This window comes from Phenylobacterium sp. (assembly GCF_022402485.1).
Lineage (GTDB): Bacteria > Pseudomonadota > Alphaproteobacteria > Caulobacterales > Caulobacteraceae > Phenylobacterium.
This window is the reverse complement of record NZ_JAKRSA010000009.1, coordinates 113,668-226,950: the sequence shown is the minus strand read 5'-3', so window position 1 is coordinate 226,950 and position 113,283 is coordinate 113,668. Positions and strand designations below refer to the sequence as shown.

Here is a 113,283-nt window from a genome sequence, read left to right as displayed (position 1 = left end):
CCCTAAAAGTGTCTCAGGTTCAGGCATAACGGCGGGTTTAGGTCGCGCGATATTCCTGAACATTCCCGATATCGGCTTTGGGTATCAGCTCAGTCCAAGGTTGGTCTCACCTTTGGCTCATGATGGTCTCACGTTGGTCCCTCCATGATCCCATATCCGTCTCGCATCCGTCTTACAGTGGTCTCATGTCCGTCTCACATCTTTCGTTTCCTGCTCTTGATGCTCTCACCGCGCCTAATGCTTCTGGGCTTTGTGTCTGTTCTGACCCGATCGCTTCCCATTTCGGTCCTTAATTTCCCTATACACCAGACGCACCTTCGGGTGCCGCGCAAGTGTTTGTAAATGTGGGGGAAAGTGTGAGTTGGGCGGGTCGGGGATCACTACAGAGGTGTCGGCGCGGGACTGCGCAAGTTACTGAAAAGATGACTACTTTATCCGCAGGAGTGTCGGACGCCACGTAGTGGCCTGTACAGTGGGTCGGAGACGGCGCAACGCGCCTCCAAATCTCTCCCGGCGGCCTGTTCAAGAGGGGCGGGCCTCCCTGCTCAGCCGAGCTCGCGCCCGCCGATGCCGCGTTGCGTGCGCTCAAGATCACGCTCGCGCTGAAGGTCGAGGGCGGCGGTCTTGTTGCGCTCGCGCTGGAGTGCGCCGGGTAGGCGCTTCGAGTCGTCGGTAAAGAGCTGAACTTCGAGACGCGCTCGCGAAAGTCCGACGTAGAAGGTGTCCTGCGCTGTGGTGGGGCTGCCGGCTTCAGCCTCGTAGATGACCCGGTCGACGGTCAGGCCCTGGCTGCCATGGACGGTCCGGGCGTAGCCATAGTCGAGGTGAAGCGGATCCTTCCTGGGCAGTAGAGCGTCGTGCTTACCGTCACTGAGATAGATGGACTGGCTGGTGATAGCCTCGACACGGAGACAATCACCATTGGCCAGATCGCGGGCGGCGTCGTTGCGCGTGATCCGGACCAGATCACCCTTTGTCAGCTGAGCCTTCGTAGCGCTGTAGACCGAGAGCTCCTGCGCCTCCTCGAGCCTGACCGTGATCTTGCGGTCGCCGGCGTCGGCGACGGTCAGGCGATCGTCGTTGCCGATAGCGGTCACCTGGTAGGCGACACCCTTCTTCAGACCCTGGGCCGGGTAGTCCCGCTCCGGCTGGACACGGTCTCCGATCTCATAGTTCTTGGCGAACTTCCGCTCTTCTCGGGTGGTGTCCCGGCGAACCAGAAACTCGACGGGGACGCCGCCCTCATCGAGGCGCAGGGCCCGCCGGACGTTGGCGTTGATCTCGCGGCGGGCCTCATTGGTGCCCGAGATGATCAGTGTCCGCTGCTGCTCCGCCGGTGAGAGGCGCGCGTAAGCATCTGCGATGGCTTCACGCCTCGCGTGCGGATTCCCAATCTCGTAGACGTCCTTGATCCGCTCCAGCGCCATGGCGGCCTTTCCGCTGGCCGCGAGGCCGACAGCCTCCTTCAGCTTTGGATCGAGCTGGCGCTGGATTTCGGTCATCCGGCTCAAATCCATGCCGGCCTTGATGAGCTGATCGAAGGGTCTGCCCGCCTCGATCGCTTTGGTCTGCTGGCGGTCTCCGATCAGGACGACGCGGGCGTCCGCCGTCTCGGCCAGCTTCAGTATCGCCGCCATTTGTCGGGTGGGGACCACGCCAGCTTCATCGACAACGAGGACGGTCGCGGCCGACAGCTCGCGCGACTTCGCCGCGAGAAAGGACGAGACCGTGTTCGCCTTGACGCCGAGTTCACGCAGCGCCTTCACCTGGGCGCCATACGGGGCGAGGACCCTGACCTCGTGGCCGGCCTTTTCAATTTCCTTTTTGGCGGCCTGGAGCATGTGGCTCTTGCCGGTCCCAGCCAGGCCTTCGACCCCAACCACGCGGTTAGCGGTCGAGAGCATCAAGACTGCCGCCTTCCACTGCTCAGTGGTCAGTTCGTTGTGCGGCAGCCTGTGCGCCGCCTTTTCAGGATTGTGAAACGGACGGATGGCTCGACGTCCCTCGCGCTCGATCCGCAGGATCTCTCGCTCGTTCTCCATGGCCGATGGGGTGGTGAACCTCGGCGGAAGCTCCACAAGACGCCCTTCGTCAATGGCCTGATAGATGCGCTCATGGGCCTGGTTGGCCGGCTCTCCCGCCGTTTGAAGATCACCGACGAGCTGCGAGAACGTGCGTCCTGTCGCGCTGCGCTCCTTGGCTGGCGCGTAGCAAGGCTCCTCCTGAACCAATCGTCCCTGATCGACCTCACGACGCACAGCCGCCAACACGGCCTCCAGAGTCGAACCCTCGACGCCGTGCTGCATCGCCACTTCCATCAGCCTCGCGCCGGTGAATGCGGCTTCGCGTTCCGATAGGTGGCCGATGGCATAGCGGACTGCGGCGGTGGCATGGCGAGACGCGGCGATGGCGGCCGGCGGTTTGAAGAGGGCCATGATTGAGCTTTTCTGATGCGCCGTGCGTGCGCGCTCGCCCAACTCGATCCCGAGCTCACTAGCCCGCTGTCGCCAAGTGGCGTGGAGCGCCTCGCGATCCATCTCCGGCGACTTCCTCTGCCGCGTCTTCATCGTCGCCATCTGACGCTGGGCCGTCGTGGCCGTGGCGCGGGTCAAACCGGACTTGGCGAGCTCCGCCTCCACTTGCCCGCCGCGCCTGCTGAACCCCTCGATCTGGGCGCGGCTGACGCTCGTGATTTCGAACGTGCCTTCCCGCCCAAAGCGCAGCTCATATCCCTTCTCCTGGAGCTCCCGCGAGAGTTCGGCCCGGTAAAGGACGCCTAGGTAGCCGGTCATCTTGATGATGGCTTCGTTGCTCAACGCCCGCCACTGGCCGTCGGCGCGTCGCGTCAGGTTCATGATGACGGCGTGGGTATGAAGCGCCGGATCCTGCTCTCGCGTGGTTTCGTGCCGAAACTTGGCGATGATCAGGTTTCCCGTACGCTCCTCATGGGTGGCGCCAGCCGACTTCTGCCTGGCCCGCGCCTGCTGTTCGACCAACTCCATGACCTTGGTGACGGCCCTGTCGTGGGCTTCCACAAGGACTGAATGGCCACCGACAAGAGCGAGAATGGAGACACTCTTTGGAGCGGAAAAGGTGAAGTCGATCCCGATCCGGCTTTTGCTGTCGGCCCGGGTTGATCCGCGAGCCGGGGCCTGACCGGGCGTGACCCGCCCAGCCAGGAGGTCCTGGAACCGACCGGCCTGGACCTGCCCCGAGAGCCCCAGCATCTCAGCGCCACGTCCTTGCCAGACCTGGCTCTCGCCCTCCTTGGCGAAATAGTCGTCGGCGCCGTCGGCATAGTAGGCGCCAACAGCACCGACATCGGCTCGGGTAAGGACTTTGTGGCTCAGCACGGGGGGACGATCACCGCGGCTTCCAGAGCGGCAGCCCGCCATACTCAACTGAGGCTTGGGCCTCTTTCATCTTCTGGGGACTGGCCAGGATGCGCAGGGTCATCAGGATTTCCGCGAGCATCCCTTCGAGCACGGCGGGATGAAGGGGTTGGTGTCCTGCTAGTCCGCGGGCCGACGGCAGGGCGCCCGATAGCGCCAGGTCTGTGCGAAGAGACAGTACCGTCTGATGGAAAAACGAGGCCAGCGCCAAGCGCTCCCTGATCACGGCAGGGAGGGTCTGGTTCGTGGAGGAGGCGACCTCCTTCAGCTCGACGAAGAGCTCAGAGGGTAGTCGTACCTGGATCGGATAGGATTGAGACATGGGTGTTCGTCCGACGGGGGAGGGGGCTGTCGGCAGGCGCGGGTCGTCAGAGCTTTGACGTCGACGCGCCTGCCTCAGCGACGTGTGAGGAGGGGAGGCTCAGTAGGTCGCCTCAGCTACCTGCGGATGATCCGTTCAGGCGTCTCGGGGAGGACATGTGCCGCTGCCTTGGCGTAGGTAGGTTGGCGGCGATCAATCCAGTCCAGGATTTCGGACTCCACCCAGGCGATTCGCCCCGGTGTCAGTTGCACTGGCTGCGGCGCCTTGCCGTCGCGGACGAGCCGCCACCAGGTCGTTCGGCCAAGGTCGCCCACCATCGGCCGGACGGCTTTCCAGGCGATGAGCTTCTTCTTCGTCTGTTGGGTCATTCAGGTTCCATGTGTTGCCCGCTCAATCAGCGGCAACCGCGAAAATCACGCGCAAATGTTCACAGAACGTTACGTGTACATTCTAAAAAAGCTTCTAAAATCAACGGTTTCGTAACGAGTTTAGCGGAGATAGAACTGCTCGCGCGCGACTAGAGCTTAAGGCAATAAGCATTGCTTATAGGGGGGCGCCGCCGACCGCGGAGATATTGCCCCCGGGCCGGTCGGAAAACGGTCGCCGATCCCCCGACTTTTTTTTGAAGAAGTCGCGTTTCACCCCTTATCGCCCCAGGCTAGACGCTCGGATTGGTCCCTTCGCGCCGACGGATGGAGTCGGTCAGCATCATCCGGGGCCGATCGCACGCGTTGTGGTTTGGCGCATGAAGAAGCGCGGGATGCATGATGATGAGGTCGCCGGGCTGGCCGGTCATCTCTCCCAGGGCGACCACGCGAGCGCCAACCTGGGCCTCTACGCCGATCAAGGACCTCAGGCTTTCTGTGGGCGTGGCTAGCAGGCGGGCGAACCACGGGTGCTGCTTCAGCCAGTCGCGCACCTGGGCAGACCGCACTGGCGCCCCATGGAAGCGCTCGCACGCCAAGGCGTGATGATGTGAGCCAGCCACGTACAGCGTGCCCCCGCCGTGCGCGCCAACCGGCTCAAGGAAGGTGAAGATCCTCAAGGTGGGCAAGGGACTGAGCGGCTCCTGGCCACCAATATCCAGATGCCACGGCGGTCTTGGGAGAACCGGGGCCAGGCTCGGAAAGGTGACCAGAGGCGCGCCCCAATGCTCTGGCGCCGCCCAGCGGCCTGGGCCGATCAGGGCGTCGGCAAGGGCGAACAGCTTGGGCGACGCCAGGGCCGCGAAGGCGCCAGAGCGCCTCAGCTTCTGAAACTGCGACGGCGACGCCGTCGGCCAGCTGGCGGGGTGCTGGCGACTGAGCCGATATCTCGCCTCAAGATCCTCCCAGAGGCGGTCGCGCATGATCGCGATGTCAGTCGTGGAGAAGAACCCAGGCAGGGACAGCACGCCTTTGCGCGCGATTTCGTCCTGCTGATCTGCGGTGAGGGGGTGTGGCATTGGCGTCTCCTGGCTGAGACGCCCCGCGGTGAATCATCCCTCCGGCGCGAGCGCCAGAACGACTGATCCACCACGGCGGTACCGCGGCTCACCGCGAGGCGCGGTGATCGTTCGCAAATTTTCTGACCGATCACGAGGCGGGTCAAGAGAGTCTGAGCGCTCGATCCCGGTCGGCCGACTTGCATTGCAGTCGCTCAGGCGTGCGGCTAGGCTCGCGCCGTGAAGATGAGCTGAGCCCTTCTCGCGCTCTGCGCGAGGCCGTGAACGCCCAGGCGCGCAGGCCTGCGCGCCTGTCGGCTCGCCTCAATCTTCTCTCAGGATCATCTCGTGAATACGACACCCCACGGCCCGCCGGCTGCGATGGACGTCTACGCCCGCGCCCAAACCCTTGCGCCGATTTCCGCCAGCCGAAGGCTGAACCTTTGCATCACGGGCGAGGGCCCCATCACGGTGGTTCTCGCCGCAGGCTACCTCGGCATTACCCTGGATTGGGCGCTCGTCCAGCATCGGCTCTCGCGGCGGTTTCGCGTCGTCTCCTTCGACAATGCGGGCCTGGGTTTCAGTGACCCCGGGCCGGAGCCCAGAACCTCAAGCGCCATCGTCAGCGATCTGCGAGCCGCCTTGGCCGCGGCGCAGTTGGGTCCGCCCTACATTCTGGTCGGGCACTCGGCGGGCGGGATACGCATGCGCCTGTTCGCCGCCCACTATCTTCAGGACTGCCTGGGTCTGGTGATGGTCGATTCCTGCTTCGCAGATTGGGAGCAGCGCCTCTATGGCGGGCCAAGCCCGCACCTCGACCAGGAGCGGGAGGTCTTCCAGCGATTGTTGGAGCGGGCCGAGGCGGGACGGCTCACACCTGAGGCTGCTGACTACAAGGCTCGGATCGCTGTGCCACGATCAGACCTCTCCCCGGCCATGAACGCGACCTTCCACGACATGTGGACGCGCCCGTCCTACCTGCGCACGGCCATATCGGAGAGCCTGCATCTGCGGGCCTCAACCGCCATTGAGGCGGCGGCCGACAAGAAGCCGCTCGGCCAAACGCCGCTCGCCGTGCTCAGCGCTACGGACACGACGCAAAGCGCGTTCCTGGAAAACGCCGCGCAGACGGCGGCTTGGTTCGGTATGCACGATGAGCTCGCCGACCTATCGGAGCGAGGCTTCCGGCGCCTCGTCGACTGCGGACACAACATCCCCATCGAGCACCCAAAGGCCGTTGTCGCCGCCGTCGAAGAGGTGGCCGCGATGGCGGGGTAGGGCTGGGGAGGGGGTTCAGCGCTCAGCTGACCCTTATCCGCTTCGTTGTGGAGATGAGCGCTGGATGGCCAAACAAGCCGTCGGCCGGGGGGGTCAGCCAAAGCTGTGGTATCAGCTCCTGGTCGGCGCTGGCGTTCGTCGAATGTCGCGCCAGTAGACGTCAGCGACATCGGGGTCCACGTCGGCTGCTTGGGTGATGCGTCCGTAGAGACCATCCGCGCCATCGCGCCGCGGACCGGAAATCCAGAAGTGCTCGCCGGTCGCAACGTCGTAAAAATTGCCTTGAATCCGGCCCCCTTGAGGCTCTGGAAAGTCCGTCCTGCATAGCTGAGCGTTGCGCCAGTCTTCGAGAACGTCACCCTCCCGATGCGGCCAACCGCGTCCAGGCCACCGGATTTGTCTTCGATGTACATGATCCGCGAGCGCATTCAGCATGACCTATATTGCTACCGGCTAGGAGCTGTGAAGACTCTGACAGCTCGACCCAGGAGATCATCGAAAATGGGCTTGGGTCCATTGCGGAGCTCCGCAGCCCTTCGTGACCGAAAGCAGACGGAAACGCCTCTACACCACAGGCAGCGTACTGCGCAGATCTAAGGCGAATACAATGAAGCCCCGAGTGACCGTGAGCGTTCAGCCCGATGGGACGTTTGAGATTGCGCTTAACGAGGCCGGCCGGGAACTCCTCGTCCAGGAACTGGAGGGACTAAGCCGCGAGTGGGACCACTTCCACCTTGATCACTACGACGATCCTGCGCTCGCCGACGCCACGGATGTTCCCCTCGCGGACCAGGCCTACAGTCCCGGCGATCGGGTGCTGCTGAACGGGAAGGTTCTGTTTCGTCCTGATGACTGGGACGCCGAGTATTTCCCGCATGTCCTCCGATCAGCCGGAGGCTCATGACCAGGCGCCCCAATCTAACCTCGCTTTCTGGCCTGCAGTCGGGGCGCGTAACGCATACTGTTTCAGACCCTTACGGAGTATCAATCACAGCTGCGCCACGCTCAGGCGAAGAGCATCGCGCACGACATGGATCGCTTCCTCACCTGCAGTCGAGAGCTGTTCAACACCTACTTCCGTCAGCCTGACCCATGGAGTGATCCCCACAGGGCGTGGCATCTGCGGGATCGGTTTGAACCGGTGCGCAGCGCCCTGTTCCGTGGGCTGGTGGCGGAGCCCCATGGCCTTCAGCCCCTCGACTATGGCCAATTGCACCCTCAGATCTCTGTTGTAGCCCGGCAGGCCGGGGAGCTGCCGGTGCTGCTCAATCGGGAGAGCGGAGCCACCGCCGGCTATTGGGATGCCCCCGTGAACCGTCTGACCCCGGAGGCGCAGCTCCGGTTTGTGAGTTTCTTCGATTGGGCGGAAATCGAACGCGCGGATTATCGCTTCGTCATGGCGAAGGTGGTCGCTTGGCCAGGCGTGGACCTCGCTGGGCGCTTTGGCCTCGTGGAGACTAAGGACGTCACCTTTGAGCGGGCGGACTAGGTCAGGGATGAGCTCGCCGGCCGGGGCTTCCGGCGCCTGGTCGATTGCGGACACAACATCCCCATCGAGCACCCAAGGGCCGTTGTCGCCGCCGTCGAAGGGGTGGTGGCGATGGCCAGGTAGGGCCTGCGGTCGCGGATGCGTTGCTGAACGCATGTCTCCAGGAGCCGCTGTCACATCGGACCAGCCCGTCGTTCTGTCCAGTACGCGCGTCGAGAAATCGACGCTTCACCGCAACCTTCACTTGTGCGATCGAGGCGGCGAAAGCGACGCTGGTTGAGCCTTGGGGGGTAGAGCGATGCGATTCACAATAGGCGCGATCCTGGCGTTCGCCCTTGCCTGCGCTGCACCGGCGATGGCCGCACCGACGCCCAGCATCTTTGAGCTGGCGCGCGATGACGAGATTGCCCAGTTGCGTAATCTTCTCGACCGGGGGGCTCAGATTGATCAGCGCGACGAGCATGGCTTTACGCCTCTGATGTTTGCAGCGGGCGGTGGTGATGGTCCCGCCGCGCGCCTCCTGTTGGAGCGGGGCGCCGATCCCATGGCGGTGAGCAAGCAGGGCGCGACGGCCCTGCATCAGGCCGCCTTTAGCGGTAGCGAGGAAGTGGTTTGGCTGCTGCTCCAAAGGGGCGTGCCACTGGATCCTGTCACCACGAGGGGCAATACGCCGTTGCACTTCGCGATCCGGGCGCAGCAGTGGTCGGTGGTGCGGACCCTGCTAGCCGCGGGCGCCGACCTTCTGGCTACCCCGCGGGGCAGAGCTGCGCTAGCCGATGCACTGAGCTTCGGTGACGAGCTCAACTACGAGCGTACGGAGCCGTTGCCGGTTGATTTAGCGCAGACCCTGGCGGCTAACGGGGCGTCACTGGACGGGACTGACGAAACGACCGGCGGCAGCCTGATTCACTTGGCCGCCGCGTGGCGCAACGCGCCGATGGTCGAGTACCTGCTTGCGCAGGGGCAGTCAGCGCGCGCAGTGGATAAATCAGGAGTCACACCGTTGCAGCGGGCGGTGGCGACGTCCTCCCTTGAGAGAGAAGCCGATTGACTAGGAAAACTGGGTGATTACGCTGAAAAATCAACGCACGAACACCGCGCTCACCCGACAACTCAAACCTCGCCCATTTACCGAACCACCGCTGGAACCACCTCCGCATTTGTGAGCCGCATCAATCTGAAACGGCCTAGCGAAACTACCAAATTCAAGCGCACCCGTCCAACGGATAGGGCCATTCCGGGTTGGGACGGCCAGATGGCTTAAGCGAGACACTCCCCACGCAAGGAGCACTTTATCGGTGTCAGCCAAACTGGCTGACAGTGCCACCGGCGCTCCCGCTGGTGTGAGCCGGACTGGCCGAGGGTGACAGCACCATCGGCACCATCATTAGAGTTTTTGGTGACGCCCGCCCGGGCGGAGGCGGAGAAACCACTGGCGACTGCATTCACAGGGGCTGATGGCCGAGACGGCCTTTACACCGCTAGACCATTCGGCGCTCAAGTTGGTTCGTATCCGTCGTGGCGGAAGTAGTTGGCGCATTCGGTTGGCGTGAAGGCTTTGATGACCTCAGCGATGCGGTCCCAGAGGGCATCGACGGTTCGTTCGCCGGCGCTTCGCAACAGGGTCTTGAACTTGGAGAAGGCCAGCTCGATGGGGTTGAGGTCGGGCGAGTAGGGCGGCAGCAGCATCAGCCGGGCCTGCCGGGCCTCGATCCGCCGCCTGACCTCGTCACCCTTGTGGGCGGGCAGGTTGTCCATGACGACGATGTCGCCCGGCCTCAGCGTCGGCCCGAGCACCTTGTCGATATAGACGAGGAAAGCCTCGCGGTTCATGGGGCCGTCGAGCACGAAGGGCGCGGTCAGACCGTCATGACGCAGGGCGGCGGTGAAGGTGGTTGTCTTCCAATGACCGAACGGCTGGCGGGCCAGGGCGCGCTGGCCTCTGGGGGCGCGGGCATAGGCCCGGACCATCTTGGTGTTAGCTCCCGTCTCGTCGATGAACACCAGCCGGGCCGGATCAAGATGGGGCTGGTTGGCCTTACACAGGGCGCGCGCCTCGGCCACGTCGGGCCGCGTCTGCTCGCTGGCGTGCAGTGTTTTTTTTGACGGTGATCCGATTGCGCTGGAAGAACCGCCGGATCGAGGCCTCGTTGGTCCGAACCTCCCGGTCGTCCAGCAGCCGTTGACCGATCTGGGCCAGCGTCAGGTCGTTCTCCACCGCGATCAACGCCAGCAGCCAGTCCGTGTGCGGCGCCAGCGGCGACCGTGGCTTGCCGCCCCGAGGCCGCTGTCCAATGCCCCCCGTCTGCGCCTTCAGCGTCACCCAGCGGATCGCCGAAGACACCCCCACCTGGAACCGGGCCGCCGCCTGGTGTCGAGACATCCCCGCCGCCACCGCCGCGACCACCCGCTCCCGCAAATCGTCCGAATGCGCCTTGCCCATCATAGCCTCCCAGATCAGAGGCCGATGGACTCATGGTTCGCACGCCAAGGGAATCCCCGCCCGATCACATTCGATTCAACTCAGCGACCGATTGCTCTAGGCGTGCTCCAGCGCCACGAACAGCGGAATGACCAGCAGGAAGGCCAGGCCGTCGCGGAGGTTGGTCAGCAAGAAGGAAGACCGCACTTCCAGCGTCTCCTGATCGCGCCATTTGCTGAAGTCGGACCACAAACGCGGCATGCGCGCCACATAGGCAGCATAGGGCTCGTCGAACACCGCGTGCCCAGCCATTCCTCCCCGCGCCGCACGGTGGCGTAGAAGGCAACCACGGCGATCAGCAGGAACAGGATGATTGATCCTGTCTACGCGCTTTGTCGAAGGCGCTGATCAAAGCCAGGCCACGGTCTCGATCATCTCATGCAGGCCGCGTCCTCCACGCAGAGTCTGGCTGAACGCCACCAGCACGCCCCTGCGCAACAGTTCAGTTCCGTCCCGCCATCGGACCTGGTTGTGCTCCTACTCACAGCCGCACGCGGTTGAGGCGCAGTGCGTTGGTCACGACGCTGACGGAAGACAGCGCCATCGCCGCCGCCGCGATCATTGGCGAGAGCAGGATGCCGAAAAAGGGATACAGAACCCCCGCCGCGATCGGCACTCCGGCGGCGTTGTAGATGAAGGCGAAGAACAGGTTCTGTCGGATATTCGACATCGTCGCCTTACTCAGTTCGCGAGCCCGGACGATCCCGTTCAGATCGCCTTTCAGAAGCGTCACGCCCGCGCTTTCCATGGCGACGTCGGTGCCCGGCCCCATCGCAATGCCGACGTCGGCTGTCGCCAGCGCAGGCGCATCATTGACCCCGTCGCCAGCCATGGCGACGATACGGCCTTCCTGTTTCAGCCGCGCGACGACAGCGGCCTTCTGATCGGGGAGCACATCAGCCTCGACGGCGTCGATGCCGAGTTGACGCGCGACCGTTTCGGCCGTCGTGCGGTTATCGCCCGTCAGCATCACCACGGTGATGCCATCGGCGCGCAAGGCGGTGAGCGCTTCGGCCGTGGTCGATTTGACCGGATCAGCAATGGCGAACACCCCTGCGACCATGCTGTCGATGCCCATGAAAATCGCGGTCGCCCCATCCGTGCGAAGTTGGTCGGCCTGCGTCGCAAGGGAAGAGGTGTCGATCCCGGCCTCTCCCAGAAAGCGGGCATTGCCCAGCGTGATGCGTCTGCCCTCAATCGTTCCCACCGCGCCCTTGCCCGTCGGCGAATCGAAGTCGCTGACGGAGGGGATTTCGATGTTGCGGTCCATCGCCGCGTTGACGATCGCCAACGCGAGGGGATGTTCGGACGCCCGTTCGACCCCGGCGGCGATGCGCAGCAGTTCTTCCTCCTCAAAACCCTCTGAGACGATAATCCGGGTGACGGCAGGCTTGCCCTCGGTCAGCGTCCCGGTCTTGTCGACGACCAGGGTGTCGACCTTCTCCATATGCTCCAGGGCTTCAGCGTTCTTGATGAGGACGCCGAGGCCGGCGCCTCTTCCTACGCCGACCATGATCGACATCGGTGTCGCCAGCCCCAGCGCGCAGGGGCAGGCGATGATCAGCACCGCCACCGCCGCGACCAGTCCGTGCGCCAGGCGGGGCTCCGGTCCCCATATGCCCCAGGCGACGAAGGCGATCACCGCGACCACCAACACCGCCGGCACGAACCATCCGGCGACCTGGTCAGCCATACGCTGGATCGGCGCTCGCGACCGTTGCGCTTCGGCGACCATCTGGACAATGCGGGCCAGCATGGTGTCACGGCCGATCTTGTCTGTGCGGATTACCAGCGCGCCGCTCTGGTTCATCGTCCCGCCGATCACCGTGTCGGCGACCGTCTTGGTGACCGGCATGGATTCGCCTGTCACCATCGATTCATCGAGCGCCGAGCGGCCTTCCTCGACGACACCATCGACCGGCACCTTTTCACCCGGCCGCACGCTCAGCCGGTCCCCGACCACAACCAGTTCGAGCGCGACTTCCTCTTCGCTGCCGTCATCGGCGATACGCCGCGCGGTTTTCGGTGCCAGGTTGAGCAGGGCCTTGATCGCGCCGGAGGTCCGCTCGCGCGCCCTCAGTTCGAGAACCTGCCCGAGCAGCACCAGGGTGGTGATCACGGCGGCAGCTTCGAAATAGACCGCAACCGACCCGTCCGAGGCCCGGAAGGCGGCCGGGAAGATGTCCGGCATCAAGGTCGCAATGACGCTGTAGCCCCAGGCCACTCCTGTCCCCATGGCGATCAGGGTGAACATGTTGAGATTGCGGGTCTTCAGCGACGCCCATGCGCGTTCGAAGAAAGGCCAGCCTGCCCAGAGCACGACCGGCGTCGCCAGGACGAACTGAATCCAGATCGACAGCTTCATGGGCACGAGATGATGCAGCGCGGGGAAGAGATGCGCGCCCATTTCAAGGACAAACACGGGAAGGGTCAGCACCAGTGCAACCCAGAACCGGCGCGACATGTCGGTCAGTTCGGCGCTGGGGCCAGCGCCTGCGGTCACCATCTCCGGTTCGAGCGCCATGCCGCAGATGGGGCAGGCCCCAGGGTGATCCTGTCGGATTTCCGGATGCATCGGGCAGGTCCAGATCGACCCCGCCGGGGCTTCCACAATCCGATCAACAGACGGACTCAGGTAATGTTCAGGATCGGCGACGAATTTTTCTCGGCAGCCTGCGCTGCAAAAATGGTGATCATGGCCGGCATGGGTGGCGTGGTGGGCCGTCTTCTGCGGATCGACGGTCATGCCGCAAACCGGATCGACGGCCGTGTCGGAGATTCCGTCCGGCCCGTGCTGTGCATGACTTGCGGACCCATGAGGTCCAGCAGATGCGTTGTGTTTCGACTCGGCCATGAGCCGCCCCTTTTCAATCGCAGATCGATCCGGCGCCCGACCCGATGTCGGGCCGACAGTTGTTGATCCTAGTGAACCATGAAGCTGATGGAGCCGGACATCTTGTGCCCGTCCGGGGCTTCGGCGGTCCATACGGCAGTGTAGGCCCCCGGAGCGAGAAGCGGCAGGGCGACGCTGACAATCGCGGCGGCGGGCGCGAGCGGGGCTGCGACCACGATCGGCGCCTGGCCCTCGGCGGTGAGGGTGACGGTCTTAAGAATCATGGGGTGCGGGAAGGTCGCACTGAAGCGTTCCGGTGACCCATTCGTCATCGCGCCGTCGGCGGGCGTGGTGACGATGCCCGATGGCGCCAGGGTCGACTGCTGCATCCCGGCGTGGCCGGCGTGCGGGTCCTGGGCGGCGGCGGCTCCGGCGACCGTCAGAACGGCGGTGAGAACGAAAATACGCATAATGAGTCCAATATCCTCGATTAGAACCAGGCCTTGATCCCGACGATCAGGCGAACATCTTCGGCATCCTCGTCACGCGCCCTGGCGTAGTCGGCGGTGTCGCCCAGCGACCGGCTCCACTCGACCCCGACGTAGGGCGCGAACTCCTTACGGATTTCGTAGCGCAGGCGCAGGCCCGCCGTGACCGAGGTCAGACCCGAACCGATCTCCAGTTCTGGAATGTCGCTGGCCGACATCGCCACTTCAATGGCCGGCTGAACGATCCACTTCTGGGTGATGCGCTGGTCATATTCGACCTCGGCACGGGCGGTCAGGTCGCCTTCGGTCGACAGGAAGGCGGCGGCGTTCATTTCGAACCAATAGGGGGCGACGCCCTGAACGCCGACGGTCAGATAGGTGGTGTCGTCGCCGTCGGGGCGGAAGTCCTGCCTCACGCCCGCTTGAACGTCCCAGAAGGGGGCGATGGCGCGGCTGTAGAGAGCCTGGACCTCGGCTTCGTGCAGTTTGCCGCCGAAATCGCCTTCGCCCTCAGTCTTCCACCAGAAGCGGTTGATGTCGCCGCCGGTCCAGCCCTGGGCGTTCCAGCTATAGCCCTCCTCGCCGTCGCCGAAGCTGGCCTCGATCGAGTCTACAAAGACGGCCGTAGTGCGGACGTCGCCGTTCTCGACCAGCAGTTGCCTGCGTGACGCAGCCATGACAGCCGGGTCGAACAGCAGGTCCGCCGCATGGGCAGGCGCGGCGCGGGCCGCAGCGGGCGGCGGCGTCTCGACCATCCGTCCGCTGACGCTGTCCACGCTGGTGGGGATGTTCGGCGCGCCGCCCGCCATGCCGCTCATGTCGTGCCCGGCATGCGGGTCGGCGGTGGGCGCAGGAACCTGACTCATGTTGTGACCCGCGTGAGGATCAACGGTGGGTGTCTGGGCCGGGGCCATCTGCATACCGCTCATGTCATGACCTGCATGGGGATCAACGGCAGGCGTCTGCGCCGGCGCCGTCTGCATCCCGCTCATGTCGTGACCCGCATGAGGATCGACGGCGGGCGTCTGGGTCGGAGCAGCCTGCATCCCGCTCATGTCATGGCCAGCGTGGGGGTCTTCCGGCGGCTTGCCGTGCATGGGGCACGGGCGACCTTCACGCATCATCGGACAGTCGTGCGCGGGCTCGGCGGCGGGAGGCGTCGTCTGCTGAACGGGGGCGGGCGCCGCTGGAGCATGGCCAGCGTGTCCGGCGTGGCTCTGGGCGACGGCCGGGCTGGCGGCAAGGATCAGGGGCGCGAGCGCCAGGGCCAGGGTTTTCACGAGACGGCTCCGTCCAGCGGGCGAATGGTGACGACGTTGAACATCCCCGCGTGCATGTGCATCAGAAGGTGGCAGTGGAAAGCCCAGTCACCAGGCGCGTTTGCGGTCAGGTCGAAGGTGACCTTGCCCCCTGGCGCGACGTTGACCGTGTGCTTCAGCGGCTGATAGCCGTCATGGCCATTGACCAGTTCGAAGAAGTGGCCGTGCAGGTGGATCGGGTGGGCCATCATGGTGTCGTTGACCAGGGTCACGCGCACCCGCTCGTTCAACTCGAACCGGATTGGCTCGACCAGTTCCGAGAATTTGCGACCGTCAAAACCCCACATAAACCGCTCCATATTGCCGGTCAGGTGGATTTCCATGCTGCGTGAAGGCGCGCGCGTGTCCGTGTTTGGCGTCAGCGAGCGCAGATCCGTATAGACCAGCACCCGGTGATCGACGTCCTGAAGTCCCTGAGGCCGCTCGCCCAGACGATTGGCGGGCGCGGGCGCAATGGCGTCCACCCCGACGCCGACCGCCATGTCGGCTGGGGCGTTGTTCGGGTCGCGCATGCTCATGTCGCCGTGGTCCATCGGCGCTGCGGCGGCCCCTGCTGCGGCCCCCGCAGCGGTTCCGTGACCCATGGCCGAATGATCCATTCCAGCCATCGAGCCGTGGTCCATCCCAGCCATGCCGCCCATACCCATATCGGTCATGGTCAGGTTCGGGACTTCGCGTAGCGGCGGAACCTCGGCGGTCATGCCCATGCGAGGCGCCAAGGTCGCCCGCCCCATGCCGGAACGGTCGATGGCCTCGGAGACGATGGTGTAGGCGCGGTCGTCAGTCGGACGGACGATGACGTCATAGGTCTCGGCGACCGAAATCTGGAACTCATCGACCTCGACCGGGCGGACGTGCTCGCCGTCAGCCTGGACCACGGTCATGGCCAGGCCGGGAATGCGGACGTTGAAGATCGACATGGCCGAGGCGTTGATGATGCGCAGCCGCACCCGCTCGCCGGGCCGGAACAGGCCGGTCCAGTTCTCCTCAGGCCCGTGGCCGTTGACCAGATAGGTGTAGGTCGTGCCGTTGACGTCCAGGATGTCGCGCGGGTCCATCCGCATGGCCCCCCACATCCGGCGCTCGTCCACACTCATACGGTCGCTGCCGTCGAGCAGCCCCGCGAGCGTCGTCTTCTGCTGGTTGAAATAGCCGGGATTCTTTTTCAGCTTGGCCAGAATTTCGTGCGGGTGCATGAAACTCCAGTCCGACAAGACCAGCACATGCTCCCGGTCGTAGCCGACGGGATCAATCCCCGCCGGGTCGATGACGATGGGGCCGTAATGGCCTAAGGCCTCCTGCAATCCCGAGTGGCTGTGATACCAGTATGTGCCCGACTGTTTGATCGGGAACTCATAGACAAAGGTCTCGCGCGGCCGGATGCCGGGGAAGCTGACGCCTGGCACACCGTCCATCTGGAACGGCAGCAGCAAGCCATGCCAATGGATCGAGGTGTCCTCGTCCAGGGTGTTGGTGACCGACAGGCGCACGTTCTGGCCTTCGCGCATCCGCAGCAGGGGGGCGGGCAACAGGCCGTTGACCGTCACCGCATGGCCGGTGCGCCCGCCGACGATGAATTCGGAGCGGCCCACCGTCAGGTCGATATTCGGCCCCGCCAGCGTCGGCAAATCGGCGCGCAGCCCGGCTGATCCGGTCTGAGCCCAAGCGGGTAGGAGCCCTTGCAATCCCAGCAGGCCGCCACCCGCGACGGCGCCACGAAGAAGGGTTCGACGATCGAAGTGTGGGGTCGACATCAGCAAGAAGTTCCTTGATCTGCTATTCAGCCATTCGTTCAGATACGCATCCTGGCGACCAAGCCCTTGCGACAGGACGCCACAGCCACCCAGATCAAAGCCTTCTGCGCCTTCCCATCATGGCGGGGTCAGGCGCCTTCGCTCGGCGTGGCGCGCCAAGACCTCTGATAATTTCTTGCGCGCGCGGGCGATGCGGGTCTCCACAGCCTTCAGCGTGACGCCCAGGATTGTTGCGATCTCGGCATGAGACCGCCCTTCGAGCGTCGCGAGCAGGAGGGGAGCCTTCAGGCCGTCCGGAAGGTCTGCCAACGCGCGTTTCAGGTCCGCCACCCTGCGCTGGTCGTCCAGCCGGACCTCGGGTGTAGGCGTATCGTCGCTCACCGTTGTCGCCTCGGGCGCATCAAGGCCCATGACCCCGCGCACGACGCGGCGAACCGCTCTCCGACGGCTCCAATCGCGACATTTGTTCAGGGCGATGGAGCGCAGCCAGACATCGAAGGGCCGCGTCGGATCGTATCGTCGCACGGCCAGCCAGGCGGCGACATAGGTCTCCTGCAACAGGTCGTGGGCCTCGTCCTCGTCACCGACATAGCGGCGGATGAAGCGATGCAGATCGCCCTTGGTCGCAGCCATCAGGGCGGTGAAGGAGGCTCGGTCTCCGCCTGCCGCGCGAACCTCGATGCTCTGCTCGGCTTCCACGCGCGGCGCTTATCCGGCGTCGTGACGCAAAGCGTCGACGACCGCTTTGTCGAACACCTCGGCCTGGGCCGGGGTCAACACGGATCGCATCTCGAAGACATGGGCGATTGTCGCCTTCTGGAGATCGCCCATGGCGACATGGAAATGATCCACCGCCGCTTGAACCTGGGGCGTGTCGCCGTTGCTGGCGGCAATGGCGGCCGCCAGTTCGCGATTGGCGGCGCGGACTTCGGCCTCCAGCGCGGGTCGTTGAACGGCGAAGCGGGCTTCGATGACGTCAAGGCGATGGTCTTGATCTGGACTCAGATCGAGTTTTTTATGGACGATGCTGTGAAGGTTAGGAGGCTGCCGCTCTCGCATGACCCAGGTCGCGGTCCCCCAGGTCGCCGCACCGCTGGCCAGCGCCGCCAGGATCGCCGTGATGAGTATGGACTTCCAGTTCGCCCTCATCCCTGGACGTCCAGGGTGGTGAGCGGCGACAAACCGGCCGACACGGTGAAAATCCGCATTTCGGAAGGCTCCGGCCGAGGCGCTAGAAGCATCAGACCTCCATTCGTGACGCCGACGACAAGGGCAAGCGCCACAGCCGCTACCCGGACGTGGCCTAGGCGCGCACGGTCCTTGCGTTCACTGACCCGCGCCCAGACGGCATCTTCCACGCCGGCGAGCAGCGCGGTGTCATCTGGCGCAACCATTCCAATCAGTCTGTCCATATCATCAATCATTCCGCACCTGCCTCACGCCCCATCTGCCATACGCGCCAGCTTCGCGTTCCCCTTACGAGGGGATGAGCCGCCGCCCGCGTAGATACCAGAGAACGACCGGGACATCCCGTCGTCCAAGGGGGAGCGATATGAACGACAGATCAGGCCCCATACGGGTTCCTTTTCCTGACGTGCTCGATCCGCTCACCGGCGTGAGGTTCTTTCTCGCGCTCGGCGTCGTCCTGTTTCACTACCAGCTTCAATGGACGCTTCCCGACGAAGCCGTCGGGCTGTTGGATCGCGCGCGGCTAGGCGTGGACGTCTTTTTCATCCTGTCAGGCTTCATCCTCACGCACGTGTATCTGCAAGGGGACGGCGTCCCCGATTACCGAAGGTTCCTCGCGGCGCGGTTCGCGCGGATTTATCCGGCTCATCTGTTCATCCTGCTGGGCATGCTTGGACTTGTGTTGCTTGCGCCTCTGTTCGGCGTCGGATTGGAGCCGGGCCGCTTCAACCCTGCTGACTTCGCCGGCACTCTGTTGCTCGTCCAGGCCTGGTTTCCGCGCGAAACCATGGTCCTGTGGAATGGTCCAGCCTGGTCTCTTTCGGCGGAATGGTTCGCCTACCTTGCGTTTCCCGCCTACGCCGCTCTGGCTCTCCGGCTGCGGGCGAGACCGTGGGTCATCATCGCACTTGCAGCGATACTGTTCGTCGCGCTCGACGCATTCTATCGCGCTCAGTTCGGTCGGGTGTTGCCTCGGGCCGAGGACAGCATGGGCATCCTGCGCATCGTCCCTGAATTCCTCTATGGCATAGGTCTCTACTACCTCGGTCAGCGCTGGACGCCGTCGCCCCGCGTGTCGGTCATGGGCGCCTTGGCGACCACGGCCGCGCTGCTCACTCTCATGCAACTCGGCGCCGACGACCGCATTATCGTCGCGGCGGCCGGTCCCTTCGTTCTGTCGCTCGCTCTGTTGGCCAAGGCACGTGTGCGGACCTGCCTGTCCCATCCCGTGGCCCTGTTCGCAGGCGAGGCTTCGTTCGCCCTCTACCTCGTCCACATCCCAATCCTGATGGTTTGGCGCAACGCGGCGCAAGCGTTCTTCGGCTGGCCCGGTGACTACCGGATGGGCATGGCAGAGCTGGCCGCCATGCTGGTGTTGACGCTCGCCGCCGCCGCAGCCATCCATGTCTTCGTCGAGCGCCCCGGCCGTCGGCTGCTCCGGGCGTGGATGGCGCCGCAACGCGCTGATCCCGTGGAAGCCAGACGATCCATTCACAGCGATCAAGGAGAACCCTTTTGAACCCCGCCAACTTGAACCGTCGCCTGCTGCTGGGCGTCGGCCTGTTCATCGGCTTGACCGGAACCGCCTGCGCTCAGACGCGTCCGTCGAGGAACCTGACGGTCTTCAAGACGCCGACCTGCGCCTGCTGCGACGGATGGATCGCGCACATGCGCGCGGCAGGCTTCAGCACCACCATCACGGTTCTTCCAAGCCTCCAGTCGATCCGGAGCAGTCGGGGAATGCCGGACGCGCTGGCCTCCTGTCACACCGGCCTGATCGATGGCTATCTGGTCGAGGGTCATGTGCCGGCTCAGGATGTCATCCGCCTGCTGGCCGAGCGACCGACCGCAATCGGTATCGCCGTGCCGGCCATGCCGCTCGGTTCGCCCGGCATGGAGACGCCGCAGGGACAAAAGGAGCCCTACGACACCCTGCTGGTGCTTCGCTCGGGCGCGACCCGCGTGTTCGCTCGCCACAACCAACTGGCCTGACGCAGATCGCGCTCAGCCCATTCAGATCACCCACAATCCGGAGCCTGTAATGTCTCGCACATCCCTTGCCCTCATCCTGTCGTTCGCCGTGTTCACGGCGACACCCGCCTTCGCCCAGGACCACGCTCACGGTCATGATCCCGCCGTAGGTTCGGTAGCTGTGGCAGCAGCGGACGCCGCCACCGCCGTTGATGCCTTTCACGCCGCGCTCAAGGCCGGCGATACGGCTGCCGCGCTGGCCCTGTTGGCACCGGAGGTGATGATCTTTGAAGAAGGCGGGGCCGAGCGGTCGCGCGACGAATACGCCTCCCACCACCTGGGCTCAGACGCCGCCTTCGCCGCTGCGTCTGAGGCGACGGTGACGCGGCGGTCCGGCTGGGCCGACGGCGATGTCGCCTGGATCACCAGCGAAGGCCGCACGACGGGCCAATTCAACAGCCGCGCCGTGGACCGGCTCACGACCGAGACGATGGTCCTGAAGCGGCACGCCGAAGGCTGGCGCATCCATCACATCCACTGGTCGTCGCGCGCCCCCAGTTAGGCGTCCGCTACGTCACATGGCCGACGGCGGGGCGAGCGTGCCCATCACCGCGACGACGGCCAGCAACGCAGCCCCGACCAGCGTCTCCGCGACGACGCTGCGTCGGAGCCGTTGAAGCGCCTGTCGAGTGTCTTCGCCGCCCGCCAGCGCCGAACCCAGGACAGGTGTCAGGCGAAAGCGGTTTCCGGCCGCCAGGGCGAGCATCAGGCCGAACAACACGAGTTTGGCGATCAGAAGCTGGCCGTAGACGCTGGCTCCCAGGTCTCCAACGCGTGCGGGGCCGACCAGGAACCAACTGTTCACGAGGCCGGTCAGGACCAGCAGTCCGACGGCCAGGGTCCCAAGGCCGGCGAAGCCGTGCAGGGCGTTGTGGATGGTCAAATCGTCCGGCGCGGCCCGGCGCAGCAGGAGGATTGTCAAGGCTGCCAGAGCCCCCAGCCACAATGCGGCGGCCGCAGCATGGATGATGTCGGCAACAAGGTGGAGAAGCCCGCCAGCCCCCTCGGTCGCGGCCCCATGGCCGGTCCAGGCGAAGCTGGCGGCCACGATCAATCCTGCCCCCACCGTCAGTCCCCAGAGCGTTCGCCCAGGCTTCAGAGAGGCAAGTGCGACAAGGCTGAAAATTGCGACGACAGCCCGAGCGACCATGGCCATGCCCAAGGTCGTGCCGGTGACCATGAAGGATAGCGAAGCGGGCTTGACGGCTTCGCTCAACGAACCCGCCATGACGGCGGTCTGCATCACCAAGGCGGCCAGTGAGCCTATCGCCACGACGACCGACGAGACGATCAACGTGGGACGCGCCCAGGTCAGGTTCAGGGCGTCGCCGCCCTTGAAGCTGTAGAGCAGGAACAGCGGCGCGCCGAGAAGGACGACCGCACCGCTGTATTGAAGCCAGCGGAGGGCGATGATCGCGAATTCGAGCACGGCGTCAGCGCACTGAGAAGGTGTAGGAACCCGTCATCCGGTGGCCGTCGCTTGACGCGATGCGCCAGTCGATACGGTAGGCGCCAGCAGCCAGCGGGCGGGCCAGGGTCCCTGTCAGGGTTTTACCGTCTTCAGCAACCGAATTCCGAAGTGGGACCTTCTCCCCCGCCGCATTGACGACGTCAAAGCCGGAAAAAGCGGCAACAGAGCGCTCGCTGAAGGTGAGCGTCAGTGTCTGAGTCGCAGCCACGGTCGAGTTGGGCGCGGGGTTTGCGCTGACCAGACGGGCGTGAGCCGCCGCCGGTCCAGCGGCGAAGGTTACGACCGCCGCGACGGCGATGAAGGGCGCGGGATTGAAGTTACGCATAATCGTCTCCAGACATTGGCCGATCCTGGCCCTGTGTATCTCTACGCGCCCGACCGGTGCTTCCCTCAAAGGTGGCCGATTCAGGGTCCGACGCTGGAGACGTCGACACCCTCATCATGTTGGTCATCTCCGGCGCGATGGCCGCCCATCCGGACGGCTGCGGTTCTGAGCCAGCCTAGGGCAACCCTCTAAATCGCGTGCTAGCCGCCCTCGCCATGGCCGCCCGCTGATCTCGGGGGGCAGGGATACGGGGTCTGCACGCCTTCAATTGACGCCGACTGCGCGAGAAATCAGCTCCGCCCTGATCTGAGTCTTCATCTGGGCTGCGGTGGGCAGGGCGAGGAGCGTCGCACCGGCGATCACCCCAGCGGCGTCTGCCGCTCGACCTTGCAGGACCACCGCGATGTGAGGTGGCGCCGGAAATTCGGACAGTTGGCTAAGGTAGGTTCGACCTCGATGAAGGACGGACTTTATGACTGGGAAGCGGAAGCGGTACACGGCTGATTTTAAGGCCAAGGTGGCGCTGGAGGCGTTGAAGGGTGAGCTGACCCTGTCGCAGTTGGCGACGAAACACGGCGTCCATCAGACGATGATCGCGGCGTGGCGGAAGCAGGCGATCGAGGGTCTTTCCGGGGTGTTCTCCGGCAAGGCTGAGGCGAGCGAGGGCGCCCGGGAGGGCGAGATCGATAAGCTGCACGCCAAGATCGGGCAGCTGGTGGTGGAGCGGGATTTTTTAGCCAAGGCCTTCGGTCGTTGAGCCTGGACCGGAGGCGGCAGATGATCGAGCCCGAGCATCCCCGGCTGTCGATCCAGCGCCAGTGCGCCCTGGTGTCGATCAGCCGGTCGGCCTTCTACTACCAGCCGGCGGGTGAGACCCCGCTGAACCTGGCGCTGATGCGGCTGATCGACGAGGCGTTCCTGGAGACGCCCTGGTACGGCTCGCGCCAGATGGCCCGGCATCTGCGCCGCCAGGGTTATGAGGTGGGCCGGATGCGGGTGCGTCGGCTGATGGCCAAGATGGGCCTGGCGCCGATTTATCAGAAGCCGCGCACAACGATCCCGCACCCCGAGCACCGGGCCTACAAGTACCTGCTGCGCGGCCTGACCATCGAGCGGCCGAACCAGGTCTGGTGCGCCGACATCACCTACATCCCGATGCGGCGGGGCTTCCTGTACCTGGTGGCGGTGATGGACTGGGCGACCAGGAAGGTCTTGTCTTGCCGGCTCTCCAACAGCATGGACGCAGAGTTTTGCATCCAGGCCCTGGAGGAGGCCCTGGCCCGCTACGGGACGCCGGAGATCTTCAACACCGACCAGGGCAGCCAGTTTACCAGCCCCCGCTTCGTCGACGTGCTGAAGGACGCCGGCGTGCGGGTCTCCATGGACGGCCGCGGCCGCTGGATGGACAATGTCTTCATCGAGCGGCTCTGGCGAAGCCTCAAATATGAGTGCGTCTATATCCACGCCTTCGAGACCGGATCGGAGCTGCGGACCGGGCTCACCAAGTGGATCGGCTACTACAACACCAACCGGCCCCACTCGGCCCTTGCCGGGGCCACCCCCGACGAGGCCTATGGACAAATCCAGGCGCCGCCCTATCCGGGGCTCGCCCCGGATAGGGCCAACCCTGAGCACAAACTGGCGGCGTAATCTGAACCCGAACCAACCTTAGCCAAGCCGCCAAACTGTACGGAGAACCGGCGCCACCTCAGACCTGGGAAGCCGTCCTGAACGTCGAGGCCTTCCTAGAGACGGTGTTGGACCGGATTGCGTTTGAACCGCCCCAGACTGCGGAGTGATTGCTTAGCGGCGCGGGGCAAAACTTAGACAAGCCCTTACAAACGAGAATCCGGAACGAAAGAGATCCTTCCCTAACAAAGGGGCGAGAGTACCCACAGCGGACCTAGAGTCTACCGGGTCTGCATGCGGACCTTCGGAACGTCGGCGATGAGCCCCAAGCGGCCGCCTCATACCGCTCCATGTGCGGGGGGCTGAATCGGCGGGGAGCTCGGACACCTGTGCGTGGGCGTTAGGTCTTGGAATGAAAGAAGAGAGGAAGGGGAGGGGAGAGCGACGTTAGCTCTCAAGAAAGGTCCATCCCCATGGGCGCATCTCCTCCCTGCTTCTGGCCGGCCTATGAGGCCGGCTGGCGCCTTGACGACGACCTCGTTCAGCTGATCGACGAGGAACTGACCAGGCCGCTACCGAAAGGCATATCGAAGCTTCAGCGACACAACACGCTGCAGCGCCGCCTGGCCGAGCTCGGCAGCCGTCTCGGCTATAGTTCAGCCATTGAGGTGGCTACCGGCTACCGCAGGTACGTGCAGACCGGGCGCTTCGATGTGGCATGGACGCTGCCCGGTGGTCAGCCGCCGATCATCTTCGAGATCGACAGCCGCTGGCGTCATGAGTCGCTCCTCAAGCTGGGCCGCGTCGGCGAGGAAGCCCAGAAGCTCTGGATTTACTACGGGCAACGGCCCCGGCCGCCTGAACCCACCGAGCCTGGGTTTCGCCGCCTCAACATCCTGAAGATCGGGCCCTGGCGGCTGGGCGTGAAGGAAGGGCGCCGGCAACAAGTGATCTCACCCGGTCAGTGGCCTGAGGCGCTGTTTCCCCGGATGGCCAACCATCACTGCGGCTAGCTTAGTCCAATTTGATAATGGCAGCGCAAGCGGCGCGGCCCCGAGTTGGCTGCGAAGGAAGCGCAGCAACTTGTCCAAGCCGGGCGCTTGTGGCGATCTGACGAACGAGGTCGTCCCACTCCCAACTAACTAAGTCCAGGCAGATTATGATGAACTCAAGCGTCCAGTATCCCGGTCCCAACGACTTCGCCGATGTCGAAGCCTCCGCCAACCGACTGGCCGCCAAAGGCCTTTCGACGTCGGCGGCCTTCGCCTTTGCGGTGATCGTCAAGCGCAGCAGGGAGGAGGATTTCGATGCCCTCCTCGCTCGAGATGAACTCCGACGCGCGGGGTACACCGCCGCCCAGGCCGACGCGATAGTTCACGAAGTTTGTCTCTGGCGGACATCGGAAGGCCTAGGGGAGCAGCGCCGCCCGCCGGTCGCCCTGACGAGGCCAATGGCGCTCTTGTTCGGTTAGCTACTGGCCATCGGAGTACGGCGGGGCGGCCCGTGGTGGGGACCGGAAGCGGATGACCGAAGTCATCGAATGATTCGACGATACAGACGTCGGACGCCGCCCTGGCGTCCGACGTTCAGCGCAGGGCTATTGCTTCCTGATCGCGGTGACTTCGCCGCCGCCGTTCTCCAGCTTCAGATCAAAGCTCACCTTGTCGCCGGCCGCGACGCCTTGGGTCACGGCGGGGCTCGCCTTGAAGCCCATGACCATGGCGGGCCAGTTGGCCTCCGGGATGGGCGCATGGTCGATGGTCACGGTGCCGGCGGCCTGATCGATAGCCGTCACCGTCCCAGTGCTTTGGATCGCCATGCCATCGGCCGACGCCATGTCCATCTCGTCCATGTTGTGGGCGGGCGCCGGCGCGACCTTGGCCGTCTCCGTATCGGTCCGGCCGCCGCAGGCCGCCACGGTCATGGCGAGGCCAAAGGCGGCCGCCATAGTCAGAACGCGCTTCATGGGGAATCTCCTTGGGTTGAAGGCTGTTGATGTCGATTGGCCTGCCGTCGTCGCAGCAGCAGGAAGCCGGCGGGTATGACCAGCATTGAGAGAAGCGGGGCGCTCAGCATGCCGCCGATCATGGGGGCCGCAATCCTGCTCATCACCTCCGAGCCCGCCCCGTGGCCGATCAGGATTGGAGTGAGTCCTGCAAGGATTACGGCCACCGTCATGGCTTTCGGCCTGACCCGCTGGAGCGCCCCATCGCGTACTGCGGCGTCCACCTCGGCCCGGGTAGGGTTGGGGCCCCGTTCGGCCAGGGCGTGCTTCAGATAGATCAGCATGACGACACCGAACTCGGCGGCCACCCCGGCCAAGGCGATGAAGCCGACGCCGGTCGCCACCGACTGGTTGTAGCCCAGCAGGTAGAGCATCCAGACGCCGCCTGTCAGCGCGAATGGCAGGGTCGCCATGATCAGCGCGGCCTCATCGAAACGCCCGAAAGTGAGGTAGAGCAGGACAAAGATGATGGCGAGCGTCGCAGGCACGACGAGCTTCAGGCGGGCGGCCGCCCGCTCCAGGTATTCGAATTGGCCTGAATAGGCGATCGACACCCCCGGCGGCAGTTCCACATCCTTTGCGATCGCCTTCTGCAGATCGCCGACGACGGAACTCAGATCGCGGTCGCGGACGTCCACATAGACCCAGGTCGATAGGCGAGCGTCCTCGGTTTTCAACATGGGCGGACCGTCGGTGATTTCGATCTGCGCCACCGTGCCAAGGGTGATCTGCTGCCCCGACGACGTGTAGATCGGCAGAGTCCGCAGGCCTTCGAGACTGTCGCGAAGCTCCCGTGGGTAGCGCACGCTGATGGGATAGCGGGCTGTCCCTTCCACCGTCTCACCAATGTTCTCGCCGCCGACCGCGCCGGAGACGATGGCCTGCACATCGGTGATGTTCAGCCCGTAGCGGCCAGCCAGCGCCCGATCGATGTCCACTTGGACATAGCGTCCGCCCGTCAGGCGTTCGGCCAGGGCCGAGCTCACGCCAGGAACGCCCTTGGCGATCAACTCGACCTCTGCGGCGACCTTGTCGATCTGGGCCAGGTCGGGGCCCGCAACCTTCACGCCGATCGGGCTCTTCACGCCCGTGGCCAGCATGTCGATACGATTGCGGATGGGTGGGACCCAGACATTGGCCAGGCCGGGAACCTGGACGACGCGATCCAGCTCCTCGACCAGCTTCTCTGGGGTCATGCCGGCTCGCCACTGGCTGCGCGGTTTGAACTGGATCGTGGTCTCGAACATCTCCAGAGGCGCCGGGTCGGTGGCGGTCTCCGCCCGTCCGGCCTTACCAAAGACGGTCTCCACCTCTGGGACGGTCTTGATGAGGCGGTCAGTCTGCTGCAGCAGTTCGGCCGCCTTGGCTGCGGAGATCCCCGGCAGGGCCGAGGGCATGTAGAGCAGGTCCCCCTCGTCCATGGGCGGTATGAATTCACCCCCCAACCGGCTCAACGGCCAGGCCGTGGTCGCAAACACCACGAGCGCCAGCAGCAGGACCGTCCTGGGCTTGCGCAACACCCAGTCGATGGCCGGCCGATAGGCCCGCGTAAGCCCGCGATTGATCGGGTTGGCGTCCTCAGCCGGGATGCGCCCACGAATGAGATAGCCCATCAGCACCGGCACGAGCGTGATCGACAGGATCGCCGCCCCGGCCATGGCGTAGCTCTTGGTGAAGGCCAGGGGCGAGAAGAGACGGCCTTCCTGAGCCTGCAGCGCAAACACCGGCACAAACGACAGGGTGATGATCACCAGGCTCAGGAACAGGGCGGGCCCGACCTCAACTGCGGCGTCAGTGATCAAACGCCAGCGGGTGGCTTCGTCGATGCGACGGTCGGGATGTTTCTGGGTCCAGGCTTCAAGGTGTTTATGGGCGTTCTCGATCATCACAATCGCCGCATCAATCATGGCCCCCACGGCGATGGCGATGCCGCCCAGAGACATGATGTTGGCGTTGACCCCCTGCATCCTCATCAGGAGGAAGGCGAAGAGAACCCCCAGGGGCAGGGTGATGATCGCCACCAGAGCCGATCGGGCGTGCCAGAGGAACAGCAGGCAGACGATGGCGACGACGACGAACTCTTCAATCAGCTTCTGACTGAGGTTGGCCACGGCGCGGTCGATCAGCTGTGAGCGATCATAGGTGGTGACCACTTCAACCCCTGGGGGCAGGCTGGGCTTCAAGCTCTCCAGCTTGTCTTTTACAGCCGCGATGGTCGCCCGGGCGTTTTCGCCGGACCTCAGAATGACGACCCCTCCGGCCACTTCCCCCTCGCCGTTGAGTTCGGCGACGCCGCGGCGCATCTCCGGTCCGACCTGGACGAAAGCCACATCGCCGAGTCGGATGGGAACGCCCCCGGCCGCGGTGCGCAGGGGGATGGCGCGGAAGTCGTCCAGGTCACGGAGATAGCCGTCAGCGCGGACCATGTATTCCGCTTCGCCCAGCTCCAGAATTGAGCCGCCTGCCTCCTGATTAGCGCCTTGGATCGCCGCGACCACCTCCTGGTGGGTGACGCCGTAGCTGGCCAGTTTTACCGGGTCGAGCACCATCTGATACTGCCGCACCATGCCGCCAATGCTGGCGACCTCCGATACCCCTGGCACGGTCGTGAGCTCATAACGGAGGAACCAGTCCTGCAGGCTCCGAAGCTGGGCGAGGTCGTTCCGGCCGCTCCGGTCAACCAAGGCATATTCATAGATCCAGCCGACGCCGGTGGCGTCCGGCCCCAGAGATGACTCCGCGCCTTCGGGAAGCCGGGCCTGCACCTGGTTGAGGTATTCCAGCACCCGGGAGCGGGCCCAGTACAGGTCTGTGCCGTCTTCGAAGAGGACATAGACGAAGCTGTCTCCAAAGAAGGAATAGCCGCGGACGGTGCGGGCTCCAGGCACCGACAGCATGGTGGTGGTTAAGGGATAGGTGACCTGGTTCTCGACGATCTGCGGGGCCTGGCCGGGATAGGTGGTTCGGATCACCACCTGAACGTCTGACAGGTCGGGCAGCGCGTCCACCGGCGTGGTCCGTACGGCCCAGGCGCCGGCCACCGTCAGGGCGAGCGCAGCCAGGAGGATGAAGAAGCGACCCCTGACCGAGGCGCGAATGATAGCCTCGATCATTGTCCGCCTGCCTTGGCCAGATCGCGGACGACCGGACCGGCCGGCGTCTGTTCAAACGTAAAGCTCACGCGGTCGCCAATCTCGGCCTGGGACGCCAGCCGGGGCGAGGCGAGCTTGAAGGCCATGGTCATGGCGGGCCACTGCAACGCGGCGATGGGCTCATGGGACAGGGTTACCGAGGTTGGTGAGATCTCCTCGATCCGTCCCTGTGAACGGTACAGGGTCGGCGCGGCGTCCGCCTGTGCGGCGGCGGTGACCGGCCGGGCCTGAATACCCGACAGACTGGCTTCCGACTCCAGTAGGAACTGACCCGACGCAACGACCTGCTCGCCGGCGGCGAGTCCCGCCAGGATCTCGGTCTTACCCGCGGACTCACGGCCAATCTGGATTTCCGCTGGCACAAAGCGGCCACCGTCCTTGGCGAGCATGACGAGCGCGCGCTTGCCGGTCCGGATGACTGCTTCTGAGGGGATCAGAAGGGCTGATCGGGTCTGGCCGCCAAACTCGACCGTAGCGAACATGCCCGGCCGCAGGCGACCGTCCCGATTGGCCAGCTCAATGCGTGCGATCAGGGTGCGGCTGGCCGTGTCGGCCTGAGGCAAAATGGCAGTGACCTGGCCGCTGAAGGTTTCGCCTGGATAGGCCGCGAGGCTGGCCTGCACGGTTTGCCCCACTCGAACCTGTGCCGACTGGGCTTCGGGTACGGCGGCGTTCAGCCAGACCTGGGCTAGGCCGTTCACCTCGGCGAGGGTTTGGCCGGCCATCACGGTCATGCCTTTGCGCACGGCGAGCGTCTTGATCATGCCGCCGATGGGCGTCGTCACCGTCACAATGTTGCGAACACGGCCGCTCTGTTCGACCGTGGTGATCAGCTCGGGCGTCATGCCAAGCAGACGCAGACGATTTCGCGCCGCGCTGATCAGGGGTGGATCGCCTGTGCGAACCACCGCAAGGAATTCAGCCTGCGCCCCGGCCCACTCCGGAAAGAGCAGGTCCGCCAGGGGCGCGCCAGCCGGCGTAACATCAGCCGGCGCCCGGCCATACACCCGCTGGACGAAGCCCGCGGCCTTCGCCTGAATGACCGCTACATCGCGGTCATTGAACTCTACCGTCCCCGTGGCAGTGAGGCCGCTCGGCAGGGATCCCGTCTCCGCGGTCGCCAGTCGGACCCCGAGGTTCTGAGTGACCGCCGGGTCGATCTGCACGCCGCCGCCCTCAGCGACCTCGTCGGCGTATTTCGGCACGAGTTGCATGTCCATGAACGGCGACTTGCCTGGCTCGTCGAACCTCTGGCTCGGCGCCATTGGGTCGTACCAGTAGAGCACCTCTCGCTCGCTAGAGGCGGCCTGTTCCGCCGTCGGCGCGGCGCCGAGGCCCCCGTCGAAGACCCGGCCTGCGCCGAAGCCGAGGCCGAGGAGGACCGCAGCGCAAGCAGCCCCCAGGGCGAGCCGCGCCCGGTTGGAGGTCGGAAGGGTCATGGGTTGTCGCTCCCGTAGGTGAGCAGGATGCGAGCGCCGTCGCGGGCGACCAGCGCCTCGCGGTCCAACGCGGCGAGCTTGGTGTCGGCGAGGTCGGTGAAGGCCTCGACGAGGTCGGAATAGTCGGCGCGGCCCGCCGCGTAGCTGGAGGTCTCCAACTGCGCCACTTGCTCAGCGATGGGGACCAGCACGTCGGTTGCGCGGCGCCACTGTTCATGATTGGCCGCGTAGGCGGCCAGATCGGCCTCAAGGGATGCGGCAAGTTCGCGCCGCATGTCGGCCTCCAGTAGTCGGGCGCGGCTGGCCTGGGCGGTTCGCGCGGCGATCGTGGGATCTTGGCGCTGGCTGGCGAACAGCGGCAGGCTGACCGTGACGGCGGCTGAGACCATGTCTCCAAACATCGGGTCACGACGACCGTACATGACCTCAAGACCCCAGTCCGGGCGGCGGGCGGCGCGGGCCCCTGCCACCTCAGCTGCGGCGCGCTGCGTCGCTGCCGAAAGAACCTGTAGCGCCGGATGGTCGGCAATCCTCGCCCGTAGGTCCGCGGGCGTGATCTCCACGTGTGGCGGCGCTCCGGCGGTCTTCGGGTGCAAGGCGCCTGTCCAGCGGGTGAGGTTGGCGCGGGCCTGGGCGACGTCGGCCGCCAGCTGGCTGCGTCGGTTGTCAAATTCCGCCTCGAGCCGGGCCGGTTCAAGCCCTGCCGCCGGCCGCGCCGATCCTGACTCGATCCCTGCTGGAACGCCTTCCCAGAGCGGGCTCAAACCCTCAACGAGTTGGTCGAGCACCGCGAGTCGGCGCTCCGCATAGGCGAGGTCAATCCAGGCGAGCGCTGTGGCGACGCGCACCTCCCGCCGCTGCAGGTCTGTGTCAGCCATCGCCATCTGGGTTTCGGCCTGCGCAGTTGCGGCGGCGGCCCGGCGACGTGCGGCGTTTGGAATGTCCTGCATCAGGCCGACCCGGACCATGCTCATCTCGGCGGCGTCCCAGCGACCGGCGTAGGGCCCAGAGACCGGGATGTTCTCCATCCCCAGGGACAGTTTTGGATCGGGCAACCGCCCCGCCGCCCGCTCGGCGGCGCGCGTGGCCTCAACCTGGAGGGCGCTTGCCTGAAGTGTGGGCGCCGCGCTCTCGGCGAGTAGCAGGGCGGCGTCATAGGTGAGGGGGTCTGCCTGAGCGGTGCTGGCGAGCAGCGCTACGGCCAGGGGAATCCAGGTTCGCATTTGATCTCGCTTGGCGGCGCATAGGGCCTCGCGGCCGGAGACCCGGCTACGGGACCGACGCCAGCCGTGGTTCGGCAGGCCCGCAGGACTGCTGAGTTGGCGGGGCATGGGAGGAGGGCGACGTCGCAAGGAGCTTCAGCCACCAGCGGCGTGTCGTCAGGCGACGACAGGCGAGCAGATGTGCTGGGCCTCAGCGTCTGCTGGTCAGGCGATGGCTTTAGGGGGGCGCTTCAAGCCGGGCGGCGCAAACGGACGGATACTGTCATCGGTCCGCGGAACAAGCGTGGCGCGGTCGAGACGCAAGATCGCGAGCCCCGGCGCGCTCGAGAGGGCGACGCTGATTCCGCCCATTGCAATGCAGTCCTGGGCGCAGGCGCCGCGATCATGTTCGGATGACTGCAGGTTCTCATCGCAGCACGCATGAGCAGCGTCGGCCACTTCCGCAACCGCTGCGCCAGCGTCCATCACCATGGCTATGTCGCCATGCTCGTGCACGCAGCGCATCGCCGCAGCCGAGGCTGCAGCCGGACTGAGCATCAGGCCTATGAGGGCCAATGTAACCAACAGGGGCCGCATGATGGGCCGAGTATGAGCCTAGGGCTGGGAGAAGTCATCGAATTTCACCTCTGTGTCGCCGCCGCCATGCCGCCATCTCGTGGATGATCAGGACGCGACGGCGGCATGGGCATGGATGCTGTCGCCCCTACGAGATGTTGTGATCACCGCAAGAAGGCGAGGACGCCCTGGCCGGCGCGGCCGCGGGCCAGCGACGCAATGTCCTTCGCTCAGGTTGGTAGGGGGGCGGTTAACGGCCCAGCAAGGTCGATAGTGCTCCGCTGCCGAAATCGCTGCCTCATTGGATGACCGGAACGTGCGCGAAGTAGAATCACAGCGCCTAGCGGTGCTCCGGGCGATGGGCGTTCTGGATACGCCCCCTGAGGCGATCTTCGATCACATCACCCGGCTGGCTGCGATGACATTCGGGGTGCCGACGGCCGTTGTTTCGCTGGTGGACGCCGACCGCCAGTGGTTCAAGTCGCGCGTCGGGCTTGATGCGACGGAAACCGGTCGTGATGTGGCCTTCTGCGACTACGCCATCCGCCAGGAAGGGGTGATGGTGGTGCTGGACGCGACAGCCGATCCTCGATTCTGCAACAATCCATTGGTTGCCGGCGCTCTTGGCATCCGCTTTTACGCGGGGGCTCCCCTCAGGCATGCCAGCGGTGCGCGCTTGGGGACGCTCTGCATAATTGGCTATGAGCCGCGCACGTCCTTCGACGAGGAGCGCCAACAGCAATTGGCCACCATGGCCGAGGCTGTCATGGCGGCCATTTCGATGCGGCACGACATCTCCAGCTTTCTCCGGATCGACGCCGAACGGGCCGAGCGCGAGCGTATGCTGGCTCAGGTCGAGACGCTAGCCGGAGTCGGGCATTGGTCTTTGGATCTGCAGACCAACAATACGACCTGGTCACCTGCAGTCTATGCCATCCATGGCCTCGATCCCGCGGCGGGGTCGCCACCCTATGAACAGGCGCTCGGGTGCTACCATCAGGACGATCGTGCAAGGGTGGAGGCCGTAGTTCAGCACGCAATCGAGGCTGGCGAGAGCTACGTCTTTCAGGCGCGACTGATCAGGACTGACGGTGAGGTGCGACATGTGAAGGCGCACGGCGAGCCACGGTTCGATGACTCCGGTGAGATCATCGGCCTTGATGGCCTTTTCATGGATGTGACGGATGTCGTCACGACCGATGAGGCGCTGCGGAGAAACGAAGCGCGACTTCAATTTCTGACGGAGAATGCGGCAGATTTGATCCTCCGCGTGGAGCCCACGCGCGGCGTTACCTGGGCGTCACCGAACGTCTCTCGCTATGGCTATGATCCGGAGACCCTTCAAGGAAAGGCCGCCCTTGACTTCGTCCATCCCGAGGATTTGGGCGCCCTTCGCGCCTCTGAAGCCGCCCGGCTCAGGGGCGAGGTGGAGGCCAATGACGGACGCATAAATTTCCGTTTCCGAACAGCCGAAGGCGCGTGGGCGCGATTTGAGAGCAGTTCCACCGTTATCCGTAGCGCCGAAGGGGCTGTTGCAGAGGTGGTCATGGTCATGCGCGACATCACCGAGCAGCAACAAGTTCAAGAGGCCCTCACCGAGAGCGAGGCGCGCTACAGGCTACTGGCTGACAATGCTTCTGATCTGATCGCCTGCTTCGACCAGCATGCTCGGTTCACTTACCTGTCCCCAGCAGTCTGGAATCTGTTGGGGTATGAGCCGGAAGAGCTCATTGGGAAATCGACCAATGCTGTGATGCATCCTGATGACTACAAGGCCGCACTGGCCGCCTACTCCAATCACCTGGCCAGCGATCAATCTGCTGAGAGCTTTGAGTTTGAGTATCGGGCCTACCGCAAGGATGGCCAGATGGTCTGGCTGGCCGGCCACCCCAAGGCGGTGTTCGACAGTGACGGGACCCTTTCAGGTTTTCAGGACGTTGTCCGCGACGTCTCAGATCAACGCCGCCTGGAAGATGATCTGCGCGCAGCTCGTGACGAGGCCGCCGCCGCTGCTCGGATCAAGGCTGACTTCATGGCCAATATGAGCCACGAAATTCGCACACCTTTGACGGCGATCCTGGGCTTCACATCCCTCTTGGCCGCCGACAACGACCTCAAACCGGACGCGCGTCACAGTGTCGGCCGGATCTCCGCCGCTGGACAGGCGCTGATGGCCATCGTCAACGATGTGCTCGACTTCTCAAAGCTTGAAGCCGGCGAGATGTCGATCCGGCGCCGGCCGACGGCTCTTGATGAATGCCTATACGAAGCCCTTTCATTGTTCAGCCCCCAGGCCGAAGCGAAGGGGATCGCCCTTGATCTTGCCTGCGATGACGAGATCGCTTGGGTGGACCTGGACCCTGACCGGCTGCGTCAAATCCTTCTGAACTTCATCGGCAACGCAGTGAAGTTCACCGAGACTGGTTCAGTCAGGGTATCCGCCTTTCGAGAGCCGGCGACCGGGTTACTCAGGGTCGAGATCCAGGACAGTGGACCTGGAATGGATGCTGCAGAGCAGGCTAAGCTCTTTCAACGATTTTCGCAGGTCGACGGCACTTCGACCCGCAAGCACGAAGGAACAGGTCTAGGGCTGGCGATCTCGCGGGGCTTGGCGGTCGCGATGGGCGGCGAGGTCGGTGTCCGGAGCACCCCAGGCGAGGGGTCCACATTCTGGTTCACAGTCTTTGCTCCAGCATGTGAGGCGCCCGATCTCGTCGAGGATACGCCACTCGCCGACTATGCGCTTCGGGGCAGCCGTCTGCTCGTGGTTGACGACAACCGCGTGAACCGCGAGCTCGTCAAGGCGTTGCTGAGTCCCTTCGGGGTCGTGATCACCGAAGCCGAGGATGGCCTGCAGGCCGTAGAGCTGGCTGCAGCTGAACCGTTTGATCTCATACTCATGGACATGCGCATGCCCCGGTGCGACGGGCCGGACGCCACACTTCGGATCCGACAGAACGAGGGCCCCAACCGCCAGGTCACGATCCTGGCGTTCACCGCCGACTATGATCTGCAGGTTGTCGGCGAGCAGGCGGTGCGCGGCTTCGATGGAGTCGTTCGCAAGCCGTTGGACGGCAGCAGCCTCTTCGTCCAGGTGGCCGAGGCGCTCGTTCGTTAGTTCGCTGAGGAGAAGCCGAAGGGCGCGGTTACAAGGAAATTCGGCTCAATTAGATCTGCGCGTCTCAACGGATTTTATCGGGCCACCTCTGATGTAAATCATCGATCAAATAGGCGTGCTGGTGACTGGTTGCTCCGCCGTGCCTCGTCAGGTGCGCGTGGCTGGGCGGCAGGTCGGGATGAGAGTGGGGGAGCGTCTCCGGATCCTCCGCGGGCCACAGGGCGATCGCGATCGCCACCCCGCCTGCGGCGATCACACCCAGGATGGCGAAGGTCCAGCCCATGCCAAGCGCGGCGCCAACGGCGCCTGCCACCGAATAGGTGATGAGCCAGCCGGCGTGGGAGAGGGCGAACTGGGCGGCGAAGACGGCGCTGCGATCCTCTGGGGCAGCCGAGCGCCGCAACAGGCGTCCGCCCGGCGTCAGGACCGCGGAATAGCCAAGCCCCAGCATCGCCCAGAGGCCCAGGAGAACTGGCCACGACAGCCCTGCGCCGCCAATCATCAGCAGGGCTGCAATGCCGAGCCCGCCCACCAGGAGGGCTGAGCCCCCCAGCATCACCGGGCGGTCCGACAGCCGGTCGAGCAGACGCGGCAGGGCGAAGGCTGCGACCATCGATCCGCCGCCAAACGCCGCCAGGGCCAGGGCGACGTCGTCGTTGGAGCGGCCAAGGCCGGTGCGGACCAGCACGACGGTATTGACGATCACCATGGCGCCGGCCGCTGCGGCGGTCAGGTTGAAGGCCAGCAGGCCCCGCAGACGGGGGGTCTTGAGGTATATCCGGGAGCCGAGCGTCGTCCGGACATAGACCCCGCCTGTCCGTGGCTTCCGCGGCGGTTGGGGGATGGTCACCGACAACACCAGGGCCGCTGAGGCCAGGAAGCCCACCACCGTCCCGGCGAACAGCCAGTGAAACGAGATCAGGGACAGCAGGGCGGCGGCCAGCATCGGGCTGACCAGGCTCTCCAGGTCATAGGCCAGACGCGAGAGGGACAGCGCGCGGGTGTACTTCTGCTCATCAGGTAGAACATCGGGGATCGCCGCCTGGAAGGTCGGGGTGAAGGCCGCCGAGGCCGACTGCAGCAGGAAGATCAGCACATAGACCTGCCAGACCTGATCGACGAACGGCAGGCTGAGCGCCACGACCGCTCTGACCACATCCATAGCCACCAGCAGGGTCCGGCGGGGGATCTGGTCGATGAAGGCGTTCACCACCGGGCCGACGCCGATATAGGCGATCATCTTGATGGCCAGGGCGCCGCCCAGCACCGCGCCCGCATTGGCGCCGGCCAGATCGTAGGCCAGGAGCCCCAGCGCCACGGTCGCCAGCCCCGTGCCCAGCAGGGCGATCACCTGGGCGGCGAAGAGATGGCGGTAGGTGCTGTTAGTCAGTACCTCAAGCATAGCGTAAAACGATTATCCTGTGGGCTCAGCCGTGCTCTGCGAGGCGACGAGGTGTTGTCCAAGTGTTTCTGATCCACCGGCGGGCGGGACGCTCGATGACAACGTGAAGAGCGACACCTGCGATCAGGATCAGGGATACCAGCATGAAGACCTCCCAGCCGGGAAGCACGTAGCTACTATCGCCACCGGCAAGGATCGCGCGTGCATTTTTCCACACAACGATGGCGGGGAGATGCACCAGATAGATGGCATAGGACGCCTCTCCGAGAAAAACGGCAGAGCGACCTCCCACTATACCTATCGTGCCCGGCGACGCCGCGAGTGAGACGATCCACGCGCCCGCAGTGGCCACCACGACGGGCTCCGCCGCGCCAGTGTGCATGCACCAGAGCAGAAGGACTGTCATGCCGAAGGTTGCAAGTCGGGCCCGCGTCGGTGGCCAGTCGAAATCAACGGTCAGTCGCCTAAGCGCGATCCCTGCCAGGAAACTCGGAATAATTCGCAGAACGCCAAGGTTAAATTCGGCATGCAGCAGCGGCTGGTGAAACCATCTCCTGTAGCCGGCATCGATCACAAGGTAAGACAGGGCCGCAAAGAACAGCAGAAGGGCGGGCCGGCGCCGAAGGACAAGCATTATGACTGGAAACGCGAGATATGCTGCCCACTCAGCCGACAAAGACCAGGACGGGCCGTTCCATTCCACTGCGGCGCTGTGGGGGCGCCAAGCGTGCACCATCAGCGCCGTTTCGAGGAAACCTAACGCGCTGTAGCGTTCGGGATCGAGCCGCTCGCCCAATATCCATGCTGCAATAGCGACAAGACCCATCACGGCCAGAACCGCGAGATGCGCGGGGTAGATGCGTGCAAGACGCGCCACAATGAAGCGTTGGTAGCTGAAGGATCGAGTATCGAACTGTCGATCATATACGTGAGCGAGGACGAACCCTGACAATATGAAGAAGGCGTCAACGCCAAGTCGGGCTCGCTCAATAAGGCTTGTGTGTTCCAGGGTTGGCCATGACCACATGAGCTGAAGGTGAAAGAGGACAACGCCCATCGCCAGGAAAAACCGGGCCGCGGTCAGGGCGGGCATTGTCTGTACTTCACCGGTCGTCGGAACGGGCGCCGTCATGACTTGCCCAACTCGTTGGGCGCGGCTGTCGCGCCACTAAGTCCATGTTGGTTGGATTGGGTTACGACGCGGCCGCCTCCACCAGCCGCGCGCAGATAGACCGCGGGCAGGACCAACATGTTCAGGGCCGTCGAGGTCGCCAGTCCGCAGAGAATGACGATGGCCATAGGCGCCTGGATCTCGCTCCCGGGCCGGCCCATGGCCAGGGCCAGGGGCACGAGGGCCAGGCCCGCCGAGATGGCGGTCATCAGGATCGGCACGAGTCGCTCTTCGGCGGCGCGACGGACGGCGGTTTCGAGGTCTGCGACGTCTTCGACCTCGCGCAGGTGTTTCACATGGCTGATCAGCATGACCCCGTTTCGGGTGGCGATGCCGAACAGGGTGATGAAGCCGATGATGGTCGCCACCGACAGGACGCCCCCCATCAGCCATAGGCCGACCACGCCGCCCACCAAGGCCAGCGGCAGGTTCAGCATGACGATGGCCGCATCGCGGGTCGATGCGAAGGCCTGCCGTAGCAGCAGAAACATGCCGATCAGCACCACCGCGCCGAGGCCGAGCAGGGTGCGGGTGGCCGATGCGGCGCTTTCGAACTGGCCGCCAAGCTCGATCCGCGCGCCTTCGGGGAGGTCCATGGGATCAAGGGCGGTCCGAATGTCATCGACCACGGCGCCGAGATCGCGACCCGAGACATTGGCCAGCACCAGCTGGACCCGCTCGACGCTTTCGCGGGAGATGGCGTTGGGGCCCTGGTCGCGGACCACGTCGGCCACGGCGGCGAGGCTGATCAGCCGACCGTCATGGGTGGAGAGCAGCATGGACTCCAGGTCCGCGCCGGCTTCGAACTGCGCTGGATCGTAGCGGACCACCACGTCGGTCAGGACCGGCCGTTCGATGAGCGTCCCGACGACCACGCCGCCGATGGCGGCGCTCACCGCCTCTGTGGCCTCCTCGACCGAGAGCCCGGCCAGGGCCAGATCGGCGCGGCGGAAACGCAGCCTCAGATAGGGAACCTGGCTCTGGGTGTCGGTCTGGACATCCACGGCACCTGGGACCGCCTCCACCCGCGACTGTACGTCCCGCGCAAGGCGGGCCAGGGTCTGGCTGTCCGCGGCGAACACCTTGATGGCGATGTTGGCCCGCGCCCCGGACAACAGGTGGTCGATCCGGTGGGAAATGGGCTGGCCATAGATGGCCTGGACGCCGGGGATCTGCCCCACCTCGGCGCGGAGGGCGTCAAGCAGCTCCTCCCGCGGTCGACCGCCGGGGCGCAGGGCGGCTTCGATCTCTGAGGCGAAGACTTCCTGGGCGTGCGGGTCGCCGGGCGCGCGCCCGGTCCGTCGCGCGGTGGTGGCGATTTCGGGCTGGGCCAGCATGACCGCCTCCACCTGGGCCGCGGCCCGGTCAGAGGCTTCCAGGGAGGTTCCGGGCAAGGTGGTCACGTTGACCGTCAGGCTGCCCTCGTTGAACTCCGGCAGGAAGGCGCGGCCGGAAACGAAGAGGCCCACGCCCGCAGCCAGAACCAGGGCGAGGGACAGGGCGCTCAAGGCCCGCCATCTTGGCAACAGGCCGCTCAGCAGCCGGACATAGCGCGCCTTCAGACCGAGCACCCATCGCGGCTCCTGGCCCAGCGCCCGGTCACCGCGCTTGAGCACATCCCGGCCAAGCACAGGCGTCAGGGTGAGCGCCACAGCCAGGCTGGCGAGAAGCGCCACGCCATAGGCCAGGGCCAGTGGCTGGAGCAGCCGCCCCTCGATCCCCGTCAGCCCGAACAGCGGCAGGAAGACCAGCAGGATGATGAGGGTCGCAAACACGATGGAGCCCTGCACCTCAGCGGTGGCGGAGGCGACCACCTGGACGACGGAGGGCCGCGTCGCCTCGGGGCTGGCCTCGGCCAGCCTGAGGCGACGGACGATGTTCTCGACCACGATGATGGCGTCGTCCACCAGGACCCCCAGGGCGATGGCGATGCCCCCGAGCGTCATGGTGTTGATGGTGCCGCCCACCAGACTGACGGCGATCAGCGCGCTGACCACGGAGACGGGGATGGCCGCCAGGGTGACCAGGGTCGCCCGCCAGGAGGCCAGGAAGATCAGGACGATGATCGAGACGAGGACCAGGCCCTCGATCAGGGCGCGCACCACATTGTCGATGGCCCGATCGATGAAGTCGGCCTGACGGAAGACCTGCGTCTCCAGAGTCATGCCGGCGGGCAGGGTGCGCTGAACGTCGGCGAACACCAGGTCGAGCTGCTCGGTCAGATCCAGGGTGTTGGCGTTGGGCTGCTTTTGAATGGCGAAGATCACCGCCGGCTGGGCGTTGAACGACCCTGTGCCGCGTTTGAGGCCTTCACCGACCCTGAGATCGCCGATGTCGCGGGCAAGGACGGGAACGCCGCCCTGCTCCCCGACAATGACCTCTCCGAAGGCCTCAGGCGTCTCGGCGCGCCCGACCCCCTCCACCAGCAGTTCCTGGCCATTCTCCACCACGACGCCAGCCGAGCGGGTGGCGCTGGCCTGCTCCATCGCGGAGATGACATCGTTCATGCCCACGCCGCGGGCGCTCATCCGCCCGGGATCGACCAGCAATTGGACCTGCCGCTCGTCGCCGCCGATGGTCATCACCTCGGCGACGCCCGGAACGGCCAGCAGGCGGCGGCGGACCGTCCAGTCCGCGACGCTCTTCAGCTCCATTGGCGAATGGGTGTCTGAGCGCAGGGCGACGAACATGATCTCGCCCATCACCGAGGAGGCTGGCGCCATCACCGGCGGCGGCAGGTCGTCGGGCAGCGCCCCCGCTGCAGCCCCCAGGCGCTCGGAGACCACGCGCCTGGCCTCGGCGGCATCTGTCGTCCAGCCGAACTCCAGGGTGACCACGGCCAGACCCGTGGTGGAGTTTGAGCGAATGCGCCTCAAGCCTGGCGCGCCGTTCAAGGTGGTCTCCAGGGGAATGGTGACCAACTGCTCCACCTCAGTGGGGGTGTAGCCGCCGGCGTCCACCACCACCTGCACCGAGGGTGCGGTCAGATCCGGCAGAACATCGACGGGCATGCGGCTGGCCACCCCAATGCCGCCGATCGTCAGCAGCATGGAGAGGGCGTAGATCGTCAGCCGGTTGGCCAGGGCCCAGGCGACAAGGCGCTCGATCATCGAGGGGAGTCCTTAGTGTGCATGGCCATGGCCAAAGGCGTCGGGCGTGGCGGCGGCGGCGCGGACGGTGGCGGCGCCCTGGGTGACCACCCGTTCGCCGGGGCGGAGATCACCTGTGACGGCGATGCGATCCCCGCTGGCCCGGCCGCGGGTCACCATGCGGCGTTCAAAAGCCTCGCCGGAGACCTGGACATAAACGACGTCCTGGCCACCCTCGTTGATGATGGCTTCCGCAGGCACGCTGAGGGCGGAGGCCCCCTGGCCCCTGGCCAGACGTCCTTGGACCCGCTGGCCGGGGCGAAGCTGATCGCCGTCATAGGCGAAGACCACCTCGGCGGTGCGCGTCCTGGGGTCAATCATGCTGGCGTCGCTCACCCGCCGCAGGTCGCCGAGATCCAGGCGTTCGCCGTTGACGATGACGTCCAGCCCGAAGGCAGGGCCAAGGCCGACGGCCTGGGCCTCAGGAACCTGGGCCACAAGCCACAGGCGTGTCGGATCACCGATCCGCATCAGCTCGTCACCGGCCGCGACCGGCGCGCCGCGCACGAGTGCGGAGGCCAGGATACGCCCTGAGATGGGTGAGGTGAGTGGTACGGCCGGGCCGCCGCCGGCCAGGGCGCTGCGGCGGTTCTGGGCGGCGGCCAGTTGGGCCGAGGCCAGTTGCTCTGCGGTCCGCGCTTCGTCCAGCCGCCGTGATGGCGCGGCCTCGGCGGCGACGAGCCGCTGCATGCGCGCCGCCTCGCGTCGGGCGGCTTCAAGGGTGATGCGGGCTTCGGCGATGCCTAAATCCAGGGCCGCGACATCCTGACCCTCGCCCAGCCGGGCGCTGATGCTAGCGAGCTGCTGGCCGCTCCGTACGGCTGCGCCGACCATGGGGACCGTCGCGCCGGTGCGGATGACGCCGGACACGGGCGCGGTCACCACAGCCTCTGCGTCGGGCGCGAGCCGCACGTCGATCATGACCGGCACGGTCTGGGCGAGTAGCCCCTCGACCACGGGGCGCGTGGCGAAGGGGACGCGCCACTGCGCCTCTTTCGGGAAGGCGATATGGTCGGGGTTCTCCACATGCTCTGGCGCAGCCGCTGCGCCGGCCTCGCTGGTGGCGTGCACTGTCACCGTCCCGAGGTCGTGAACGCTTTCGCCACCCGGGCCCACATGGCGCAGGCGAAGGCGCGCCTCTCCGGACCGTGTCGAGGTGAGCAGGGGGCGGAAGATGCCCGGGGTGTCGGACACCTTGGCGGAGCCCTGGTCGACCTTGCCGTCTGGCCAGGTCAGTTCGACGAACAGCTCGCCATCGCTCACGGCCCGATAGTCGGACAGGCGGCTAAGGTGCGCATCGAACCGGCGTCGCCGGTCGAGCACCAGGGGGCGGTACTCCACGAAGAGTTCCGTCGTCTCCGCATAGTCGGTGACGGTGACGCCTCCCGCCGCGTGCCCTTCAGCCGCGGGCGCGCCGCGGTCAGAACAGGCGGAGAGCAGGATGAGCGCCGCCAGTGCGGCGGGAAGCATCGCCTTCATGATTGGTCTGTCCTTCAGTGCGGGTGATCGGCGTCTTCGCCGTCATGTTCGTGGCCGTGCTCTTCGGCGCTCTCGACCGGCTCGGCGACATCGTCGTCCTCATGGACCGGCGCGGCCGTCTCGGCCGCCGCCGGGGCCGCCTCAGCGGCGTCAGTGGCCGCTTCGGTCGCTGTCTCGCTGGCTGGCGAGCAGGCGGCGAGCAGTCCCGCCAGCAGGATCGCGGGCAGAGTGGTGCGAATGATCATGGGGTAGGTCCTCCTTGGGCGAGATCGAGTTCGATGGCGGCCAGGACGGCGCGCTCCGTCAGCTCGAGGGTTGAAGTCTTTGCGTCGTGGGCGGCGCGATAGGCGTCGATCAGTTCGGCCACCCCGATTTCGCCTGCGGCATAGGCGACCTCTGCGATTTCGCTGAGACGCCCGGCGTCTGCGGCCGTACGCGCAGCGGCGCTCGCGGCCTCCGTGGCGGCGACGGCGCGGGCCCGGGCGGTGGAGGTTTCTGCAGCCACGGCGCGGCGCGCCAGAGCAGCGTCGGCCGCGGCCAGGCGCGCCAGGGCTTGAGCCTCCCGGCTGGCGGCCCCACCCGAATTGAAGAGGGGAACGGTCGCGCCGATGGTGACGGCCGGGCCATCAGAGGATCCAAAGGGGGTTTCGACGCGCCGGTAGCCGATGCCTACCTCCAGCTCCGGGAGGCGTGCGCGGGCCGCGGCCCTGGCCATGGAGCGGGCCGCCTCAAGCCGGCGCTCCGTCGCCTCGAGGTCCAGTCGCCGGGCGCCATCGGTCGGTGATGAGAGGGGCGGAGGCCTCAAGGGGCCGGCGCTCCTGGCGCCCTCCAGCCCGGTGATCTCAGCCAGCGCAATACAGGTCGCCGCCTGCTCACCAATGGCGAGACCGGCCTGCGCCTCTGCGGCGCTCAATTCGACCCGAACGCGCCGGAGGTCATAGGCCGCGGTGTCACCGGCCTCGACCCGTTCACCGACGATGCGCAGGGCGCTCTGAAGCTCGTTGACGAAGGTCGTATGGACCCCGGCGATCTCTTCGGCGACGGCGCATTGCGCATAGGCCCGGCGGGCCGCCGCCTTGCGTTCTTCCAGCCCCCGGCTGGTCTCGGCGATCACAGCAAAGGACTCGGCCTTGGCCGCGGCCCTCAAGGCGTTGCGGCGTCCCGAGATGTCGATGGGTTGCACGATCTGCGCCTGCCACTCCTCCTCCTCATCGAGGGCGCCGCTTAACCGGCTGCGGGTGACCGAGACGGAAGGGTTGTCCAGCACGCCGATCGTCTCGGCCCGGGCGCTGGCGGCCGCGCGAGCCGCCTCGCTGGTGGTCAGATAGTCCGGATCGCCCAGGGCGCGGGCGATCGCTTCGGCCTCATCAATGCGAGCATTCGCCGGCTGCGCCTGGGCGAGCGGCTGCGCCGCGAGAAGCAGGAAGACGAGGACGCTTGACCCACAAAGGAGCGGGCGAAGGCGCGAGGAGGGCATGAGGTGGCTCCGCTTGAACGACATGAAGCCGACACGCAGGCGCGCGCCGGCCAAAGGCGATCAAACGAGGCGGGGCGGGCGACCGTCTGGGGGCGGCGACAGGCCGCGCGGGGTGCGATCCGTCTCGGCGCGAACGGTCGACTGCAAGCCGAAATCGGCCAAGCCGTGTTCGGCCATCAGAGCCGGCGCCACACAGGCGAGGCTGGTGACGGGGCCATGGTCGTGGCTGGAGCGGTCCTCGTCCGGCGCTTCGTTATGATGGCCGTGCGAGGCGACCACGGCGCCGGTCTCATCATCATGGTGATGATGATCGCCGACGCTCAGTGGCGAAACCCAGTGCGAGACCGAGTGAGCGTCCACCGCCAGGGCCGGGGTGGCGATGGCGAACATCACGAGCATCACGCCAACAAGGCGGGCCAGATGATGGCGGAGCTTGGACACGCGAGACTTGTACTGCGACGCAGCCAGGCTCGCAATCGGTCGCTCAACGACCTGACGTCCCGAAAGGGCAGGGGAGAGACCAACGGCCATGTTCGGCGGAACGTCCGAGCCGCAGGGGTCTTCAAGCGGCGCCGGTTGTGCTGCGAAGTGGTCACTCTTCGACACGTTCCGCTTTCTCGCCTGGGATCCCACCGCGGGGAGCACGCCCTGAGGGGCCTGTGGGTAGCGGAGTAGGTATGTGGATAAGTGATGGTGACTAAGTAGCCGAATCAAAAGTGGAAAATGCCTTAGATTCGAGTCCTGCCGGGCCCACCAGCGGGGGTTTAGCGACCGTGGTCTCAGGTTAGCCTGCGAGCCAGATCGGCGGCGCTCTTGGGCACTTGTCGAGGTCAGGATCGATGGACAGCTCCCAACCGGCGGAACGATTCTCGCTGATGGCCTGATCGTGCTGGGCGAGCAGCAGCAGGAAGCGTCCGATTGATGATCCTGCCGCCCAGCGGGGTCTCTCAAAGAGGTCTTCGTGGTCAAAGAAGTAGACCGCTGGGGTTTGACGTTCTGAAGACAAATCCAACCCGTAGAGGCTTCCGCTACCGTCGGAGAAGATTGGCACAGCCTGGGCATGCAAAAGCGATCTGAGAGCGCCCTCCCGCCGCCACTCCGGCCGCGCGTTCCACCTCGCAGAATGGCTGCAAAGTCGCAGACGCTCTGCACCCTTTCGCGGTAGAGCGCTTCCAGCTCCGCCGGCATCTGGCCACCAAGGAGCTCGCGGACCTGTTGGACAATGCCGTCCGACTGGTCCCCGGGCTGGCGACGAAGCACGCCTCGCGCCTCCAACAAACGACAGGCTTCCGAAATCGTGATGTCCATCACCAGCTCCATCCTCAAGGGGCCGGAGGCGGCCGAGCAACCCCGGCTCTCAAGACATATGGCTCGATGATCTTATCCAGTTGAACGGTGTGCGACCAAGCTGAGACGCGGCTAGTCGGCCAGTCAGGAGGACTGCCCCCTCCGCGAGAAGCGGAACGACCATAGGTACCCTCCCATTCGACCCACCGCTCGCGGCGTACCAGGACCCAACCCCATCAACTCTACATCGAGCGGGGCGCTAGGCAAGAACAAAGGCAGAACATATGTGGCCGCTGGCCGCGAGCAGTCAGCGGCCTATCCCCGACGGAAGCAAACGCTTTCGCGGTGATCATCAAGCGCAGCAGAGAGGAGGACTTCGATGTGTCCCTCGCTCGAGATGAACTCCGACGCGCGGGCTATCTCGCTTCCCAGGCCAACGCCATGGTGCACGAAGTCTGTCTCTGGCGGCTCTCTGCAGGGCCAGGGAGGAAGCGCCGCCCGCCGGTTGCCCTGGCGAGACCACCGGCGTTCTTGTTCGGTTAGCTTCGCCATCCGAGAACGGAGGGGGGCGAGCACTTCAATCGGCGCGCGGGGACGCCCATCGGAAGCGGAGCAGTCCGGGGTTGGACAAATCGACTCTGCCTCGAGGGCGCAAAGCCTCGTGCGCTAGTTTTCCGCACGGTTTGGCGGTTTCGCCGAAGCGGGTTCATGGCGGCGAGCCGGGGCTAGATCGCCTCCCATGCGGACTCCAGGCGTGGCAGGCGGGCCTGAATCCCTGCGGCGATGGAGTCATGGATCGGCTCCGGAAAATCAGGTGGCATTTTCTGTAGCGCCTGGGCCGCTGCGTCCGGCGCGGCCGCCAGAACACCCTCCAGGACTTGCCGAATGACAGCCGGTCCCAGGCCTGCGGCCTTGGCGGTCTCGACGAAGTGCCCGCCGTGGATATCCAGGATCTTGTAGTGTGGGTTAGCGCCCAGCGACATGGCCAGGGTGAAGCCCCTGTGTGGGATGCGCTTGGCGTCGAACGCCGGCTGGGCGCTGAGGACATCGTAGAACGGGGTGAGCTCGAAGCGACCGCCCGGACGCAGGAAGATGCTGAAGTTCTTTGCATGCCCATCGGTGGCGCCCATGAGCCAGAAGACGATCTGGCTCTTGAACACCTTGGCCTGGGCGACCAAGGGCTCGTCGCTCTCCTGAAGTTTGGTCAGGATGTTGACAACGCTTGGGCCTCCGTCGCGTTGGTATTTGCGGCTGGATGGGACCGATAGCGCCTGGCAGAAGTCCTCCTGCGGCAAACGCAGGATGTGGTCGCCCCGAAGGCGGCGATCAAAGCGTTCCACCACCAGCACACGGCGCACTCCAAAGGTGGCGATCTCGGTCCGTGCGACGGGCAGACCGAAACTCTCCAGCAGGGTCAGGCAATAGTGCTCGTTCTCGACGCTGTCGCTGAGATCGATCACCCCCGAGGAGGTCGGAATCTCTCCGAGCTGAGGCTTGAGAATATGCGTGGTCGGCGTCGTTCCGATCGGCCGCATCCACTGGCCTTGGTGACGAAGAAGCGCTGTCTTCTCCTGGGCGCCGGCGACCGATATCCGGAACTCCTGCTCAGGGTCTATGCCAAGGGGCACCCGGGCAAGGTTGGCCAGCAGCGCCTCGATCTCCGCGTCGCTGATCGGTGTGCCCTCGATGGGCTGTAATGCGTCCGCCCCGTCCTCTTCGGGAAGGAACTGCATCGCACCCACGCAATCGCGTCCGATCTGAGCGAGCAGGCTGTAGGCGTCAGCGCCCTCTGCGCCCGTGCGCTCGGCGACTTGTCGGCGAACATAGGGGTTGTCTGGCAGGAGGTTGTCGAACACGGAGACGACGGCCTCTCCGCGCCACGGCGCGTTCTGCAAAGGCAGGGAGAGGGAGACCGGAAAGGCCGGCGCCCAGGCCAACCAACCGGGGTCGTACTGGAAGCTTATCGCGCCGCTGGCCTGTTTTTCCAATCGACCGCAGAGACGGTTGTTGATCAGCACCTTCAGGGGGGCGTGGGTGCGACGACGGGGCATCAGAAGATGTCCTCGATGTCGGCCGTCGAGCTCTGGCTGCGCGGCTCAAGGGTCATTTCAAGCCCTAAGGCCGCCAGCACGTCGAACAGAGTGGAGAGCTTCACGCCGCCTTGGCCAGTTTCGATCTTTGAGATCATTTCCTGACGTTGGCCGGCCAGTTGGGCGAGCTGCGTCTGGGTCAAGCCCTGCTCCAGGCGGAACCGTTGGATCAGGCGACCAATCTGGCCGGATGAACGAGCGATCGTGAGGGGCATGGTGGCTTTCTGATTATGCCGTAAGCGGCATATGCAGCGTTTATGTGTTTTCTGGCATATTCCTAGTTTATGCGAAAATCAACATAATATGCATTTATGTGGATTGTAGCATAATCGGGCATGACTTGTTCTGAATTGACGGACGCCCGCGCCAGGTCCGCTTAATCAACCAACGAAGGCAAAGGCGGCTAAATTCTAGCCGTCAGGGGATTGCTGGTAGGCGCGCGGGTAGGGTCGAGATCAAGTGATCATAACGCATTATTTTAGCAGTATAATTGACCGCCGTTTCGAGTCCTGCCGGGCCTACCAGCGGGGGGCGATGCACTAGGCGGTCGTGGTTCTCGAAAGGGGTGCAAGGGAAGAGACGTCCGCTAAAGGGCGTGCGTCAGCGGACGCTGCCATGGTCAGAGCCGGAGGCGAGAGGGCGTAAATCCGCTAATATTCATTCGATCAAAGTTATTCAGGGCGCTGGTGAACAGTAGCGAGGCTTGGCTCATCAGATTTTTCTTGTTGCCCATCATGGCCTGGACCAGCTGAGCATGGACCTGGGCCGCTGTTTGCGCGGCGCTTAATCGATTTAAATCGGGCACGACCAAGCGGGTCATGCCTGTATCGACGATGTCAGTCATGCGCTGCTGCATGGTGACGTCGCTATTTATGTTTCGTCCGACGCTGCCATAATAGGCTTCGATATTTCGAAGATTGCTAAGAGATTGAGATATATCACTATGGACCATTCCCCAATCACTCCCACCTGGCGGAGTTGGCCGCCAGTTTTGAACACCGTTTTCTGACTGAGCGTTCACTGTAGATATTTCGTTAGAATTTAATGCTCTTTTGTATATTGATAAATTATCAATTTGCGAATTTGTGCCGCCAAATAAAGTAATATCGTTTCTAATTGTTGGCAATCCAACTCTATATTGTATGTTTCCCAATAAGCTATCATTCAAAAACACGCTTGCGTTTCCAGACTCAGAAACGGAAATGCTTATGCGAATCCATTCCCCTAAATTTACAACTGGACCAGTAATTGTTGATGTTCCGCTAGCAACAATTCGATTTGAGCTGTTCAGGCTAACGGTCACTGCGTCTCGAAGATCGCCGGAAACGATATGCTGGATGATAGCTCCAGGCTGATTTGGTCTGATGGATGCGCTGACGGTTGCGCCAGCGGTGGGCGAGAAACTTAGACCGGTATAAGAAGCCTGAATGGAGAGATTGCTATTTTCTCCATCAGTATAAGTAACTGGAGCAAACGATCTCACCCGCGTATGGGAATGTGGCCCGAGCGCTGCGGGGGTAAAGTTGCCTTCGAAGGCGAAGGCCGCGCCCAGATCATTCAAAAGCGGTGCCTCGATCGGGACGCTGAGGGGCAGGATCGCGCCTTGGCCCTTTCGCAGGTCGTGGGCTGTGATCTGGGTCCCTGAGGGCAGGGTGATGTCGCCGGTCTGGTCTGCGGCATCGGGATTGAGCAGGTTGCGGCCGGCGAAGCTGGCTGCCTTGGTAATGTCATCGATGCGCGCGTTCAGGGTATCAAATTCGCTCGCCAGGATCTGGCGTTGATCTGCGCCAAGGCTGTTGTCCTGCAGGCGGATCGCCAGGCCCTTCATCTCCTCAAGGGTGCCCCCCAGGGCTTCGGTCACGTTCAGGGTTACGTCAACCAGGCTGCCAACCCGTTGCAACGTGTCGATCGCATGAAGATGGTTGAGCCTCTGGCTGAGCGCATGGGTGGCTTGAGTGGCGACCACGGCGTCGGCCTTGAACCCTGGACGGTCGCCGTAGCCTGAGACCTTGGCCGCCACGTCCTCCGAGGTCGCCCGAACCTGCGTCAGGGCGTTGGGCACCATGGGTATGGGTGACAAAGTGAACAGGGTACACTCAGCGTCTGAGAATGATCGACGGTGGCTCAGATGCCTTAGCGCAACCTGAACACCCCATCATGCAGGGGCGCCCCTTACAAAAACCCTAAGACCTGCGTTCTGCGAGTGTCTGAAGGCGGTCTACGCATCAAATGGCCTTTGGGAAGTGGTGAGTTGTTGCCTGTCAGGCCAGGTCCGGCCTCCCAGCGACCACGCCAGGACAGGGTCGGATTTTCGCCGTCCCTGGCAAAGCTTGGGCTTGCAATCGTGATATTATAACATATCACCTCGACCCATCTTCTGGGGTTTTAGGGGTGAGACGGACTCATGCGGATCAGACAGTTCGGAGCCATGGCTCTGCTCGGAACCACCTGCCTGGCGTTTCCGGGCGTGGGCCTGGCCGATCAGAGCGTCGACGAGGTGATCGTCACTGGACAACGGCAGGCCTATCGCGCCGGTGTCCCGCTGCAGGACGTCCCCCAATCGATCACCGTGATCGAGGCTGCGGCGCTGGATCAGGCTGGTCTGACCAAGCTGTCGGACGCCCTGGACCTTTCGGCCTCGGTGGTGCGGCAGAACAATTTCGGCGGCCTCTGGGACAGCTTCGCGGTGCGGGGCTTCGCCGGGGATGAGAACCTGCCCAGCGGCTATCTGGTCAATGGCTTCAATGCCGGCCGGGGCTTCGGCGGCCCCCGGGATGTGGCCGGCATTGAGAGGGTCGAGGTGCTGAAGGGCCCCAATGCCGCGGTGTTTGGCCGTGGGGAGCCGGGCGGCAGCGTCAATCTGGTGACCAAGCAGCCGAGCTTTGCGCCGGCCGGGTCGGTCAATGTCCGGATTGGCGAGTTTGAACTCTATCGGGGCGAGGTGGACTGGACCGGCCCCCTGGTGGACGACCGCCTGGCGGTGCGTCTGATCGGCTTTGCCGAGGAGGCGGGCAGCTTCCGCGACACCGTCCAGAGCCAGCGCCACGGGATCTACCCCTCGGTTCTGCTGCGTTTCAACGACAGCACCAGCCTGACCTATGAGCTGGAAGCCACCCGCCAGGAGGTGCCCTTCGACCGTGGCGTGGTGTCCATTGCGGGAAACCTGGACGCCCTGCCGGCCAGCCGGTTCCTGGGGGAGCCGGGCGATGGGCCCCTGCGGGCCGAGGTGCTCGGCCACCAGCTGCAGCTGCAGCATGATTTTTCGCAGGACTGGAGCCTGCTGCTAGGGGCCGGATGGCGGGAAACCGACCTGAAGGGCTCCTCCAGCGAACCTGAGCTGGCCGCCAGCCGCCAGCGCCTGTTCGTCGATGGGCGCACCCTGTCGCGCCAGTTCAGATTCCGTGATTATGAGGCCGAGCATTTGGTGGCCCGCGCCGAGCTGGCCGGGCGTTTTGAGGCTTTTGGCGGCCTGCACAGGGTGCTGATCGGCGCCGACTGGGACGCCTTCGACAACAGCCAGTACTTCCTTCGGTTCCGACCGCCGGCGGTCTCGGGCAACCCCACGGCTCAACAGGGTTACGTCCTGGACGTGTTCGCCCCGGTCTATGGCCGCTTCCCCGCGCCCACGGCACCGGTGCAGACCAATCGCCTGGATGAGCAACGGGCGTTTGGCGTCTATGTCCAGGACCAGATCCGCTTTGGCGAACGGCTTGAGGTGCGGATCGGCGGCCGGTTCGACAGTTTCGAACAGACCTCCACCAATCGCGCCAACGGCGCTGTGAGCAGCTTCGACGACACCCGGTTCAGCCCTCAGGTCGGGGCGGTCTTCCATGCCACGCCACAGATTTCGCTCTATGGCGCCTATGGAGAGGGCTTCCGGCAGAATTTCGGGGCCACCGCAGGCGGGACGCCCTTTGAGCCGGAGACCTCCCGGTCGACGGAGGTCGGCATCCGGGCCGGCTTCGGCGGTCTCACTGGAACCTTCGCCGTCTTTGCGCTGGAAAAGACCAACGTCCTGGCCTCTGACCCGGCCAATGCCGGGTTCTCCATCGCCATCGGGGAGGTGGAAAGCCGCGGCTTCGAGGCCGACGTGACGGGCCGTCTGCCTGGAGATATCGATCTATGGGTGTCCTACGCCTATACCGACGCTGAGGTGTCCAAGGCGGTCATCGACGCCGGCACAGGCCTGATGATCTCCCCAGGGGACCGACTGCTCAACATTCCCGAGCAGAGCCTTAGCGTGCAGGCCACGAAACTGGTCCAGCTGGCCGACACCCAGCTGCGTCTTGGCGGGGGCATACAGCATGTGGGGACCCGGCTCGGGGAAACCGGCGCCCGGTTCGAGTTGCCCGCCCACACCCTGGCCCGGCTGTTCGTCAATTGGGAGATCACCGAGCAGGTGGAGGTCTCGGCCTATCTGAACAACGTCTTCGATGAGACCTGGTACGCCAATTCCTATTCCCGCCTTTGGCTTCAGCCTGGGGCACCGCGAACCGCCTCCGTGTCCGTCCGCTACCGCTTCTAAGGCGCGTCCATGACCTCTCCTGTTCTCTCGGTGACCGATCTCGTCGTCGCGCGGGGTGGCCGATCGGTGATTGACGGCCTGTCCCTGACCGTCTCGGCGGGGGAAGTCTATGCCCTGCTGGGGGGCAATGGCGCGGGCAAGTCGACCCTGTTGTTTGCAATCCTGGGCCTGCTGCGGCGCTCAGGGGGGACGGTCACGGTCGGAGGGCATGACCCGGCCGTGGCCCCCGATGAGGTGCGCCGCGTGGCGGCCTATCTGCCTGAGAATGTCGCCCTCTATGACCATCTGACGGCGGTGGAGAACGTGCGCTACTTCCTCGATCTGGCTGAGGAAAAGCGCAGTCTTGCGGAACTCGATGCGGCCTTTGAGGCCGTGAAGCTGGATGCGGCAGCCCAGCGGCGGCGGGTGGGCGACTTTTCCAAGGGCATGCGTCAGAAGACCGCCATCGCCCTGGCGATCCTGCGCAAGACGCCGGTCCTGCTGCTGGATGAGCCGACCTCTGGCCTTGATCCGGCCGCGACCAAGGACTTCCACGACCTGGTTCTGGCGCTGCGTCAGCAGGGGACGGCGGTGCTGATGGTGACCCATGACCTGTTTGGCGCTGCAGAGATCGCCGACCGGGTGGGCGTACTGCAAAACGGCGTAATGGGGCGGACCTGGTCGGCTGGGCCAGAGCCCCAGAGGTTCGACATCCAGGCCCTGCATCGCAGCTACGCCGGACGGGAAGAGGCATGAGGCGGGTCTGGCGGATCGCCGCCGAAGAGCTTCGGCTTCTGGCGCGGACCCGGGTGGCCTGGCTCGGACTCCTGGCGCTGATCATCCTCTCGGCGGTGGCGGCGGCCACGTCGGCGGCCCATGTGGGGCGCGAACAGGCGATCCGCGCCGAACAGCAGGCGGCGGCTGATCACGCGTTTGAGGCCCAGCCTGACCGCCATCCGCACCGGGTGGTGCATTATGGCGCCTATGTGCATCGGCCCGTCAGCCCGCTTGCGGCCTTTGAGCCAGGGGTCGACCCCTTTACCGGCACGACGCTCTTCCTGGAGGGGCATCGGCAAAACTCCGCCACCTTCGGGGCCATGCGGGAGTCTTCGGGCCTCATACGCTTTGGCCAGCTGACCCCGGCCTTCGTGCTGCAGGCCCTGGCGCCCTTGCTACTGATCTTCCTGGGATTTTCGGTGGTGGCGCGGGAGCGGGCGACCGGAGTTCTGCGGCAGCTGCGCGTCCATGGGGCCCGGCCCGGCGAGGTGCTCTTGGGCAAGAGCCTGGCCCTGGGGGCTGTGGCGGCGGTGGCCCTGGCCCCGGCCTTGGCCGCCCTGGTGATCGCCGCCTCAAGCGCCCCGGGGGAAGCGACCGCCGGCGCGCTGATCGCGGCGGCCTTCATGATTTATCTGGCCATCTGGGTCCTGATGGTGGTGGCCGTTTCAGCCCTGGCCGGATCCAGCCGGGGTGCCCTCTTGGGCCTGATCGCACTCTGGGCCGTGGTGGTCGTGCTCACCCCCCGGGCCGCCTCGGCCCTGGCCGCCCAGGCTGAGCCCGCCCCGCCCCGGGTGGAGACCGACCTGCGGATTACCCGCGAAGCCCGGACCATCGGCGACAGCCACAATCCCGATGATCCGTTCTTTGCCGCCTTCCGCGCGCGCACCCTGGCCGAGTACGGGGTCAGTCGGATTGAAGACCTGCCGGTCAACTATCGCGGCCTGGTCTCCGCCGAGGGGGAGGCCCTGACCTCGCGCCTGTTCGCCGACTATGCCCGCCGCACAGCCGACCAGCAGCGGGCGCAGTCGCGCTGGCTGGCGGCCGGCGCGATCTTCAGTCCGGCGCTTGCGGTGCGTAAGGCGGCCATGGCCGGGGCGGCGACGGACCTGGAAAACCATGTCCGCTTCCTGGAGCAGGCCGAGGCTCATCGCTTTGATCTGGTGCAGCGGCTGAACCGTCTGCATGCCGAGGACGTGCGTCCGGAGGACGACGCGGCGCGGAGTAGCGATTCCGAGGCCGAACAGCGGACTCGGGTTGCGGCGGAGAACTGGGCTGGCATGCCAGACTTCAGCTTCACCCCGGCCACCCCGCAGGCCCGCGTCGCCTCCATGATCCCAGGCCTTGGGGTCCTGGCCCTCTGGCTTGCCGCCGCAGTGGGCCTGCTGGTTCTGGCCAGTCGACGACTGATGGGAGAGTCACGATGAGGGCCATCCTGCGCGAACTCTGGTTCCTTGGACGGTCACGGTCGGCGCTGAGTGCCATCTTGCTCCTGGCTGTTCTGGCCAGCGTCGCCGTCGCCTTTGGCCTGGCCGAGACAGCCCGGGACCGAGCGGCGATCGCCCAGGTGCTCGCCTTGCAGGCCGAAGAAGATGTCACCGTCGCCGCCCGCACCAGCGACGCCGGCGGCTCGGCCTATGGCACCTATTTTCCCACCTGGGACTCCCCATCGCCCCTGGCCTTCGCCGCCCTGGGGCAGCGGGACCTCAGCCCCTCGGTCCTGAGGGTACGTGCCCTGGCACTGGAGGCGCAGCTCTACGAGAACGAGCAGGCCAACCCGGAACTGGCCTTGCCCGGACGGTTCGATCTGGCCTTTGTGACTGTGTATCTCGCCCCCCTGGTGCTGATCGTCCTGCTTCATGACCTGTGGTCGGGGGAACGGGAGGCTGGCCGGCTGGCGGCGCTCCAGGCGATCCCCAGATCCCTGAGCCGGATCTTCATCTCGAGAGCCGGGGTGCGCGCCGCTCTGGTGGCGCTCGCCCTGCTGGCCCCCTTTGGTGTCGGGGCCCTGGTCGAGGGTGCGGCCCTGGGCACGGCCCTGATGTTTGCTGCAGCCTTGATCGGGGTGGTGGTCTTCTGGACCTTGGCGATCCTTGCCGTGGCTCGGCTTGGGGCTCGCTCCACCGTCAATGCGGCAGCCCTGGCCAGCCTGTGGTTTGGTCTGACCCTTGTGGGGCCGGCAGCGGCGAACCTCGTGGTCACGGCCGCCGTGCCTGTGACCGAAGGGCCGCGTCTGGCCCGGGAGAACCGGGACGCAGTCCACGGCGCCTGGGATCTGCCCCGCCAGCCGACCCTCGACCAGTTTATCGCCCTCTATCCGGAGTGGGCGGACACAGCCCCCATGACCGAACCCTTTCATTGGAAGTGGTACTTCGCTTTCCAGCATCTGGGGGACGTGGCCGTGGCGGACCTGTCCCAGGCCTATCGTCAGGGGATTGAGCGCCGGGAGCAGCTGTCGGGGGTGGCAGGCTGGCTGATGCCGCCGGTGGGCCTGCAGCAGATGATGCACCGGCTGGCGGAAACCGATGTCACCGCCCAGCTGGCCTATCAGGACCGGGTCCGCGCCTATCACACTGAGATCCGGGAGTTCTACTATCCCTATCTCTTCAGGGATCAGCCCTTCGGCCCGGAGGACTTTGCCAAGGCACCCAGATATCAGCCCGACGGGGGCATCCCCTAGGGCGCGGCTCGGCGGCCTCCACTGGCGGACCGCCTCAGGGTCTGGCCAGGGCGATGGCCTCGGCGACCTTGATGCCGTCCACCGCCGCCGAGAAGATGCCCCCCGCATAGCCTGCCCCTTCGCCGGCCGGGTAGAGGCCGCGCACGTTCAGGCTCTGGAAATCCGCCCCGCGGGTAATGCGGATGGGGGAGGAGGTGCGGGTTTCGACCCCGGTCAGCAGGGCGTCGGGGTCGTCATACCGGGGGATCTTGCGGCCGAACACCGGCAGGGCTTCGCGCATGGCCTCGACCACATAGTCCGGCATCAGCGCCGCCACATCGGTGGGCCGCACGCCCGGGCGATAGCTTGGAACCACTGGGCCAAGGTCGGTGGAGGCCTGGCCCGCGATGAAGTCGCCCACTCGCTGGCCCGGGGCGAAATAGTCCCGTCCGCCGGCCACGAAGGCCCGAGCCTCCAGGTCCCGCTGCAGCTCAATGCCGGCCAGGGGATGGTCGCTTCCGTGGTCGGCCGGCGAGATGCCGACCACAAAGCCAGCATTGGCGTTCCGCTCATTGCGCGAATACTGACTCATGCCGTTGGTCACCAGGCGGCCGGGTTCGGAGGCCGCCGCCACCACCGTACCGCCAGGGCACATGCAGAAACTGTAGACCGTGCGGCCATTGGCGCAGGGGTGAGACAGGGAATAGGCCGCCGCCCCAAGGTCGGGATGACCCGCGCAAGCGCCAAACATCGCCTGATCAATCCAGGACTGCGGGTGCTCGATCCGAAAGCCAATGGAGAAGGGTTTGGCCTCCACATGGACGCCTCGGTCATAAAGGGCCTGGAAGGTGTCCCGCGAGGAATGGCCGATGGCCAGCACCACCTGATCGGTCTCGAGGAACTCCCCGGTGTGCAGATGGACGCCGCGTAGGCGGTGTGCGCCGTCCGCGGCACGGTCGAGCTCAAGGTCGGTGACCCGATGCTCGAACCGGTATTCGCCGCCCAGGGCCTCGATCTTGGCCCGCAGGGATTCCACCATGGTCACCAGACGGAACGTGCCGATGTGGGGATGGGCCTCAGTGAGGATCTCAGCCGGAGCCCCGGCGGCGACGAACTCGGTGAGCACCTTGCGCCCCAGGAAGCGGGGATCCTTGATCTGGCTGTAGAGCTTGCCGTCCGAGAATGTGCCGGCCCCGCCCTCGCCATACTGAACGTTGGACTCCGGGTTCAACTCGCTGCGCCGCCAGAGACCCCAGGTGTCCTTGGTCCGCTCCCGCACCACCTTGCCGCGATCGAGAATGATCGGTCGAAAGCCCATCTCGGCCAGGATCAGGCCGGCAAACAGCCCGCAGGGGCCTGCGCCGATGACCACAGGGCGCAGGCGGCCAGGCGGCGGGGCCTTGGCCACATGGCGATAGGTGGTGTCAGGCGTTGGGCGGATATGCGGGTCATCGCTGACCCGGGCGCGCACCACGGCCTCGTCCGCGACCTCCACATCTACGATATAGACCTTGAGGATCGCCGACTTGCGCCGGGCGTCATGGGCCCGCTTCCACACCGACCAGCGGGTGATGTCGGCCTCAGTCACCCCCAGCCGCGCGGCGATGGCCGCCGGCAGGGCGTCAGGGGCATGATCCAGGGGCAGCTTGAGTTCGGAGATCCGCAGCATCGCCCCCCTTTAGCCGTTTGGCGCGTTAGACGCACGCAGGCCGTGAAGCCACAGACTGAGCTGCGCCGTATCTCTGCGGACCGCCCGTGATCCTCAAAAGGAGCCCCGCTATGTCGCACACTTCCGTCCTTGCCGCCGCCCTGGCCGGCCTGTCTCTTGGGGCGGTTGCCGCCCCCGCGCTGGCGGCTGATCCTCCGACCGCCGGGCCGCTGGCCGTCGAGGTGTTCTATACAGGCGTCTGGTACGAACAGGCGCGGACGCCGACCAGCCTGACCCGGGGCTGCGAATACGCCACCACCAGCTATGGGCGCACCGAGCGGGGCGAGATCGCCGTGACCGACGCCTGCCGCCAGGGCGGGCCAGAGGGCCGCGAGCGGGCCATCTCCGGGGTCGGAGAGATCCTTGACCCCGGTCAGAACGCCGAGCTTGCCGTCCGCTACCGCTTTGGCCCCTTCCGCCCCAGCCGGACCTATCGGGTTATTGCCCATGCCCCCGATGGCCAGTGGTTCATCTCCGCTGAGCCGGGGTTCGAGAAGATCTACATGTTCAGCCGCCCCACAGCCCTGCCGGTCCCGGAGATCGAAGCCCAGATCGCGGCGGTCCGGGCCAAAGGCTATGCTGGGGAGGTGGAGATCCTGGCCACGCCAGGTCGCTGACGTTGGAAGCCTGAGGGATTTCCAACGGCGAGGTCGGGAAAACCGGGGGCTGAGCGCGCCCTAAGCGCGCACGCCGAGCGAGGCGGCCAGGGCGCGTTCGACCCGGGCCACCACGCCCTCATCGGCGCCCTCAGCCCAATTGGCGTAGACGCTGGCCAGGGACTCGGCATGGTGCTCCTGCAGGCGCACACCGGCCGCCGCATAGGCGCGCTGCACGGCTGACTTGAACCGGTCTTCCAAGGTCACGTCTGCTCTCCACATGGGGAGAGCCGTGGTCCGCTTTGCCAAACAGCAGGTTAATTTGCCGCAGGGTTTTTTAGCCGCCAGACGCCTTGCGGCGGTCCCGGGTGAAGCCGCCCTCGCCGTGCTTGCCGACGCTATCGAACTCGGCGTCGCCGGCCTTGTGCACGAACTGCTCAGCCACCAGCCAGGCCTTGACCGGCCGCAGGCTGCCCAGGCACCCGCCGATCATGGCCGGAAAGGCCACGGCCATCTGAGCCCAGATCGGCGGCTGGGCCATCACCGCCCAGATGGCCCACAGGGTTGTGACGACGACGCCCACCCCGGTCATCACGAAGAAGGCTGGGCCGTCAGCCGGGTCGGCGAACCCATAGTCCAGGCCACACTGGTCACAGCCTGCGGCCAAGGTGAGATAACCCTTGAACAGCTTGCCTTGGCCACAGTTGGGGCAGCGACAGCGCAGGCCGGCGCTGAGGCTGGAGGGGGATGTGGGGTGTGTCATGCTCGGGGCTTAGCAGGTCCGCCCCTTCAGGAGAAATCGCGCTGCGGCCGGTGCCGTCTTAAACGAGGAGGCCTGCGCCATGGAGGCCAAGGCCGGCCGCTGCGCAGCCGAGCAAGAGGGGGACGACGCCAATCCGAAACCCGAAGGCCGCGATCGCCGCAGCGAGGGTCAGGCCAAGGCTGGCCAGGTCCACGCTGTCGAGTACCGGGACGCTGAGGGCAAGCCAGTCGGGGCCCGCCTCCTGGACCTGGGCAAAGAGGACGTGCAGGGCAAACCACAGGGCGAGGTTCAGGATCACGCCCACCACGGCCGCGGTGATCGCGGCCAGGGCAGCGTTCAGGGCGCGGGCGCTGCGCAGGGCCTCGACAAAGGGCGCTCCAAGGAAAATCCAAAGAAAGCAGGGGGTAAAGGTTACCCAGGTGGTCAGGATCCCCCCCAGCACACCGGCCCAGAGAGGGTCGAGGCCTGTCGCGTTTCGCGCCGCCCCGAGGAACCCCACGAACTGGGTGACCATGATCAGGGGGCCAGGCGTGGTCTCGGCCAGGGCCAGACCGTCGAGCATCTCACCTGGTCGCAGCCAGCCATAGGTCTGCACCGCCTCCTGCGCCACATAGGCCAGGACCGCATAGGCACCGCCAAAGGTGACCACGGCCATCTTGCTGAAGAACACCGCGATCTGGGTGAAGACATTGTCCCAACCGAGCGAGAGCCCGAGCGTCAGCACGGGCGCCAACCAGAGGACCATGATCACGGCTCCCGTCCGCAGGGCCCAGGCGAGATTGGGCCGCGTATGCGCAGGGCTGGACTCGCCAAGCACGGTCTCGCCCTCGGAGACGCCGCCGTCAGCCAGGCCGCTGTGGCCGCCGCTGACGGCGAAGGCGGGCAGGTGCATCCTTGCCCCCAGAAATCCGATCAAGCCAGCCGCCAGGATGATGAGCGGAAAGGCGACGCCAAACACCGCAATCGCCAGGAAGGCCGCCGCTGCCAAGGCCATCAAGGTCCGGTTGCGCAGGGCGCGACCGCCGATCCGAAGCATGGCCTGAACGACAATCACCAGGACGGCGGCCTTTAGCCCGAAGAAGATCGCAGCCACTGGTCCCAGGGCTCCCAGCGTCATGTAGAGAATGCTCAGGCCCGTGATCGCCAGGAAACCTGGCAGGACAAACAGCAGGCCCGCAGCCAGTCCGCCAGCCGTACGGTGCATCAGCCAGCCGATATAGATGGCCAATTGCTGGGCCTCAGGCCCCGGCAGCAGCATGCAGTAGTTGAGGGCATGCAAGAACCGCTGCTCGCCGAGCCAGCGCTTCTCTTGCACCAGGATCCTGTGCATCACCGCGATCTGACCGGCGGGGCCGCCGAACGACAGGGCGGCGATGCGCGTCCAGACCCGCAGGGCTTCAGAGAAGGGGATCGGAGCGGGCGGGGCGGGAGACATGGGCGCGCTCCGGAGCGTTGGCCCTGTTCCTAAGCGAAAACATACCAAAGGACGAGAAGACAGTCGCAGGAGTCATTGCGAAAGGTTCGCATTTTCTCTAAGGCTCCTGGTCAGCATAGGAGCCATCTTCATGACCCCACGCCTGACCCTCTCCGCCAGCCTTGCCGCAGCCCTGGTGCTGGCCGCCTGCAGCCCTGCTTCAGAGCCCGCCGCCGCGCCCGAAGCTGCCGCATCCGGGGAAGTGAATGTCTACAGCGCCCGCCACTACGACGTGGATCAGCGGATCTACGAGATGTTCACCGCCACCACGGGCATCAAGGTCAACAAGATCGAGGGGTCCGCACCCCAACTCATCGCCCGGATGCAGAGCGAAGGCGCTGCCAGCCCCGCCGATGTGTTTGTGGCCGCTGATGCCGGCGCGCTCTGGCGGGCGCAGGAGGCCGGTCTCCTGGCGCCGGTGAGCTCAGAAGTCCTGAACGCCGCCATCCCGGAGAACCTCCGCGAGCCCGAGGGCCGCTGGTTTGGCTTCCAGCGTCGGGTCCGGGTGGTGGCCTATGATCCGGCCAAGGTTCGACCCGAAGAGGTTGCTACCTATGAGGCCATCGCCAGTCCGCGGTTCCGCGGCAAGCTCTGCGTCCGGTCCTCTGACAATATCTACAATCTGTCCCTGGTGGGCGGGCTGCTGGAGGCCTGGGGCCCGGAAAAGACCGCCGACTGGGCCAAGGGCATCGTCGCCAACCTCGCCCGCCAGCCGGAGGGCGGCGACCGAGACCAGATCCGTGCGGTGGGCGCGGGGGTCTGCGAGATCGCCCTCACCAACAGCTACTACTATATCCGCATGGCCGAAGGCGGCGAGGAGAGCGACCGCGCCATCACCGAGAAGGTCAAGCTGGCCTACCCGTCTCTGGACGGCCAGGGCGTGCATGTGAATGTCTCGGGCGGTGGGGTTACGGCCAATGCCCCCAACCGTGAGGCGGCGATCAAGTTCCTGGAATTCCTGGCTTCGCCCCAGGCCCAGACCCTGGTGTCCCAAGAGAATGGCGAGTTTCCAGCCACGCCGGGCCTGGCCGTGCCGGCCCCGACCAACGCCTATACCGAGTTCACCGCCCATCCCATGTCGGTGGCGACCTATGGACCGCGGCAGAATGAGGCCCAGACCCTGATGACCGCGGCAGGCTGGCGATAACGGCACCGTCGACACTTTCGAAGGGGGCCCTGGCCGGGGGGCGCTTCGGGCTCCTGGGCCTGCTGGCCGGGATGGCGGCGGTGGTCGCCATCCTGCCGCTCGGGGGGATCGTGGCGGCCGCCCTCACTGGGGAGACCGCCGCCATTCCGGCGCGGGATATTGCTCGCTATGGTGCCACCTCCGCCGTCCTGGCGGTCATGGTCGCCCTGGCCACGGCCGTCGTGGGGTCCGTGGCCGCCTGGTTGGTGGTGATGCACCGGTTTCCTGGCCGGGATGTGTTCGCCTGGGCGCTGGCCCTGCCCCTGGCCGCACCGGCCTTTGCGGTGGCCTATGCCTATGCCGATCTCTTCGACGTGGCGGGGGACCTGCGGATCTGGCTGCGGGCGGTGGCGGGCTTTGACCTGCCCTTCGAGATGCGCACCATTCCAGGGGCGGCCTTTATCCTGACCTGCGCCTTTTATCCTTACGTCTACCTCGCCATGCGGGCGGCTTTTGTGAACCAGTCGGCCCATGCGCTTGAGGCGGCGAGGGCCCTGGGCTGTACCCCAAGGCAGGCCTTTCTGCGGGTGGCCATGCCCATGGCCCGCCCAGCACTTGCGGCAGGGGTCGCCTTGGCGGTGATGGAGACCCTCGCCGACTATGGGGCGGTGAAGTTTCTGAGCGTTCAGACCCTGACCACCGGCGTGGTCCGGGCCTGGTTTGTGTTTGGGTCGCTCACATCTGCGGCTCAGTTTGCTCTGCCCCTTTTGGGGGCGGCGGCCCTGTTGCTGTGGATCGAGCGATGGGGCCGGGGCGGACGGGGTTATGAGAGCGCCAATGCCCGTTGGCGGCCCCTGCCTGTGACCGAGCTCAAGGGGGCAGCGGCGGCGGCGGCTCACCTGTTCTGCCTGGCGCTCATCACCCTGGGGCTGCTGCTTCCGGCGGCTTGGCTGGCGGTGGCGTTTCTCGGGGTGACCCCGGACTGGCCAAGGCTCATCCAGGCTGGGAGCAACTCTTTGTTCCTGGCGACGGTCGGGGCCGTCGTGACCGTGGCCCTGGCGACCGCCCTGGCCCTGGGGGCCTCTCGGGTTCCCAATCTGGCCAGACTGGCCAGCCTGGGCTATGCGACCCCTGGCGCGGTGATGGCCATTGGCCTTCTGGTTCCCGCCGCCCTGGTCTGGCGCCTGGCACCAGGTGCAGCGCAAGGGTTTGGAGCAGGCCTCATCATGCTGATCTACGCCTATGCCGCCCGCCTGATGGCCGCTGCCCTGGAGCCGATCGACGCGGGACTTTCCAGGGTCACGCCCTCCATGGTTCAGGCCGCAAGGAGCTTGGGGCGCAGCCCGGTCGGGGCAGCCTGGAGCGTGCAACTGCCCATCGCGCGTGGCGCGCTGCTTACGGCAGGCCTTGTGGTGTTCATTGATATCCTCAAGGAGCTGCCGGCGACCCTGATCCTGCGCCCCTTCAACTTCGACACCTTGGCGGTGATCGCCGACAACTACGCCCAGGATGAGCGCCTGGCCAATGCCGGCTGGCCTGCCTTGCTGGTGGTGCTGATCGCCCTGCCGGCCGTGATCTGGCTGACCCGAAAGATCGCTGTCTCCCGGCCAGGAGCCGCGCCATGACCCGCGCGCCTGCGGACCGGGCCCCGGTGCTCCAGACCCGACGACTTACAAAAACCTATGGAGAACGACAGGCGGTCATCGAGGCCGACCTGACCCTGCACCAGGGCAAGATCACCTGTCTCCTGGGCCCCTCGGGTTGTGGCAAAAGCACCCTTTTGCGGATGATCGCGGGCCTTGAAGTCCCCGATAGCGGTGAAATCGACGCCCAGGGACGCAGGCTGTCCTGGCCCCACGGTGGTGTCCCGCCTGAGGACCGGGGGATCGGTCTGGTGTTCCAGGACTATGCGCTGTTTCCCCACCTGACCGCCCTGCAGAACGTGGCCTTCGGTCTTGGTGACATGTCCCGCGCCCAACGGCGTGACCGGGCTGAGGCCATGCTGGCGGCGGTGCAACTGGAGGGCAGGGGCGGGGCCTGGCCCAATGCCCTGTCCGGGGGGGAACAACAGCGCGTCGCCCTGGCCCGAGCTCTGGCAAGAGGGCCTGGTATCCTGTTGCTGGACGAGCCGTTCTCGGGACTGGACGCCCACCTCAAGGGCGAGGTTCGCCTGTCGCTCACAGAAGCGCTGCGCGCAGCTGGGGCGACGGTTCTGGTGGTCACCCATGACGCCCGTGAGGCGCTGCTGATGGCCGATGAACTGGTACTGATGCATGCCGGGCGCATTATTCAGTCTGGGCCCCCGCGGGCCTGTTACCTGGATCCCGTATCCCCCGACGCAGCCCGGCTGCTGGGTGAGGTTAATCTGCTGGCCGCAGAGGTAACGGCTGGGATGGCTCAGACCGCCTATGGCCCGTTGGCGGCGCCGGGTCTCTCGCCGGGGCCAGCCGTGGTGATGGTGCGCCCCGAGGGGCTGAAGCTCGCGCCTGAGGGCGCACCAGCCCGGGTGTCACAGGTGCGGTTCGGCGGCGGCTATCACGAGGTGCAGCTCATCGCCGATGGTGTTCGGGCGCACATGCATGTGTCTGGTGAGCCCCCTGCCGAGGGGAAGGCCGTCGCCATTCAGATCGATACGGAGCTCGCGCGGGCCTTTCCAGATCCCGCCCGTTAACCTTGACCATAAACCCCATATCAAACCGTAGGTGGCATCCTCGGGTCGACGGGGGAGTGGATGAACAGGCGGCGGCACCTACCCAGCGCGAATCTGAAAGCCGATGACCTGACGCAACTGCGGGTCCTCGTGGTGGACGATCACGTCAATACGGTCCGTTTGATTGTGGACGTTCTGCGGGCGGCCGGCGTCGGCACCGTATCAGCGGCCACTGACGGGCTGCGGGCCAGATATATACTGTCTCGGGATGAACCCGATGTCCTGTTCACAGACTGGCGCATGCCGTTCATGGATGGGCTGGAGCTCACGCGCTCAATCCGGCAGGCCGCGGTGGAACGGGACACCACCGTGCCAAACCCGGCGATCCCGGTGATTATGGTCACAGGCCACAGGACGGCGGCGGAGGTGGAAACCGCGCGTGAAGCCGGGGTCAATGAGTTCGTCATGAAGCCGTTTACGCCCGCGGCGCTGCTCTCGCGCCTGCAGGCGGTTCTCACCCAGCCCCGTAGCTTTATCGTCAGCGACAAGTATTTGGGGCCAGATCGGCGACGAAAGGCCGAGATCAGTTATGCGGGTCCTCTGCGTCGCACCAGCGACCCGGAGGAAGTGGTGGATGTGGTCGAGCGCCAGGTGGCCCGAGAGACCATCAGCGTCGAGCTGGAGGCCATGCGCCGACTTATCGTCGCCCGGGGCGGCGTCGACCGCGCAACGCTTCAGATGACCTACCGTGTGATGCAACATACCCGCTTCCGCGCCCGTCAGGTGCGCGACCGCATGCTGGAGCGGGCCACAGACGCCCTCCTGGTCTATGCCGAGGAAGTCGGCGGCATGGAGCAGTGCGAGCCCGATGTGGTCGAAGCTCACCTGACCGTTCTGGGGCAGATCCTGGAAGGCGACGATCACGACGCTGTCGGCGCAGCCAAACTGGTTCGCGGCCTGGAAGCCTTGATCCGCCGCAAGCGCGCCGCTCGGCAGATCCTCGCCGCCTGATCGCTTACAGATAACCTGGCTTTGCGCAGGGGACCGTCAGACGCGGCAGCCCCTCGGACGCAAGGCAGACGTGCCGAGGCCTTTGAATCGTGCTTTAGGGGGGTATGGCTGAAGCCTTCAATGACCTGATCCTGCCGACCGACAAGGCTGAGCGCTATGCCGTCTTGGCCGAGGAAATCGCCGCAGTTCTCCACGGCGAACCCAATCTGACCGCCCGTATGGCGACGGTGGCCTCCATGTTGGCGGCCAGTTTCGACCACTTCTTCTGGACCGGCTTCTATGTGGTGGACCCCGACAAGCCGCGGGAACTGGTGGTCGGCCCCTACCAGGGGACCTTAGGCTGTCTTCGGATCGCCTTTGGCCGCGGGGTCTGTGGCACGGCGGCCGAAACTGGCGAAATCCAGGTGGTGGAGGATGTTCACGCCTTTCCCGGCCACATCGCCTGCGACGGCCGCTCGGCCAGCGAGATCGTGCTCCCTGTCTTTGACGGCGCAGGTCGGCTGATCGCGGTCCTGGACGTGGATTCCGAGCAGAAAGCCGCCTTTGACGCGGTAGACGCAGACCGGCTGCGGGCGATCCTTGAGGCCGTTTTCGCTGCAGGTGAACCGGCCTGAGGTTTGCACCGTCTACTTTGACTGATCCCTCTCTGGGACGGTCTAAGTGGATTGTCCTATGCGCCAGCGTCACACCTTGCACCCGGGTGATCTTTCCCCGGAGGAAATCTCTGCCTGGGGCGCGATCACCGCATCCCATCGCGCATTTGCTTCGCCCTTGCTGGGGCCAGATTTTGCTCTGGCCGTGGGCGTCGTCCGTCCGGACGCCCGGGTGGCGATCTGGCGGCGGGACGGCGAGGCGGTCGGGTTTCTGCCCCATCACCTGAAGGCCAGCGGCCTGGCACGGCCGATTGGTGCGCCCCTATCGGACTACCATGCCCTGGTCAGCAAGGCGCCGATGGATGTCCGCGCGGGTCTGGCTGAAGCTGGCCTGGGCGCGCTCAGGTTTACCGGTCTGATTGATCCGCTAGGGCTGTTCGAGCGCACTGTGCGCACGCGCGCCACCGCCTATGTGATTGAGCTTGAGACCGACGCCGAGCCTTATCTTGAGGCTCTGCGCGCCCAGAGTCCCAAGAGGTTCAAGAACTATCGACGGCTGCAGAGCAAGATCGCCCGGGAGGTGGGGGAGTTAACCCTTTGTGCCCCAGACCGCGACCCACAGGCCTTTGCGCAACTGATCGCCTGGAAGCGCGACCAGCTCAGCCGGACCGGCGCTCACGACTTTCTGGCCCCGGACTGGACCCGGCAGTTGATGGAGAACCTCTTTCAGACCCAGGACGGCGACTTCCGCGGCCTGATGCTGACGATGCGGGTGGATGGGCGAGTGGTGGCCGGTCACTTCGGTGTGCGTCTCGGTGAGGTGTATCACCCATGGATCGCGTCCACGGACCCCGAGATGGGGGCCTTCTCGGTGGGGCAGCTCTTTCTGTTGCAGGCGATTGAGGCCATGCCTGGGCTGGGTCTGCGGACCTATGACCTGGGCCCAGGTCACGACCACTACAAGGCCCCCTACGCCCTGACCCAGCAGCAGATCGGCGAGGGCACGGCTGTGGCCACGGGCGCGGCGGGCTGGAGCTCCCGGCTGGGGGAGGGTGCCTGGCGTCTGGCCGGTGCAGGCTGGGGCCCGGTCGCTAGCCAGGTTCGGCGCCGTTTCGAAACCATCTCCGATCTAGAACAGACCTTGGGCGGTCAGATGCGGGGTCTGGCCAGCGCTGTCGCTGCCAGAGGGCGTCGCAGCGGCGTGGAGATCGAGGGGTGAGTTCGACATGGTGGAGCCGATCAGTGTGGTCATCCCCACCCAACGCAGGCTGCAGGGTTTGACGGTGGCCGCCCGCAGCATCCTGGGACAGACCGGCATTGACCCGGCGCGCCTGGAACTGGTGGTGGTCGACAATGACAAGGTGCCTTCTGCCCGGGAGACGGTCGCGTCCCTGGCCGCCGAGGCGCCCTTTCCGGTGATCTATGTGCATGAGCCGGAGCCCGGCGTGGCCAACGCCCGTAACGCCGCCCTGGCCAAGGCCAGCGGCGGGCTGATCGCCTTTCTCGATGATGACGAGGAGGCACCGCCGACCTGGCTGGCCCAGCTGTTGACGATCCAGACCGACCTCAAGGCTGATGTGGTGTTTGGTCCGGTCCGGGGACGTGTGCCGCTGACGATCACCCGGCATCGGACCTATCTGGAGACCTTCTTCTCCCGGCAGGGGCCCGCTGAGTCGGGCCTCATCGAGGACTATTATGGCTGTGGCAACAGCCTGCTCCGCCGGGCGGCCTTGCCTGATCCCCATGCGCCGTTCTCGGCGGTGCGCAATCACACTGGTGGCGAGGACGATCTGCTGTTTGGCCAGATGAAGGCCGAGGGCGCTCGGTTTGCCTGGGCGGCGGAAGCCTTCGTCTGGGAAGATCCCGTCCCGGCCCGACTTTCGCTGGCCTACACGATCCGCCGCGCGTTTGCCTATGGCCAGGGGCCCCCCGCCGCCTGTGCTGCGGCGACCCCGCCCAACTATCCAGGCCTGCTGTTCTGGATGTCACAAGGACTGGTGCAGGCCGGGGTCTTCGGGCTCATCGCCGCCTTCAAAGGTCTGACCCGTGCGCCGGACTTCGCCTTCACCCTAGACCGCGCCGCCCGCGGGCTGGGCAAGACCCTGTGGTGGGGCCCTTTCAAGATCGAATTCTACGGCCGAAGCGCCGGCTGACCCTTGAGGCCATGAGATGATCATTCAGGACTGGACCCCCGAGAAGGCAAAAGCCTTCGGACGACAGACCCTCCACTTCACCCACGACCTGCACCAGCGACCGATGTTCTCCGATGATGGCCTGGCCCAGGCGCTGGAAGACTATCCCCGGTCTAAGCTCGGGGTGTTCACCATGGGCGAGGATCCCCGGGCGTGGACCACCTGGCGTAAAGGCTCAGCCGACGGTCTGTCGGGGGCGCAACTGCTGGATTCCGCCAAGGCCGGCCGCATCTGGCTCAACCTGCGAGAAGCCAATCTCTACCTGAAACCCTATGCCGATCTCGCCGATGAGGTGTTCGCCGAGAAGGAGGCGAACGCTCCTGGCCTGCGGACCTTCAAGCGCGACCTTGGTGTCTTGATCTCCTCGGCCAACGCCCAGGTCTTCTACCATCTGGACGTACCCCTGGTGTCGCTCTGGCAGATCCGGGGGACCAAGCGCGTCTGGGTCTATCCGCCTGAGGCGCCCTATGTGGGCGAAGAGGCCTTGGAGAAGATCGTGCTGCGGGAGACCGCTGAGCAGTTCGCCTTTGACCCTGCCTGGGACGCCGGCGCACAGGAGGTCGAGCTGACCCCCGGTCGCATGGTCACCTGGGCGCAGAATGCCCCGCACAGGATCGAGAACGGGCCGATGCTTAACGTCTCCCTGTCCATGGAGTTCATGACCCCTGAGGCGCTGCTGCGGGCCAATGTGATCTACGCCAATGGAGTCCTGCGCCGCCGGGCAGGACTGAGTCCTCGGCTGCGCGATGGCGTCAGCCCCGCCAACCTCGGCAAGTTTGCCCTGGCGCGGGGGGCCAAGGCGCTGAAACTGCAGAAGACCCAGGAGCGGATCCTGCCGGCCTCGTTCCGCCTTGACCCCGCCCAGCCTGGTACCTTGATGCCCCTCTGATCGGGTCCCGCCCAGCTTAAACAGCCCGTTGGCTTACCTCGCGGCGCCTGAATAGACTTGCTTTCGACGCGCCAAAGGGTGCGCGGCTAGCATGAGATGATCGACCCGTCGGCGGGCTCAGATGGTGGCATCTGACCCGGGCGCGGGTCCAGGCAAGGGAGCGGAACAATGGGCGAAGCCTATATCGTCGCAGCCACACGTACGGCCGGCGGCCGCAAGGGCGGCAAGCTGAAGGATTGGCATCCGGTGGATCTGGGTGCCGTGGTGCTCAACGATCTGGTGGATCGCACGGGCATGGATCCGTCGCGTATCGATGACGTGATCATGGGCTGCGTCATGCAGGTGGGCGAACAGGCCATCAATGTGGCCCGCAATGCGGTCATGGCCTCCAAGCTGCCGGAAAGCGTGCCGGGCACCTCCATCGACCGCCAGTGCGGTTCCTCCCAGCAGGCCCTGCAGTTCGCCGCCCAAGCCGTGATGAGCGGCACCCAGGACGTGGTAATTGCCTCGGGCGTCGAGAGCATGACCCGGGTGCCCATGGGCTCGTCTGCTGCCCTGGCCGCCAAGGCTGGCATGGGCCAGTACAAGAGCCCCCGGATCGAGGAGCGTTATCCCAACATCCAGTTCTCCCAGTTCATGGGCGCTGAGATGATGGCCAAGAAGTACGGCCTGACCAAGGATCAGCTGGACGAGTACGCCTATAACAGCCACCAGCGGGCGATCGCTGCCACCCAGGCCGGTGCCTTCAAGGACGAAATCGTCGCCCTGAAGATCAAGGACGAAGCCGGCGCCGAAAGCGATCACACCATCGATGAGGGCATCCGTTTTGACTCAAGCCTTGATGGCATCCGTGGCGTGAAGCTGCTGGTCGAGGGCGGGGCGATCACGGCCGCCACCTCCAGCCAGATCTGCGACGGCGCTTCGGGCGTGATGATCGTCTCCGAAAAGGCCCTGAAGGAATTCGGCCTGACACCCCTGGCCCGGATCCATCACCTGTCGGTGCTGGGCCATGACCCGGTGATCATGCTGGAAGCGCCGCTGCCCGCCACCCAGCGGGCTCTGGAAAAGGTCGGCATGAAGATCGACGACATCGACCTGTTCGAAGTCAACGAAGCCTTCGCCTCCGTGCCCACAGCCTGGCTCAAGGCCACTGGCGCTGATCCTGAGCGCATGAACGTCAATGGTGGTGCCATCGCCCTTGGCCATCCGCTGGGTGCTTCCGGCACCAAGCTGATGACCACGCTGGTTCACGGTCTGAAGGCGCGCAACAAGAAGTGGGGCCTGCAGACCATGTGCGAAGGCGGCGGCATGGCCAATGTGACAATCATCGAACGGCTCTGATAGTCTGGGCCCCATGAGCCCACGCATTATCGCTGTCACCGGCGCCTTTGGCGTCCTGGGGGAGGTGGTCGCCAAGGCCGCCGCCGCCCAGGGCGCCAGACTGGCGCTGATCGATTACGCCCCGGTTGCGCCGGTGGGACTTGTCGAGTCCTGCGGCCACGACGCGGTCATCTTAAGCGGTGTCGACCTGGCTGATCTGGCCAGCGCCGGGGCGGCCATGGCGGCCATCGAAGCCCGGTTCGGCCGTCTGGACGGGCTCATCAACATTGCCGGAGGCTTCCGCTGGCAGACTCTTGAGCAGGGGGATCCTGCGGTCTGGGATCTGCTCTACGCCACCAATGTGAAGACGGCGGCCAATGCCAGCCGGGCGGCGTTGCAGCTACTGAAAGCCAGTCCGGCGGGCCGGATCGTCAATATCGGTGCCGCTGGAGCAGTGAAAGCCGCGGCAGGCATGGGGGCCTATGCGGCGGCCAAGTCCGGCGTCCACCGCCTCACTGAGAGCTTGGCGGAAGAATTGAAGTCCACCTTGGTCACCGTGAACGCCGTTTTGCCCTCGATCATCGACACGCCGGCCAATCGCGCTGACATGCCCGATGCGGACTTCACGACCTGGGTCAGCCCGGCCGATCTGGCTGCGGTGATCTTGTTTCTGGCCTCCCCCGAGGCCCAGGCCGTCACGGGCGCCCTTGTCCCCGTGACCGGTCGGGTTTCCCTCTAGCCGGGAACTGATCGGCGGCCGACGCGTTCAGGACGACCGACCGCATGTGGCACACAGCCCCGTGTCGCGGCTCCTAAGGCCCGGAGACTGTGATCCCATGAAGCTCTCTCGAATCAGCGCCGACGATGGCGTCGTGATGTACGCCGGGGTGATCGAGAAGGTGGGCTATGAGATCCTGAGCGATGAGAAGATGAAAATCGGCAAGGGTCAGCTGATTGGCACCCCCGAACTTATGCGGGATGCTTTCCGCCATGGTCGCCTGACGCTCAAGCTGGCGGAAGGGTCTGATCTGCGCATTCTGATGGTGGCCCATACTGAGGGCGGCGAACGGGCCTATTTCGAAATCGAGACCTGAGCAGACGTCTTTCCGCCGCGCCCCCGGCTGAACCCCCTGGTCGCGCCCTGCGTTTCCCGCCAAGCTGTCTGAAAACAGAATAAGACAGCTCCGGGGAGGAGCAGGGATGATCCTGACTATCCTGGCCGCCAGCGCGGCTGGCCTGGCCATGGCGCAAGCTGAGCCCTCGCCAGCCCCGACCCCGACCCCGACCCCTGCTGTTGCGGCTCCGGTCGCCGAACGAGGGGTGATCGCCTATCCTCCCAGCGCGTTCGCCGAGGCCGCCCCCGACACAGCCTTTGACATGATCCTGCGCCTGCCGGGCTTTGCCTTCGACAAGGGCGCTACGGTTCGCGGTCTGGCGGGATCAGGGGGCAATGTGCTCATCGATGGGCAGCCACCGGTCTCCAAGAATGACGCCCTGGACGAATTGCTAAAGCGGATTCCGGCCTCGGCAGTGGCGCGGATTGAGCTGATCCGAGGCGGGGCCCCGGGCATCGACATGCAGGGCCGCTCAGTGATCGCCAATGTGGTCCGCGCCCGCACCGGCGGTGCCCAGGGCGCGGTGATGACCTCGGCCCACTTCATCAATGATGGACGCGTACTCACCAGCCTCCGGGCCGAAGGCCAGACCGAATGGGCCGGCCGTCGGTTTGAAGGCTCTTTGGTGTTCGGCAAGGGGCCGGACGACACTCTGGGCGATGGTCCCCGGATCAGGTTTGGCCCCAATGGCGAGGTGCTGATCGCGTCTCTGGTCGACGCCGATGCTGGGGGTTTGCGCGCCTGGACGACCGGAGCGATGGACGGCCCCTTGGCCGGGGGTCGGTTGCGGCTGAACGGGGCCTATATGCGCACCCCTGCCAGCGCAGAGATCACCGACCGGATCACCGGCGGGGGCAAGGAGTACGAGTACTTCACCAATGTGCGCCTGCAGCAGGAACTGGGCGGTCGTTACAGTCGCAGCCTGGGAACGCGGACCACCTTGGAAGCCGTGGTCTTCCAGCAATGGAATGACCTTGCGACCCGGGCTGATTTTGAGGCCCCGGGCCTTCGCCGGGATTTCGACCTGAACAAGGCGGTCACCGAGACGGTCGGGCGGCTCACCCTTCGTCGGACCCTGAGTCCGGCGCTCAGCCTGGAGTTTGGTGGGGAGGGTGCCCTCAATCGGCTGGACAGCCGCACAGCCTTCACCCTGAACGGACGGGCCGTTCCCTTGCCCGCCGCCAAGGTCGAGGTCGAGGAAAGCCGCCAGGAGGCCTTTGGCACGCTGACCTGGCGCAGCGGCCCCGCCCTGACCCTTGAAGGCGGCCTGCGCCATGAAACCTCGTCCATCGCCTCCAGTGGTGATGTGAACCTGGAAAAGTCTCTGGCCTTTACCAAGCCCCGACTGGCCTTGACCTGGTCGGCGGGTGGGGGGCGCCAGCTGCGTTTGCGGGTCGAGCGTGAAGTCGGTCAGCTCAATTTCGACGACTTCGTCGCCTCGTCCTCGGCGGTGAGCACAGGCGCGGTGCTGGCGGGAAACCCTGACTTGCGACCGCAACAGGCCTGGGTGAGGGAAGCAGCCTTTGAGCAACGCTTTGATGGTGGCGCAGTGGTGGTGGCGACCCTCCGGGCGTCTGACCTCACAGATGTGATTGACCGGGCGCCGGTCTTTGCCCGAGGGGTCGCCGTTGCCGACGCCCCGGGAAACCTGGGGGACGCCATCCGCCGGGAGGCGGTGGTCAATTTCACCTTGCCCTTGGATCGTTACGGCCTGGCTGGCGCACAGCTGAAGGGGCAGGGGACCCTGCGGGAGTCTGAGGTCGATGATCCGCTTACCGGGCAGGCCAGAGAGATTTCCGGTCTGCGACCTGCCGAATGGGAAGTTCGCTTTACTCAAGACCTGCCCGCCCTGCGGACCAATTGGGGCGTGGATGTCTTGGGCGGATTCCGCGAGCGGTTTTTCCGCCTGAGCGAGGTTGAGACCCGCAAGGTGGGGACCTGGGTGGCGGCCTTCGCCGAATACAAACCCCGGCGCGATCTGATCTTGCGGGTCGAACTCCAGAACCTGGGCGAGCGCAATGTTCAGCGGATTCGGGAGGTCTATGTGGGACCGAGGACAGACGGGCGATTGGCCTATGTAGATGTCCGGGATCTGAAGTATGGCCGGGCAATCTTCGTTCGCCTGCGCAAGACCTTTGGCTGACGGCTACAGAAACTGACACTGTCAACTAAAAGGGGGCGAGAGATAGGTAAGCTACACTGCGTCAATTCGTCACTTCCGTAAGGGCCGCAGGGCTTGTGGCATTTAAGATGTCGTTAGGCATGGCGGCGCATCCACTGGTTCCATAGCCACATCCAATCGCAAGGTTGGGAAAGACGACAAAAGGGCGGACCAGATGGCCAAGTCTTCGGAAGTACAGCAGCGGCTCGATTTTATGGGCATCGATCAACGGGCTGTTGAACGGCTACGAGGCCTGCGCGGCTTCGTCACCGGGGCAATTGGTCCAGCGCTGGATGTCTTTTACGCCAAGATCCGCAAGACCCCTGAGGTGCAGCGGTTCTTCAAGAACGACAGCCATATGGCCGGTGCCCAGGGCCGACAGGCCGACCACTGGCGGATCATTACCGAGGGGCAATTCGGGGAAGACTACGCCAAGGGCGTCAGGACCATTGGAGAGACCCACGCCCGCCTTGGGCTCGAGCCCCAGTGGTACATCGGCGGTTACGCCCTGGTCCTCGAACAGCTGATCCATGCTGCTGTCGCCCGACAGTGGCCGTCCCTGACCCGTCGGACCAAGTCCCAGGATGCCGCCGAGACGATTTCGGTCCTGGTCAAGGCGACCCTGCTCGACATGGACCTGGCGATCTCCATCTATCTTGAGGCCCTGGAGGCCGAGCGTGTCCGGTCTGAGACCGCCCGGCTTCAGGTGGAGGAACAGCAGGCCGCGGCCATGGCCGCTCTGACCCACGCCCTCGGAAAGCTTGCCGACGGTGACCTGACCAGCCGCTTGGACGCCCCCCTGGCCCCCCAGTTCGACGGGGTTAAGGAGGACTTCAACGGGGCGGTGACCAAACTCTATGACGCCCTGCGCCTGGTCTCTGAGTCCTCGGGGGGCATCCGCGTCGGGGCCGATGAGATCGGTCAGGCCTCAGACGACCTCTCGCGGCGGACCGAGCAGCAGGCGGCCAGCCTGGAGGAAACCGCCGCCGCCCTGCACGAACTGACCGAGAGCGTCCGCAAGGCTGCCTCAGGCGCCCGGGAAGCGTCCCAAATGGTCGGCGCCGCCAAAGGCGAGGCTATCCATTCCGGCGAAGTGGTCGACCGGGCCGTGGCCGCCATGGGCCAAATCGATGTCTCCTCCAAACAGATCGGCCAGATCATCGGGGTCATCGACGAAATCGCCTTCCAGACGAACCTTTTGGCGCTCAACGCGGGGGTCGAAGCGGCCCGGGCCGGTGAGGCCGGTCGGGGCTTTGCGGTGGTCGCCTCAGAGGTTCGCGCCCTGGCGCAGCGGTCTTCCGAAGCCGCCAAGCAGATCCGCAATCTGATCACTGAGAGCGCGGGCCAGGTGGAGTCTGGCGTGAACCTGGTCGGAGAGACCGGTGAAGCGCTCCGCCGCATCGTCGAAAGGGTGGTGGAGATCGATCGCAGCGTCGCCGAGATCGCAGCCTCTGCCGATGAGCAGGCCCGCGGCCTGGCCGAGGTCAACTCCGCCGTCAGCCAGATGGACCACGTCACCCAGCAGAACGCCGCCATGGTCGAAGAGGCCACGGCCGCAGCCCACTCCCTACGGCGGGAGACCGACCAGCTGAACGGTCTGGTGGGCCGCTTCGTTCTCGAGCCTGCCGCCGCCGGACGATATCGCTCGGCTGCTTAGGGCGTCGTGGCCTGAGGGGCCGGTGGCTGCGGTGCGGGCGCCACGCGCCAGACCGCGCCGCCGGCGTCGTCAGTGACCAGAAGGGCACCCCGTTTGTCCACGGCGACGTCCACCGGCCGCCCCATGGCTTGCCCCTGCGTGTTCAGGAAGCCCGTCAGGAAGGCCTCTGGATCGCCCTGGGGCATCCCGCCGGTGAAGGGCACGAACACCACCCGGTAACCACTGAGCGGCTTGCGGTTCCAGGAACCATGCTGACCCACAAACACCCCTCCCTGATAGCGGGCCGGGAAGGCGTCTGCGGTGTAAAAGCTCAGGCCCAGAGAGGCGGTGTGGGGGCCGAGGGCGTAGTCGGGCCGGATCGACTTGGCCACCAGATCAGGGCGCGGAGGCTCGACCCGGGTGTCCACCGTGTCGCCGAAATAGGCATAGGGCCAGCCATAGAAGCCGCCCTCCTGCACGCGGGTCATATAGTCGGGCACCAGATCGTCGCCCAGCATGTCGCGCTCATTGACCGCCGTCCAAAGGGCACCAGTAACCGGCTCAAAGGCCATACCGTTGGGGTTACGCAGGCCAGAGGCATAGAGGCGCAAGGTCTTGGCGGCCGGATCGACTTCCAGGATGGCGGCGCGGTTTTCCTCCGCTTCCATGCCGTTCTCGCCGATGTTGGAGTTTGACCCTGAGGTGACGAACAGACGCTGGCCATCGGGAGCGGCAATCACGTTCTTGACCCAGTGGTGGTTCAGGGGCCCGGCCGGCAGATCGACGATCTTCGTCGGGATGCCCTCCATCCGCAGTTGTCCGTCGCGGTAGGGCGTGGCCACCAGAGCGTCGGTGTTGGCGATGTAGAGCGTCCCGCCCACCAGGGTCATGCCCTGAGGGCGATTCAGGCCTGAGGCGAAGACCTCGCGCACCTCGGCCAAGCCATCACCATCGGCGTCGCGCAGCAGCATGATGCGGTTGGGGCTGGGCTTGAGCGCGCCGGCATAGGCCTGAACCCGCTGGGCAATGCGGTCCATCAGGCCCTTGGGCGGGCTGGGTTCGGAGCTGGCCTCGGAAACCAGCACATCCCCATTGGGCAGCACCAGCAGCCAGCGCGGGTGGATCAGGTCGCCGGCAAACCGGGTGACAACAAAGCCCTCCGGCGCAACCGGGGCGGCGTCAGCGGGCCAGCCCACGGCCTTGGCCGGGCTGACCCGGGGCAGGCCGCCTGTTTCCGGCGCGGGCAGGTTGGGGTTGGCGCCGAACCCGACGAACGGATCCTCAGACCCCGACGAACAGCCTGCGAGAAGGACGCAGGCCAGTGCAGTGCCCATCAGGTTGCGCATCATATTCCCCCTTTTCGCCCCATAAGCCGACGGAGCCGACCTTGGTCCCTCGCGCCGTTTGGGTCCATCCCCCCGAGGTGGCGACCTGGCGGTCGTCGCATTTCGGAGCCACGTCCCATGAACGCGCTCTAGGAGATTCCGACCACCCGATCGGCTGACAAACGTCCACCTGTGGGGGCTGCAGGTCCGGCCGCAGCGTGCCAAACTTTTTCCACGTCCAAAGCTTGGCCGTGTAACCCTTCCGCGGCGGTGCCGAAGTCACAGGAAGCCAAGGCGTGGAAGACTTCGACCTGCAGATCCAAAGCCTCATTTCCCGAAGCCTTGAGGGCGACGGGGCGGCCTATGGCGAGCTACTCGCCCTGCTGGCCCCGCGTCTGCGCGCCTATTTCGGCCGACGGCTGTCTGATGCGGCCGATGCGGAGGACCTCGTGCAGGACACCCTGATCGCCATCCATACAAAGCGATCTACCTATGACCCGGCTCTGGCCTTCACCCCCTGGGTCTATGGGATCGCGCGCTACAAGCTGATTGACCACTTCCGCCGCCAGGGTGTCCGCCGCCATGTGCCCCTGGAGGACGCCGGCGTGCTGTTGGCCCAGTCCGACACCGAGGCCGGCACGGCGCGCTCAGATCTGGCGCGTTTGCTAGTCCGGCTTCCCGAGCGGCAGCGTCGGCTGGTTGAGGATGTCCGGCTTCGGGGCATGACCATCGTCGAGGCCGCCCCTCTGCACGGTTACAGCGAGGGGGCGGCCAAGGTCGCCCTGCACCGGGCCATGAAAACTCTGTCCGCCAGTGTGGCTTCCGATGAAGACTGAAGACCTGATCGCCGCCCTCGCCCTGGAGCCTGACTTCCCCGGACCCAGGCCGTGCCGACGGCGGATTGCCCTATGGAGTGGGGCGGGGGCCCTGGTGGCTGCAGCGGTAACGCTGTGGGTCATGGGACCTCGCCTGGATCTTGGCGAGCTTGCCGGACAGGCCTCCTTCGCAGGCAAGGCAGGCTACACCCTGGCCCTGGCCGTGGCCGGGTTCTGGCTCCTGGACCGACTGGGGCGTCCGGGTGCTCAGGCAAAGCCCCCGGCCCTGGCTTTAGCCCTGCTGTTGCTCAGCGGGCTGATCGCCACAGTCATCGAGCTGGCCATGACACCGGCGGCTGGCCGCCTCAATCAGTTGATGGGCGGCTCGGCGCTGATCTGCCCGGTCGCCATCCTTGGCCTGGGGCTGTTGATCCTGTTGCCCACGCTATGGGCGACGCGGGTCATGGCCCCTGTCCGCCCAGCCTTGGCCGGCGGGGCTGTTGGCCTGCTGGCTGGCGGGCTGTCCGCCACCGCCTATGGGCTGCATTGTTCGGAGACGGCAGTCAGTTTTCTGGTGGTCTGGTATGGCCTTGGCGTCGCCCTGGTCGGGCTCGTCGGCGCGGCCCTGGGCAGCCGCCTGCTTCGGTGGTGAGCCCAGGATCGTTGGTCTCTAGACCCGATGTCCGGTGGTCTGACCTGAGCGAGACCTAGTGAATCTGGTTGTCGGAGTCGTCCATGAGGATGCGGGCCGCATCGCCGGCGGGATCGTCGTACTGGCCGTTGCGCAGGGTCCACCAGAAGGCGGCCAGCCCCGCCAGGCCGATGGCCACCGAGATTGGGGCGAGGATCAGGATAATGCCCATCAGTTTTTGCCAGCTCCATGCATCCGCAGGGCGTTGAGGGTCACCACCAGGGACGAGCCCGACATGGCCAGGGCCGCAATCAGCGGGTTGACGAAGCCCAGCATGGCCAAGGGGATCGCACCCACATTATAGACCGCCGAGAAGCCGAAGTTCTCCAGGGCTCGGCTGCGTGCGGCGCGGGCCACCCGGATGGAGTCCGCCACGGCAGATAGGGCCTTGCCGGAAAACACCAGGTCGGCGGCGTTCTGGCTGGCGTCAAGGGCACCGCCCGGTGCCATGGCGGCATGGGCCTTGGCCAGGGCCGCGGTGTCATTCAGTCCGTCACCAACCATCAGGACCTTGCGCCCCTGGGCGGTGAGTTCATCGATGGCCGCGGCCTTATCCTGCGGGGTCTGACCCGACCGCCAATGGTCGACGTGCAGGGTCTGAGCCGCCCGGGATACGGGACCTTCCAGATCGCCAGACAGGATCTCCACAGTCAGACCCAGGCTCCGCAAGTCGGCGATGGTCTGTGCGGCATCTGGGCGCAACTGGTCCGAAAACCGGAACCTGATCGGTGTGTCGTCCTCACTGGCGAACCAGAGCTCGGTGTCCCCGGCGCGGACTCCTTCAAGGCCGACAAAGCTGGCGCGCCCCAGGCGCACCCGCTGGCCCTCGATCAAGCCCTCGACCCCTTGTCCGGCGGTTTCGATCACTTCGGTCGCCCGGGGGCCAGGACCAGCCTGGGCCGCCAGGGCCCGGGCCAGGGGGTGGGCTGAGGTCCGGGCGAGGGGCGCGGCCAGGGCGATAGCGCTGGCGGGTGCCTCGATCAGCCGAGGCCGACCTTCGGTCAACACGCCGGTCTTGTCGAACACCACATGATCGACTTCGGCCAGCCGCTCCAGGGCTGCGCCGGACTTGACCAGCACACCCTTGCGGAACAGCCGGGCTGAGGCGGTGATCTGCACGGCCGGCACCGCCAGACCCAGGGCGCAGGGGCAGGTGATGATCAGCAGGGCCGCGGCCCGCAGCAGGGATTCCCGCGGACCAAGGCCATAGGCCAGCCCGCCGAACAAGGTCAGGGCGGCCATCGAATGGATCACCGGGACATAGATCGAGGCCGCCTTGTCAGCGAGGCGAACATAGAGCGACTTGGTCTGAGCACCGGCCTCTACCAGCCGGGCGATGGCGGCCACGGCGGAGTCTTCTGACCGGGCGATGGCCAGGATCCGAAGCTGGCCGGTCAGGTTGACCGAGCCCGCCCGGCAGGTGTCGCCCGGTCGAAGGTCGACCGGCGTGGTCTCACCGGTGAGCAGGGCGTTATCCAGTTCAGAGACCCCGTCCTCGACGAAGCCATCTACCGGGATGCGTTCGCCAGGCCTCACCAGGATACGGTCGCCCACCGCCACTTCGCTGAGCGGCTTGATCCGCTCCAGGCCATCGGTTCCCAGGACGGTGGCTGCGGGTGCCTGCAGGGCCAGAAGATCGGCAGCAGCACTGCGGGCCCGGGCCCTTAGGCGGTGATCCAGCCAGCGGCCGATCAGCAGCAGGAACAAGAGCGAGACGGCGGCGTCGAAATAGGCGTCGCGGCCGTTCAGGAAGGTCTCCACGAAACTGATGAACAGGGTCAGGATCACGCCGATGGAGATCGGCACGTCCATGTTCGCCCGGCCCGCCTTCAAGGACCTCCAGGCCGATTCAAAGAACGGCAGACCGGCATAGAGGGCGCAGGGGGTGGCCACGATGGCCGATAGCCAGAGCATCACACTGCGGGTGGCTGGTCCCAGTTCCTGGCCAAACAGACCCGCCCATACCGGGACGGAGAACATCATGGCGTTTCCGGCCCCGAAGCCCGCCACGGCCAGGGCCAGGATCAGCCGGCGGCTTTCCTTGTCGTGGGCCTCCATGGCCTTGGCTGGATCAAACGGGGTGGCCGGATAGCCGAGCTTGTCCAGGGTGTCGATCACCCGACCGGCGTCACCCCGGGCACCGCCAAAGCGCACGGAGAGACGGCCTTCTGTGAGGTTCAGTCGGGCCGCCGCCACATCGGGGAGGCCTGCAATGGCGGTTTCGATCTTGGACATGCAGGCCGCACAGCGGGCCCCCTTGACCAGCAGGTCCAGATTGGCGGTCCCATCCTTGTCCTTGCGCAGGAAGGCCGACAGGTCTGGCGCGCGCCCCAGGTCGTAGGTCAGGGCCATGTGAGTCTACGCTCGCCTTCAAACAGTTGCCCCTTGGCGTTCTGGGCCTGGAAACTCAGATCCCAGACGCCGGTCACGCCCCCCAGTTGGGCCACATAGAGACCAGGCTCGGTCTCCTGGAAGCGGGGGGTCAGGGTGCCCGCGGCGGTGGCCGGGCGACGCAGTTGTCCGCTGAGGGTCAGATCCTGGACCGGGGCACCGGTCGCATCCTGGACGCGTAGCGTCACAGTGTCGCCCTGGGCACCGGCCGCGGCGCGCCAGCCGAGTTCAGCCTGGGCGGCCTGGCGGGCCAGCCGGGCGTTATGGGCCAGCCCATCCTCGTAGGGGGTCACCGAGACCTCACCCGGATAGGTGCGAAGGGCCGCGGTGATGAACACCGCATTCACCGAGGCGATGACCCCGAAGAAGGCGATCATGGCCACCAGCACGTGCCAGCCGCGAATCTGGAACCCGCCCTCGCGGTCGCCGTCAGCTTTGTCCATGAGGCTCATCGCGCGTTCGCGGCTCCAGAGAGGAAGGTGGTTTCAACCGCCTGAGTTGCTCCGGCGGCTTTGACGGTGAAGGTGGCCGGCATGTTGGCCTGAGGCAGGGCCTCGCGCGGCGCGGTCACAAACACTCTGACGGTCCGGACCTGGTTCGGCTCGACGACCAAGGTTGCCGGGCCTTGGGTGATCTCGACCCCGGGCGTCTTGATCTGCACGCCGGTGACGCCGCTGAAGGCGACCTGGGCGGTCATCGGTTCGAACGTCCGATTGGCGATCTTCAAGGTGTAGCCATTGCGGACATCCCCATCCTGCATCCGCACAAAGGTCGGATTGCGATCGCGCAGGACGTGAACGTCAATTGGACTGCGGGTCGACAGGCCCCACAGGGTCAGGCCGCCGACCAGGGCCAGGGCACCGGCATAGTAAAGCGTGCGCGGCCGAACCAGCTTGTAGGTCGGCGTCTCCCCACAGGCCCGGGCGGCCACGGCGGAGTCGGTGTCGTAGGCGATCAGGCCCTTGGGCTTGTCGATCTTGACCATGATCTCGTCACAGGCGTCGACGCAGAGACCGCAGTTGATGCACTCCAGCTGGGAGCCGTTGCGGATGTCGATGCCCATGGGGCAGACCACGACGCAGGCGTTGCAGTCGATGCAGTCGCCGCGGCCTTCCCAGGTGGCCCCCTTCTTATGCGGCCCCCGGGGCTCGCCCCGGTCAAAGCGGTAGGTGACCTGCAGCGAGTGCTGGTCGAGCATGGCACCCTGGATCCGCGGCCAGGGGCACATATAGATGCAGACCTGCTCGCGCATGGTCCCGGCCAGGATGTAGGTGGTGAAGGTCAGGATGGCGCAGGAGACATAGGCGGTCATGGGCGCCTGACCGATCCAGAAGCCCCGCAGCAGGCTCGGGGCGTCATGGAAATAGAAGATCCAGGCACCGCCCGTGCCAAAGGCCACCGCCAGCCACGTCGCGTGCTTGCCCCCCTTGCGCCAGGCCTTGTTCACCGACATGGGCGCGGCGTCGAGCTTCATGCGGGCATTGCGGTCGCCCTCGAACATCCGCTCGATATAGATGTAGAGGTCAGTCCAGACCGTCTGCGGACAGGCATAGCCGCACCACAGCCGGCCAAACAGGGCCGAGGTCAGGAACAGGGCCAGCGCTGCGATCACCAGCAGGCCGGTGATGAAGTAGACCTCCTGAGGCCAGAGCTGGATGAAGAAGAAGTAGAACCGCCGCCCGGCGAAATCGACGAGCACTGCCTGGTCCGGCAGGTCGCCGGGGCGATCCCAACGGATCCAGGGAGTGATGTAGTAGACGGCCAGGGTGAGGACCAGCAGGAGCCACTTGATGTTCCTCCAGCGGCCCTGGACCAGCTTGGGGTAGATCTGCGCGCGGGGCTTATAAAGTCCGCCGCCGGCGTCGCCCTGGCCCCGCGCCCGCGCGGCGGCGGACTTCGGCCCCTTGGGGGCCGGGTCGCCTTCCGGGGGTTTGGTGCGATCGATGACGACGGTCATGGGGGCTCCTAGCGTCCGCCGGCATTGGCATGGACGTAGACGGCCAGGGCCTTGAGCGTCTCATCGTCAAAGCGTCCCGCCCAGGCAGGCATGACGCCATTGCGGCCGGCCCAGATCTGGGTGCGGATCTCCTCGCGGGAGTCGCCATAAAGCCACTCGGCGTCCGTCAGGTTCGGCGCACCCTGGGCGGGATCGCCAAGGCCGGTGACCCCATGACAGGAGACGCACTGCTCGGCGTAGATCGGACGCGCCCGATCTGCGGCGGCTCGGTCGCCATCCTGACCCGACATGACGAGGACCAGGTCGGTCAGATCGTTGATCTGGGCTGAGGTCAGGAGCTGGTCACGGCCAAAGGCGGGCATCTGGGAGAAGCGCGCGCCCGGTTCCCCAGAGCGGATTCCCACCTGCAGGGTGTGATGGATTCCATCCAGGCTGCCGTCCCAGAGCCAGATGTCATCCAGCAGGTTGGGATAACCCTTGGCCCCACCCCCGCCGACGCCATGGCAGGTGGCGCAGTTGTCGCCGAACACCGACTGACCCACGGCCATGGCGTACTGCTGGAGCGCGGGATCGGCTTCGATTTCCTGCAGGGTGGCATTGGTCAGGCGAGCGGCACCTTCGCCGCGGACCTCCCGCAGGGTCTCCAGTTGCTGGGCCACCTGGGCCCGGTCGGAATGACCCCTGATGCCCTTGGTGTAGCCGTTGATCCCCGGCCAGGCCGGCATCAGCACCCAATAGACGAGGGCGAAAGCCACGCTGGCGTAAAACACCCAGAGCCACCAGCGCGGCAGGGGGTTGTCGAGTTCCTTGATGCCATCCCATTCATGGCCCGTGGTCTCGACGCCCGTGATCTCGTCGGTCTCACGCTTGGACATTGTCGTCCTCATCCTTTTCGAGGGGCAGCATCGCGGCGCGGCGGAAAACCTCGCCATTTCGGGGCCATAGGGCGTAGGCCACGGCGACGGCGAAGATCGCGGCGAAGTAGAGGGTGCCGCCCTGCTGGGCGAACCGCGCTACTGTTTCATAGGACAGGGCGCTCATCGCAGGTTCTCCGGGGCTTCGGCCTGATAGGTGGAGAAGTCGACGAGGGTGCCGAGCATCTGCATGTAGGCGATCAGGGCGTCCATTTCGGTCAGTCGGCTGGGGTCGCCGTCGAAGTCCCGCTGCAGGACCGCATCGCCATACCGGCCCTTGAAGTCACGGGCTGGGGCGAAGGGATCGGCCTGGGTCTGCAGGTCGGTCTTGGCGTTGTCGATCATGTCCTGGGTGTAGGGGACGCCCACCTTGGTCATGGCCCAGAGCTTGGCCTCGATGTCCTTCTGCTCCAGCTGACGACCGGCCAGGAAGGCGTAGGGCGGCATGACCGACTCCGGCACCACAGAGCGCGGATCGATCAGGTGATCACGATGCCAGTCGTCAGAGTACTTGCCCCCCACCCGGGCGAGGTCTGGCCCCGTGCGCTTGGATCCCCATTGGAAGGGGTGGTCGTACATGCTCTCGGCGGCGAGGCTGTAGTGCCCGTAGCGCTCCACCTCGTCGCGCAGCGGCCGGATCATCTGCGAGTGGCAGTTGTAGCATCCCTCGCGGATGTAGATGTCCCGGCCCGCCAGCTCGAGGGGGGTGTAGGGACGAACGCCCTTCACCTTCTCGATGGTGCTCTCCAGGTAGAAGAGCGGAGCGATCTCCACCAGGCCGCCCACCGAGACCACCACAAGAATGGAGACGGTCAGGAGGAGGGATTTGCGTTCCAGAACGCCGTGTTTTTTCCAGATGTTTTTCACCAGAACCCCCTTACTCGGCCGGTATCAGCGCAGGGGCGGGGGTCGCTGCCGCCGAGGCAGGGCTCGGCAGGCGGACCGTTCGCCACAGGTTGTAGGACATGATCAGGGCGCCAGCGAGGTACATGAGGCCACCCACCATGCGGATGACGTTCTCCACGTGCTTGGCCGCCACGGTTTCGACGAAGGAGTTGGCGAGGAAGCCTTGGGGCGTGTATTCGCGCCACATCAGGCCTTCCATGATGCCGGAAACCCACATGGCGCAGATGTAGAGAAGGATGCCGGTGGTCGCGATCCAGAAGTGCCACTCCACCAGCTGGTTCGAATACAGTCGGTCTTTCTTCCACAGCCACGGCACGAGGCAGTAAATCGCCCCGAAGCTGATGAAGCCGACCCAGCCCAGGGCGCCAGAATGCACGTGGCCAATGGTCCAGTCCGTATAGTGGGACAGGGAGTTGACCGCCCGGATCGACATGAGCGGACCCTCGAAGGTCGACATGCCGTAGAAGGCGATGGCCACCACCATCATCCGGATCACGGGATCGGTGCGCAGCTTGTCCCAGGCGCCCGAGAGCGTCATCAGGCCGTTGATCATGCCCCCCCAGGACGGCATCCAGAGCATGATCGAGAAGGTCATGCCGAGCGTCTGGGTCCACTGCGGCAGAGCCGTGTAATGGAGGTGGTGCGGGCCCGCCCAGATGTAGATGAAGATCAGCGACCAGAAGTGGACGATGGAGAGGCGGTACGAATAGACCGGCCGCTCCGCGCGCTTGGGCACGAAGTAGTACATCATCCCCAGGAAGCCTGCGGTCAGGAAGAAGCCCACCGCATTGTGGCCGTACCACCACTGGGTCAGGGCGTCCTGGACACCGGCAAACAGGGAGTAGCTGCGGTGATGCAGGGCCCCGACCGGCATGGCCAGGTTGTTGATCACATGCAGGAGGGCGATGGTGACGATGAAGGCCAGATAGAACCAGTTGGCCACATAGATGTGGGGCTCTTTGCGCTTCCAGAGCGTGCCGAGGAACACCAGCAGATAGGCGACCCAGACAATTGTCAGCCACAGATCCACATACCATTCCGGCTCAGCATATTCGCGGCTCTGGGTGATGCCGGCCAGGTAGCCCGTGGCGGCCAGAACGATGAACAGCTGGTAGCCCCAGAAGACGAACCAGGGCCAGGCACCACCGGCCAGGCGGGCCTTGCTGGTCCGCTGCACCACATAGAATGAGGTGGCGATCAGGGCGTTGCCGCCGAACGCGAAGATCACACCAGAGGTGTGAAGGGGGCGCAGACGCCCGAAGTTCAGCCAGCCGTGCTCGGGGAAATACATGATGCTGGGCCAGGCCAGCTGGGCGGCGATCACCACCCCCACCAAGAGGCCGACGACCGCCCAGAACATGGTGGCGATCACCCCGGCGCGGATCACCCCGTCGGCATAACGCTCCTGGGCGCTGTGCAGCCGCCCAGAACTCAAGGCGACGGTCATCAGTGCAAAGGCGACCGTGAAGGCGCCGATCAGCAGATAACCATGGAAGCGGAACAGACGATCATCTGAAAACGCCGTCGCAAATATCGCCCCGAGGGCTGCGAGCCCCACAAAGACGTAGAGCAGGATGGCGTCCAGGGGCGCTCGATCCGGCTCGGTGATTGAATGATTCATTTTCCCCAGCGACTCGGTGCGAAAGACCGATCACCTCTGACCCGCCCGGGTTCCATGGGCTTTGATCCATCTCAAGGCCCCGGCGTTCAGGGCTGGCGATCAAGGGGCAAAGAGGAGTCTGTTCATGCGTGCGTCCTTCCTGACCCAAGGCGAAACCCGGAGCATCGCAGGCGTTTCGGCCTGGGTCGCCGCAGCGCTCAGCGCCGAATACGCCTGGCTGCATGCCCGCTCGACCGCCGCGCTCTATGGCGCCATCTGCGGTGAGGGGCCGGTGCTCCACTGCGCCGCCTGCTATGCTGCACCCCTGTTCGCCCTGGCCGGCGCGGTGCTTTTGGTGCCGGAAGGCCTTCGCAGGCTAAGGGGCAGGACCGCGCGCTAGCCCGAGCGGTGACCTTCGGGGGTGGCCCCTGACCGCATGTTCGGGTTTTGTTCTTGACGATCTCAGGCAGTTTCATGCATAACTAAGCATGCCTGACCCGGCCCATGATTCGAGCGCGTTCCAGGCGTGTGAAATCATTGAGGAGATGGTGGAGGCGGCTGCCGATGTTTTTTGGCGGTCAGGCTTTTCCCGCTACGACTCGTCGCGCGCTGACTTCATGCTTGTTCGTGAGATGTTGGAGGCCGTCGTTCGTCGTGCTGTTCCATAGCCCACTCAACGCCGAACAGGTCATCGGTCACAAGGCGCTTAAAGTTGTCTTCAATTGCGAGCAGGTCTGCTGCTGCAAGTTTTGATCGCAGCTTTCCAGTGTATCGCTCGTGCGATGAAATTTTGTATAGGTCTATATCAAGGAAGGTTCGAGAGCCCTTCTTTCGCCGTCGATCATATGTGCAAGCCGAGTGTGCGATTTTATTTCTTATCTCGGCTTTTCCTGGCAGCTTATTGTAGACTGTTCGCCACACCCCTTCAACGGGCGTTCCAGCGTATCGTACCGTCATTGCGGCGTGCGTCATTTGCAGTTTGGCGTGAAACGAGTTCACGGCAAAAAATGCGGCGGCGGTGGCGTCTCTGTTGGGGCAGCCAAGGCTGCGCCAAAAGACCGCGCCAAGCGCCCATTCAACGGATGCCCAGCGGGTTAGCGCGCGACCTAGAGCTTCGGCGAAAAGAGAGTACTCAGACTCCTGTTGGGCAATCAGATCTGCGACATTTTTGGACATGACCGATAACGCCTCTAATAACGACAAGCGGGAAGACGCAGACGCGTAGTTTCAGCGCGTCCTCGGCAACCTGGTGAACATGCCCCACAAGGAGCATCCGAAGCCCGAGCCGGGCCGGAAGAGGGGGCGTCCGATTGGGGCGGAAAAGGACGCGGGCGGAAGCCCGCGCCTAGTAGGGATCGTTAAAGCTTTACCGATTAGCGTTCCACGCCGCGATGAAGCTGGCGCTTTCCACTAGGAGATTGCGGAATGACGCATCTACGGCTTCCAGAACGATCACCTGATCGTTCCGATTCAGAAGCGCGTCAATTTCACGGAACAGATCGGCGCGAGAGCCCGACCAGCCAACGTACCAAACCGTTTCGAGAATCCGGGCACGCGTTGCCCCAAGTCGCTCCAGCAGAGCATCGACTTCCTGGTGCGACGGGTTAGGCCCGTTCAGGTCATAGCTGACGATAAAGTTTGCCACTTTCGAAAACCCTTTCGGTTTTGAAGTGGCCGCTCATCCAAATCTAATTTCGAAAACCAAAATGTTGTCTGGAGTTTCGAAACTTGGTAGAACCATGTTGTTAACGCGATCTGGCTGAGCGGCCGGGTTGAGAATAAGCCCAGCAGCGTTGGCGCGTTGCTGGGCCTTTTCATTGTATCGCGGTCCCGCTGATTCTCTTCCAGCCTTCCATGCGTCAGGTTGACGCACCCCTGCGCTTGTTAAGGATGCGGTTAGCCTTCTGCCTAAGCGTGCGCGGCTTCACCAATCCGCCGATAAGTCGGGCGCTTAACGCCAACCCGCGCAGGGCTTCGTTGGTGCGGGCTTCGTCTTCGATCCCGAGACCAGAGGGGTTGGAGTAGCGGAAATCGAACTTCGCGCGATGGCGGCTTGATGAGCTCCGACATGGTCGAATGCGGAACCATTCCAGTGTATACGGCCCGTGTCCTCACGCGTTCCGAAGCCGGAAACCCTAGCCCCTTGTCTTTGCCGCCCGCCGTCCCATCCCATCGCTTCTCCGTCGCCCCCATGATGGACTGGACGGACCGGCATTGCCGGAGCCTGCACCGTGTGCTGTCCAAGCAGGCGCTGCTCTATACCGAGATGGTGACGACGGGGGCGGTGCTGCATGGGGACCGGGAGCGCCTGCTGGGCTATGACGCGGGTGAGCATCCCGTGGCCCTGCAGCTGGGCGGGTCTGACCCGGCCGATCTGGCTGCGGCGGCCAGGATTGGCGCTGACCTTGGCTATGACGAGATCAACCTCAATGTCGGCTGCCCGTCTGACCGGGTGCAGAGCGGCCGGTTCGGAGCCTGTCTGATGCGCGAACCGGCCCTGGTGGCCGAGTGCATGGCCGCCATCGGGGCGGCGGTGGCGGTGCCTGCCACCGTGAAGTGCCGCATCGGCGTCGACGACCAGGATCCCGAGGAAAGTCTGTTCACCCTCGTCGATCTCTGCGCCCAGGCCGGGGTGCGCAGCTTCGTGGTCCATGCCCGCAAGGCCTGGCTGAAAGGGCTGTCGCCCAAGGAGAACCGGGATGTACCGCCCCTGGACTATGAGCTCGTTTACCGCCTGAAGCGTGAGCGCCCGGACCTGACCATCGTCCTCAATGGAGGCGTGCCTGATCTGCCGGCGGCAGCGTCACATCTTGAGCAGGTGGACGGGGTGATGCTGGGTCGGGCCGCCTATCATACCCCGGAGATCCTGGGCGCCGTGGATTCTCTGGTGTTCGGCGGCGGCGATATCATCGACTCCGCTACGGCTGTCGCGCTCTACCGGCCCTATCTCGCCGCCCGGCTGGAGGAGGGAACCCCCCTCGCAGCCATGAGCCGGCACATGCTGGGCCTGTTCCATGGTCGCCCCGGCGCCCGAGCCTGGCGGCGTATTCTCACCGTCGAAGGGGTAAAGCCCGGCGCAGGGCTTGAGGTGGTGGACGCCGCCCTTGCGGCAGTGGTCCAGGCCATGGCCGAGCGCGAGGCGAGGGCCGCCGCCTGAGATCGGTCGATCAGGTTCAGAGCCTTGAGAGATCATCCAGGGTCATGAATGCGGCGGCGGGCCCGTAGCTGGCCACCTTGGCCGCAAGATCTTGGGAGATCGGGCTGGGCGGGATCCAGCCCAGGCGCCGCCAAAACTCGCCCGCCCCCTCCACAGCCACCAGCTCTGACCGGCGCAGCCCCAGGGCCATCGCCCTGTCGCGGCCCTGCCTCAGCAGGCGAAGGCCCAGGCCAAGCCCCCGGGCGCTGTCCGCCACCGATAGGTCATGGACATACCAGCAGGCCGCAAGATCAGGCGGCGTCAATCTGGCGTCCACCGGGGGCGGTGCCCCAGCGTCCCAGGGGTGGCTGACCAGATAGCCCGCCAGCCCGTCCCCCAGATAGGCCACCAGGTTGAGGTCTGGCGCCAGGGCCATGCGGCTCAGAAAAGCGTCTGCGGAATCATGGAGCGCCGGGGGGTAGCCGTTCGCCTGGAGGGCCAGGACGGCGTCGAGATCCTGCGGCGTCATCGGACGCAGGTCGACAGGGGCCATCAGGGGCGCAGGATCATCGAGGTGCGGGTCGCCTCAAACTTGCTGAGCCGGCCCAGATAGCTCATCCCCAGCAGGGAGGTGTCCAGGCCGCTCTCGATAACCATGGCCTCTACATTGGTGACCTTGGCCCCGGCTACCGAAACGGCGGCAAGCTGCACGACGGCGGCACGGGCCTCGCCCGAGGCGGTCATCACCTTCTGACGATAGTCCAGTTCAGCAGGGTCAAACCCCAGGCGTCTGGCATCGTCCAAAGTCAGAGCCACAGCGGTGGCGCCAGTGTCCACCAGCAGACGCACCCGCGCCCCGTTGACGTCCGCATCGGCCCAATAGTGCCCATCGCTGGCCTTGCTGATCGCCGCAGCCTGTCCCACCTCGGTCGGTGGGGGCGCATGGCGAAGGGTCGCCACCAAGGCCGAGGCCCCCCGGGCTGGGTCAAACGCCACCACGGTCTGCGCCGCGCCCACAGCGGACACGGCAGCGACAAGGGTCAGCATCGCAAACTTGAGCATCTCGAAACCCGCCTCACCAAAGGCATAACGGCCATTTGTGGCCTTGTTGTCAGGCCAGCTTTAAGGCGTGCGGGTTTGCATCCGGTGAATCAGTCCTGGGGCACCAGGATTCAGAACATGGCGAGCTTTTCCGGCGCGATCCGACCGCGTCGGTCCGGGAGTTCAGCCATCAGGCTTTCCCGGGCCTCTTCAGACAGACGCCCCCAGCCCGCGACCTCCGGCAGGGATCGGAAACACCCCATGCAAAGGCCGCTGGTCCCATCGATTACGCAGACCTTGATGCATGGCGTCTTGATGGGGGGCGGGGGCGTCTCAGTCATGATCGGCAGACTAGGGGGAATGCGGCGGCTTCGCAAAGGGCGCTCAGTCAGCGCGTTCATCGATCACTGTTATTGAAAAATGTAGACACTATACAGATTACGGATACGTAATGTTCCATTCGATTCATTTCAAAAGGTTCATTTGATAGTATTCGGTGAGTCCGGCAGTCTCCTGTCATTGAATTCAAGGGAGAAACGCTATGAAGTTTGTTGCCATTGTTGCCGGCATCGCCGTGATCGCTGCTGCGGGCTCGGCCAGTGCGCTGGAAATCAACGATATGGAGTATCTGACTGCCGTTCGCTGCCACGCCCTGGCGGGCTCACCGCTGATCGGGGCCGATACCGCAGCGATCGACGCCCTGGTGAGAGACCAGCGCCATGGTCGCAGCCCCTATGTCCAGGACCGCGCCAAGTCCGAGCGCAGCCGCGCCGCCAGACAAGCGCGATCGTCTGATGAGTCGGTCCGCACCCAGGTTCGCCAGGAAGTCGCCGGTGCCTGCCAGGTCTGGCTCGGTGGGGAGGAAAGCCTCCTGAACGCCCGCGCCCAGGCTGCTCCGTCCAGCTGATCGGGTCCTCGAGCTGTCGCCAGCCTTACGGGCGCGCCTCCCCCTGGCGCGCCCGTCTTTTTATCCCCTTCATTGAAACCCCAACTGGCCTGCGCGCCTTCTTGCTCTGGCGCGCTCCGCCGTGCATGACCTTGAGGCGATGAGCATTCTGACCCCAGGCAACACCTGCTGGCGGCTTGAACATGCCGCGCGGGTGGCGTTCCTCGTGGACACCGAGGCCTATTTCAACGCCCTGGCCGAGATCCTGCCCAAGGCGCAGAGATCGATCTATCTGCTGGGATGGAGCTTTGACCCCCGCACCCGCCTCAAGCCCGATGGGTTCGATGGTCCTGACGACCCCGATGAAATCGGCCAGATTCTGGTGGCGCTGTCCCGGCGGCGGCCTGAGCTGGATATCCGGCTGCTGATCTGGAAGTCAGCCCTGCCGATCAGCGCCAGCCAGAACTTCTTTCCCCATCGGGGACGTCGATGGTTTCGCAACACCACGGTCCAACTGCGCCTGGACGAGTCTGTGCCCTTGGGGGCCTGTCATCATCAGAAGGTGCTGATTGTCGATGACGCGGTGGCTATCTGTGGCGGTGGAGACATCTCCGTCGACCGATGGGATACGGCGGCCCATCTGGATGATGATGAGCGTCGGATCATGCCCGATCAGGACTATCACCCCCCTCGGCACGAGGTGATGATGATGGTGGACGGGGCGGCGGCCAGTGCCCTGGGAGACCTGTTCCGCATCCGCTGGCGCAGGTCGGCAGACGAGGTGGTGCCAAAGGCGATCCCCGTCTCCTCCGACCCCTGGCCCATGCGGGTGCCGGCCCACTTGCACAATGTCCAGGTGGGGATCGCCAGGACCGAGCCGGCCTGGAAGCGCGACGAGATGGTGGAGGAGATCCGCCGCCTGACCCTGATGTCGATCTTTGAGGCCAAGGATCTGATTTATCTCGAAAATCAGTACTTCACGTCGCCCATCTACACCGAAGCCCTGGCCACCCGGCTCGGCGAGCCTGACGGGCCAGAGGTGGTCCTGGTCTCCACAGGCTACAGCCCGAGCTGGTTTGACCAACTGACCATGGACAGGGCCCGAAACAACATGCTTGCGCGGCTCCAGGCCGCTGATGTCTTCGGTCGGCTGCACACCTACTGGCCGGTCACCCGTGCTGGCCAGGAAGTGATCGTGCACTCCAAGGTGACGATCATCGATGACCGCTTCGCCCGGGTGGGATCTGCCAATCTCAACAATCGCTCCGGCGGCTTTGACACGGAGTGCGAACTGGCTGTGGAGGCGAGGACGCCAGAGGATCACATGGCCATCAGCGCCCTGCGCGATCGCCTGATTGGTCACTTTATCGGCTGTACCGGGGATGCCGTCGGCAAGGCCCGAGAAGAGCACGGTGGCCTGGGCGGCGCCATTGAAGCCCTCGACCTTGATCATAGACTTCGCCGGCTTGGCCCTCGCAAAATGAGCACCCCCGGGGAAATGATCGCGGCCTTCCACATTGGCGACCCCGCGGACGTTGCGGATTCCTGGCGCGTGTTTCGCCGGCGTGAGCGTCTCTATGCGGCCTCACGGCGGCTCAGTGAGGCCTTGGCCGTAGGGCGTCGGCGCGCCCTTCAGGACAGCTCAAAATCCATCACCAGCGGCAAGTGATCCGACGCCAGGCGGGTTAGCCGGTCATAGGGCGCGAAAACGTCCAGGACCTTCACGTCATCACTGACAAACACGTGGTCGATCCGCAGCACCGGCAGGATCGAAGGGAAGGTCGCTGATCGGGATTGCTTCAGCGTACATCGCCTTGCTGGCTGAAGCGTTCTGGCCAAGGTCCGGAAGACCTCCGACCCTGAGGTGACGTTGAAATCCCCCAGCAGAATGGTCGGACCTGATCGGTCTGGGTGGCCCAGCCATTCCGGGCCCACCAAGGCATCGGCCTGATTTCTCTGCTCCCGAGGCACCAGACCCAGATGGGTGTTGAACACCTGGACCTCGCGGCCATCCACATCAATCGAGACCCAGAGGGCGCCCCTGGGTTCCAGCTGTGAGACTCGCTCATGGCCGGGCAAGGCGGCGGACTTGATCTTGCGCTCCGGGTACCGGGTCAGGATGGCATCGCCATAGAGCTCTTCCTCCACCTTCATGGCGGGGTGAAAATGGAAGGCCATTTCCAGGCGGCGGGCGATCTCATGGGCCTGGTCGACCCCGTTGGTCCGCATCCGCCCGACGTCCAGCTCTTGTAAGGCGACAATGTCGGGTTCAAGCGCGGCAATGACATCAGCCACCCGCGCCACGTCCAGACGTCGGTCAGCGCCGACACAGCGATGGACATTGTAGGTGAGGATGCGCGGCATGGATGAGGTGTTCTGCGCGCCGGCGCCGGCACAGGCAAGGGGGGGCGACCGTGTGGACCAGCCCAGTTGATTACGTTGACGTTAGCGTCATCTTTTCTCCAGCGCCCGGGACGCCTATTGTTCACCTCGAGCGTCGGCGACAGTCTCGTCGACCCAGGAGCAGCCAGGGAGCGCCCCATGAATCTTGATTTCTCCCCCGAGGACGTCGCCTTCCGCGAGGAAGTGCGGACCTTCATCGCCGAGAATTATCCCAAGGACCTGCGCGCCAAGCAGGACAGCGGCGAACCGCTGAGCAAGGACGACTATCTGGCCTGGCACAAGGTGCTGGCCAAGAAGGGCTGGGTCGCCCCGTCCTGGCCCGTCGAACATGGCGGCACTGGCTGGACCCCGACCCAGAAATACATCTGGTCTGAGGAACAGGCCCGGGCGGACACCCTGGCCGTCCTGCCCTTCGGTGTGAACATGCTGGCACCGGTGGTCTATACCTTTGGCACCGAAGAGCAGAAGAAGACCTTCCTGCCTGGCATCTACAACGGCGAAGTCTGGTGGTGTCAGGGCTATTCCGAGCCGGGTGCCGGTTCGGATCTGGCCTCCCTGAAGACCAAGGCCGAGCGCATCACTGGCGACGACGGCAAGGAATACTACATCGTCAACGGCCAGAAGACCTGGACCACCCTGGGCCAGTTCGCCGACTGGGGTTTCTTCCTGGTCCGCACCGATCCTGACGCCAAGCCCCAGGCGGGCATCAGCTTCCTGCTCATCGACATGAAGAGCCCGGGCATTGAAGTGCGCCCGATCATCACCCTTGAGGGCGGGCACGAGGTTAACGACGTGTTCCTCGACAATGTGAAGGTGCCGGTCGAGAACCGTATCTTCCACGAAAACCAGGGCTGGACCTGCGCCAAGGCCCTGCTGGCCCATGAACGCTCCGGCATTGCCGGGGTTGCCCGGTCCAAGCGCGGCCTCGAGCGTCTGCGCGAGATGGCGACCACCGAGCTCTCCGACCTGGGTGGCCCCTTGCTGGCCGACGCTTTCTTCAAGCGCAAGGTGGCCGAGCTGGAGATCGATCTCACGGCGCTGGAATACACTGAGCTGCGCACCCTGGCCGGTGAGTCCAGCGGCAAGGGCCCTGGCCCGGAATCCTCGATCCTCAAGATCAAGGGCACCGAGATCCAGCAGCGCTTGCAGGAACTGGCCCTGGAAGCTGCTGGTCACTATGGCGCGCCCTTCCTGCATAACCTGGGTCACAACGCCAATATCGGTCCGAGCTATGCTGACGGTGTGGCGGGCGACTATTTCAACGGTCGCAAGACCTCGATCTATGGCGGCTCCAACGAAATCCAGCGCAACATCATCGCCAAGATGGTGCTGGGCCTTTGAGCTGAACACCGAAGACACCCCTCCCCCTGGCGGGGAGGGGCTTTTCTTCTCTGCGCCATTTCCGAGTTTCCAAGCCTGCCCCAATGCGGACAGGTTCTGAAGAGGACCCCCCATGGACTTCAGCTTTACCGACGAACAGTCGATGCTGCGCGACACGGTCGCCAGCTATCTGGCTGACCACTACGCCTTCGACGCCCGCCGCGCGGCGATCCGGAGCGAGGCCGGCTGGCGGCCTGAGGTCTGGAAGGCCTTCGCCGAAGAGCTCGGCATCCTCGGTGCCCCGTTCTCCGAGGACCTGGGCGGCCTGGGCGGCGGCCCGGTCGAAAACATGGTCGTCATGGAGGAGTTCGGCAAAGCCCTGGTCATCGAGCCCTATATGGGCACGGTGGTGATCGGCGGCGGCTTCCTCAAGCATTCTGGCCATGCTGCAGCACCTGACCTGATCGAGAAGATCATCGGTGGCGAGGCGATCTTCGCCTTTGCCTATGCCGAGCCCCAGGCCCGCTACACCTGGCAGGACCTGAAGACCACGGCGACCAAGGACGGCACGGGCTATGTGATCAACGGCCAGAAGGCCGTGGTCATTGGTGCGCCCTATGCCACCCACCTGATCGTCACCGCCCGCACCGGCGGCGGTCAGCGCGATGCGCAAGGGGTCTCGGTGTTCCTGGTGGACAAGAACGCCAAGGGCGTCACCACCCGGGACTATCCCACCGTGGATGGCCAGCGGGCGTCTGAAATCACCTTCGAGAACGTCTCGGTGGGCGTTGAGGCCTTGATCGGCCCCGAAGGCCACGGCCTGCCGCTCGTGGACAAGGTGATGGATGAGGCGATCGCTGCCACCTGCGCCGAGGCCTGTGGCGTCCTGCGCCGCCTGCAGGAAGGCACGGTGGAATACACCCGCACCCGCAAGCAGTTCGGGGTTCCGATCTCGTCGTTCCAGGTGCTGCAGCACCGCATGGTCGACATGTTCATCCAGCTCGAACAGTCCATCTCCATGACCTACATGGCCACCATCCGCCTGTCGGATGAGGCGCCTGCAAGGGCCCAGGCGATTTCGGCCGCAAAGGTGCAGATCGGTAAGGCCTGCCGCTTCGTTGGCCAGAACGCCGTCCAGTTGCATGGCGGCATGGCGATCACCGACGAGATGGCCATCGGCCACTACTTCAAGCGCGCCACCATGATCGAAGGGGTGTTCGGCTCCACCGACCATCATCTGGCCCGCTATGAGGCCCTGTCCTTCGGCAAGGCCGCCTGAAGGTGAACGGCCGCGCGCCGCCCGGCTCACCCCTGGGCGGCGCGCATTCGCCTTGCCATGCGCCTTCGAAGCGCGCTTAAGGCCACGGCATGGCCCTGCGTGATTTCGCCCTGATCGTCCTCATCTGTCTCATATGGGCGACCAACAACATCGTCTCGAAGTATGTGGTGGCCGATCTGGCTGTGCCGCCGCTGTTTTACGCCGCCGTGCGCTTTGCCCTGGTCGGGCTCATCACCCTGCCTTGGCTGTTGCCCATGCCGCGCCCCCGTTGGCGATTGCTGGTGGTGGCCCTGTTGATGGGGGGCGGCAACTTTGCCCTGCTGTTCATTGGCCTGCAGACGGCCACCGCCTCGGCGGCCGCCGTGGTTATCCAGCTGGGCGTCCCGATCACCACCTTGCTCTCCATGCTGATGCTCGGGGAAAAGGTGCGGTGGCGCCGGGGCATCGGCATCTCGCTAACGCTCTCCGGCGCGCTGCTGGTCATGTGGGATCCCGGCGGGTTTGTAGTCTCAAGCGGCCTGCTGTTTGTGGTTGCCGCCGCCTTCCTGGGCTCGCTGGGTGCGGTGATGATGAAGCAGATGGACGGGGTGCGCCCCCTTCAATTCCAGGCCTGGGTCGGCTTTGCGTCCTTCTGGCCCCTGGCGGGGCTATCGCTGTGGCTGGAGCCCGGGCAGGTCCAGGCGGGCATGGCCGGGGGCTGGCCCTTCGTCATTGCCGTGGTGTTCTCAGCCGTCATCGTCTCGGTGGCCGCCCACACCGCCTATTACGGCCTGATCCAGCGTTATGAGGCCAATCTGATCTCGCCTCTGACCCTGATGACGCCTCTGGCCACCATTGCCCTGGGGGTGCTGATCATGAGCGACCCCTTCGGACCTCGCATGGCCATCGGCACGGCGGTGGCGCTGGCTGGGGTGCTGATTATCGCGCTGCGGCCCAATCAGGTCGCCCCCCTCTTGCTCGCCTGGCGAAATCGCGCCGAATAGGGCCATGGACATCATCCCCGCGCCTTCCCCCAACTTCAACGAACGGGCCGGACCGCCCGACATCCTCCTGTTGCACTATACGGGGATGGAAAGCGGCGAGGCTGCCATCGCCCGCCTGCGCGATCCCGAGGCCAAGGTCAGCTCCCACTATGTGGTGGAAGAGGACGGCCGGATCTTCACCCTGGTGGCCGAGGAGCGGCGCGCCTGGCACGCCGGCGTGTCGTTCTGGAAGGGCGAGCGCGACATCAATGGCCGCTCCATCGGCATCGAGATCGTCAATCCCGGCCATGAGTTCGGCTACCGACCCTTTCCCGACGTCCAGATCGCCGCTGTCATTGCGCTGGCCACCGATATCCGCAGCCGCTGGATGATTGCTGACGGCGATATCATCGGCCATTCGGACGTGGCTCCGTCCCGCAAGATCGACCCGGGCGAGCTGTTCCCCTGGAAGACCCTGGCCGAGGCTGGCCATGGGCTTTGGGTGGAGCCTGACCCCGCCCCCGGCGCTCCCCTGGGGGAGGGCGCAGAAGGGGCCGGCGTCTTTGCCTTCCAGGCCGGCCTCACGCGGCTGGGCTATGAGTGTCCACCGTCCGGTCAGTTTGATGCGGCGACCACCACTGTGGTCAGCGCGTTCCAGCGCCACTGGCGACCCCACCAGGTGGACGGGATCGCCGATGGCGAGACCCGAGCCCGACTGATCGGTCTACTTCGGGCCCAGGCCTGATGCATCCGGCCCCGCCCTTTCGGGTGACGGACGTCGAGGCGATCAGGACGCATCTGGCCGACTATCCCTTGATGGGGATTTTCGCCGCGGGCGAGGCGGGTCTCCTGGTGGCGCACGCCCCAGTCATCCTACGGCAGGACGGGGAGGTGGTGGTTCTGGAGTTCCACCTGTCGCGCAACAACGCCCTGACGGCCGCCTTCGCCCGAGGCGGCGCGGCCCTGGCTGTCTCCCAGGGACCCGACGCCTATGTGAGCCCGGACTGGTACGAAATCCCCGATCAGGTTCCCACCTGGAACTACCTCACGGTCGAGGCCGAGGGGCAGGTGACGCCGATCGGCGAGGATGGGCTCATCCAGCTGCTGGACGACCTGTCGACGCAGGCGGAGGCCAGGCTTGCGCCCAAGCCACCCTGGACCCGCCACAAGATGTCGCCGGGTCGGTTTGAGGCCATGCTGGCCGGTATCACAGGCTTCCGACTGCGGCCCCACCGCCTGGAGGCGACCTTCAAGCTCTCGCAGAACAAGTCCCCTGAGGTGCGGGCTCGGGTCGCCGCTGCGCTTGGCGATCATCCCATGGCCCGCGCCATGGGACCGGGTGCCTCTGACGTACACCCTTGACCGCAGGTTCCCCTGCGCCCACTGATCACGGCGGATCAGACGGCTGGGCGGCCGCGGCCGCCTTGGCGGTCGAGGAAAGTCCGGGCTCCACGACGACATGGCGGCGGGTAACGCCCGCCGGGGGCGACCCCAGGGATAGCGCCACAGAAAGCAAACCGCCTCTCCATGAGGGGTAAGGGTGAAAGGGTGCGGTAAGAGCGCACCGCGTTGGCGGCGACGTCGACGGCACGGCAAGCCCCGCCAGGAGCAAGACCGAATAGGGATTCCGCGCCGGCGCAAGTCGGTAGGGCCGTCGTTGGCCTGAGGCGTCCGGGTTGGTCGCGAGAACCGTCCCGCAAGGGACGGTCCAGAGGAATGGTCGCCGCACCTGGTGCCAGGGTTCGCCCTGACTCCCGGTGGCACAGAACCCGGCTTATAGGCCGTCTGATCCGCCACCCCTGGTCAACCGCAGCCCCGCAGGAGTTTCAATCCCCACTATACTTAACATGTTCCATGTATGTTCTGTAGAGTGTTGACGCGTGTTAACCATAAACCTGCCGCGACAGCTTTGATTTCTGGGGATTCCATCACTCAGAGTCATTGCGACCCAATCCATCCCATGTTAACCCAATTCCTGTTCGCTGCGGGCTGGCGGACTCCGTCGGGGTACCGGCGGGATCAATGGGCGGGACCTCTCGGGGTCTAGGGGAGAGGGCGTCGGGCGCGAATGTTTGTCTCGACCTTCGAGAAGCAGTTGGACGCCAAGCGCCGCCTCGTGGTGCCGCAGGAGTTCCGCGCCCTCGTGTCGGGCCCCTTCGACGGCGTTGTCTGCTTTCCCTCCATTGAGGCCGATTGCATCGAAGGCGGCGGCCAGGCCCTGTTCGACCGATATCGGGGCGTGATCGACGAGCTTGAGTTCGGTGACGCCTTGCGCTCGGCGCTGGAGGTTTCGGTCCTGGGCGGCATGGCGCGCCTGTCCTTTGACACCGCCGGTCGGGTTACCTTGCCAGAAACCCTGTGCGACCTGTTCGGCCTCAGCGACTGGGTGGTCATCGTCGGCCTCGGCGACCGGTTCCAGATCTGGGAGCGGGAAGCCTTCCAGGCCCATCGTGCCGCCCAGCGTGAACTGGCCCGCGAGGGCCTGGCCAAGATGCGCGCCGACCAACGCGCGGCGCGTCTGGGGGCTGCGTCATGAGTGCGCCCCATCTTCCCGTGCTGCTGGCTGAGGTGATCGAGGCCCTGGCCATCGCCCCTGGGGATGTGGTTGTCGATGGCACCTTTGGGGCCGGGGGCTACAGTCGCGCCTTTCTGGCGGCGGGCGCCAAGATCACGGCCTTTGACCGTGATCCCACGGCCGCACGGTTCGCCGCCGACCTGTCGTCAGACACCTTCACACTTGTCTGCGCCCGGTTTTCGGACATGGACGACGTCTTGGGGGCGGGGGCCGCTGATGGCGTGGCCCTGGATCTGGGCGTGTCCTCCATGCAGCTGGACGAGGCAGAGCGCGGCTTTTCATTTCTACGCGACGGCCCCCTGGACATGCGCATGGGCGACCAGGGGGAGACCGCCGCCGACCTGGTCAACACCGCCGAGCCTGAGGATCTGGCCCGTATCCTCTGGGTCTATGGCGAGGAAAAGAAGTCCCGTCGGATCGCCGGTGCCATCGCCCGCCGCCGGGTCCAACAGCCCTTCAGCCGCACGGCGGAGCTGGCGGATTTCATCGAGGCTGTTTTGGGCGGACGCCAGGGTGCCAAATCCCATCCGGCCACCCGGTCCTTCCAGGCCCTGCGCATCGCGGTCAATGATGAGCTGGCCGAGCTTGAGGCCGGGCTCATTGCCGCCGAGCGGGTCTTGAAACCCGGCGGGCGACTGGCAGTGGTCACGTTCCATTCCCTGGAAGACCGGATCGTAAAGGCCTTTCTCGCCGAACGCGCCGGGCGCACGCCCGCAGGGTCACGTCATCTGCCGCCGGTGGAAGATACCCGGGCACCGAGCTTCACCCTGTCCTTCAATGGCGCGCGCACATCGGGCCAGGTCGAACTGGACGCCAATCCCCGAGCGCGGTCGGCCAAGCTCCGGGCGGCCGTCCGCACCGAGGCCCCGATCTGGAAGGCTGCGGCATGAGCCTCCTGAGCCATCGTGTCCGTGGGTTCCGGCTGGTGGATGTCATCGCCCTGGGGTTGCTCGTCCTCCTGATCATGAGCGTCTATCTCGCCAAGACCATGGCCGGGCGGGAGCGGGCAGAGATCGCCTCAGTGGAGCGCCTCATCGCCGCAGAGCGCGCCCAGATCCGTTTGCTGCAGGCCGAAGTGGCCCACCTGGAACAGCCGTCGCGGATCGAGCGGCTGTCCAGCGCCTATCTCGACATGGGACCGGTGGCGGTGACGCAGGAGGCCACGCCTGAGGCCCTGGCTCAGCTCAGCCTGCCTGCCGCCGCCCGCGCCAAGCCCGCGCCCGCCCCTGAGGCTGCCCCATGAGCCTGATGGGCCTTGTCACCCGGCGGTTCCCCTTTGGCCTGCGCTGGCTGGGGGCCTCGTTCTGGCGACTGGAGCATGCCTTTGAGCGCGCCCGTGCCGCCGGCCGAGTGGAGGATGACGCCCGGATCAGGATCTTCGTGGTCATGCTCTGCTTTGGGTTGGGCTTCGGGGTCCTGGCCATCGGAGCCACCCAGGCGGCTCTGTTCTCGGGTGCTGCGCGCCACGCGGTTACTGGCTGGACGCCGCCCCAGGCCAGGGCCGACCTTGTGGATCGAGAGGGGCGGCTGCTGGCGGCGGATCTTCTGCACTTTGGGCTGTATGTCGATCCGGCTGAGGTCTGGGACCTGGAGGCGACCCGTGTAGCCCTGGCCCGCGCCTTGCCTGAGGTCGACGCCGAGCGGCTGGAGCGTGCCCTGTCCGGCGAGCGACGCACGTTTCTGGTGGGCGGGATGACCCCGGTCGAGAAGGCCGCCCTTCATCGTCTCGGTCTGCCGGGCATCTCATTCGAACCTGAACAACAGCGGGTCTATCCGCTGAACCATACGGCCTCGCATCTCATTGGTTTCGCCGACACCGGTGGCCAGGGCCTGGCGGGCGCTGAGCTGGCTCTGAATGACGACATCAGATCCTTGGCTGGGGGTGGCGGCGAAGTGGCCCTGTCCATCGATCTGCGTGTCCAGGGTGCCCTCGAGGACGAGCTTCGCAAGGCCGCTCAGGCCTATGGGCCCAAGGGTGCCGTGGGCATTGTCGCCCATGTGCACACCGGAGAGATTCTGGGCCTGGCCAGCTATCCAGACTTCGACCCCAACGAGGCCAGCGCAGCCACCGCTGACCAGCGTCTCAATCGCGCGGCGTCTTCGGTGTTCGAGATGGGGTCCACCTTCAAGGCCTTCACCGTCGCCATCGGCCTCGATACCGGCGTGGCGACCATGGCCTCGACCTTCGATGCCCGTGAACCCTACCAGCTGGGCTATCGGAAAATCAGCGACTTCCATGCTTCCCGCAAGGTCTTGAGCCTGGTGGAGGTGTTCCAGCACTCCTCCAATATTGGCACGGCTCGGCTGGCCGTAGGCGTCGGGCCGGAACGTCTGAGCCGCTATTTCACCGACCTGGGCCTGACCACCGCCGCAGCCGTCGAGCTGAAGGAATCTGCCTCGCCCCTGACCCCCAAGGTGTGGAATCAGGACGCTGTGGCCTCCACATCCTTCGGACACGGCATGAATGTCTCTCCCCTGGCGCTCACCCGGGCCATGTTGCCCCTGCTGAACGGTGGAAAGATGATCCCCCTTACTGTCCGCCGTCAGGCACCGGGCTACCGGCCTGAGGGCAAGCAGGTCCTGTCTGAAACCACCTCGGCGCAGATGCTGCAGATCATGCGCGCCAATGTCACTGGCGGCAGCGGCGGGAAGGCCGATGCGGCGGGCTTAAGCGTCGGCGGCAAGACCGGCACGGGCGAAAAGTACGATCCGGCCATTCGCCGCTACAATGACAAGCGTCAGGTCTCGTCCTTTGCCGCGGTCTTCCCCTCGGATGGCCCCCTGGAGAATGACCGCTATTTCGTATTGATCCTGCTGGATGAGCCCCATGGCTCGCCGGAGACCTTCGGCTATTCCACCGGCGGCTGGGTCGCTGCCCCCGCCACGGGGGCCCTGATTTCACGGATTGCGCCGTTCCTGGGCATTTCCCGGCACATCGGTCCGCTGGAGCATCAGCCCCGGTTGGCTTCGGCTCCCACGATCCTTGCGGAGGCCCGTTGATGCCCCGGCTCTCCACCCTGATCGCCCAGGACCTGCCTCAGGATCCCGATATTACCGGTGTCACCGCCGACAGCCGCAAGGTCAGGCCAGGCTTCCTGTTCGCCGCCCTGCCAGGGTCCCTGGCGGATGGTTCAGCCTATGCGGCCCAGGCGGTCAGCGCTGGCGCCGCTGCGGTGATTGCGCCACATCCCTTGCAGGATCTGGGGGTGCCCGTGGTCGCCACGGCTGATCCCCGTCGGGCCTATGCTCTGGCCGGCGCCGCCTTCTGGGGGGCCCAGCCCCCGGTCTGCGTGGCAGTCACCGGCACCAACGGCAAGACCTCGGTGGCCACCTTCTGCCGGCAGATCTTTGCCAGCGCCGGGCGCCGTGCCGCCAGCATGGGCACCCTCGGCGTGCTGGCCACGGGGCCTGACCTGGACGAGCAGCTGACGCCGCCGGGCCTCACCACGCCGGATGCCGGCGACCTGGCCGAACTGCTGGCGCGTTTGGCCCGCCTCGGGGTCACGCACCTGGCCCTGGAGGCGTCCTCCCATGGGATCGATCAGCGCCGCCTGGACGGCGTACGGCTGAAGGCAGCGGGCTTTCTCAATCTGACCCAGGATCACCTGGACTACCATGGCGACATGGACACCTACCGGGCCGCCAAGCTGCGCCTGTTTGAGACCTTGCTGCCCCGGGGCGGCGTGGCGGTGCTCAATGCCGACTCTGACAACTTCGGCCCCTTCGCTGCCGCTGCGATCCAGGCGGGCCAGGCGATCCTGTCGGTGGGAGAGGCTGGCCAGAGCCTGCGGCTGAACCGGCGGGAGCTGTTGCCGGACGGTCAGCGCATGAGCCTGTCCTATGATGGCCGGACCTTTGACCTCCGACTGCCCCTGGCCGGCGCCTTCCAGGCTGCCAATGCCCTGGCGGCTGCAGGTCTTTGCCTGGCCGCCGGTGAGAGTATCGAAACGGTGCTGGCGGCTCTGGAGCGGCTGCAGGGGGCCCCTGGTCGTATGCAGCGTGTGGGGTCTGGCCCCCGGGGCGGTGAGGCCTATGTGGACTATGCCCACACTCCCGATGGCCTCAGGACAGCCCTTTCTGCGCTTCGGCCCCATACCCGTGGCCGGCTGATCGTGGTGTTCGGGGCCGGCGGCGATCGGGACGCCACCAAGCGTCCCCTGATGGGGGCGGCGGCGGCGGAACTGGCCGATGTCGCCATTGTCACCGACGACAATCCCCGCAGTGAAGATCCAGCAGCCATCCGGGCGCAGGTTCGGGCTGGCGCGCCACAGGCCCAGGATATTGGCGACCGACGGGCGGCCATCGCCGCGGCTGTGGCCCTCCTGCGCGAGGGCGACGTGCTGGTGGTGGCCGGCAAGGGCCATGAGCAGGGCCAGACGATCGCGGGCGTCGTCCATCCCTTCGATGACGTGGCGGTGACCGCTAAGGCCCTGGAGGGTGTCCATGTCTGAGCCCCTCTGGACCGCGAACGAGATCGCCCAGGCCGTCGGTGGCGAGGTCATCGGTGGCAACTTCTCCGTCAGCGGCCTGTCCATCGACAGCCGCTCGGTGGAACCTGGTGACCTGTTCATCGCCCTGGCTGGCGTCCGCGATGGTCATGAGTTCATTCCCCAGGCCATGGGACAGGGTGCCGCTGGTGCCTTGGTGTCGCAATCACAGGATGGTCCGGCCGTCCTGGTTCCGGACACGTTCAAGGCCCTGGAGGCCCTGGGGGTGGCCGCCCGCATCCGCGCAGCCCAGACCCGCCGGGGTGCGGTCACCGGGTCGGTAGGTAAGACCAGTGTCACCCAGGCCGTACGGGCGGGGCTCGCCCTGGCCGGCAAGGCCCATTCGTCGGTGAAGTCCTATAACAACCACATCGGCGTGCCGCTGACCCTGGCGCGGATGCCCCGGGACACCGAACGTGCGGTGTTCGAGATTGGGATGAACCACGCCGACGAGATCACGCCGCTGTCACAGATGGTCGCGCCCCATGCGGCCCTGATCACCACCGTCGGGCCGGTCCATGTGGAGAACTTTCCTGACGGCGAGGCCGGGGTGGCCAAGGCCAAGGCCGAGATCCTTGATGGCCTGGAGCCTGGTGGCGTGGCGATCCTGAACGCCGACAATGTCTGGTTCGACCCGTTGCAGACCGCCGCCCGCCGGGTGGGGGCGCAGGTGGTGACCTTCGGGACAGGCGAGGGGGCCGATGTCCGGCTGCTCGGCTTCAATCCGGGGCCAGGCCAGGCGATGGTCAAGGCCCGTCTGCATGGCCAGACCCTGGACTTCCCCATTCTTCAGACGGGCTTTCACTGGGGCCTGAACAGCATGGCCGTCCTGGCGATGCTGCATGCCCTGGATGTGACCCTGGAGGACAGCCTCACTGCCCTGGGAGCCTTTGAGCCCCTGGCGGGACGTGGCGCTGAGCGCCAGGTCTCTTTGGCTGGTGGCGACTTCACTCTGATCGACGAAAGCTACAACGCCAATCCGATCTCCATGGCCGCCGCAATTTCAAGCCTTGGGGCCCGGAAGACGCAGGGGCGACGGATCGTCGCGCTGACGGACATGCTGGAGCTCGGGGGCGAGGCGGAGGCCTTCCACCGCGCCCTGGCTGAACCGCTGGAGGCGGCCAAGGTGGATCTGGTCTTCTGCGCCGGGCCGCTGATGAAATCCCTCTGGGACGCCCTTCCTTCGACTCGTCGGGGCGGCTACGCCGAAAGCGCAGCTCAGATTGGGCCGCAGGTCGCCCAGGCCGTAGAGCCTGGCGATGTGGTGATGGTGAAGGGGTCGAACGGCTCCCGATCCGGGGTGGTCGCGGCCGCCCTGGTTGAGGCGGGACGTTCGTATGGGGAGCGGGGCTAATGTTCTATTGGCTCTATACGCAGTTGGCGGCGGACGGACACGTCCCCTTTCTCAACCTGCTGAAATATCTGACATTCCGGACGGGAATGGCTCTGTTTACCGCCCAGCTGGTGGTGATCCTGATGGGGTCGCGCTTCATCCGCTGGATGCAGGCCAAGCAGGGCAAGGGTCAGCCGATCCGGGCTGACGGCATTGAACGTCACATCGTTGAAAAGGCCGGGACCCCGACCATGGGCGGGGTGATGATCCTCGCCGGCCTGATCGTCGGCACCCTGCTCTGGGCCGACCTGTCCAACGTCTATGTCTGGGTCGTGCTGTTCGTCACTGCCAGCTATGGCGTGCTGGGCTTTACCGACGACTACGCCAAGGTCACCAAGCAGAGCACCGCCGGGGTTTCCAGTCGGGTCCGCCTGATCCTGGAGCTGGCCGTGGCCCTGGCGGCCGTGGCCATTCTGATCATCTATGGCGCACGCACAGCCGAGTCGCCGGACCTGAACACCTCACTGGCCTTCCCGATCTTCAAGCACTTCCTGCTGGATCTGGGCTGGTTCTATCTGGTGTTCGGCGCGCTGGTGATCGTAGGTGCCGCCAATGCGGTGAACTTCACCGACGGCCTCGATGGCCTGGCCACCGTGCCGGTGATGATCGCCGCAGCCGCCTTTGGGCTCATTGCCTATCTGGTCGGCAACTACCTGTTCGCCAACTATCTCCAGCTCCACTTCGTGCCCGGGGTGGGCGAGGTGGCGGTGTTCTGCGGCGCCATCATCGGGGCAGGGCTGGGCTTCCTCTGGTACAATGCGCCCCCCGCAAAGATCTTCATGGGCGACACCGGTTCCCTCGCCCTGGGGGGTGCCCTCGGTACCGTGGCGGTGGCCACCAAGCATGAGATCGTCCTGGCCATTGTCGGCGGGCTTTTCGTGCTCGAGACCCTTTCGGTGATGATCCAGGTGGTGTCGTTCAAGCTCACCGGCAAGCGCGTATTCCGCATGGCACCGATCCACCACCACTTCGAAAAGCTCGGCTGGTCTGAATCCACTGTGGTGATCCGGTTCTGGATCGTGGCGGTGATGCTTGCCCTGCTGGGTCTTGCGACCCTGAAGCTGCGATAGAGAGGCCAGAGCAGACCCATGATCCCGGTCCGTGGTTTCGAAGGCAAGACGGTGGCGGTGTTTGGCCTCGCCCGCACTGGGCTTGCCGCTGCCCGCGCCCTACAGGCCGGCGGCGCGAACCTGGCGCTCTGGGATGATCGCCCGGCAGCCCGGGAAGCGGCCATCGCCGAGGGTTTTGAACTCACTGACCTTACATCTGCCGACTGGTGGAGCTTTGCGGCCCTGCTGTTGTCACCCGGGGTTCCTCTGACCCACCCCGCGCCGCACTGGACCGTCGAGCGCGCCAAGGCAGCGGGGGTAGAGGTCCTCGGGGATATCGAGCTCTTCGCCCGGGCTGTGAATGCCGCCCCTGAACACAAGCGGCCCAAGGTGGTCGCCATCACCGGGACCAACGGCAAGTCCACCACCACCGCCCTCATCGCCCACATCTGCTCCAGCGCCGGCCGCGACACCCGCATCGGGGGGAATATAGGCTACGGTGTCCTGGGCCTGGACGATATGCATGGGGGGGCGGTCTATGTGCTGGAGATCTCCTCCTACCAGCTGGACCTCACCTCCAGCCTGAAGCCCGACGTCTCGATCCTCTTGAACATCTCCCCCGACCATCTGGATCGCCATGGGGGTATGGAGGGCTATGTGGCGGCCAAGCGGCGGGTGCTGCTGAACCAGGGCAAGGGCGACACCGCCGTCATTGGCGTCGATGACCCCTACGGCCAGCGGATCTGCACTGAGGTGGTGGCCGCCAATCGCCGGACCATCGTGCCGATCTCCGCCTCCAAGGCGATTGGGCGGGGGGTCTATGTCCTGCAGGGCCTGCTCTATGACGCCACCGGGGAGCGGGCGGTGGAGATCGCCGATCTCCTTCGGGCCAAGTCTCTGCCGGGCCGCCACAACTGGCAGAACGCAGCAGCGGCCTACAGTGCCGCCCGCGGGCTTGGCCTCACGCCGGAAGAAGCCGCTGAGGGTCTGATGACCTTTCCGGGGCTCGCCCATCGGATGGAGACGGTCGGCCAGGTGGGTCGGGTCCGCTTCGTCAATGACTCCAAGGCCACCAATGCGGACGCCGCCCGCCAGGCCATGTCCAGCTATCCCAAATTCTACTGGATCGCCGGTGGACAGGCGAAAACGCGCGGCATTGAGAGCCTGAACGACCTCTTTCCCCGGATTGAGAAGGCCTATCTGATCGGTGAGGCCGCGCCGGCCTTCGCTGAGGTTCTGGAGGGTGCTGCGCCGGTGGCCCAATGCGGCGATCTGGAGCGCGCGGTCCAGCAGGCCTATGCCGACGCTGCGGCCACAGGGCAGGACGCCGTGGTGCTGCTGTCGCCAGCCTGCGCCTCCTTTGACCAGTTCGCCGACTTCGAAGCCCGGGGTGAGGCCTTCCGGGCTGCGGTCCTTGGCCTCGACGCGCCGGTCCAGCAGGGCGCGCGGGCGTGAGCGCGGCCGACCCCGTGGCCCGGTCAAACCAGGCCCATGCCTTTGCCCGCAGCGACCGCTCGCCGCTTGGGGTCTGGTGGTGGACCATCGACCGCTGGCTGCTGGGTGCCGTCGCCCTTCTGATTGGCCTTGGGATCCTGTTGTCCTTCGCCGCCAGCCCGGCGGCAGCGGCGCGGATGAATGTGGGCGATCCCTTCCACTTCGCCATTCGTCAGTGTGTCTTCGCCATCATGGGCACCGGCGTCATGCTCGGGGTCTCCATGCTGGACATCCGCTGGGTGCGACGGGCCGCCTTCTTCATTTTCCTCGGCGCGATCCTCCTGATGATCGCCCTGCCGTTCCTGGGGCATAACGCCAAGGGCGCGACCCGCTGGATTCAGTTCGCAGGTTTCACCCTGCAGCCCTCTGAGTTCATGAAGCCGGCCCTGATCATCCTGGTGGCCTGGATGTTCTCCGAGGGCCAGAAGGGGCAAGGGGTGCCCGGCGTCAGTATCGCCTTTGGCCTCTATGTCCTGGCGGTGGGTCTGCTGCTGATGCAACCCGACCTCGGGCAGACCGTGCTGATCACCATCGCCTTCGGCGCCGCCTTCTGGATGGCGGGCGTGCCCCTGTCTTGGGTGATGCTGCTGGCCGCCACAGCACTTTGTGGCCTGTTCGCCACCTATTTCGTCTTTCCCCATGTGGCCGACCGGGTGAACCGCTTCTTCCGGCCCGAAGCCGCCGACACCCATCAGGTGGACCGGGCCGCTGAGGCCATCGCGGCCGGCGGCCTGTTTGGCCGTGGGCCAGGGGAGGGGGTCATGAAGCGTCACGTCCCCGACCTGCACAACGACTTCATCTATTCGGTGGCGGCCGAGGAGTACGGACTGGTGTTCAGCCTGATCGTCATCAGCCTGTTCGCCCTGATCGTCATCCGCGGCCTGCATCGCGCCATGAAACTCTCCAACACCTTCGAGCAGGTGGCCGCCGCCGGGCTCTTCGTGCTGGTGGGTCAGCAGGCGATCATCAACATCGCGGTGAACCTCAACCTGATCCCCACCAAGGGCATGACCCTGCCCTTCATCTCCTATGGGGGATCGTCCCTGATCGCATCTGGCCTCACCCTTGGCCTGGCCTTGGCCCTGACCCGACGCCGGCCCGGGGCCTATGCCCCTGCCGAGGGGCTCGCCAAGGCCGGCGCCTTCGCCTAAACGAGCCCTTATGCGTAAGCTCGCCGTGGTTGCCGCCGGGGGAACCGGAGGCCATCTTTTTCCCGCCCAGGCGCTCGCTGAGACACTGATCGCCCGTGGCTGGCGCGTGGCGCTGGCCTCTGATGAGCGGGTCGCGGCGTTTGCCGAGAGCTTCCCCGCCGAGGAGCGCATCGGCCTGTCGGCCAGCACCTTCCGGTCCGGCGACCCCATCGGCATGGCCAAGGCCGGCCTCGCCATCTTCCAGGGGGTGATGCAGGCCCGCGCGGCGTTCAAGCGCCTGGACCCGGCCGTGGTCGTGGGCTTTGGCGGCTACCCTTCGGTTCCCGGCCTGCTGGCGGCCATCACCCAGGGCCGGCCGACGGTCATCCACGAGCAGAACGCGGTCATGGGCCGGGCCAACCGGCGCCTGGCCAGCCACGTGACCGCCGTGGCCTGCGCCTTTCCCAGTCTGCAGAAGGCCCCGCCCAAGGCCGCCGCCAAGGCCGTGGTGGTGGGCAATCCGGTCCGCCAGGAGATCCGCGACCTGGCCGACAAACCCTATCTGCCCCCTGAAGATGGCGGCACCCTGCGCCTCTTGATCACCGGCGGCAGTCAGGGCGCGCGGCTTCTGTCGGAGCTGATGCCCGAGGCCATCCTCGCCCTGCCAGAGCATCTGCGGGTCCGCCTGCGGGTCCAGCAGCAGACCCGCAAGGAGTCCATGGACATTGCCCGGCGCACCTATGCCGACGCCATGGTCGAGGCCGAGATCGCGCCATTCTTCCGCGACATGGCCACCCGCCTGCGTCAGTCCCATCTGGTGGTTGGCCGCTCCGGGGCCGGCACCGTGTGCGAGTTCGCCATCGCCGGTCGGCCCTCTATCCTGGTGCCCCTGGCCGTCGCCCTGGATGATGATCAGGGCCAGAACGCCCAGGTGATGGTCGAGGCCGGCGGCGCGGTGATTGCCCGGGAGAACCAGCTCACCGTGGAGTCCATGGCCTCGGCCCTGGAAAAACTGCTGACCAATCCCAACCGGCTGGCGCGCATGTCCGCCGGTGCCCGCTCCATCGCCCGCCCGGACGCCGCCGAACGGCTGGCCGACCTGGTCGAACAGACCGCCAGATAAGGGCCGCTCGGCCCGCTCCCCTCCAGCCACAGGCCCCGTCGCCCATGAACCGCCGCCGCCCCGTCCCCTTCGAGCTTGGTCCCGTGCACTTCATCGGGATCGGCGGCATCGGCATGAGCGGCATCGCCGAGATCATGCTGCGCATCGGCTATACGGTGCAGGGCTCGGACTCCAAGGCCAGCGCCAATACTGAACGCCTGGAAAAACTCGGCGCGAAGATCTTCATCGGCCATGAGGCCGCCCAAGTCGAAGGTGCCTCGGCGATCGTCTATTCCACCGCCGTCAAGCCGGACAATCCCGAGATGCAGGCCGCCCGGGAACGGCGCCTGCCGCTGGTTCGCCGGGCCGAGATGCTGGCCGAGCTGATGCGCCTGCAGTTCTCCATCGCCGTGGGCGGCACCCACGGCAAGACCACCACCACCTCGATGATCGCATCCCTGCTGGACGCCGGCGGCCTTGATCCCACCGTGGTCAATGGCGGGATCATCAACGCCTATGGCACCAACGCCAAGGTGGGCGAGGGCGACTGGATCGTCGTCGAGGCCGATGAGAGCGACGGCACCTTCCTGAAGCTGAAGTCGACGGTCGCCGTGGTCACCAATATCGACCCCGAGCACCTGGACCACTACGGCGACTTCGAGGCGGTCAAGAAGGCCTTTCAGGACTTTGTCGAGAACATCCCCTTCTACGGCTTTGCGGCGGTCTGCACCGACCATCCCGAAGTCCTGGCCCTGACCTCCCGGGTCGAGAACCGTCGGATGGTGACCTACGGGGTCAACCCCCAGGCCGAGGTCCGGGCCGAGAAGATCTCCATGGGCCCCGACGGTGCCCGCTTCGATGTGGTGATCCGCCCGCTACAGGGGGAGCCCTTGCGGATGGAGAACCTGCACATGCCCATGGCGGGCATGCACAATGTGCTGAACGCCTTGGCCGCCGTCGCTGTGGCTCGAGAGCTATCGGTGGGGCCAGAGGCCATCGCTGCAGGCCTCACCGGCTTTGGCGGGGTCAAGCGCCGCTTCACCACCACCGGAACCTCGGGCGGCGTGCGGGTCATCGACGACTATGGCCACCATCCCGTGGAGATCAGCTCGGTCATGAAGGCCGCCCGGGCGGTCACCGAGGGCCGGGTCGTGGCGGTGGTCCAACCGCACCGCTATTCGCGGCTGAAGGACCTGTTCGAGGACTTCTGCGCCTGTTTCAGCGACGCCGACGTGGTGATCGTCGCTGACATCTATGCCGCGGGCGAAGCCCCCCTGGAAGGCGCCAGCCGCGAAGCCCTGGTGGACGGCCTGCGCCGCTATGGCCACCGCCGCGCCCTGCCGCTGTCGGGCCCTGAGGACCTGGCCCGGCTGGTGCTGCAGGAAACCCAGGACGGCGATCTGGTGGTCTGCCTGGGGGCCGGCGACATTACGACCTGGGCCTATGCCCTGCCTGGCGAGCTGGACGCCCTGCGCAGCGCCGCCCCATGAGCTGGCGCGAGGCCCTGCCGGCGGTCCGCGGCCGTCTGCTGAAGGACGAGCCGCTCTCGCCCTTCACCTGGTTCCGGGTGGGCGGGGCCGCTGACCTGCTCTTCCTGCCGGCTGACGCCGAGGATCTGGCCGACTTCCTGCGGGGCCTCGATCCGGCCGTCCCCGTCACGGTGCTGGGCGTCGGCTCCAACGTCATCATCCGCGACGGCGGGATCGAGGGCGTCGTCGTCCGTCTGGCCGGCAAGGCCTTTGGTCAGGTGACGACCGAGGGCCTGCGGGTCACCGCCGGCGCCGCGGCCCTGGACGCCATGGTCGCCCGCGCCGCCGCCAAGGCCGGTATCGCGGGCCTGGAATTCTATGCCGGCATCCCTGGCTCCATCGGCGGCGCCCTGACCATGAACGCCGGCTGCTACGGGGCCGAGACCAAGGACCTGCTGGTCTCTGCCACCGGCATCGATCGCTCAGGCGCCCGGCGGGACTTCACCCTGTCCGACTTCGGCTACACCTATCGCCACAGTCAGGCGCCGGCCGACATCATCTGGATCGAAGCGGTCTATCAGGGCCAGGCCGACGACCCCGCCGCCATCACCGCCCGCATCGACGAGATCACCGCGAGGCGGGAAACCACCCAGCCGATCCGCGAAAAGACCGGCGGCTCCACCTTCAAGAACCCCCCCGGTCACTCGGCCTGGAAGCTGGTCGACGAGGCCGGCTGGCGCGGCAAACCCCACGGCGGGGCCATGTTCTCCCCCCTGCATTCCAACTTCATGATCAACACCGGCGAAGCCACAGCCGCCGACCTGGAAGGCCTGGGCGAAGCAGTCCGCGCCGACGTGGCCCTGAAGCTGGGCGTATCCCTCGACTGGGAAATCAAGCGGATTGGGCGGGCGGGCAAGGGGCTCGGAGGGGGCGGCTGACAACTATGCAGCCCCCTTGTTTCGGGTGTGATCCCGCCCGTCCTCACTCGGCCTTGCGGCGTTCCGCGGCTCTGTAGACCTCGTTACGTTCGCGCTTGCCGACGGCGACGATGAGAACCAGCAGTTGCTGATCCTTCACCTCATAGACCAGGCGATATCCAGCATTTCGAAGCTTGATCTTGTAGCGCGCCTTGGCGCCATGCAGGCGCGCTGAGGGGATTTTCGGGTTCTGCAAGCGCTCAGCGAGCTTGGATTTGAACTGCGCGCGGGTGGCGTTGTCGAGCCTGCGCCACTCACAGGGCCTCGTCCAGGAAGGCGAGTTCATAGGTCATCCAGCGAGACCCTGTGGATCTCCTGGCCTTGGCGCGCATCGGCTATGGCGTTGAGTTCCAGGTCTTCAAGCCGCTCGAGCATGGCCTCATAGGCCCTGGCGGGGACGCAGTAGAAGGCCGGCTCATTACGGTTGAGGATGGCGACCGGGAATCCCTCGCCGGCCGCAACCGTGCCCATGGGGTTCTTCTTTAGTTCTGAAACGCTCGCCGTCGTCAGGGCGTGAATCTGGTGCGGCATCAGAAAGGCTCCTTAAAAGCACCAATAATAGCATTTTTAACTGGTCTCCACTAGCGGCTGAGCTGGCATGGCCGTCCGCCAAACGCCGTTCCTATTTACAACGTAAGCTAACGCTGTTTAGATCGCCCCTCAGCCAGGGAACGGGGTGGCGTCATGCAGGGTCGCGTCAGGCAGCTTAGGCACACAGTCACGCTCACCGCTATCGCAGGTGTCGCCTCGATTCTGGCGGCCTGCGGGGGCGGAGCGGAGACCCCGGCCGCCGAGGCGCCGCCGCCGGCCGTGGAGGCCGCGCCCGTGCGGGCCGCCAGCGCCGAGACCCTGATCACCGCCACCGGGGCGCTCGCCCGCCAGCGGGAGGCGCAGCTGGCCTTCCGGGTGCCCGGGGTCATCACCAGCCTCACCGTGGATGAGGGGGATATCGTCCAGGCCGGCCAGGTGATCGCCAGGCTCGACCCCACCGCCGTGGAGGCCGGCCGCCAGCAGGCCAAGGCCGCGCTGGACCGCGCCCGGCGGGACCTGGAGCGGGACCAGGCCCTGTTCGACAAGGGCTTTGTCAGCCGCCAGCGGATCGATGATCGTCGCACGGCCCTTGAGGCTGCCGAGGCCGCCTATGCCGCCGCCGCCTTCGATCGCCGTTGGGCGACGCTGTCGTCGCCGACGTCTGGCGTCGTCCTGGCCCGCGCTGCTGCGGCCGGCCAGGTGGTACAGCCGGGCCAGACGGTGGTGACCGTGGCGGATGCCGGCTCGCCCTTCGTGCTGCGGGTTCCGATCCCCGACCGTCAGGCGGCCCGCATCGCACCAGGTGCCGCCGCCCAGGTGGAGGTGGGTGACCAGTCCCTGCCGGGGCGGGTCATCCTGATCGGCGGAGCCAGTGCGGCCGGGGCCGGAACCGTGGATGTGGAAATCGAGATTGCCGCCGTCCCTGGCCTGCGCAGCGGCCAGGTGGGTCGTGCGCAGATCACCGCAAAACCGGCGACTTCAGGTGCCACGGGCTTTGCCCGGATCCCTGCCGAAGCCATCCAGGAGGCCCAGGCCGACCAGGCCTTCGTGCTGCGGCTGGATGGGGATGTGGCCCGGCGCACCGCGGTAATCTTTGGCGGCTTTGACGGCGACGACGCCCTGGTTTCGGGCCTCGCCCCCAATGCCCGAGTCATCACCGCAGGCGGCGGCTTCGTGGATGATGGGGACAAGGTGCTGGTGGTCGATCCTGCCGCCCTGGCCGCCCAGGCCAAGGGGGCGACCCCCCAGGGCGCGGCCTCTGAGAGCGCCGCGCCATGAACTTCGATCCCGCCGGTTTTGCGGTTCGCC

Annotated in this window: 105 protein-coding genes and 1 other RNA gene (1 of these 106 only partly in view); 54 read left to right on the top strand and 52 right to left on the bottom strand. The window is 65.5% G+C overall.

Annotation, left to right across the window (positions count from 1 at the left end; translation table 11 throughout):
- Positions 1–545: 545 nt before the first annotated feature.
- The 4 genes from mobF to MH112_RS02285 form a co-directional block, all read right to left on the bottom strand.
- Complete coding sequence (gene mobF, locus MH112_RS02300; RefSeq protein WP_296563241.1) at positions 546–3,353, bottom strand: MobF family relaxase; 2,808 nt, start codon at positions 3,351–3,353, stop codon at positions 546–548.
- A gap of 10 nt (positions 3,354–3,363) precedes the next feature.
- On the bottom strand, positions 3,364–3,714 hold the full coding sequence (locus MH112_RS02295) for a hypothetical protein (RefSeq protein ID WP_296563240.1): 351 nt from the start codon (positions 3,712–3,714) through the stop codon (positions 3,364–3,366).
- Positions 3,715–3,830: 116 nt separating this feature from the next.
- Positions 3,831–4,082, bottom strand: a complete 252-nt coding sequence (locus MH112_RS02290) for an AlpA family phage regulatory protein (RefSeq protein ID WP_293316054.1) — start codon at positions 4,080–4,082, stop codon at positions 3,831–3,833.
- A gap of 290 nt (positions 4,083–4,372) precedes the next feature.
- Entirely contained in the window at positions 4,373–5,158 is a 786-nt protein-coding gene (locus tag MH112_RS02285; RefSeq protein WP_296563236.1) for a phytanoyl-CoA dioxygenase family protein, read from the bottom strand.
- Between the two features lie 327 nt (positions 5,159–5,485).
- On the opposite strand from MH112_RS02285, the gene MH112_RS02280 reads away from it, so the two are divergent.
- The 4 genes from MH112_RS02280 to MH112_RS02265 all read left to right on the top strand — a co-directional run bounded on the left by MH112_RS02280 (position 5,486) and on the right by MH112_RS02265 (position 8,955).
- Entirely contained in the window at positions 5,486–6,415 is a 930-nt protein-coding gene (locus MH112_RS02280; protein WP_296563234.1) for an alpha/beta fold hydrolase, read from the top strand.
- Positions 6,416–7,022: 607 nt separating this feature from the next.
- Positions 7,023–7,319: a hypothetical protein gene (locus tag MH112_RS02275; protein ID WP_296563232.1), complete on the top strand. Its 297-nt coding sequence runs from the start codon at positions 7,023–7,025 to the stop codon at positions 7,317–7,319.
- A gap of 126 nt (positions 7,320–7,445) precedes the next feature.
- The gene (locus MH112_RS02270) at positions 7,446–7,904 is read left to right on the top strand and encodes a hypothetical protein (RefSeq protein ID WP_296563230.1); all 459 of its coding nucleotides are present in this window, start codon (positions 7,446–7,448) and stop codon (positions 7,902–7,904) included.
- 298 nt (positions 7,905–8,202) lie between these two features.
- Positions 8,203–8,955: an ankyrin repeat domain-containing protein gene (locus tag MH112_RS02265; protein WP_296563229.1), complete on the top strand. Its 753-nt coding sequence runs from the start codon at positions 8,203–8,205 to the stop codon at positions 8,953–8,955.
- A gap of 446 nt (positions 8,956–9,401) precedes the next feature.
- Here the strand turns inward: MH112_RS02265 and MH112_RS02260 are convergent.
- From MH112_RS02260 to MH112_RS02220, 9 genes are all read right to left on the bottom strand, one after another.
- A protein-coding gene (locus MH112_RS02260) for an IS630 family transposase (protein ID WP_296563293.1) occupies positions 9,402–10,347 on the bottom strand; the annotation gives its coding sequence in 2 pieces (ribosomal slippage) (positions 9,402–10,007 and positions 10,009–10,347; 945 coding nt in all).
- A gap of 96 nt (positions 10,348–10,443) precedes the next feature.
- Positions 10,444–10,638: a hypothetical protein gene (locus MH112_RS02255; RefSeq protein WP_296563227.1), complete on the bottom strand. Its 195-nt coding sequence runs from the start codon at positions 10,636–10,638 to the stop codon at positions 10,444–10,446.
- 229 nt (positions 10,639–10,867) lie between these two features.
- On the bottom strand, positions 10,868–13,240 hold the full coding sequence (locus MH112_RS02250) for a heavy metal translocating P-type ATPase (protein ID WP_296563225.1): 2,373 nt from the start codon (positions 13,238–13,240) through the stop codon (positions 10,868–10,870).
- Between the two features lie 68 nt (positions 13,241–13,308).
- Positions 13,309–13,689: a copper resistance CopC family protein gene (locus MH112_RS02245; RefSeq protein ID WP_296563224.1), complete on the bottom strand. Its 381-nt coding sequence runs from the start codon at positions 13,687–13,689 to the stop codon at positions 13,309–13,311.
- A gap of 20 nt (positions 13,690–13,709) precedes the next feature.
- Positions 13,710–14,987, bottom strand: coding sequence for a copper resistance protein B (locus MH112_RS02240; protein ID WP_296563222.1), 1,278 nt, complete (start codon positions 14,985–14,987; stop codon positions 13,710–13,712).
- The gene (locus MH112_RS02235; protein ID WP_296563220.1) at positions 14,984–16,780 is read right to left on the bottom strand and encodes a copper resistance system multicopper oxidase; all 1,797 of its coding nucleotides are present in this window, start codon (positions 16,778–16,780) and stop codon (positions 14,984–14,986) included. Before MH112_RS02235 ends, MH112_RS02240 begins: the two co-directional genes overlap by 4 nt.
- Before the next feature lie 117 nt (positions 16,781–16,897).
- Positions 16,898–17,479 (bottom strand): RNA polymerase sigma factor, encoded by a 582-nt coding sequence (locus MH112_RS02230; RefSeq protein ID WP_296563218.1) that lies wholly within the window; start codon positions 17,477–17,479, stop codon positions 16,898–16,900.
- Positions 17,480–17,488: 9 nt separating this feature from the next.
- Positions 17,489–17,929: a periplasmic heavy metal sensor gene (locus MH112_RS02225; protein WP_296563216.1), complete on the bottom strand. Its 441-nt coding sequence runs from the start codon at positions 17,927–17,929 to the stop codon at positions 17,489–17,491.
- Positions 17,926–18,192, bottom strand: coding sequence for a hypothetical protein (locus tag MH112_RS02220; RefSeq protein ID WP_242915564.1), 267 nt, complete (start codon positions 18,190–18,192; stop codon positions 17,926–17,928). The genes MH112_RS02225 and MH112_RS02220 overlap by 4 nt, the downstream gene beginning before the upstream one ends.
- Before the next feature lie 140 nt (positions 18,193–18,332).
- Between MH112_RS02220 and MH112_RS02215 the strand changes: the two genes are divergently transcribed.
- The 3 genes from MH112_RS02215 to MH112_RS02205 are packed head-to-tail and all read left to right on the top strand — an operon-like array spanning position 18,333 to position 20,501.
- Complete coding sequence (locus tag MH112_RS02215) at positions 18,333–19,487, top strand: acyltransferase (RefSeq protein ID WP_296563214.1); 1,155 nt, start codon at positions 18,333–18,335, stop codon at positions 19,485–19,487.
- Positions 19,484–19,960 carry a DUF411 domain-containing protein gene (locus MH112_RS02210; RefSeq protein ID WP_296563213.1) on the top strand — a complete coding sequence of 159 codons (477 nt, stop codon included), beginning with the start codon at positions 19,484–19,486 and terminating at the stop codon, positions 19,958–19,960. Before MH112_RS02215 ends, MH112_RS02210 begins: the two co-directional genes overlap by 4 nt.
- A gap of 49 nt (positions 19,961–20,009) precedes the next feature.
- Positions 20,010–20,501 (top strand): nuclear transport factor 2 family protein, encoded by a 492-nt coding sequence (locus tag MH112_RS02205; RefSeq protein ID WP_242915569.1) that lies wholly within the window; start codon positions 20,010–20,012, stop codon positions 20,499–20,501.
- A gap of 12 nt (positions 20,502–20,513) precedes the next feature.
- Here MH112_RS02205 and copD read toward each other — a convergent pair whose 3' ends face one another.
- The gene (copD, locus tag MH112_RS02200; RefSeq protein WP_296563209.1) at positions 20,514–21,428 is read right to left on the bottom strand and encodes a copper homeostasis membrane protein CopD; all 915 of its coding nucleotides are present in this window, start codon (positions 21,426–21,428) and stop codon (positions 20,514–20,516) included.
- 4 nt (positions 21,429–21,432) lie between these two features.
- Entirely contained in the window at positions 21,433–21,795 is a 363-nt protein-coding gene (copC, locus tag MH112_RS02195; RefSeq protein WP_242915572.1) for a copper homeostasis periplasmic binding protein CopC, read from the bottom strand.
- Positions 21,796–22,267: 472 nt separating this feature from the next.
- On the opposite strand from copC, the gene MH112_RS02190 reads away from it, so the two are divergent.
- Positions 22,268–23,445 (top strand): IS3 family transposase gene (locus MH112_RS02190; protein WP_296563206.1). Its coding sequence is split into 2 segments (ribosomal slippage): positions 22,268–22,532 and positions 22,532–23,445, totalling 1,179 coding nucleotides; the frame shifts between segments, so codons are not numbered across the junction.
- Positions 23,446–23,897: 452 nt separating this feature from the next.
- Positions 23,898–24,437, top strand: coding sequence for a hypothetical protein (locus MH112_RS02185; RefSeq protein WP_296563204.1), 540 nt, complete (start codon positions 23,898–23,900; stop codon positions 24,435–24,437).
- Positions 24,438–24,592: 155 nt separating this feature from the next.
- Here MH112_RS02185 and MH112_RS02180 read toward each other — a convergent pair whose 3' ends face one another.
- From MH112_RS02180 to MH112_RS02155, 6 genes are all read right to left on the bottom strand, one after another.
- Positions 24,593–24,802 carry a hypothetical protein gene (locus tag MH112_RS02180; protein ID WP_296563202.1) on the bottom strand — a complete coding sequence of 70 codons (210 nt, stop codon included), beginning with the start codon at positions 24,800–24,802 and terminating at the stop codon, positions 24,593–24,595.
- Positions 24,803–25,021: 219 nt separating this feature from the next.
- Positions 25,022–25,390, bottom strand: coding sequence for a copper-binding protein (locus tag MH112_RS02175; protein ID WP_296563201.1), 369 nt, complete (start codon positions 25,388–25,390; stop codon positions 25,022–25,024).
- Entirely contained in the window at positions 25,387–28,542 is a 3,156-nt protein-coding gene (locus MH112_RS02170; RefSeq protein ID WP_296563199.1) for an efflux RND transporter permease subunit, read from the bottom strand. Before MH112_RS02170 ends, MH112_RS02175 begins: the two co-directional genes overlap by 4 nt.
- A complete protein-coding gene (locus MH112_RS02165) occupies positions 28,539–30,020 on the bottom strand; it encodes an efflux RND transporter periplasmic adaptor subunit (protein WP_296563197.1) in 1,482 nt (493 codons plus the stop codon). Before MH112_RS02165 ends, MH112_RS02170 begins: the two co-directional genes overlap by 4 nt.
- Positions 30,017–31,243, bottom strand: coding sequence for a TolC family protein (locus MH112_RS02160; protein ID WP_296563195.1), 1,227 nt, complete (start codon positions 31,241–31,243; stop codon positions 30,017–30,019). The genes MH112_RS02165 and MH112_RS02160 overlap by 4 nt, the downstream gene beginning before the upstream one ends.
- Before the next feature lie 204 nt (positions 31,244–31,447).
- Complete coding sequence (locus MH112_RS02155; RefSeq protein WP_296563193.1) at positions 31,448–31,714, bottom strand: hypothetical protein; 267 nt, start codon at positions 31,712–31,714, stop codon at positions 31,448–31,450.
- A 400-nt stretch (positions 31,715–32,114) separates the two neighbouring features.
- Between MH112_RS02155 and MH112_RS02150 the strand changes: the two genes are divergently transcribed.
- The gene (locus MH112_RS02150) at positions 32,115–34,916 is read left to right on the top strand and encodes a PAS domain S-box protein (RefSeq protein WP_296563191.1); all 2,802 of its coding nucleotides are present in this window, start codon (positions 32,115–32,117) and stop codon (positions 34,914–34,916) included.
- Between the two features lie 64 nt (positions 34,917–34,980).
- On the opposite strand, the gene MH112_RS02145 is transcribed toward MH112_RS02150, so the two are convergent.
- The 10 genes from MH112_RS02145 to MH112_RS02100 form a co-directional block, all read right to left on the bottom strand.
- Entirely contained in the window at positions 34,981–36,318 is a 1,338-nt protein-coding gene (locus MH112_RS02145) for an MFS transporter (protein ID WP_296563189.1), read from the bottom strand.
- Between the two features lie 25 nt (positions 36,319–36,343).
- The gene (locus tag MH112_RS02140) at positions 36,344–37,411 is read right to left on the bottom strand and encodes an acyltransferase (RefSeq protein WP_296563187.1); all 1,068 of its coding nucleotides are present in this window, start codon (positions 37,409–37,411) and stop codon (positions 36,344–36,346) included.
- 35 nt (positions 37,412–37,446) lie between these two features.
- A complete protein-coding gene (locus MH112_RS02135) occupies positions 37,447–40,599 on the bottom strand; it encodes an efflux RND transporter permease subunit (RefSeq protein ID WP_296563185.1) in 3,153 nt (1,050 codons plus the stop codon).
- A gap of 12 nt (positions 40,600–40,611) precedes the next feature.
- Complete coding sequence (locus MH112_RS02130) at positions 40,612–42,117, bottom strand: efflux RND transporter periplasmic adaptor subunit (protein WP_296563183.1); 1,506 nt, start codon at positions 42,115–42,117, stop codon at positions 40,612–40,614.
- A gap of 14 nt (positions 42,118–42,131) precedes the next feature.
- Entirely contained in the window at positions 42,132–42,362 is a 231-nt protein-coding gene (locus tag MH112_RS02125; protein ID WP_296563181.1) for a hypothetical protein, read from the bottom strand.
- Positions 42,359–43,594, bottom strand: a complete 1,236-nt coding sequence (locus MH112_RS02120; RefSeq protein ID WP_296563179.1) for a TolC family protein — start codon at positions 43,592–43,594, stop codon at positions 42,359–42,361. Before MH112_RS02120 ends, MH112_RS02125 begins: the two co-directional genes overlap by 4 nt.
- A 60-nt stretch (positions 43,595–43,654) precedes the next feature.
- The gene (locus MH112_RS02115) at positions 43,655–44,035 is read right to left on the bottom strand and encodes a hypothetical protein (RefSeq protein WP_296563177.1); all 381 of its coding nucleotides are present in this window, start codon (positions 44,033–44,035) and stop codon (positions 43,655–43,657) included.
- A gap of 1,571 nt (positions 44,036–45,606) precedes the next feature.
- The gene (locus MH112_RS02110; protein WP_296563175.1) at positions 45,607–46,932 is read right to left on the bottom strand and encodes a type II toxin-antitoxin system HipA family toxin; all 1,326 of its coding nucleotides are present in this window, start codon (positions 46,930–46,932) and stop codon (positions 45,607–45,609) included.
- Entirely contained in the window at positions 46,932–47,186 is a 255-nt protein-coding gene (locus MH112_RS02105; protein WP_296563173.1) for a helix-turn-helix transcriptional regulator, read from the bottom strand. Before MH112_RS02105 ends, MH112_RS02110 begins: the two co-directional genes overlap by 1 nt.
- A gap of 404 nt (positions 47,187–47,590) precedes the next feature.
- Entirely contained in the window at positions 47,591–48,991 is a 1,401-nt protein-coding gene (locus tag MH112_RS02100; RefSeq protein WP_296563172.1) for a LamG-like jellyroll fold domain-containing protein, read from the bottom strand.
- Positions 48,992–49,375: 384 nt separating this feature from the next.
- Between MH112_RS02100 and MH112_RS02095 the strand changes: the two genes are divergently transcribed.
- From MH112_RS02095 to MH112_RS02080, 4 genes are read left to right on the top strand one after another with little or no spacing between them, the layout of a single operon-like run.
- The gene (locus tag MH112_RS02095; RefSeq protein ID WP_296563169.1) at positions 49,376–51,496 is read left to right on the top strand and encodes a TonB-dependent siderophore receptor; all 2,121 of its coding nucleotides are present in this window, start codon (positions 49,376–49,378) and stop codon (positions 51,494–51,496) included.
- 9 nt (positions 51,497–51,505) lie between these two features.
- On the top strand, positions 51,506–52,231 hold the full coding sequence (locus MH112_RS02090) for an ATP-binding cassette domain-containing protein (RefSeq protein ID WP_296563168.1): 726 nt from the start codon (positions 51,506–51,508) through the stop codon (positions 52,229–52,231).
- Entirely contained in the window at positions 52,228–53,676 is a 1,449-nt protein-coding gene (locus MH112_RS02085; protein ID WP_296563167.1) for a DUF3526 domain-containing protein, read from the top strand. The genes MH112_RS02090 and MH112_RS02085 overlap by 4 nt, the downstream gene beginning before the upstream one ends.
- Positions 53,673–54,929: a DUF3526 domain-containing protein gene (locus tag MH112_RS02080; protein ID WP_296563165.1), complete on the top strand. Its 1,257-nt coding sequence runs from the start codon at positions 53,673–53,675 to the stop codon at positions 54,927–54,929. Before MH112_RS02085 ends, MH112_RS02080 begins: the two co-directional genes overlap by 4 nt.
- A 34-nt stretch (positions 54,930–54,963) precedes the next feature.
- On the opposite strand, the gene MH112_RS02075 is transcribed toward MH112_RS02080, so the two are convergent.
- Positions 54,964–56,577 carry an NAD(P)/FAD-dependent oxidoreductase gene (locus MH112_RS02075; RefSeq protein WP_296563163.1) on the bottom strand — a complete coding sequence of 538 codons (1,614 nt, stop codon included), beginning with the start codon at positions 56,575–56,577 and terminating at the stop codon, positions 54,964–54,966.
- Positions 56,578–56,687: 110 nt separating this feature from the next.
- Between MH112_RS02075 and MH112_RS02070 the strand changes: the two genes are divergently transcribed.
- The gene (locus MH112_RS02070; RefSeq protein WP_296563162.1) at positions 56,688–57,233 is read left to right on the top strand and encodes a lipocalin family protein; all 546 of its coding nucleotides are present in this window, start codon (positions 56,688–56,690) and stop codon (positions 57,231–57,233) included.
- A 60-nt stretch (positions 57,234–57,293) separates the two neighbouring features.
- Here MH112_RS02070 and MH112_RS02065 read toward each other — a convergent pair whose 3' ends face one another.
- From MH112_RS02065 to chrA, 3 genes are all read right to left on the bottom strand, one after another.
- Positions 57,294–57,479 (bottom strand): hypothetical protein, encoded by a 186-nt coding sequence (locus tag MH112_RS02065; protein ID WP_296563161.1) that lies wholly within the window; start codon positions 57,477–57,479, stop codon positions 57,294–57,296.
- Between the two features lie 70 nt (positions 57,480–57,549).
- Positions 57,550–57,975: a DUF983 domain-containing protein gene (locus tag MH112_RS02060; RefSeq protein ID WP_296563159.1), complete on the bottom strand. Its 426-nt coding sequence runs from the start codon at positions 57,973–57,975 to the stop codon at positions 57,550–57,552.
- A 58-nt stretch (positions 57,976–58,033) separates the two neighbouring features.
- The gene (chrA, locus tag MH112_RS02055) at positions 58,034–59,410 is read right to left on the bottom strand and encodes a chromate efflux transporter (RefSeq protein ID WP_296563157.1); all 1,377 of its coding nucleotides are present in this window, start codon (positions 59,408–59,410) and stop codon (positions 58,034–58,036) included.
- Positions 59,411–59,540: 130 nt separating this feature from the next.
- Between chrA and MH112_RS02050 the strand changes: the two genes are divergently transcribed.
- The 13 genes from MH112_RS02050 (at position 59,541) to MH112_RS01990 (ending at position 74,163) form a co-directional block, all read left to right on the top strand.
- Positions 59,541–60,596: an extracellular solute-binding protein gene (locus MH112_RS02050; RefSeq protein ID WP_296563155.1), complete on the top strand. Its 1,056-nt coding sequence runs from the start codon at positions 59,541–59,543 to the stop codon at positions 60,594–60,596.
- Between the two features lie 80 nt (positions 60,597–60,676).
- Positions 60,677–62,200: an ABC transporter permease subunit gene (locus tag MH112_RS02045; protein WP_296563154.1), complete on the top strand. Its 1,524-nt coding sequence runs from the start codon at positions 60,677–60,679 to the stop codon at positions 62,198–62,200.
- On the top strand, positions 62,197–63,246 hold the full coding sequence (locus tag MH112_RS02040; protein WP_296563152.1) for an ABC transporter ATP-binding protein: 1,050 nt from the start codon (positions 62,197–62,199) through the stop codon (positions 63,244–63,246). Before MH112_RS02045 ends, MH112_RS02040 begins: the two co-directional genes overlap by 4 nt.
- A 60-nt stretch (positions 63,247–63,306) precedes the next feature.
- A complete protein-coding gene (locus tag MH112_RS02035) occupies positions 63,307–64,236 on the top strand; it encodes a response regulator (RefSeq protein WP_296563150.1) in 930 nt (309 codons plus the stop codon).
- 104 nt (positions 64,237–64,340) lie between these two features.
- Complete coding sequence (locus MH112_RS02030; RefSeq protein WP_296563148.1) at positions 64,341–64,850, top strand: GAF domain-containing protein; 510 nt, start codon at positions 64,341–64,343, stop codon at positions 64,848–64,850.
- A 58-nt stretch (positions 64,851–64,908) separates the two neighbouring features.
- A complete protein-coding gene (locus MH112_RS02025; RefSeq protein ID WP_296563146.1) occupies positions 64,909–66,048 on the top strand; it encodes a GNAT family N-acetyltransferase in 1,140 nt (379 codons plus the stop codon).
- Between the two features lie 7 nt (positions 66,049–66,055).
- Positions 66,056–66,982 carry a glycosyltransferase family 2 protein gene (locus MH112_RS02020; RefSeq protein ID WP_365785899.1) on the top strand — a complete coding sequence of 309 codons (927 nt, stop codon included), beginning with the start codon at positions 66,056–66,058 and terminating at the stop codon, positions 66,980–66,982.
- A 16-nt stretch (positions 66,983–66,998) separates the two neighbouring features.
- The gene (locus MH112_RS02015; protein ID WP_296563144.1) at positions 66,999–67,910 is read left to right on the top strand and encodes a hypothetical protein; all 912 of its coding nucleotides are present in this window, start codon (positions 66,999–67,001) and stop codon (positions 67,908–67,910) included.
- Positions 67,911–68,078: 168 nt separating this feature from the next.
- Positions 68,079–69,251, top strand: coding sequence for an acetyl-CoA C-acetyltransferase (locus MH112_RS02010; RefSeq protein ID WP_296563142.1), 1,173 nt, complete (start codon positions 68,079–68,081; stop codon positions 69,249–69,251).
- Positions 69,252–69,264: 13 nt separating this feature from the next.
- Positions 69,265–69,969 carry an SDR family NAD(P)-dependent oxidoreductase gene (locus MH112_RS02005; RefSeq protein WP_296563140.1) on the top strand — a complete coding sequence of 235 codons (705 nt, stop codon included), beginning with the start codon at positions 69,265–69,267 and terminating at the stop codon, positions 69,967–69,969.
- A gap of 97 nt (positions 69,970–70,066) precedes the next feature.
- Complete coding sequence (locus tag MH112_RS02000; RefSeq protein WP_296563138.1) at positions 70,067–70,324, top strand: hypothetical protein; 258 nt, start codon at positions 70,067–70,069, stop codon at positions 70,322–70,324.
- A gap of 106 nt (positions 70,325–70,430) precedes the next feature.
- Entirely contained in the window at positions 70,431–72,488 is a 2,058-nt protein-coding gene (locus MH112_RS01995) for a TonB-dependent receptor (protein WP_296563137.1), read from the top strand.
- Positions 72,489–72,681: 193 nt separating this feature from the next.
- A complete protein-coding gene (locus tag MH112_RS01990; protein WP_296563135.1) occupies positions 72,682–74,163 on the top strand; it encodes a globin-coupled sensor protein in 1,482 nt (493 codons plus the stop codon).
- Here the strand turns inward: MH112_RS01990 and MH112_RS01985 are convergent.
- Positions 74,160–75,491 carry a sorbosone dehydrogenase family protein gene (locus MH112_RS01985; RefSeq protein WP_296563132.1) on the bottom strand — a complete coding sequence of 444 codons (1,332 nt, stop codon included), beginning with the start codon at positions 75,489–75,491 and terminating at the stop codon, positions 74,160–74,162. The genes MH112_RS01990 and MH112_RS01985 overlap by 4 nt on opposite strands.
- Positions 75,492–75,763: 272 nt before the next feature.
- Between MH112_RS01985 and MH112_RS01980 the strand changes: the two genes are divergently transcribed.
- Positions 75,764–76,303 carry a sigma-70 family RNA polymerase sigma factor gene (locus tag MH112_RS01980; protein WP_296563130.1) on the top strand — a complete coding sequence of 180 codons (540 nt, stop codon included), beginning with the start codon at positions 75,764–75,766 and terminating at the stop codon, positions 76,301–76,303.
- Entirely contained in the window at positions 76,293–76,934 is a 642-nt protein-coding gene (locus MH112_RS01975) for a DUF1109 domain-containing protein (protein WP_296563127.1), read from the top strand. The genes MH112_RS01980 and MH112_RS01975 overlap by 11 nt, the downstream gene beginning before the upstream one ends.
- A 55-nt stretch (positions 76,935–76,989) precedes the next feature.
- Here the strand turns inward: MH112_RS01975 and ccoS are convergent, their stop codons facing one another.
- The 8 genes from ccoS to ccoN are packed head-to-tail and all read right to left on the bottom strand — an operon-like array spanning position 76,990 to position 84,588.
- Positions 76,990–77,145 carry a cbb3-type cytochrome oxidase assembly protein CcoS gene (ccoS, locus tag MH112_RS01970; protein ID WP_296563125.1) on the bottom strand — a complete coding sequence of 52 codons (156 nt, stop codon included), beginning with the start codon at positions 77,143–77,145 and terminating at the stop codon, positions 76,990–76,992.
- Complete coding sequence (locus tag MH112_RS01965) at positions 77,145–79,325, bottom strand: heavy metal translocating P-type ATPase (protein ID WP_296563123.1); 2,181 nt, start codon at positions 79,323–79,325, stop codon at positions 77,145–77,147. Before MH112_RS01965 ends, ccoS begins: the two co-directional genes overlap by 1 nt.
- Complete coding sequence (locus tag MH112_RS01960; protein WP_296563121.1) at positions 79,316–79,807, bottom strand: FixH family protein; 492 nt, start codon at positions 79,805–79,807, stop codon at positions 79,316–79,318. Before MH112_RS01960 ends, MH112_RS01965 begins: the two co-directional genes overlap by 10 nt.
- A gap of 5 nt (positions 79,808–79,812) precedes the next feature.
- The gene (gene ccoG / locus MH112_RS01955) at positions 79,813–81,321 is read right to left on the bottom strand and encodes a cytochrome c oxidase accessory protein CcoG (RefSeq protein ID WP_296563119.1); all 1,509 of its coding nucleotides are present in this window, start codon (positions 81,319–81,321) and stop codon (positions 79,813–79,815) included.
- Between the two features lie 8 nt (positions 81,322–81,329).
- On the bottom strand, positions 81,330–82,196 hold the full coding sequence (gene ccoP, locus MH112_RS01950) for a cytochrome-c oxidase, cbb3-type subunit III (protein WP_296563117.1): 867 nt from the start codon (positions 82,194–82,196) through the stop codon (positions 81,330–81,332).
- Positions 82,183–82,362 (bottom strand): cbb3-type cytochrome c oxidase subunit 3, encoded by a 180-nt coding sequence (locus MH112_RS01945; RefSeq protein WP_296563115.1) that lies wholly within the window; start codon positions 82,360–82,362, stop codon positions 82,183–82,185. Before MH112_RS01945 ends, ccoP begins: the two co-directional genes overlap by 14 nt.
- Positions 82,359–83,093, bottom strand: a complete 735-nt coding sequence (ccoO, locus tag MH112_RS01940) for a cytochrome-c oxidase, cbb3-type subunit II (RefSeq protein ID WP_296563287.1) — start codon at positions 83,091–83,093, stop codon at positions 82,359–82,361. Before ccoO ends, MH112_RS01945 begins: the two co-directional genes overlap by 4 nt.
- A 19-nt stretch (positions 83,094–83,112) precedes the next feature.
- Positions 83,113–84,588: a cytochrome-c oxidase, cbb3-type subunit I gene (gene ccoN, locus MH112_RS01935; RefSeq protein WP_296563284.1), complete on the bottom strand. Its 1,476-nt coding sequence runs from the start codon at positions 84,586–84,588 to the stop codon at positions 83,113–83,115.
- 298 nt (positions 84,589–84,886) lie between these two features.
- On the opposite strand from ccoN, the gene MH112_RS01930 reads away from it, so the two are divergent.
- Positions 84,887–85,141, top strand: coding sequence for a hypothetical protein (locus MH112_RS01930; RefSeq protein WP_296563113.1), 255 nt, complete (start codon positions 84,887–84,889; stop codon positions 85,139–85,141).
- Between the two features lie 215 nt (positions 85,142–85,356).
- Here MH112_RS01930 and MH112_RS01925 read toward each other — a convergent pair whose 3' ends face one another.
- Positions 85,357–85,917: a hypothetical protein gene (locus tag MH112_RS01925; protein ID WP_296563112.1), complete on the bottom strand. Its 561-nt coding sequence runs from the start codon at positions 85,915–85,917 to the stop codon at positions 85,357–85,359.
- Between the two features lie 190 nt (positions 85,918–86,107).
- On the bottom strand, positions 86,108–86,386 hold the full coding sequence (locus MH112_RS01920; RefSeq protein ID WP_296563110.1) for a hypothetical protein: 279 nt from the start codon (positions 86,384–86,386) through the stop codon (positions 86,108–86,110).
- 498 nt (positions 86,387–86,884) lie between these two features.
- Here MH112_RS01920 and dusA point away from each other — a divergent pair, with 498 nt between their 5' ends.
- Positions 86,885–87,898 carry a tRNA dihydrouridine(20/20a) synthase DusA gene (gene dusA / locus MH112_RS01915; RefSeq protein ID WP_296563108.1) on the top strand — a complete coding sequence of 338 codons (1,014 nt, stop codon included), beginning with the start codon at positions 86,885–86,887 and terminating at the stop codon, positions 87,896–87,898.
- Between the two features lie 16 nt (positions 87,899–87,914).
- Here dusA and MH112_RS01910 read toward each other — a convergent pair whose 3' ends face one another.
- The 3 genes from MH112_RS01910 to MH112_RS01900 all read right to left on the bottom strand — a co-directional run bounded on the left by MH112_RS01910 (position 87,915) and on the right by MH112_RS01900 (position 89,259).
- Positions 87,915–88,430 carry a GNAT family N-acetyltransferase gene (locus MH112_RS01910; RefSeq protein WP_296563106.1) on the bottom strand — a complete coding sequence of 172 codons (516 nt, stop codon included), beginning with the start codon at positions 88,428–88,430 and terminating at the stop codon, positions 87,915–87,917.
- The gene (locus tag MH112_RS01905; protein WP_296563104.1) at positions 88,430–88,939 is read right to left on the bottom strand and encodes a TIGR02281 family clan AA aspartic protease; all 510 of its coding nucleotides are present in this window, start codon (positions 88,937–88,939) and stop codon (positions 88,430–88,432) included. Before MH112_RS01905 ends, MH112_RS01910 begins: the two co-directional genes overlap by 1 nt.
- Before the next feature lie 110 nt (positions 88,940–89,049).
- Complete coding sequence (locus MH112_RS01900; RefSeq protein WP_296563102.1) at positions 89,050–89,259, bottom strand: DUF1289 domain-containing protein; 210 nt, start codon at positions 89,257–89,259, stop codon at positions 89,050–89,052.
- A gap of 200 nt (positions 89,260–89,459) precedes the next feature.
- On the opposite strand from MH112_RS01900, the gene MH112_RS01895 reads away from it, so the two are divergent.
- Complete coding sequence (locus MH112_RS01895; protein ID WP_296563099.1) at positions 89,460–89,825, top strand: hypothetical protein; 366 nt, start codon at positions 89,460–89,462, stop codon at positions 89,823–89,825.
- A 139-nt stretch (positions 89,826–89,964) separates the two neighbouring features.
- Positions 89,965–91,473: a phospholipase D-like domain-containing protein gene (locus MH112_RS01890; protein WP_296563096.1), complete on the top strand. Its 1,509-nt coding sequence runs from the start codon at positions 89,965–89,967 to the stop codon at positions 91,471–91,473.
- On the opposite strand, the gene MH112_RS01885 is transcribed toward MH112_RS01890, so the two are convergent.
- Complete coding sequence (locus MH112_RS01885; protein WP_296563094.1) at positions 91,437–92,168, bottom strand: endonuclease/exonuclease/phosphatase family protein; 732 nt, start codon at positions 92,166–92,168, stop codon at positions 91,437–91,439. The two genes, MH112_RS01890 and MH112_RS01885, sit on opposite strands and share 37 nt — an antisense overlap.
- A 177-nt stretch (positions 92,169–92,345) precedes the next feature.
- On the opposite strand from MH112_RS01885, the gene MH112_RS01880 reads away from it, so the two are divergent.
- The 18 genes from MH112_RS01880 to murB all read left to right on the top strand — a co-directional run bounded on the left by MH112_RS01880 (position 92,346) and on the right by murB (position 111,405).
- The gene (locus tag MH112_RS01880) at positions 92,346–93,548 is read left to right on the top strand and encodes an acyl-CoA dehydrogenase family protein (protein WP_296563093.1); all 1,203 of its coding nucleotides are present in this window, start codon (positions 92,346–92,348) and stop codon (positions 93,546–93,548) included.
- A gap of 112 nt (positions 93,549–93,660) precedes the next feature.
- Complete coding sequence (locus tag MH112_RS01875; RefSeq protein ID WP_296563091.1) at positions 93,661–94,806, top strand: acyl-CoA dehydrogenase family protein; 1,146 nt, start codon at positions 93,661–93,663, stop codon at positions 94,804–94,806.
- 89 nt (positions 94,807–94,895) lie between these two features.
- A complete protein-coding gene (locus tag MH112_RS01870) occupies positions 94,896–95,789 on the top strand; it encodes a DMT family transporter (protein WP_296563088.1) in 894 nt (297 codons plus the stop codon).
- Positions 95,790–95,793: 4 nt separating this feature from the next.
- The gene (locus MH112_RS01865; RefSeq protein WP_296563086.1) at positions 95,794–96,513 is read left to right on the top strand and encodes an N-acetylmuramoyl-L-alanine amidase; all 720 of its coding nucleotides are present in this window, start codon (positions 95,794–95,796) and stop codon (positions 96,511–96,513) included.
- On the top strand, positions 96,513–97,130 hold the full coding sequence (locus MH112_RS01860) for an FMN-binding negative transcriptional regulator (RefSeq protein ID WP_296563084.1): 618 nt from the start codon (positions 96,513–96,515) through the stop codon (positions 97,128–97,130). The genes MH112_RS01865 and MH112_RS01860 overlap by 1 nt, the downstream gene beginning before the upstream one ends.
- Positions 97,131–97,165: 35 nt before the next feature.
- Positions 97,166–97,561, top strand: an RNA gene (gene rnpB / locus MH112_RS01855) — RNase P RNA component class A.
- A 275-nt stretch (positions 97,562–97,836) separates the two neighbouring features.
- Complete coding sequence (locus MH112_RS01850) at positions 97,837–98,304, top strand: division/cell wall cluster transcriptional repressor MraZ (RefSeq protein ID WP_296563081.1); 468 nt, start codon at positions 97,837–97,839, stop codon at positions 98,302–98,304.
- On the top strand, positions 98,301–99,233 hold the full coding sequence (gene rsmH / locus MH112_RS01845) for a 16S rRNA (cytosine(1402)-N(4))-methyltransferase RsmH (protein WP_296563079.1): 933 nt from the start codon (positions 98,301–98,303) through the stop codon (positions 99,231–99,233). The genes MH112_RS01850 and rsmH overlap by 4 nt, the downstream gene beginning before the upstream one ends.
- The gene (locus tag MH112_RS01840) at positions 99,230–99,586 is read left to right on the top strand and encodes a cell division protein (protein ID WP_296563077.1); all 357 of its coding nucleotides are present in this window, start codon (positions 99,230–99,232) and stop codon (positions 99,584–99,586) included. The genes rsmH and MH112_RS01840 overlap by 4 nt, the downstream gene beginning before the upstream one ends.
- Before the next feature lie 5 nt (positions 99,587–99,591).
- Positions 99,592–101,343: a penicillin-binding protein 2 gene (locus MH112_RS01835; protein ID WP_365785943.1), complete on the top strand. Its 1,752-nt coding sequence runs from the start codon at positions 99,592–99,594 to the stop codon at positions 101,341–101,343.
- On the top strand, positions 101,343–102,794 hold the full coding sequence (locus MH112_RS01830; RefSeq protein ID WP_296563074.1) for a UDP-N-acetylmuramoyl-L-alanyl-D-glutamate--2,6-diaminopimelate ligase: 1,452 nt from the start codon (positions 101,343–101,345) through the stop codon (positions 102,792–102,794). Before MH112_RS01835 ends, MH112_RS01830 begins: the two co-directional genes overlap by 1 nt.
- Positions 102,787–104,184: a UDP-N-acetylmuramoyl-tripeptide--D-alanyl-D-alanine ligase gene (gene murF, locus MH112_RS01825; RefSeq protein WP_296563072.1), complete on the top strand. Its 1,398-nt coding sequence runs from the start codon at positions 102,787–102,789 to the stop codon at positions 104,182–104,184. Before MH112_RS01830 ends, murF begins: the two co-directional genes overlap by 8 nt.
- The gene (gene mraY, locus MH112_RS01820) at positions 104,184–105,293 is read left to right on the top strand and encodes a phospho-N-acetylmuramoyl-pentapeptide-transferase (RefSeq protein WP_296563070.1); all 1,110 of its coding nucleotides are present in this window, start codon (positions 104,184–104,186) and stop codon (positions 105,291–105,293) included. The genes murF and mraY overlap by 1 nt, the downstream gene beginning before the upstream one ends.
- 18 nt (positions 105,294–105,311) lie before the next feature.
- Positions 105,312–106,727 carry a UDP-N-acetylmuramoyl-L-alanine--D-glutamate ligase gene (murD, locus tag MH112_RS01815; protein ID WP_296563068.1) on the top strand — a complete coding sequence of 472 codons (1,416 nt, stop codon included), beginning with the start codon at positions 105,312–105,314 and terminating at the stop codon, positions 106,725–106,727.
- Positions 106,728–106,741: 14 nt separating this feature from the next.
- The gene (gene ftsW, locus MH112_RS01810) at positions 106,742–107,917 is read left to right on the top strand and encodes a putative lipid II flippase FtsW (RefSeq protein ID WP_296563282.1); all 1,176 of its coding nucleotides are present in this window, start codon (positions 106,742–106,744) and stop codon (positions 107,915–107,917) included.
- 10 nt (positions 107,918–107,927) lie between these two features.
- On the top strand, positions 107,928–109,019 hold the full coding sequence (gene murG / locus MH112_RS01805) for an undecaprenyldiphospho-muramoylpentapeptide beta-N-acetylglucosaminyltransferase (protein WP_296563066.1): 1,092 nt from the start codon (positions 107,928–107,930) through the stop codon (positions 109,017–109,019).
- A 44-nt stretch (positions 109,020–109,063) separates the two neighbouring features.
- The gene (gene murC, locus MH112_RS01800) at positions 109,064–110,488 is read left to right on the top strand and encodes a UDP-N-acetylmuramate--L-alanine ligase (protein WP_296563065.1); all 1,425 of its coding nucleotides are present in this window, start codon (positions 109,064–109,066) and stop codon (positions 110,486–110,488) included.
- Positions 110,485–111,405: a UDP-N-acetylmuramate dehydrogenase gene (murB, locus tag MH112_RS01795; protein WP_296563064.1), complete on the top strand. Its 921-nt coding sequence runs from the start codon at positions 110,485–110,487 to the stop codon at positions 111,403–111,405. The genes murC and murB overlap by 4 nt, the downstream gene beginning before the upstream one ends.
- Positions 111,406–111,448: 43 nt before the next feature.
- Here murB and MH112_RS01790 read toward each other — a convergent pair whose 3' ends face one another.
- Positions 111,449–111,730 carry a type II toxin-antitoxin system RelE/ParE family toxin gene (locus tag MH112_RS01790; protein ID WP_296563063.1) on the bottom strand — a complete coding sequence of 94 codons (282 nt, stop codon included), beginning with the start codon at positions 111,728–111,730 and terminating at the stop codon, positions 111,449–111,451.
- Positions 111,727–111,975 (bottom strand): type II toxin-antitoxin system Phd/YefM family antitoxin, encoded by a 249-nt coding sequence (locus MH112_RS01785; protein ID WP_296563062.1) that lies wholly within the window; start codon positions 111,973–111,975, stop codon positions 111,727–111,729. Before MH112_RS01785 ends, MH112_RS01790 begins: the two co-directional genes overlap by 4 nt.
- 153 nt (positions 111,976–112,128) lie before the next feature.
- Here MH112_RS01785 and MH112_RS01780 point away from each other — a divergent pair, with 153 nt between their 5' ends.
- Both MH112_RS01780 and MH112_RS01775 read left to right on the top strand, forming a co-directional pair.
- A complete protein-coding gene (locus MH112_RS01780) occupies positions 112,129–113,253 on the top strand; it encodes an efflux RND transporter periplasmic adaptor subunit (protein WP_296563060.1) in 1,125 nt (374 codons plus the stop codon).
- Positions 113,250–113,283 carry the 5' portion of an efflux RND transporter permease subunit gene (locus tag MH112_RS01775; protein ID WP_296563058.1) on the top strand. The gene runs 3,062 nt beyond the window's last position, so 34 of the gene's 3,096 nt are visible here — the first part of the coding sequence; its start codon is at positions 113,250–113,252; the stop codon falls past the right edge of the window. Before MH112_RS01780 ends, MH112_RS01775 begins: the two co-directional genes overlap by 4 nt.

What these genes read in the sequence shown, in the direction of transcription:
- MH112_RS02175 (WP_296563201.1), bottom strand. Translation starts at nt 25,390, where the DNA reads ATGAAGCGCGTTCTGACTATGGCGGCCGCCTTTGGCCTCGCCATGACC.
- copC (WP_242915572.1), bottom strand. Translation starts at nt 21,795, where the DNA reads ATGCGTAACTTCAATCCCGCGCCCTTCATCGCCGTCGCGGCGGTCGTA.
- MH112_RS02265 (WP_296563229.1), top strand. Translation starts at nt 8,203, where the DNA reads ATGCGATTCACAATAGGCGCGATCCTGGCGTTCGCCCTTGCCTGCGCT.
- MH112_RS02270 (WP_296563230.1), top strand. Translation starts at nt 7,446, where the DNA reads ATGGATCGCTTCCTCACCTGCAGTCGAGAGCTGTTCAACACCTACTTC.
- MH112_RS02035 (WP_296563150.1), top strand. Translation starts at nt 63,307, where the DNA reads ATGAACAGGCGGCGGCACCTACCCAGCGCGAATCTGAAAGCCGATGAC.
- MH112_RS01975 (WP_296563127.1), top strand. Translation starts at nt 76,293, where the DNA reads ATGAAGACTGAAGACCTGATCGCCGCCCTCGCCCTGGAGCCTGACTTC.
- MH112_RS02140 (WP_296563187.1), bottom strand. Translation starts at nt 37,411, where the DNA reads ATGCCCGCCCTGACCGCGGCCCGGTTTTTCCTGGCGATGGGCGTTGTC.
- MH112_RS01870 (WP_296563088.1), top strand. Translation starts at nt 94,896, where the DNA reads ATGGCCCTGCGTGATTTCGCCCTGATCGTCCTCATCTGTCTCATATGG.
- MH112_RS01910 (WP_296563106.1), bottom strand. Translation starts at nt 88,430, where the DNA reads ATGGCCCCTGTCGACCTGCGTCCGATGACGCCGCAGGATCTCGACGCC.
- MH112_RS01830 (WP_296563074.1), top strand. Translation starts at nt 101,343, where the DNA reads ATGCCCCGGCTCTCCACCCTGATCGCCCAGGACCTGCCTCAGGATCCC.
- ccoS (WP_296563125.1), bottom strand. Translation starts at nt 77,145, where the DNA reads ATGGGCATTATCCTGATCCTCGCCCCAATCTCGGTGGCCATCGGCCTG.
- MH112_RS02070 (WP_296563162.1), top strand. Translation starts at nt 56,688, where the DNA reads ATGTCGCACACTTCCGTCCTTGCCGCCGCCCTGGCCGGCCTGTCTCTT.
- MH112_RS01960 (WP_296563121.1), bottom strand. Translation starts at nt 79,807, where the DNA reads ATGGACAAAGCTGACGGCGACCGCGAGGGCGGGTTCCAGATTCGCGGC.
- MH112_RS01790 (WP_296563063.1), bottom strand. Translation starts at nt 111,730, where the DNA reads ATGAACTCGCCTTCCTGGACGAGGCCCTGTGAGTGGCGCAGGCTCGAC.
- ccoN (WP_296563284.1), bottom strand. Translation starts at nt 84,588, where the DNA reads ATGACCGTCGCCTTGAGTTCTGGGCGGCTGCACAGCGCCCAGGAGCGT.
- MH112_RS01835 (WP_365785943.1), top strand. Translation starts at nt 99,592, where the DNA reads ATGGGCCTTGTCACCCGGCGGTTCCCCTTTGGCCTGCGCTGGCTGGGG.
- MH112_RS02005 (WP_296563140.1), top strand. Translation starts at nt 69,265, where the DNA reads ATGAGCCCACGCATTATCGCTGTCACCGGCGCCTTTGGCGTCCTGGGG.
- MH112_RS01990 (WP_296563135.1), top strand. Translation starts at nt 72,682, where the DNA reads ATGGCCAAGTCTTCGGAAGTACAGCAGCGGCTCGATTTTATGGGCATC.
- MH112_RS01900 (WP_296563102.1), bottom strand. Translation starts at nt 89,259, where the DNA reads ATGACTGAGACGCCCCCGCCCCCCATCAAGACGCCATGCATCAAGGTC.
- chrA (WP_296563157.1), bottom strand. Translation starts at nt 59,410, where the DNA reads ATGTCTCCCGCCCCGCCCGCTCCGATCCCCTTCTCTGAAGCCCTGCGG.
- MH112_RS01945 (WP_296563115.1), bottom strand. Translation starts at nt 82,362, where the DNA reads ATGAGCGCCCTGTCCTATGAAACAGTAGCGCGGTTCGCCCAGCAGGGC.
- MH112_RS02250 (WP_296563225.1), bottom strand. Translation starts at nt 13,240, where the DNA reads ATGGCCGAGTCGAAACACAACGCATCTGCTGGACCTCATGGGTCCGCA.
- MH112_RS01780 (WP_296563060.1), top strand. Translation starts at nt 112,129, where the DNA reads ATGCAGGGTCGCGTCAGGCAGCTTAGGCACACAGTCACGCTCACCGCT.
- MH112_RS02220 (WP_242915564.1), bottom strand. Translation starts at nt 18,192, where the DNA reads ATGGACAGACTGATTGGAATGGTTGCGCCAGATGACACCGCGCTGCTC.
- MH112_RS01930 (WP_296563113.1), top strand. Translation starts at nt 84,887, where the DNA reads ATGCGTGCGTCCTTCCTGACCCAAGGCGAAACCCGGAGCATCGCAGGC.
- MH112_RS02290 (WP_293316054.1), bottom strand. Translation starts at nt 4,082, where the DNA reads ATGACCCAACAGACGAAGAAGAAGCTCATCGCCTGGAAAGCCGTCCGG.
- ccoP (WP_296563117.1), bottom strand. Translation starts at nt 82,196, where the DNA reads ATGTCCAAGCGTGAGACCGACGAGATCACGGGCGTCGAGACCACGGGC.
- MH112_RS02110 (WP_296563175.1), bottom strand. Translation starts at nt 46,932, where the DNA reads ATGCCCCGTCGTCGCACCCACGCCCCCCTGAAGGTGCTGATCAACAAC.
- MH112_RS01995 (WP_296563137.1), top strand. Translation starts at nt 70,431, where the DNA reads ATGATCCTGACTATCCTGGCCGCCAGCGCGGCTGGCCTGGCCATGGCG.
- MH112_RS02095 (WP_296563169.1), top strand. Translation starts at nt 49,376, where the DNA reads ATGCGGATCAGACAGTTCGGAGCCATGGCTCTGCTCGGAACCACCTGC.
- MH112_RS01885 (WP_296563094.1), bottom strand. Translation starts at nt 92,168, where the DNA reads ATGCCGCGCATCCTCACCTACAATGTCCATCGCTGTGTCGGCGCTGAC.
- MH112_RS02165 (WP_296563197.1), bottom strand. Translation starts at nt 30,020, where the DNA reads ATGACCCTTCCGACCTCCAACCGGGCGCGGCTCGCCCTGGGGGCTGCT.
- MH112_RS02215 (WP_296563214.1), top strand. Translation starts at nt 18,333, where the DNA reads ATGAACGACAGATCAGGCCCCATACGGGTTCCTTTTCCTGACGTGCTC.
- MH112_RS02205 (WP_242915569.1), top strand. Translation starts at nt 20,010, where the DNA reads ATGTCTCGCACATCCCTTGCCCTCATCCTGTCGTTCGCCGTGTTCACG.
- MH112_RS02125 (WP_296563181.1), bottom strand. Translation starts at nt 42,362, where the DNA reads ATGATCATTCGCACCACTCTGCCCGCGATCCTGCTGGCGGGACTGCTC.
- MH112_RS02245 (WP_296563224.1), bottom strand. Translation starts at nt 13,689, where the DNA reads ATGCGTATTTTCGTTCTCACCGCCGTTCTGACGGTCGCCGGAGCCGCC.
- MH112_RS01785 (WP_296563062.1), bottom strand. Translation starts at nt 111,975, where the DNA reads ATGCCGCACCAGATTCACGCCCTGACGACGGCGAGCGTTTCAGAACTA.
- MH112_RS02075 (WP_296563163.1), bottom strand. Translation starts at nt 56,577, where the DNA reads ATGCTGCGGATCTCCGAACTCAAGCTGCCCCTGGATCATGCCCCTGAC.
- MH112_RS02040 (WP_296563152.1), top strand. Translation starts at nt 62,197, where the DNA reads ATGACCCGCGCGCCTGCGGACCGGGCCCCGGTGCTCCAGACCCGACGA.
- murG (WP_296563066.1), top strand. Translation starts at nt 107,928, where the DNA reads ATGCGTAAGCTCGCCGTGGTTGCCGCCGGGGGAACCGGAGGCCATCTT.
- MH112_RS02090 (WP_296563168.1), top strand. Translation starts at nt 51,506, where the DNA reads ATGACCTCTCCTGTTCTCTCGGTGACCGATCTCGTCGTCGCGCGGGGT.
- MH112_RS01890 (WP_296563096.1), top strand. Translation starts at nt 89,965, where the DNA reads ATGAGCATTCTGACCCCAGGCAACACCTGCTGGCGGCTTGAACATGCC.
- MH112_RS02170 (WP_296563199.1), bottom strand. Translation starts at nt 28,542, where the DNA reads ATGATCGAGGCTATCATTCGCGCCTCGGTCAGGGGTCGCTTCTTCATC.
- ccoG (WP_296563119.1), bottom strand. Translation starts at nt 81,321, where the DNA reads ATGACCGTCGTCATCGATCGCACCAAACCCCCGGAAGGCGACCCGGCC.
- MH112_RS02050 (WP_296563155.1), top strand. Translation starts at nt 59,541, where the DNA reads ATGACCCCACGCCTGACCCTCTCCGCCAGCCTTGCCGCAGCCCTGGTG.
- MH112_RS02030 (WP_296563148.1), top strand. Translation starts at nt 64,341, where the DNA reads ATGGCTGAAGCCTTCAATGACCTGATCCTGCCGACCGACAAGGCTGAG.
- MH112_RS02285 (WP_296563236.1), bottom strand. Translation starts at nt 5,158, where the DNA reads ATGCCACACCCCCTCACCGCAGATCAGCAGGACGAAATCGCGCGCAAA.
- MH112_RS02255 (WP_296563227.1), bottom strand. Translation starts at nt 10,638, where the DNA reads ATGGCTGGGCACGCGGTGTTCGACGAGCCCTATGCTGCCTATGTGGCG.
- MH112_RS02275 (WP_296563232.1), top strand. Translation starts at nt 7,023, where the DNA reads ATGAAGCCCCGAGTGACCGTGAGCGTTCAGCCCGATGGGACGTTTGAG.
- MH112_RS01865 (WP_296563086.1), top strand. Translation starts at nt 95,794, where the DNA reads ATGGACATCATCCCCGCGCCTTCCCCCAACTTCAACGAACGGGCCGGA.
- MH112_RS01880 (WP_296563093.1), top strand. Translation starts at nt 92,346, where the DNA reads ATGAATCTTGATTTCTCCCCCGAGGACGTCGCCTTCCGCGAGGAAGTG.
- MH112_RS02295 (WP_296563240.1), bottom strand. Translation starts at nt 3,714, where the DNA reads ATGTCTCAATCCTATCCGATCCAGGTACGACTACCCTCTGAGCTCTTC.
- MH112_RS02185 (WP_296563204.1), top strand. Translation starts at nt 23,898, where the DNA reads ATGGGCGCATCTCCTCCCTGCTTCTGGCCGGCCTATGAGGCCGGCTGG.
- rsmH (WP_296563079.1), top strand. Translation starts at nt 98,301, where the DNA reads ATGAGTGCGCCCCATCTTCCCGTGCTGCTGGCTGAGGTGATCGAGGCC.
- MH112_RS02060 (WP_296563159.1), bottom strand. Translation starts at nt 57,975, where the DNA reads ATGACACACCCCACATCCCCCTCCAGCCTCAGCGCCGGCCTGCGCTGT.
- MH112_RS02025 (WP_296563146.1), top strand. Translation starts at nt 64,909, where the DNA reads ATGCGCCAGCGTCACACCTTGCACCCGGGTGATCTTTCCCCGGAGGAA.
- MH112_RS02155 (WP_296563193.1), bottom strand. Translation starts at nt 31,714, where the DNA reads ATGGTGATGGACGCTGGCGCAGCGGTTGCGGAAGTGGCCGACGCTGCT.
- murD (WP_296563068.1), top strand. Translation starts at nt 105,312, where the DNA reads ATGATCCCGGTCCGTGGTTTCGAAGGCAAGACGGTGGCGGTGTTTGGC.
- MH112_RS02145 (WP_296563189.1), bottom strand. Translation starts at nt 36,318, where the DNA reads ATGCTTGAGGTACTGACTAACAGCACCTACCGCCATCTCTTCGCCGCC.
- murC (WP_296563065.1), top strand. Translation starts at nt 109,064, where the DNA reads ATGAACCGCCGCCGCCCCGTCCCCTTCGAGCTTGGTCCCGTGCACTTC.
- MH112_RS02160 (WP_296563195.1), bottom strand. Translation starts at nt 31,243, where the DNA reads ATGCGAACCTGGATTCCCCTGGCCGTAGCGCTGCTCGCCAGCACCGCT.
- MH112_RS01860 (WP_296563084.1), top strand. Translation starts at nt 96,513, where the DNA reads ATGCATCCGGCCCCGCCCTTTCGGGTGACGGACGTCGAGGCGATCAGG.
- MH112_RS02000 (WP_296563138.1), top strand. Translation starts at nt 70,067, where the DNA reads ATGAAGCTCTCTCGAATCAGCGCCGACGATGGCGTCGTGATGTACGCC.
- murB (WP_296563064.1), top strand. Translation starts at nt 110,485, where the DNA reads ATGAGCTGGCGCGAGGCCCTGCCGGCGGTCCGCGGCCGTCTGCTGAAG.
- MH112_RS02010 (WP_296563142.1), top strand. Translation starts at nt 68,079, where the DNA reads ATGGGCGAAGCCTATATCGTCGCAGCCACACGTACGGCCGGCGGCCGC.
- MH112_RS02135 (WP_296563185.1), bottom strand. Translation starts at nt 40,599, where the DNA reads ATGATCGAGCGCCTTGTCGCCTGGGCCCTGGCCAACCGGCTGACGATC.
- MH112_RS01905 (WP_296563104.1), bottom strand. Translation starts at nt 88,939, where the DNA reads ATGCTCAAGTTTGCGATGCTGACCCTTGTCGCTGCCGTGTCCGCTGTG.
- MH112_RS02085 (WP_296563167.1), top strand. Translation starts at nt 52,228, where the DNA reads ATGAGGCGGGTCTGGCGGATCGCCGCCGAAGAGCTTCGGCTTCTGGCG.
- MH112_RS01875 (WP_296563091.1), top strand. Translation starts at nt 93,661, where the DNA reads ATGGACTTCAGCTTTACCGACGAACAGTCGATGCTGCGCGACACGGTC.
- MH112_RS01850 (WP_296563081.1), top strand. Translation starts at nt 97,837, where the DNA reads ATGTTTGTCTCGACCTTCGAGAAGCAGTTGGACGCCAAGCGCCGCCTC.
- MH112_RS01895 (WP_296563099.1), top strand. Translation starts at nt 89,460, where the DNA reads ATGAAGTTTGTTGCCATTGTTGCCGGCATCGCCGTGATCGCTGCTGCG.
- MH112_RS02020 (WP_365785899.1), top strand. Translation starts at nt 66,056, where the DNA reads ATGGTGGAGCCGATCAGTGTGGTCATCCCCACCCAACGCAGGCTGCAG.
- MH112_RS02130 (WP_296563183.1), bottom strand. Translation starts at nt 42,117, where the DNA reads ATGAAGGCGATGCTTCCCGCCGCACTGGCGGCGCTCATCCTGCTCTCC.
- MH112_RS02105 (WP_296563173.1), bottom strand. Translation starts at nt 47,186, where the DNA reads ATGCCCCTCACGATCGCTCGTTCATCCGGCCAGATTGGTCGCCTGATC.
- MH112_RS02015 (WP_296563144.1), top strand. Translation starts at nt 66,999, where the DNA reads ATGATCATTCAGGACTGGACCCCCGAGAAGGCAAAAGCCTTCGGACGA.
- MH112_RS02235 (WP_296563220.1), bottom strand. Translation starts at nt 16,780, where the DNA reads ATGTCGACCCCACACTTCGATCGTCGAACCCTTCTTCGTGGCGCCGTC.
- MH112_RS01985 (WP_296563132.1), bottom strand. Translation starts at nt 75,491, where the DNA reads ATGATGCGCAACCTGATGGGCACTGCACTGGCCTGCGTCCTTCTCGCA.
- MH112_RS01965 (WP_296563123.1), bottom strand. Translation starts at nt 79,325, where the DNA reads ATGGCCCTGACCTACGACCTGGGGCGCGCGCCAGACCTGTCGGCCTTC.
- MH112_RS02225 (WP_296563216.1), bottom strand. Translation starts at nt 17,929, where the DNA reads ATGAGGGCGAACTGGAAGTCCATACTCATCACGGCGATCCTGGCGGCG.
- MH112_RS01840 (WP_296563077.1), top strand. Translation starts at nt 99,230, where the DNA reads ATGAGCCTCCTGAGCCATCGTGTCCGTGGGTTCCGGCTGGTGGATGTC.
- mraY (WP_296563070.1), top strand. Translation starts at nt 104,184, where the DNA reads ATGTTCTATTGGCTCTATACGCAGTTGGCGGCGGACGGACACGTCCCC.
- murF (WP_296563072.1), top strand. Translation starts at nt 102,787, where the DNA reads ATGTCTGAGCCCCTCTGGACCGCGAACGAGATCGCCCAGGCCGTCGGT.
- MH112_RS02120 (WP_296563179.1), bottom strand. Translation starts at nt 43,594, where the DNA reads ATGCCCTCCTCGCGCCTTCGCCCGCTCCTTTGTGGGTCAAGCGTCCTC.
- MH112_RS02080 (WP_296563165.1), top strand. Translation starts at nt 53,673, where the DNA reads ATGAGGGCCATCCTGCGCGAACTCTGGTTCCTTGGACGGTCACGGTCG.
- MH112_RS01925 (WP_296563112.1), bottom strand. Translation starts at nt 85,917, where the DNA reads ATGTCCAAAAATGTCGCAGATCTGATTGCCCAACAGGAGTCTGAGTAC.